This window comes from Pseudomonas sp. SZ40, from assembly GCF_052958135.1.
Genome location: NZ_JBQWIF010000010.1, coordinates 55,826 through 163,079 on the forward strand (window position 1 = coordinate 55,826; position 107,254 = coordinate 163,079).

General features: G+C 61.8%; 96 protein-coding genes, 1 other RNA gene and 1 pseudogene. 37 read left to right on the forward strand and 61 right to left on the reverse strand.

Translation table 11 applies throughout. The features are described 5' to 3' along the window. The first annotated feature begins 37 nt into the window (after positions 1–37). The 5 genes from pmcY to ACT9T4_RS10505 all read left to right on the forward strand — a co-directional run bounded on the left by pmcY (position 38) and on the right by ACT9T4_RS10505 (position 2,741). The gene (gene pmcY, locus ACT9T4_RS10485; protein WP_042552991.1) at positions 38–457 is read left to right on the forward strand and encodes a periplasmic Zn2+ metallochaperone PmcY; all 420 of its coding nucleotides are present in this window, start codon (positions 38–40) and stop codon (positions 455–457) included. 61 nt (positions 458–518) lie between these two features. Next, positions 519–1,406, forward strand: coding sequence for a cation diffusion facilitator family transporter (locus ACT9T4_RS10490; protein WP_179539062.1), 888 nt, complete (start codon positions 519–521; stop codon positions 1,404–1,406). A 155-nt stretch (positions 1,407–1,561) separates the two neighbouring features. Then, on the forward strand, positions 1,562–1,837 hold the full coding sequence (locus ACT9T4_RS10495) for a PA2433 domain-containing protein (RefSeq protein WP_042552989.1): 276 nt from the start codon (positions 1,562–1,564) through the stop codon (positions 1,835–1,837). A gap of 104 nt (positions 1,838–1,941) precedes the next feature. Then, positions 1,942–2,333: a transfer-messenger RNA gene (ssrA, locus tag ACT9T4_RS10500) on the forward strand. A 129-nt stretch (positions 2,334–2,462) separates the two neighbouring features. After that, positions 2,463–2,741: a hypothetical protein gene (locus tag ACT9T4_RS10505; protein WP_499116851.1), complete on the forward strand. Its 279-nt coding sequence runs from the start codon at positions 2,463–2,465 to the stop codon at positions 2,739–2,741. On the opposite strand, the gene ACT9T4_RS10510 is transcribed toward ACT9T4_RS10505, so the two are convergent. The 12 genes and pseudogenes from ACT9T4_RS10510 to ACT9T4_RS10565 form a co-directional block, all read right to left on the reverse strand. After that, a complete protein-coding gene (locus tag ACT9T4_RS10510) occupies positions 2,734–3,723 on the reverse strand; it encodes a phage integrase (RefSeq protein WP_499116852.1) in 990 nt (329 codons plus the stop codon). The two genes, ACT9T4_RS10505 and ACT9T4_RS10510, sit on opposite strands and share 8 nt — an antisense overlap. Then, positions 3,723–5,003: a phage replication initiation factor gene (locus tag ACT9T4_RS10515; protein ID WP_499116854.1), complete on the reverse strand. Its 1,281-nt coding sequence runs from the start codon at positions 5,001–5,003 to the stop codon at positions 3,723–3,725. Before ACT9T4_RS10515 ends, ACT9T4_RS10510 begins: the two co-directional genes overlap by 1 nt. A 69-nt stretch (positions 5,004–5,072) precedes the next feature. Then, positions 5,073–6,419 carry a type II secretion system protein GspD gene (locus tag ACT9T4_RS10520; protein WP_499116856.1) on the reverse strand — a complete coding sequence of 449 codons (1,347 nt, stop codon included), beginning with the start codon at positions 6,417–6,419 and terminating at the stop codon, positions 5,073–5,075. Between the two features lie 6 nt (positions 6,420–6,425). After that, entirely contained in the window at positions 6,426–7,526 is a 1,101-nt protein-coding gene (locus ACT9T4_RS10525; protein WP_499116858.1) for a zonular occludens toxin domain-containing protein, read from the reverse strand. A gap of 9 nt (positions 7,527–7,535) precedes the next feature. Beyond that, positions 7,536–7,910 carry a hypothetical protein gene (locus ACT9T4_RS10530; protein WP_499116860.1) on the reverse strand — a complete coding sequence of 125 codons (375 nt, stop codon included), beginning with the start codon at positions 7,908–7,910 and terminating at the stop codon, positions 7,536–7,538. Continuing rightward, on the reverse strand, positions 7,910–8,644 hold the full coding sequence (locus ACT9T4_RS10535) for a hypothetical protein (RefSeq protein WP_499116861.1): 735 nt from the start codon (positions 8,642–8,644) through the stop codon (positions 7,910–7,912). The genes ACT9T4_RS10530 and ACT9T4_RS10535 overlap by 1 nt, the downstream gene beginning before the upstream one ends. A 701-nt stretch (positions 8,645–9,345) precedes the next feature. Further along, the gene (locus ACT9T4_RS10540) at positions 9,346–9,648 is read right to left on the reverse strand and encodes a hypothetical protein (protein WP_499116863.1); all 303 of its coding nucleotides are present in this window, start codon (positions 9,646–9,648) and stop codon (positions 9,346–9,348) included. Positions 9,649–9,932: 284 nt separating this feature from the next. Continuing rightward, positions 9,933–10,286 (reverse strand): hypothetical protein, encoded by a 354-nt coding sequence (locus ACT9T4_RS10545; RefSeq protein WP_499116865.1) that lies wholly within the window; start codon positions 10,284–10,286, stop codon positions 9,933–9,935. A 459-nt stretch (positions 10,287–10,745) separates the two neighbouring features. Continuing rightward, on the reverse strand, positions 10,746–10,943 hold the full coding sequence (locus ACT9T4_RS10550; RefSeq protein WP_499116867.1) for a hypothetical protein: 198 nt from the start codon (positions 10,941–10,943) through the stop codon (positions 10,746–10,748). Continuing rightward, a complete protein-coding gene (locus ACT9T4_RS10555) occupies positions 10,943–11,581 on the reverse strand; it encodes a DNA cytosine methyltransferase (RefSeq protein ID WP_499116869.1) in 639 nt (212 codons plus the stop codon). The genes ACT9T4_RS10550 and ACT9T4_RS10555 overlap by 1 nt, the downstream gene beginning before the upstream one ends. A gap of 4 nt (positions 11,582–11,585) precedes the next feature. Further along, on the reverse strand, positions 11,586–11,870 hold the full coding sequence (gene pflM, locus ACT9T4_RS10560; protein ID WP_499116871.1) for a lysogeny maintenance protein PflM: 285 nt from the start codon (positions 11,868–11,870) through the stop codon (positions 11,586–11,588). A gap of 6 nt (positions 11,871–11,876) precedes the next feature. Continuing rightward, positions 11,877–12,040 (reverse strand): annotated as a pseudogene (locus tag ACT9T4_RS10565) (DNA-binding protein). 196 nt (positions 12,041–12,236) lie between these two features. On the opposite strand from ACT9T4_RS10565, the gene ACT9T4_RS10570 reads away from it, so the two are divergent. Genes ACT9T4_RS10570 through ACT9T4_RS10580 form a run of 3 tightly spaced genes read left to right on the forward strand, consistent with a single transcriptional unit; the run spans position 12,237 to position 14,847 of the window. Beyond that, positions 12,237–12,509 carry a hypothetical protein gene (locus tag ACT9T4_RS10570; protein WP_499116873.1) on the forward strand — a complete coding sequence of 91 codons (273 nt, stop codon included), beginning with the start codon at positions 12,237–12,239 and terminating at the stop codon, positions 12,507–12,509. A 55-nt stretch (positions 12,510–12,564) separates the two neighbouring features. After that, on the forward strand, positions 12,565–13,104 hold the full coding sequence (locus tag ACT9T4_RS10575) for a hypothetical protein (RefSeq protein WP_499116875.1): 540 nt from the start codon (positions 12,565–12,567) through the stop codon (positions 13,102–13,104). A 30-nt stretch (positions 13,105–13,134) separates the two neighbouring features. Continuing rightward, complete coding sequence (locus ACT9T4_RS10580; protein WP_499116877.1) at positions 13,135–14,847, forward strand: ATP-dependent nuclease; 1,713 nt, start codon at positions 13,135–13,137, stop codon at positions 14,845–14,847. Between the two features lie 23 nt (positions 14,848–14,870). Here the strand turns inward: ACT9T4_RS10580 and ACT9T4_RS10585 are convergent, their stop codons facing one another. Together ACT9T4_RS10585 and ACT9T4_RS10590 are read right to left on the reverse strand one after the other, a co-directional pair. Continuing rightward, positions 14,871–15,737, reverse strand: coding sequence for an HNH endonuclease (locus ACT9T4_RS10585; protein WP_499116879.1), 867 nt, complete (start codon positions 15,735–15,737; stop codon positions 14,871–14,873). A gap of 284 nt (positions 15,738–16,021) precedes the next feature. Next, the gene (locus tag ACT9T4_RS10590) at positions 16,022–16,900 is read right to left on the reverse strand and encodes a LysR family transcriptional regulator (protein WP_499116881.1); all 879 of its coding nucleotides are present in this window, start codon (positions 16,898–16,900) and stop codon (positions 16,022–16,024) included. Between the two features lie 184 nt (positions 16,901–17,084). Here ACT9T4_RS10590 and ACT9T4_RS10595 point away from each other — a divergent pair, with 184 nt between their 5' ends. Continuing rightward, positions 17,085–17,846 (forward strand): TSUP family transporter, encoded by a 762-nt coding sequence (locus tag ACT9T4_RS10595; RefSeq protein ID WP_499116883.1) that lies wholly within the window; start codon positions 17,085–17,087, stop codon positions 17,844–17,846. A 256-nt stretch (positions 17,847–18,102) separates the two neighbouring features. Here ACT9T4_RS10595 and ACT9T4_RS10600 read toward each other — a convergent pair whose 3' ends face one another. Beyond that, on the reverse strand, positions 18,103–18,594 hold the full coding sequence (locus ACT9T4_RS10600; protein WP_499116884.1) for a hypothetical protein: 492 nt from the start codon (positions 18,592–18,594) through the stop codon (positions 18,103–18,105). A gap of 291 nt (positions 18,595–18,885) precedes the next feature. Then, positions 18,886–19,161 (reverse strand): hypothetical protein, encoded by a 276-nt coding sequence (locus tag ACT9T4_RS10605; protein WP_179539076.1) that lies wholly within the window; start codon positions 19,159–19,161, stop codon positions 18,886–18,888. A gap of 717 nt (positions 19,162–19,878) precedes the next feature. Here ACT9T4_RS10605 and ACT9T4_RS10610 point away from each other — a divergent pair. Further along, positions 19,879–20,235, forward strand: coding sequence for a ribonuclease E inhibitor RraB (locus tag ACT9T4_RS10610; protein WP_179539077.1), 357 nt, complete (start codon positions 19,879–19,881; stop codon positions 20,233–20,235). Positions 20,236–20,316: 81 nt separating this feature from the next. Here ACT9T4_RS10610 and ACT9T4_RS10615 read toward each other — a convergent pair whose 3' ends face one another. From ACT9T4_RS10615 to ACT9T4_RS10625, 3 genes are all read right to left on the reverse strand, one after another. Continuing rightward, a complete protein-coding gene (locus ACT9T4_RS10615; protein WP_499116887.1) occupies positions 20,317–28,614 on the reverse strand; it encodes an autotransporter-associated beta strand repeat-containing protein in 8,298 nt (2,765 codons plus the stop codon). Between the two features lie 331 nt (positions 28,615–28,945). Next, positions 28,946–29,185 carry a hypothetical protein gene (locus ACT9T4_RS10620; RefSeq protein WP_042556399.1) on the reverse strand — a complete coding sequence of 80 codons (240 nt, stop codon included), beginning with the start codon at positions 29,183–29,185 and terminating at the stop codon, positions 28,946–28,948. 196 nt (positions 29,186–29,381) lie between these two features. Beyond that, positions 29,382–30,038, reverse strand: a complete 657-nt coding sequence (locus ACT9T4_RS10625) for a hypothetical protein (protein ID WP_042556398.1) — start codon at positions 30,036–30,038, stop codon at positions 29,382–29,384. A gap of 364 nt (positions 30,039–30,402) precedes the next feature. On the opposite strand from ACT9T4_RS10625, the gene ACT9T4_RS10630 reads away from it, so the two are divergent. The 6 genes from ACT9T4_RS10630 (at position 30,403) to ACT9T4_RS10655 (ending at position 36,270) form a co-directional block, all read left to right on the forward strand. Further along, positions 30,403–31,071, forward strand: a complete 669-nt coding sequence (locus tag ACT9T4_RS10630; RefSeq protein WP_499116889.1) for a GntR family transcriptional regulator — start codon at positions 30,403–30,405, stop codon at positions 31,069–31,071. An 84-nt stretch (positions 31,072–31,155) separates the two neighbouring features. Further along, the gene (locus ACT9T4_RS10635; RefSeq protein ID WP_499116891.1) at positions 31,156–31,962 is read left to right on the forward strand and encodes an ABC transporter substrate-binding protein; all 807 of its coding nucleotides are present in this window, start codon (positions 31,156–31,158) and stop codon (positions 31,960–31,962) included. A gap of 11 nt (positions 31,963–31,973) precedes the next feature. After that, positions 31,974–32,744: an amino acid ABC transporter permease gene (locus tag ACT9T4_RS10640; protein WP_042556395.1), complete on the forward strand. Its 771-nt coding sequence runs from the start codon at positions 31,974–31,976 to the stop codon at positions 32,742–32,744. Position 32,745: 1 nt separating this feature from the next. After that, the gene (locus ACT9T4_RS10645; protein WP_179539081.1) at positions 32,746–33,525 is read left to right on the forward strand and encodes an amino acid ABC transporter ATP-binding protein; all 780 of its coding nucleotides are present in this window, start codon (positions 32,746–32,748) and stop codon (positions 33,523–33,525) included. A 19-nt stretch (positions 33,526–33,544) separates the two neighbouring features. Continuing rightward, a complete protein-coding gene (locus ACT9T4_RS10650) occupies positions 33,545–34,636 on the forward strand; it encodes a polyamine ABC transporter substrate-binding protein (protein WP_499116894.1) in 1,092 nt (363 codons plus the stop codon). A 23-nt stretch (positions 34,637–34,659) separates the two neighbouring features. Further along, positions 34,660–36,270, forward strand: coding sequence for a gamma-glutamyltransferase family protein (locus ACT9T4_RS10655; RefSeq protein ID WP_499116895.1), 1,611 nt, complete (start codon positions 34,660–34,662; stop codon positions 36,268–36,270). 108 nt (positions 36,271–36,378) lie between these two features. On the opposite strand, the gene ACT9T4_RS10660 is transcribed toward ACT9T4_RS10655, so the two are convergent. Further along, complete coding sequence (locus ACT9T4_RS10660) at positions 36,379–36,633, reverse strand: hypothetical protein (protein ID WP_499116897.1); 255 nt, start codon at positions 36,631–36,633, stop codon at positions 36,379–36,381. Between the two features lie 207 nt (positions 36,634–36,840). Between ACT9T4_RS10660 and ACT9T4_RS10665 the strand changes: the two genes are divergently transcribed. After that, entirely contained in the window at positions 36,841–37,104 is a 264-nt protein-coding gene (locus ACT9T4_RS10665; protein WP_231570232.1) for a DNA-binding protein, read from the forward strand. Between the two features lie 127 nt (positions 37,105–37,231). Here the strand turns inward: ACT9T4_RS10665 and ACT9T4_RS10670 are convergent, their stop codons facing one another. From ACT9T4_RS10670 to ACT9T4_RS10695, 6 genes are all read right to left on the reverse strand, one after another. Then, positions 37,232–40,513 (reverse strand): type III effector HrpK domain-containing protein, encoded by a 3,282-nt coding sequence (locus tag ACT9T4_RS10670; RefSeq protein WP_499116899.1) that lies wholly within the window; start codon positions 40,511–40,513, stop codon positions 37,232–37,234. Between the two features lie 273 nt (positions 40,514–40,786). Further along, a complete protein-coding gene (locus tag ACT9T4_RS10675) occupies positions 40,787–42,400 on the reverse strand; it encodes a GMC family oxidoreductase (protein WP_499116900.1) in 1,614 nt (537 codons plus the stop codon). A 220-nt stretch (positions 42,401–42,620) separates the two neighbouring features. Then, the gene (locus ACT9T4_RS10680) at positions 42,621–43,559 is read right to left on the reverse strand and encodes a helix-turn-helix transcriptional regulator (RefSeq protein ID WP_042556388.1); all 939 of its coding nucleotides are present in this window, start codon (positions 43,557–43,559) and stop codon (positions 42,621–42,623) included. 246 nt (positions 43,560–43,805) lie between these two features. Further along, entirely contained in the window at positions 43,806–45,278 is a 1,473-nt protein-coding gene (locus tag ACT9T4_RS10685) for an inorganic phosphate transporter (protein ID WP_042556387.1), read from the reverse strand. A 295-nt stretch (positions 45,279–45,573) separates the two neighbouring features. Next, on the reverse strand, positions 45,574–46,002 hold the full coding sequence (locus tag ACT9T4_RS10690; protein ID WP_499116903.1) for a hypothetical protein: 429 nt from the start codon (positions 46,000–46,002) through the stop codon (positions 45,574–45,576). A 151-nt stretch (positions 46,003–46,153) separates the two neighbouring features. Then, on the reverse strand, positions 46,154–46,849 hold the full coding sequence (locus ACT9T4_RS10695) for a tRNA (adenine(22)-N(1))-methyltransferase (RefSeq protein WP_499116905.1): 696 nt from the start codon (positions 46,847–46,849) through the stop codon (positions 46,154–46,156). Between the two features lie 436 nt (positions 46,850–47,285). Here ACT9T4_RS10695 and ACT9T4_RS10700 point away from each other — a divergent pair, with 436 nt between their 5' ends. Together ACT9T4_RS10700 and ACT9T4_RS10705 are read left to right on the forward strand one after the other, a co-directional pair. Continuing rightward, complete coding sequence (locus ACT9T4_RS10700) at positions 47,286–48,311, forward strand: LacI family DNA-binding transcriptional regulator (RefSeq protein ID WP_179539093.1); 1,026 nt, start codon at positions 47,286–47,288, stop codon at positions 48,309–48,311. Between the two features lie 202 nt (positions 48,312–48,513). Beyond that, the gene (locus ACT9T4_RS10705; RefSeq protein WP_042556383.1) at positions 48,514–49,878 is read left to right on the forward strand and encodes an MFS transporter; all 1,365 of its coding nucleotides are present in this window, start codon (positions 48,514–48,516) and stop codon (positions 49,876–49,878) included. Positions 49,879–50,045: 167 nt separating this feature from the next. Here ACT9T4_RS10705 and ACT9T4_RS10710 read toward each other — a convergent pair whose 3' ends face one another. Together ACT9T4_RS10710 and ACT9T4_RS10715 are read right to left on the reverse strand one after the other, a co-directional pair. Beyond that, complete coding sequence (locus tag ACT9T4_RS10710) at positions 50,046–50,549, reverse strand: GNAT family N-acetyltransferase (protein ID WP_257026926.1); 504 nt, start codon at positions 50,547–50,549, stop codon at positions 50,046–50,048. After that, complete coding sequence (locus ACT9T4_RS10715) at positions 50,537–50,977, reverse strand: rhodanese-like domain-containing protein (protein WP_179539094.1); 441 nt, start codon at positions 50,975–50,977, stop codon at positions 50,537–50,539. The genes ACT9T4_RS10710 and ACT9T4_RS10715 overlap by 13 nt, the downstream gene beginning before the upstream one ends. Positions 50,978–51,073: 96 nt before the next feature. On the opposite strand from ACT9T4_RS10715, the gene ftrA reads away from it, so the two are divergent. After that, the gene (gene ftrA, locus ACT9T4_RS10720) at positions 51,074–52,045 is read left to right on the forward strand and encodes a transcriptional regulator FtrA (protein ID WP_499116908.1); all 972 of its coding nucleotides are present in this window, start codon (positions 51,074–51,076) and stop codon (positions 52,043–52,045) included. 157 nt (positions 52,046–52,202) lie between these two features. Here the strand turns inward: ftrA and ACT9T4_RS10725 are convergent, their stop codons facing one another. The 3 genes from ACT9T4_RS10725 to ACT9T4_RS10735 all read right to left on the reverse strand — a co-directional run bounded on the left by ACT9T4_RS10725 (position 52,203) and on the right by ACT9T4_RS10735 (position 54,597). Beyond that, positions 52,203–52,502 (reverse strand): hypothetical protein, encoded by a 300-nt coding sequence (locus tag ACT9T4_RS10725; protein WP_042556379.1) that lies wholly within the window; start codon positions 52,500–52,502, stop codon positions 52,203–52,205. Between the two features lie 51 nt (positions 52,503–52,553). Further along, positions 52,554–53,558 carry a TerC family protein gene (locus tag ACT9T4_RS10730; protein WP_042556378.1) on the reverse strand — a complete coding sequence of 335 codons (1,005 nt, stop codon included), beginning with the start codon at positions 53,556–53,558 and terminating at the stop codon, positions 52,554–52,556. Between the two features lie 172 nt (positions 53,559–53,730). After that, positions 53,731–54,597: an aldo/keto reductase family oxidoreductase gene (locus tag ACT9T4_RS10735; protein ID WP_499116910.1), complete on the reverse strand. Its 867-nt coding sequence runs from the start codon at positions 54,595–54,597 to the stop codon at positions 53,731–53,733. Positions 54,598–54,669: 72 nt separating this feature from the next. Here ACT9T4_RS10735 and ACT9T4_RS10740 point away from each other — a divergent pair, with 72 nt between their 5' ends. Beyond that, on the forward strand, positions 54,670–55,302 hold the full coding sequence (locus ACT9T4_RS10740; protein ID WP_499116912.1) for a TetR/AcrR family transcriptional regulator: 633 nt from the start codon (positions 54,670–54,672) through the stop codon (positions 55,300–55,302). Between the two features lie 24 nt (positions 55,303–55,326). Here ACT9T4_RS10740 and ACT9T4_RS10745 read toward each other — a convergent pair whose 3' ends face one another. Next, complete coding sequence (locus ACT9T4_RS10745; protein WP_499116914.1) at positions 55,327–57,441, reverse strand: ATP-binding protein; 2,115 nt, start codon at positions 57,439–57,441, stop codon at positions 55,327–55,329. Next, entirely contained in the window at positions 57,434–58,930 is a 1,497-nt protein-coding gene (locus ACT9T4_RS10750; RefSeq protein WP_042556374.1) for an ATPase domain-containing protein, read from the reverse strand. The genes ACT9T4_RS10745 and ACT9T4_RS10750 overlap by 8 nt, the downstream gene beginning before the upstream one ends. Before the next feature lie 352 nt (positions 58,931–59,282). Between ACT9T4_RS10750 and ACT9T4_RS10755 the strand changes: the two genes are divergently transcribed. Next, a complete protein-coding gene (locus ACT9T4_RS10755; RefSeq protein WP_499116915.1) occupies positions 59,283–62,264 on the forward strand; it encodes a PAS domain-containing hybrid sensor histidine kinase/response regulator in 2,982 nt (993 codons plus the stop codon). Between the two features lie 7 nt (positions 62,265–62,271). On the opposite strand, the gene ACT9T4_RS10760 is transcribed toward ACT9T4_RS10755, so the two are convergent. Continuing rightward, positions 62,272–62,754 (reverse strand): OsmC family protein, encoded by a 483-nt coding sequence (locus tag ACT9T4_RS10760; RefSeq protein WP_042556373.1) that lies wholly within the window; start codon positions 62,752–62,754, stop codon positions 62,272–62,274. A 63-nt stretch (positions 62,755–62,817) separates the two neighbouring features. After that, positions 62,818–63,996, reverse strand: a complete 1,179-nt coding sequence (locus tag ACT9T4_RS10765; RefSeq protein WP_042556372.1) for an MFS transporter — start codon at positions 63,994–63,996, stop codon at positions 62,818–62,820. A 576-nt stretch (positions 63,997–64,572) separates the two neighbouring features. Here ACT9T4_RS10765 and ACT9T4_RS10770 point away from each other — a divergent pair. From ACT9T4_RS10770 to ACT9T4_RS10780, 3 genes are read left to right on the forward strand one after another with little or no spacing between them, the layout of a single operon-like run. Further along, positions 64,573–65,292: a gluconate 2-dehydrogenase subunit 3 family protein gene (locus ACT9T4_RS10770; protein WP_499116918.1), complete on the forward strand. Its 720-nt coding sequence runs from the start codon at positions 64,573–64,575 to the stop codon at positions 65,290–65,292. 39 nt (positions 65,293–65,331) lie between these two features. After that, positions 65,332–67,101 (forward strand): GMC family oxidoreductase, encoded by a 1,770-nt coding sequence (locus ACT9T4_RS10775; RefSeq protein ID WP_042556370.1) that lies wholly within the window; start codon positions 65,332–65,334, stop codon positions 67,099–67,101. An 11-nt stretch (positions 67,102–67,112) separates the two neighbouring features. Further along, entirely contained in the window at positions 67,113–68,483 is a 1,371-nt protein-coding gene (locus ACT9T4_RS10780; protein WP_052493867.1) for a c-type cytochrome, read from the forward strand. A gap of 127 nt (positions 68,484–68,610) precedes the next feature. Here the strand turns inward: ACT9T4_RS10780 and ACT9T4_RS10785 are convergent, their stop codons facing one another. Both ACT9T4_RS10785 and ACT9T4_RS10790 read right to left on the reverse strand, forming a co-directional pair. Then, positions 68,611–69,480, reverse strand: coding sequence for an MBL fold metallo-hydrolase (locus ACT9T4_RS10785; protein WP_179539098.1), 870 nt, complete (start codon positions 69,478–69,480; stop codon positions 68,611–68,613). Between the two features lie 18 nt (positions 69,481–69,498). Then, entirely contained in the window at positions 69,499–70,629 is a 1,131-nt protein-coding gene (locus tag ACT9T4_RS10790) for a cysteine desulfurase family protein (protein ID WP_179539099.1), read from the reverse strand. 227 nt (positions 70,630–70,856) lie between these two features. Here ACT9T4_RS10790 and ACT9T4_RS10795 point away from each other — a divergent pair, with 227 nt between their 5' ends. Both ACT9T4_RS10795 and ACT9T4_RS10800 read left to right on the forward strand, forming a co-directional pair. Continuing rightward, positions 70,857–71,321 (forward strand): Lrp/AsnC family transcriptional regulator, encoded by a 465-nt coding sequence (locus ACT9T4_RS10795; protein ID WP_499116921.1) that lies wholly within the window; start codon positions 70,857–70,859, stop codon positions 71,319–71,321. A 76-nt stretch (positions 71,322–71,397) separates the two neighbouring features. After that, positions 71,398–71,622, forward strand: a complete 225-nt coding sequence (locus ACT9T4_RS10800) for a hypothetical protein (RefSeq protein WP_179539101.1) — start codon at positions 71,398–71,400, stop codon at positions 71,620–71,622. Positions 71,623–71,664: 42 nt separating this feature from the next. On the opposite strand, the gene amn is transcribed toward ACT9T4_RS10800, so the two are convergent. Beyond that, positions 71,665–73,173: an AMP nucleosidase gene (amn, locus tag ACT9T4_RS10805; RefSeq protein WP_179539102.1), complete on the reverse strand. Its 1,509-nt coding sequence runs from the start codon at positions 73,171–73,173 to the stop codon at positions 71,665–71,667. A gap of 38 nt (positions 73,174–73,211) precedes the next feature. Further along, the gene (locus tag ACT9T4_RS10810) at positions 73,212–74,552 is read right to left on the reverse strand and encodes an aminotransferase-like domain-containing protein (protein WP_499116924.1); all 1,341 of its coding nucleotides are present in this window, start codon (positions 74,550–74,552) and stop codon (positions 73,212–73,214) included. 81 nt (positions 74,553–74,633) lie between these two features. Between ACT9T4_RS10810 and ACT9T4_RS10815 the strand changes: the two genes are divergently transcribed. After that, positions 74,634–75,584, forward strand: a complete 951-nt coding sequence (locus ACT9T4_RS10815; protein WP_179539104.1) for a threonine dehydratase — start codon at positions 74,634–74,636, stop codon at positions 75,582–75,584. A 6-nt stretch (positions 75,585–75,590) separates the two neighbouring features. Here the strand turns inward: ACT9T4_RS10815 and ACT9T4_RS10820 are convergent, their stop codons facing one another. Beyond that, the gene (locus ACT9T4_RS10820) at positions 75,591–76,499 is read right to left on the reverse strand and encodes a helix-turn-helix transcriptional regulator (RefSeq protein WP_042556362.1); all 909 of its coding nucleotides are present in this window, start codon (positions 76,497–76,499) and stop codon (positions 75,591–75,593) included. Between the two features lie 146 nt (positions 76,500–76,645). Here ACT9T4_RS10820 and ACT9T4_RS10825 point away from each other — a divergent pair, with 146 nt between their 5' ends. The 3 genes from ACT9T4_RS10825 to ACT9T4_RS10835 are packed head-to-tail and all read left to right on the forward strand — an operon-like array spanning position 76,646 to position 81,059. Next, positions 76,646–78,646: a TonB-dependent receptor gene (locus ACT9T4_RS10825; protein WP_499116926.1), complete on the forward strand. Its 2,001-nt coding sequence runs from the start codon at positions 76,646–76,648 to the stop codon at positions 78,644–78,646. A 2-nt stretch (positions 78,647–78,648) separates the two neighbouring features. Next, positions 78,649–79,866, forward strand: coding sequence for an MFS transporter (locus tag ACT9T4_RS10830; RefSeq protein ID WP_499116928.1), 1,218 nt, complete (start codon positions 78,649–78,651; stop codon positions 79,864–79,866). Further along, positions 79,863–81,059, forward strand: a complete 1,197-nt coding sequence (locus ACT9T4_RS10835; protein WP_499116930.1) for an FAD-dependent monooxygenase — start codon at positions 79,863–79,865, stop codon at positions 81,057–81,059. Before ACT9T4_RS10830 ends, ACT9T4_RS10835 begins: the two co-directional genes overlap by 4 nt. Here ACT9T4_RS10835 and ACT9T4_RS10840 read toward each other — a convergent pair. From ACT9T4_RS10840 to rplM, 10 genes are all read right to left on the reverse strand, one after another. Then, positions 81,049–81,927 (reverse strand): hypothetical protein, encoded by an 879-nt coding sequence (locus tag ACT9T4_RS10840; RefSeq protein WP_179539107.1) that lies wholly within the window; start codon positions 81,925–81,927, stop codon positions 81,049–81,051. The two genes, ACT9T4_RS10835 and ACT9T4_RS10840, sit on opposite strands and share 11 nt — an antisense overlap. A 170-nt stretch (positions 81,928–82,097) precedes the next feature. Continuing rightward, positions 82,098–82,295, reverse strand: a complete 198-nt coding sequence (locus ACT9T4_RS10845) for a CsbD family protein (RefSeq protein ID WP_042556357.1) — start codon at positions 82,293–82,295, stop codon at positions 82,098–82,100. A gap of 61 nt (positions 82,296–82,356) precedes the next feature. Further along, positions 82,357–82,722, reverse strand: a complete 366-nt coding sequence (locus ACT9T4_RS10850) for a BON domain-containing protein (protein ID WP_042556356.1) — start codon at positions 82,720–82,722, stop codon at positions 82,357–82,359. Positions 82,723–83,014: 292 nt separating this feature from the next. Next, positions 83,015–83,428 carry a ClpXP protease specificity-enhancing factor gene (locus ACT9T4_RS10855; RefSeq protein WP_042556355.1) on the reverse strand — a complete coding sequence of 138 codons (414 nt, stop codon included), beginning with the start codon at positions 83,426–83,428 and terminating at the stop codon, positions 83,015–83,017. Between the two features lie 50 nt (positions 83,429–83,478). Further along, a complete protein-coding gene (locus ACT9T4_RS10860) occupies positions 83,479–84,096 on the reverse strand; it encodes a glutathione S-transferase N-terminal domain-containing protein (RefSeq protein WP_042556354.1) in 618 nt (205 codons plus the stop codon). Positions 84,097–84,236: 140 nt separating this feature from the next. After that, on the reverse strand, positions 84,237–85,019 hold the full coding sequence (locus ACT9T4_RS10865) for a cytochrome c1 (protein ID WP_042556353.1): 783 nt from the start codon (positions 85,017–85,019) through the stop codon (positions 84,237–84,239). After that, complete coding sequence (locus ACT9T4_RS10870; protein ID WP_042556352.1) at positions 85,019–86,245, reverse strand: cytochrome b; 1,227 nt, start codon at positions 86,243–86,245, stop codon at positions 85,019–85,021. The genes ACT9T4_RS10865 and ACT9T4_RS10870 overlap by 1 nt, the downstream gene beginning before the upstream one ends. Continuing rightward, the gene (gene petA / locus ACT9T4_RS10875; RefSeq protein WP_042556351.1) at positions 86,245–86,838 is read right to left on the reverse strand and encodes a ubiquinol-cytochrome c reductase iron-sulfur subunit; all 594 of its coding nucleotides are present in this window, start codon (positions 86,836–86,838) and stop codon (positions 86,245–86,247) included. The genes ACT9T4_RS10870 and petA overlap by 1 nt, the downstream gene beginning before the upstream one ends. A gap of 455 nt (positions 86,839–87,293) precedes the next feature. Beyond that, positions 87,294–87,686: a 30S ribosomal protein S9 gene (gene rpsI, locus ACT9T4_RS10880; protein WP_042556350.1), complete on the reverse strand. Its 393-nt coding sequence runs from the start codon at positions 87,684–87,686 to the stop codon at positions 87,294–87,296. Positions 87,687–87,700: 14 nt separating this feature from the next. Continuing rightward, positions 87,701–88,129 carry a 50S ribosomal protein L13 gene (rplM, locus tag ACT9T4_RS10885; RefSeq protein WP_042556349.1) on the reverse strand — a complete coding sequence of 143 codons (429 nt, stop codon included), beginning with the start codon at positions 88,127–88,129 and terminating at the stop codon, positions 87,701–87,703. A 247-nt stretch (positions 88,130–88,376) separates the two neighbouring features. Here rplM and ACT9T4_RS10890 point away from each other — a divergent pair, with 247 nt between their 5' ends. Further along, positions 88,377–89,414 (forward strand): NADP(H)-dependent aldo-keto reductase, encoded by a 1,038-nt coding sequence (locus ACT9T4_RS10890; RefSeq protein WP_499116934.1) that lies wholly within the window; start codon positions 88,377–88,379, stop codon positions 89,412–89,414. Between the two features lie 267 nt (positions 89,415–89,681). Here the strand turns inward: ACT9T4_RS10890 and nfi are convergent, their stop codons facing one another. Next, positions 89,682–90,389, reverse strand: coding sequence for a deoxyribonuclease V (gene nfi, locus ACT9T4_RS10895; protein ID WP_499116936.1), 708 nt, complete (start codon positions 90,387–90,389; stop codon positions 89,682–89,684). A gap of 224 nt (positions 90,390–90,613) precedes the next feature. On the opposite strand from nfi, the gene ACT9T4_RS10900 reads away from it, so the two are divergent. Next, positions 90,614–91,534 (forward strand): GlxA family transcriptional regulator, encoded by a 921-nt coding sequence (locus ACT9T4_RS10900; protein WP_373565157.1) that lies wholly within the window; start codon positions 90,614–90,616, stop codon positions 91,532–91,534. Between the two features lie 64 nt (positions 91,535–91,598). Here ACT9T4_RS10900 and zapE read toward each other — a convergent pair whose 3' ends face one another. The 3 genes from zapE to ACT9T4_RS10915 all read right to left on the reverse strand — a co-directional run bounded on the left by zapE (position 91,599) and on the right by ACT9T4_RS10915 (position 94,835). Continuing rightward, on the reverse strand, positions 91,599–92,693 hold the full coding sequence (gene zapE, locus ACT9T4_RS10905; RefSeq protein WP_042556345.1) for a cell division protein ZapE: 1,095 nt from the start codon (positions 92,691–92,693) through the stop codon (positions 91,599–91,601). 119 nt (positions 92,694–92,812) lie between these two features. Further along, the gene (locus ACT9T4_RS10910) at positions 92,813–94,162 is read right to left on the reverse strand and encodes a tryptophan--tRNA ligase (RefSeq protein WP_042556344.1); all 1,350 of its coding nucleotides are present in this window, start codon (positions 94,160–94,162) and stop codon (positions 92,813–92,815) included. 43 nt (positions 94,163–94,205) lie between these two features. Continuing rightward, positions 94,206–94,835 carry an alpha/beta hydrolase gene (locus ACT9T4_RS10915; RefSeq protein ID WP_042556343.1) on the reverse strand — a complete coding sequence of 210 codons (630 nt, stop codon included), beginning with the start codon at positions 94,833–94,835 and terminating at the stop codon, positions 94,206–94,208. 130 nt (positions 94,836–94,965) lie between these two features. On the opposite strand from ACT9T4_RS10915, the gene ACT9T4_RS10920 reads away from it, so the two are divergent. Continuing rightward, positions 94,966–95,409, forward strand: a complete 444-nt coding sequence (locus ACT9T4_RS10920) for a Z-ring associated ZapG family protein (RefSeq protein WP_499116939.1) — start codon at positions 94,966–94,968, stop codon at positions 95,407–95,409. 86 nt (positions 95,410–95,495) lie between these two features. Further along, complete coding sequence (locus tag ACT9T4_RS10925; protein ID WP_042556341.1) at positions 95,496–96,137, forward strand: TetR family transcriptional regulator; 642 nt, start codon at positions 95,496–95,498, stop codon at positions 96,135–96,137. A 559-nt stretch (positions 96,138–96,696) separates the two neighbouring features. Here ACT9T4_RS10925 and azu read toward each other — a convergent pair. From azu to ACT9T4_RS10960, 7 genes are all read right to left on the reverse strand, one after another. Then, positions 96,697–97,146: an azurin gene (gene azu / locus ACT9T4_RS10930; RefSeq protein ID WP_042556340.1), complete on the reverse strand. Its 450-nt coding sequence runs from the start codon at positions 97,144–97,146 to the stop codon at positions 96,697–96,699. Positions 97,147–98,127: 981 nt separating this feature from the next. After that, positions 98,128–98,856 carry an ABC transporter ATP-binding protein gene (locus ACT9T4_RS10935; RefSeq protein WP_042556338.1) on the reverse strand — a complete coding sequence of 243 codons (729 nt, stop codon included), beginning with the start codon at positions 98,854–98,856 and terminating at the stop codon, positions 98,128–98,130. Next, complete coding sequence (locus tag ACT9T4_RS10940) at positions 98,853–99,725, reverse strand: ABC transporter ATP-binding protein (RefSeq protein WP_042556337.1); 873 nt, start codon at positions 99,723–99,725, stop codon at positions 98,853–98,855. Before ACT9T4_RS10940 ends, ACT9T4_RS10935 begins: the two co-directional genes overlap by 4 nt. After that, positions 99,722–100,999 (reverse strand): high-affinity branched-chain amino acid ABC transporter permease LivM, encoded by a 1,278-nt coding sequence (gene livM, locus ACT9T4_RS10945; RefSeq protein WP_082045906.1) that lies wholly within the window; start codon positions 100,997–100,999, stop codon positions 99,722–99,724. Before livM ends, ACT9T4_RS10940 begins: the two co-directional genes overlap by 4 nt. 3 nt (positions 101,000–101,002) lie before the next feature. Then, the gene (locus ACT9T4_RS10950) at positions 101,003–101,917 is read right to left on the reverse strand and encodes an ABC transporter permease subunit (RefSeq protein WP_042556336.1); all 915 of its coding nucleotides are present in this window, start codon (positions 101,915–101,917) and stop codon (positions 101,003–101,005) included. A gap of 250 nt (positions 101,918–102,167) precedes the next feature. After that, on the reverse strand, positions 102,168–103,289 hold the full coding sequence (locus ACT9T4_RS10955) for a branched-chain amino acid ABC transporter substrate-binding protein (protein ID WP_042556335.1): 1,122 nt from the start codon (positions 103,287–103,289) through the stop codon (positions 102,168–102,170). Positions 103,290–103,730: 441 nt separating this feature from the next. Then, on the reverse strand, positions 103,731–104,621 hold the full coding sequence (locus tag ACT9T4_RS10960; protein ID WP_499116943.1) for an MBL fold metallo-hydrolase: 891 nt from the start codon (positions 104,619–104,621) through the stop codon (positions 103,731–103,733). A gap of 423 nt (positions 104,622–105,044) precedes the next feature. Here ACT9T4_RS10960 and ACT9T4_RS10965 point away from each other — a divergent pair, with 423 nt between their 5' ends. Together ACT9T4_RS10965 and ACT9T4_RS10970 are read left to right on the forward strand one after the other, a co-directional pair. Continuing rightward, entirely contained in the window at positions 105,045–105,533 is a 489-nt protein-coding gene (locus tag ACT9T4_RS10965; protein ID WP_499116945.1) for a BRO-N domain-containing protein, read from the forward strand. A 99-nt stretch (positions 105,534–105,632) separates the two neighbouring features. Then, positions 105,633–107,000, forward strand: a complete 1,368-nt coding sequence (locus ACT9T4_RS10970) for an amidohydrolase family protein (protein WP_499116947.1) — start codon at positions 105,633–105,635, stop codon at positions 106,998–107,000. Positions 107,001–107,254: the final 254 nt, after the last annotated feature.

The window sequence follows — 107,254 nt, forward strand, 5'->3', positions numbered from 1 at the left end:
TTGCTATAGTGGCGTCCACTTTTTCTGGAGGTGCTCGATGCGCACGAAATCCCGTGTTATCGGCGGCGTTCTCGCCGTTACATTGTTCACTCAACTCACCGCCTGCGGCACTATCTTCTATCCAGATCGTCGCGGGCAGATCGAAGGCCGTGTCGACCCGGTCATCGTCGGTCTCAACGCCATCGGCATCCTGTTCTACGTGATCCCCGGCCTGATCGCCTTCGGCGTCGACTTCGCCACTGGCGCGATCTACCTGCCAGGCGGCCTGAGCGCCCAAGTCAGCCCGGACTCCCTGAAGGACGTAGTCGATGCCGACGGCAAGGTCGACACCGCCAAGCTCAAGGCCCTGATCGAAACCCAGACCGGCCACAGCCTGCCGCTCGACGATCCGCGCCTGATCCAGCACAGCGGCAGCAGCGAACAGCTGGCAGCCTATGGTTTGATCCCCGCAGCCTGATTGACCCGCGCAGCCCGTCAGCGATGACGGGCTCCCCACCTGCCGCCCCCATGGATTGCCCATGACCCTCGCTCGCCAGCACGCTCGCCTGATGCGTCAGGCCACTGCCGCCGCACTCTGCGTGGCGCTGACGCTGGTGCTGTGCAAGGCCGTCGCCTGGTGGGCCAGTGGCTCGGTCAGCTTGCTGGCCGGCCTCACCGACTCGCTGCTCGACAGCGCCGCCTCGCTGCTCAACCTGATCGCCGTGAACATCGCCCTGCGCCCCGCCGATGACGACCACCGTTACGGCCATGGCAAGGCCGAGGCCCTCGCCGGGCTGGGCCAGGCGCTGTTCATCGGCGCCAGCGCGATACTCGTCGCGGTACAGGGCGTCGATCGCCTGCGCCACCCCGAGCCGCTCGATGCACAGGCACTGGGGATCGCGGTGATGCTGCTGTCCATGGTCCTCACCGTGGCCTTGCTGCTGTTCCAGCGCCATGTGGTACGGCAGACCGGCTCCACGGCAATCCATGCCGACTCGCTGCACTACCGCTCCGACCTGCTGCTAAACGGCGGCATCCTCCTCGCGCTGCTGCTCGCCTACTTCGGCTGGCAACAGGGCGACGCGCTGTTCGCCATCGGCATCGCCGCGTACATCCTGTGGAGCGCCTTCAGCATCGCCCGCCAGTCGGTCAGCGTGCTGATGGACCAGGAACTCGCCCCCGACGTCAGCACGCGCATGAGCGAGCTGGCCTGCGCGGTACCCGGCGTGATCGGCATCCACGACCTGCGCACACGCCTGTCCGGCACCCGCTGGTTCGTGCAGTTGCACGTCGACCTGCCAGGCACGCTGAGCCTCAATGAAGCCCATGCGCTCTGCGAAAAGGTCGAGGATGCCATCCGCGCCGAATTCGCCCAGGCAGAGGTGCTGGTACACGCCGATCCCCTGGATATACCTGCACCAAGTTGATGCAGGCCATGCGCCACCAGAAAAACACTGAACCGCCGTCACGAAAGGCCAGTCAGCTTCAGTAAGCCCAAATGATTTGGGTGGGTCGCTCCCGGCTTTCCTCACCCTCGACCAGGGCGGCACCGGGAACCTATTCGTGATGAGAGGATTACCACATGAAGCGCGTATCCATGTTCGTCATTGCCGCCGTACTGGCCGCACCAGCCTTTGCAGCCGATGACCTGTGCACCGTCAACCTGCAGAAACTCGACAATGCCGTGGCCACCAAAGCCACCCTCGCCGATCCGCTGAAATCCCAGGTTCAAGAAGCCAAGAAGCAAGCCACCGATGCTCAGGCTGCTGGCGACCTGAAAGCCTGCGGCACCCACGCCGAGCGTGCCCTGCAACTGCTCGACGCCCCAGGCGACGACGGCAGCGGCGCAACCAGCTGATGAGAACCAGGCCAGCCGTAACGCTGGCCTGATTCAGCAGGCGCAGTGCATGCCGGTCGACTCCACCCGACCTTTGGCGTACACTGCACGCCTTGCACGCTTTTGGGGCCGATTAGGATTCGACGCCGGTAGCGAAGCTCGAGGTGCATGCCGACTTGGTAACAGAAGTCGTAAATCCACTGTTGCAACTTTCTATAGTTGCCAATGACGAAAACTACGAGGGCTACGCTCTCGCTGCGTAAGCGGCGCGACTAGTCCTTCTGGTAGCTTCGGCTCCAGCGATCACTAGGGGATGCCTGTAAACCTGAAGTGATTGTCATGCAGAACAGGATCGCCGCGTAGTACGTTGTGGACGAAGCGGCTAAAACTTACACAACTCGTCCAAAGCACCCTGCCCGTCGGGCGGCTGAGGATTAACTTAATAGACACGGCTAAGCATGTAGTACCGACAGTGGAGAACTGGCGGACGGGGGTTCAAATCCCCCCGGCTCCACCAAATAAACCCCTGATTTTCCTAGCGAAAGTCAGGGGTTTTTCTTTGGGTGTCGAAAAAGTGTCGAAGAGACGAACATGACATCCGATAAGGAACTAGCATTACAGTGCCACCACTGAAGGAGAAGGATGAATGGCACGCATATACAGAACAGTCAGTCACGCAGATGGATATGTTGGGCTAGCTCAATACGAGATCAAAGGTGACAAGATCTACCGCACCGTGTCCCATGTGGGCGGGTATGTCGGGTTAGCTCAATATCAGATCAAAGGCGACAAAATCTACAGAACAGTAAGCCATGTAGACGGCTACGTTGGATTGGCTCAGTACCAAATCAAAGGAAAAAAGATCTACAGAACGGTAAGCCACGTTAATGGCTACGTCGGGCTAGCTCAGTACGAAATCAAATAGTTAATCCGGCCGGGCCGAACCGAAGAGCATCCTGCAGATGGTCAGGTGCCAGATGGGCATACCTCATAGTCATAGCCAAGCTCGAATGACCCAAGATGCGCTGCAGCGTGACGATGTTTCCGCCGTTCTGGATGAAGTGGCTAGCGAAGGTGTGGCGCAGTGCGTGCGCTGCCTGCCCCTTCGGTAGCTTGATGGTCGTTCGAGCCAAAGCACGGCGGAACGCGGTAATGGCTGAGTTAGGCTGACCATACTCACGCCAGTGACGAATGATCCTAGCCTCAAGTTCTGCAGTTATCGGCACCGATCGCACCTTGCCGCTTTTGGTACCACTGAACGTAATCACCCGGTTACGCACCGAATGGGACTTGAGTTTTTCGGCCTCCGACCATCGAGCACCTGTAGCCAAGCAGATCAACACGATGATTTCGACGTGCGGGTTATCGCAGCCCGACCGGATGGCCTCAAGCAGCTCGGCTATCTGCTCATTAGTCAGCCAAGACAACTCACGTTCCTGGACACGCAACGGCTTCACCAGCTCAAGCGGGTTCGGGTAGTCAATGGCGCCCAGGCCGCGCAGCTCGTTATATACCGCACGCAGGTAACCCAGCTCGTTATTCAGCGTCTTGGGTGAGGTGCCGGCTTCCATTCTCAAACGTCGGTCATTGGCATAGACGTGCGGGTCGAGGCGTATCGCAACGGGATCGCGCAGACGATTGGCCAGATACAGCAGCTTTCTCAGCCGCCCGGCTGCATACCGCAGCGAATGGCCGTGCAAGTCATACCAGAGCTGCATGAGTTCAGAGAGCCGGCGCTTGTCCTTGGGCTTGGGTGACCAATGCTTGTCTTCTACGAGCCTGGCACGGCACGAGGCTTCGAAGCGCTGGGCTTCGCCCTTGGTCTTGAATGTCTTGCGGAAGCGCTTGCCCTTGATGGGCTCAACGTCGACCTTCCAGCGACCGTCAGGCTGTTGCTGTACCGCCATCAGACCGCCCTACCCCACCGCACGTGTCGCTCCTGCAGCAGATCCTTTATGTGCTTGTAGAGATCATCCTGGGTCATGTCTTTAGCGGCGTAGTGATCGCGGATGACCGGCCAGCAGTCCCATTGCAGGAGGGTCTTAAACGCCTTTTTTGCGCCCACCTTTTCCCTCGCCAGCAGGCTGATAAAGTTGCCCAGGAACAGCTCAACGTTCTTTCCCGAGAAGCCGCGAGACGTCTTGTAATAGCGCTTGTATTCGGTGTCATCCAGCAGGGAATCAACCGGCAGATCGACGCGCACACCTTCACGAATCAGCGTCCAGATGGGCTCAAAATAGCCAGGACGGCAGAGCAGCTTGAATTGGCGGAGGCCATAGCGCCACAAGCCGTCCAGATGCCCAGCGAAGGCAGCAAACGAGCTGGTATCGATCAGGGCGCCGGACTTCAGGTCGATAGAGCCACTGGCGAATTGCTGGACGATTGAGTGGTGATAGCGCAGCTCTACACGCCATACATCGGCGTCAGGATCATAGTTATCCGGGTCTTGCGGATCGAAGCTGTCGCGACGCTTCCAGACGCTTTCCCAGTAGTCGAGCTTGTCGGTAGCCCGGGCCTGTTCGGTCTTGTTGTAGATCGCCAATTGCACACCACTGGCCGAACCGAACATGAAGGTTTCGCCACGTCCGTAGGTGCTGGATTTAGTCGTCCAGTTGATTTCGTTGATGCCGGAAATGTCGCGTTGGGTGCGTGCCCGGCAGTGCATGCGGGCGACCAGATCCACAGGCGGTTTCCAGCCTTGCAGATCCAGGGCGAGGTGAACGGCGCACTGGTTGATTTCGCGATGGGTCAGGACAGCCGAGGCGTAATAATCCATGCGGTCTTGCAGACGCTCGGGCGACAGGGCGTCGATTGCATGGGGCGAAACTTCGATTTTCAGATGGGCGCCGATGGCGTCGATCTTGGCGTTGAAGTTCTTCACCAAGAGGATGATGCCCAGGTCAGCATTCTGGAGTTTGTACTGGTAGCCAGAGTCTTTGCTGACACGGCCCGAGTGCCAGATCTGGCCAGCGAATTCGACCATGGTGCCGGGCTTCTCGAACAGACTCATGATGTCCGGGCGGATCATGCCCCGGTACAACTGGCGCACGGTATCGACGCCACAGCGGAGCAGGCGTACACGCGAAAGGTCGGTCAGTGCTGCTGATGCCGCATCCATGAAGAGACGACCCGTCTTGCTCTCAAGGCCGGTTGCTCGGTCAATCCGTCGCTGATCTTTAACGCTCATGTGTTTTTTCCCTTTATTGGCCAGTAATGGCCACTTTCAAGCTGATTTATCTGACGTGTTACAGGGACGTCACCGGGCGCCCGTGGCGCGCCCGGCGAGGTCTCCCGCTGCGCGTAAACCCTCGCCGGGCGCTTGCCACAGCGACATATCCACCCAAGGTTTCGCGTCATCAGGGATCAGCTCCACATCGTTCATACCGTGGATACGGGCGGTTATGAGCACGACGAGGTTGGTGGTGCGCACACGTGTGGACTCCGAGCGGAAGATCCGGCCCACATACGGGATATCGCCCAGGATCGGCACCGCACTGACGGATCGATCGCTCTGTTGCGATCGCAGCCCACCCAGGAGAACCCCTTGGCCATCCTTGAGCTGTATCCGCGTGAGGATCCGACGCGTGTTGGTGATGATGTCAGCCGCGGTGATGTCGTCCGAAATGCTCGAGGCGGACTGATTGACCTGCAGTTCGATGGCGTCGGCGGGCGTGATAAAGGGGGTCACCTGCAAAGTGACGCCCACATCTTGGCGGACGATGGTTTGAAACGGATCTGAGGCCGGGGTGGAGCCGCTGGTGGTCTGGCCAGTGATAAACGGGACGTTCTGGCCGACCACGATAGAAGCGGACTCGCGGTTGAGGGTCAGTAGCTGTGGCGTGGATAGCAGCTTGCTGCTGCTACTGGTGCGAACCGCCTGCAGGAAGGCCGAGATGGTGGGTCCCGAAAACGTGAGGCTGAAACCAAGGTCCGAGCGATCAGATCCCCGGACGGTACGGCCAGAGATATCGAGGCGGTTAGATGCTGCTGCCGCATTGAGGCCGAGTGCTTCGAAGTCATTGTCCGAAAGCTCAGCGACCACGGCGGTGATCTGCACTTGCCGCCGCGGCCGGTCGATTTCGGTGACAACTTCCCTGATCGCATCGAGCTGGGGGCGCGTGGCCGTGACGATCAAGGCGTTCGATGTGGGCGATGGTGTGACGAGCACTTGGTCCGAGGTGCTGTTGTCGGCGGTGCGATCAGTGCGCGAGCTGAGGACATCACGGACTGACTGTTCGGCAAAGTCGGACTGTAGGTGCTGGAGCTGGATGACCTCGGTAATCAGTACCGGCGATTCCTGTATCGGCTGCGCGCTGATGCGGATCGCGTTCGGGCTCTTGGAGAAGTGCAGGCCGGAGGACAGGACGGCGTTTTCCAGGAGCTGTTCAAGTTCCTGGGGGCCATCGAAGGTGGCAAAGATGGAGATCGGCGTGGAACGGATATCGGAACCAACCACCACTGACTTGTTGAGCATGACAGCCGCCCACTCTACGAAGTCCTGCAGGGTGGAGTCGTACAGCTCAATCTTTTCCGCAGCAGCGTGGGCGAGTGTTGAAGTGAGTGCGAGCGGCAGCAGCGCCAGGGAGAGCCAGCAACGTTTCATGGCCGATTACCTGTAGACGGTCAGTGAGTCGGTACCACGCAGCAACCGCACTTCTCGCGGCCCCCGTGGATCGATGGTGATAGCGCGGGACAACAGATCCTCGGAGCGGATGCGCTTGCCCTCGGGATCGACGAACACGTATCTGGACTGGCCGGACATGAGCCCATAGGAGGCAATGCGCAGGCCGGGGAATTCGTCGCCGAGAGTGGCTTTCTTTTCTTCGGTTTCGGCGACAGCTTCAGCCTGGGGTTCGGCGCTTGGGTAGCGAATCCAGGCGATGGCGGCGAATACGGGCAGCGAGCAAACCAGGGTGAGGAAGCCGCCCAAGAAAAAGGCGTTCACCACCCGAGTACGGCGGAAAAAGATCTTGGTGGTGCGCATGAGAAACCCCAGGTCGCGAGGTGATGTCGGCAGGCGACGACGCCAGTAGCCGGGCGGGAGCATGGAGTACGAGCCTTTGTCGTAGTCCTTGTTGTATTCCTGGGTGGTGTCGTAATAGCTGTAGAACTCCTTGCCCTGATAGAACCAGTCTTCCACCTTGGGCGAGTTGAATTTGGCGCCGTATTTGACGATGGCTTGATGCAGCTTTGGCAGGTTGCCTTTCCAGATCCCGAGCGTGAGGATGCGACCCGGCAGACGGAACACAAACGGCACCTTCAGCTTGTCCCAGCGGTTGATGTACACCACGTGTTCAGCGATGGACTCGCGTATCTGTTTGTCGATGACGTTGACGTTTTGCACGCACAACCACAGATCCCAGCGGCGTTTACGCAGAAACAGAAAGAACTTAAGCAGGTCGGTACGGCCACCCGAATTCCAGTCGCGGGAGTTGAGCCATACACCGGCTTCGTCGAGGAAGATCCCGCCGAACATCTCTTCATCGTAGGTATCGTGACCGAAGCCCAAACCGGTCAGGTCTTCAGCGGATGGCAGATCAGGCAGGCGGACGAGCCGGGAGTACTTGTTGTCGGCCCGGCACAGCTTGTTCATCTTCACATCGACGTTGACCGCGACGCGGCGACGGGCCTTGAGATACTCAAGAATCTTGAGAATGCACAGCAGGGTTTTGCCAGCACCCAGCTTGCCGGTAACGATGTAAACGGCCATGGGTGATCCTCAGGTGTGGATAAACTTTTCGGTCAGGCGATGCACCCACATGAAAACCAGGGAGTGCAGGCGGGCAAGCAGCAGGATGGTGATGCCAGCGGAGAGGTTGGACGGCAGAAACATCCGGCCAAATGAGATAAGGTCGGGCGCCATTTCAGTAGCGATGCGCCCGGCGACCGCATCTATCGCCTTGGCAAAAACGACGATTGCGGTGCCAATAAAGAAAACGATCAGTGCAAAAAGCGCAGTCTTACGAAAGAACTTGGTGATGAACTCAAAGAACGGCGCAATCATTGGCGTGATGAACGCCAGTAGCCAGCCATTGAGGTGCTTGAACAGGTTGGGGAAAAACTTCTGCAGGAAACCCTTGATCCACCCGAGCATCAGAAGCCTCCTTTTTCAGCTTTGGCGTTTTCAAGACGCAGACCGGCATAGGCGATTCGCCATACACCGATAAGCGTGCCCATCCAGACGATCCATTCGAGCAGGGGCTTGATACGGCTCAGCTCGCAGGCATCCAGACGAAGGTTGGTGTGGAGCTTTCCGGCATTGACCCGCACATCAAATGGCGCACACGACGTGCTACGGGGCAGCACGCCATCAATCAGGTAGATTGTTGAATAGGCCACGCTGCCAGGGCCGAACCAGTCATTGCCGACGAGATTGGGCAGATCCGCGAGAGTGCTCTGGTTAAGCGCTTCTTGAGATTCGAGGGTGTCATTCATGCCTTGGCCGAAAGAGCCGATCAGGCCACTGGCCAGACCTGCAGCAGCTTCGCCAATGCTGGACTCATCACCGTCACCCTCACCGTCGTATTTCTCGCCCAGGGCATCCTCAGCAAACTCTTTGAAAGCATCGCCCAGGTTGCCTAGGGCCTTGCTGATGCCATCGAGCAGGCTGTTGGTCTTGTCGATTTTCTCACCAAGCTTTTCTTGGTCACCTTCACCGGGTTCACCGGTTCCGGTATCACCGTCGCCATCGCCCGAGCCGTCACCATCACCACCGTCGCCGGGGTTGTCCGGGTTGGTTGGATCGGTGGGGTTGGTCGGATCTGTAGGATCGGTTGGCGGGCAGACTTCGCCGGTAGACGGGTCGCATTGCTTGGGCGGGTCTTTCACGCAGGTGGTGCCCGACCATGTATGGCCAGGGCCGCAGGTTGGCGGCGGATCGGTGGGATCTGGCGGGTCAGTGGGGTCGGTAGGCGTGGTGGGATCAGTGGGCTCATTCGGGTCTTTCGGCGGAGTACCCACGCCGGAAGGTGTATCGCCGGTCTGGCAAGTTGCACCGTTGTAGGTAGCAAGGCCCCAGCAGGCGGAAACGCCTTGATCGTTGGTGCCACACTCACCAGACCATGCAGCGCGGCAACCTTGGTTGCAGATGTATTCGCCAGGAAGGCTGGAGCCACCGTTAGGAACATTGGCGAAGAAGCTAAAGCGCTGCCCAGCTAGAGGTTCACAGGCAGCGGGGGGCGGCGGTGCGCATTCACCAGCCTGCGCATTAAGAACACTGCCAGGATCAGGGCAAGAGTCGCCAGACCTAGAGATAGTGTAAAACTCTTCACGCCAGTTAATACCATTGACTATGACGCAACGAAGGTCACCGTCACCAATATTACGAACAGAAGGTGAAGTAGCATTAGGGTACCAATTAGCAAATATGGTGCACGAAGCTGACGCCGATGAAGTTCGCGACGGAGCATATCCACCCGTTGTCCATTGATAATCAGCAGCAAAAACAAACTGCCCCCACCCCATAAGGGTGAGAGCAAGTAGCAGGCGGAGGCCGAAAGCCGTACGCATCAGTCGACCCCCAACCCTGTTTAGGCGCCCGCTGCGCTGAACACGCGACCGGCGATTTTGAACAGGGCCACACCACCACGGATGACGCCGAACAGCACCGCACCGGCAGCCATCAAGGTGCCGAACGCGAGAGCCAGATCGGTGAAGACGCCGAGCAGTTCGGACGGGACTTCGATTGCAGCGTGAGCGGAACCGGCAGTCAGCATGGCTGCACCGGAGGTGATCAGAGCGACGGCTTTGCCGCCCAGTGCTTTACCGACACTGGTCTCGCTCTGTACGCGCTGTTCGCCACGAATGGCGACTTCTTTTTTGCTTTGGTACATGGAGTTTTTCCTTCAGTTGGTTGAAGCGTCGACAATTTCCTTCCAGCCAAGCCGGAAGGCCCCCCAGGACACGCCTATCCCGAGAGCACCCACAAAGAGCCCAGCGATAACGAGGTATTGCCCCCAGGTGAAAGCCATATCCGTTACCTCTGATGCCCGTGGATTAAGCCAAGGGCGGCGATGTACACCACGCCTTGAATGAACTGCAGAGCCCAGAGGTCACCGAGGGTGACGTTGGCCAGATAGGCTTCGATTCCCATGCGGTGACCTCGGGTTAATCAGGGTTAGGACTTGGCCGGATCGGTTGGCTTGGCGCCGGTCGGAGTGGCTGCAGGAGCAGCAGCGGAGCGGCCTTTGGTATCCACGGCTTCGATATGCAGGGCGAGGTTCTTGCCCTTGTTCTGGCCACCGCGGGCCACGTCGAAGGTGATGCGAACGAGCTGCAGGGGCTCGAACTGGGAGCCAGCGGCGAATACTTCGTCGGCGGCGTCTTCAGCGATGGCCATACCGATGATCGACAGGCCGTGTTCGGTCTTGCCGTCTGGTTCGTCGCCGTAGAAGACCTTGGCGTATTTGGTGTCTTCGACCTGAGTCATCTGAGTGCCCAGGAATGCAACTTCCATAGTCGAACGTGCCATTGGGTGTTTCCTCTTTTCAGTTGCGCGTTATTGCGCGGTTTTGCCTTTCGGCAGGCCGAGCGATCCCGTGCAGGTGAACTACAGCCAGTTCACGTACAGGTGCGTTTCGGTCTACCGGGGTTTAAATCCGAGTCAGGCGGTGCCTGTTGTTCTGTTTCACACCAAGGGCTTTGCCCTTGTCATCCCACTCTTGCCGCCGAGGGCTCGTGAGCGCGGGGCGGAGAAGCTGCCCCACACTCACGAGCAGAGGCTGGTTTGTCCGGTGGGCGTTCAATAGTTCGCTCTGCCCGTGCCTCCGTTTGGCCGAACGGTGAATCGTGTTCGGACAAGCCGGGGGCGCGGCTATTGACCGGGCCGCGACGGGGGAACAGTTCGCGGCGCAGCAGCAAAAAGCCGAACAACAGGCAGAGCGTGACGAAGAAAAGGATCATCAGGCCGTAGGTCATAGCGACAAACAGGTCAGGCGACATAAACCACCCCATGAACAACCGGGCCTTGTAGGGCCATGACGATTTCCTGCCATTCCTGAACGTCCCAACGCTCGGGAATGCCCTTTTGGTTGGCGGCGTCCTGTTGAAGCTGTGCGCGACTTAGCTGCTGGCTGGCCAATGGCAACAGTTCAGCGGCTTGGGCGACGGTCAGGACGATGCCGGGCATTACTGATACGCCTCGCGAACAAGGCTCAGCTGAACGGGTTGGGGAACAGCCGGTAAGCTCAGTTCCTGGATGACGTACGGCCCCCACTGGGTGGCCATGGCGTCAGCGATACCCTGATAGGTGCGCGAACGGTTCTTCCAGCGATCAGGGCCGGGAGCCATGTGGTGCACAACCGGCTCACGACCGTCGACGATTTCGGTCGGCACCAATAGCGGCAGGTTCTCAAGCCAGAAGTGCGTTTCCTTGCGCTCGCCATGGCCGAACATCCAGGGTTGAACGATCTGGTCTGGCTTGCGGATCTGGCCGGAAATGACCGATTTCGGGTTCTCCAAGGCCTTGAAGCGGATCGGCGCAGCCAGCAGCTTGCGGACGAAACCCAAGGCACGCGCCTGGCGGCCATCGGCGATCTTCTCCGGGAACCAGCGGGCACCCGAAGTGGCGAGGTCGGTGCAAGGCGGATGGGCAATCAGCAGATCCCAGCCCCAGTCGAGCACTTCCAGAACATCACCCTGGATGTGTTCGCCCTCGGTTTCAGACGGCAACAGATCGCAGCTGACGGCATAGAAGCCCATCGCGGTCAGTGCATCGCGGACACGGCCCGAAAACTCGCAGGCGACGAGAGCGGTTGGCTGTTTCATGCAGTCAGCCCTCCGACTCGAACAGATCCCAACGCGGGACGTACGGGGTTGGTTTGCCGGTGTCTTGCGCAACGCTCCAATACTTCGGCGGTCGCTGGCTTGGCTTGTGTTTCGCGCAGTACGAAGCAGGGGTAACGGTCAATTGTCCATTCACCATGGATACGGTTGCGGGGCGGCAGTGGCTGCAGGGTGTGGACTGGGAGTGAGCGCTTTTCACCAGTTCGCGTTTCGACCAGCAGACAGAGCAGTCGCAGTCCGGGCCGTGGGGTTGGTGCAAGTACTTGTGCATGCGTCATCACTCCCACTCCTCTTCCATGAGCTGCTTGGTCAGCAGTGCAACGTTCACCAGAACGTATTTGCCGATCTTCTTGGACGGCAGGTAGCCATTGCGAATCCAGCCCGCACCTTGTCGTGCTCGTTTTCCATGCGTATCCAGTTGGCGAACTCACGCCAAGGCATCACGGGCGGGGCTCCAACTACGCGGCTTAAAGTCAGGTCGGTTCCTTCCACAATCTTGGCCTTTGTTGCACTATGTTGGTCTTTATCGGGGCGCTACTAAAACGCTGGAAGACCAGCGCTTTACGTAATCTACATTCGTAATATACAACGATAGTAGAGCCATTTGTATATTACAGACGTAAATTTATAGACGATTATGGAATCAATAGACGACCGAGTTAGATCACTTGTCGATAAGGCAGGAATGGACGAACTGGTCAAAAAGACTGAAATCGGGAGCACCCGATGGAGGACGGTTCGCTACGACAAGCGAACCAGGATCAGCACCCATGAAGTCGAGGCGCTGACTAAGCTCTACCCGCAATACGCACTGTGGCTAGCGTTGGGACAGATTGCGCCGGAAAGCGGCCAAACGAGCCCTGAGTACGACGAGGCTAACCGAACCTTGACCGGTCAAAACGCGGGATAGCGATCACTCAAGAAGTAGCTAGGCGCTGGTACGCCCGAACGACAAGGACGATGGAATGAAAGCTGACAGGGATGACGCACCTACTTACGCAAGGCAAAGCGCCCGCAGAAGCAACAGAACAAACTGGGTTGTTGCTTCATTCCTGGGAAGCGCCGTTACAGTTGGGCTGCTGTACACGCTGAGCTCGCTTTATATGCAGGGCAAGGTTGATCGGCTAGCGAACAACCCTAAGCCAAAGCCAGCCCCTATTGCCGAAATCACCAGATCGGCGCCCGCCGAGAAAGACTGGGACAAGATCGTTGAAGACGTAGCAAGGCAAGACGCAATGTCTTACCAAGGCGAACAGGGACAGAGAGTAGAAGGCCTTCCCAAACAAACAGCCTTCAATGACCTCAACTATAAACCGAGAGGTGCCGACAATGTGGTCAGACTTCAGGAAAGCTATCAGCCGGTAAAATATGAAAAACCGGCCAATAAACTACGCGTGACAGTAATTAAGGAAACGAAAGATTCAACATGCTGGCCACTAAAAGAAGGGAGCATTGAGAGGCGCAATTGTAAAGCACATATCGGTCTAGAACACAGAAAAAAATAAGATCAGCACCGCCTCACTAGGAGTGAACTCATGGATGTCAGAATAAAAAAATTTAAGAAAATTGATGACGCAAGCGTATCACTACGAGCACTGAACGTTTTCATAGGCGCAAACAACTCTGGGAAAAGTAGTTTTATTCAAGGAATACAGTTTGCAATTTCCTCCTGCCAAACCTTAAAACTATCAGAGGGAAATTGGTCGAAAGGTACAAAGACATTATCGCTAGACTCTAGCGAGTACCTATATACGCCGACAAAACAAATTGAATACCTTTATCATGGCGGCAAACTGACAGGATCAAAAGTAAGGGGTGACAGAAGGTGGATACAGTTTGATTTCACAAACGGAGAGCAATCAAACTTAAAAATATCAAAAGGAAAAAATGGGGGATTTACCACAGTTCTTTCTGGACGAAGGCTAGGTGAGGAACTGAGTAGTATCGAAAGTCCGTATTGCGTCTACGTACCAGGGATAGCCGGAATACCTACACAAGAGAAATATGAAGTTCCAATCACAATAAAAAAATCTGCAGCTCGGGGAGACAGCAACAACTACTTGAGAAACATACTGCACGCAATCAGCTCGGACGAAGCAAAGTGGAGTGAGTTTCACGTCTCAGCACGAGCAATATACGAAGGAATTACCGTTAGCGTTAAATTTAATGAAAACAGATCGGAGTTCATTAATGTATACGTACGAATAGAAGATGTGGAGCTTCCGCTAGACTCTGTTGGAACAGGCTTACTGCAGGTAATACAAATATTTGCGTACATTGAATACTTCAGCCCAAAAATCATATTACTCGACGAGCCAGACTCGCACATACATCCGACAAAACAAAAGCTATTAGCGAATGAATTAGCACGCAGATCTGAAGTAAATCCTGATTTAAAAATTGTTTTCTCAACTCACTCCAGATATATACTCGACGCGCTAGAAGGGAATGCGAACGTAATCCACTTCCAATCGGGCAAAGCATTTCAAGACGTAAGGGGAAGCAAAATACTGCTAGATATCGGTGCAGCTGACGCTGACTATCTTTTTGCAAAAAGAGATCTCAAGTACGTAATTATTACTGAGGACGTGGTAGACGACGTAAAAGAAAAGAAAGAATTCCTGAAGAAATTTTTAATTGCAAACGGCTTAAGTGAGGATGAATTCGTCCTGCATTCCTATGAAGGGTGCACAAAAGTACATTTTGCAAAAATCTTGGAGGGATTCGTAAGAAAGCAAATACCTACAGCGAAGATAATCCTCCATGTAGATAGAGACCAACGGGTCGATAATGATCGCGATCTAATTAAACTCAAAAAAGACTGCGAAGATAAAAACATAAAGCTATTTGTTACAAAACACCAAGAAATAGAAAGCTATTTCTGCACGCCCGAACATTTCAGCATTATTTACAACAGCCCCTTAGATGACACTAGAACTATATATGATCAATTCATCCGAGACTTAGAGACGGAAACGAAACGAAAACTCGTAAACTTTGTGCTCAGAGATAGACCAGAGCTCGCACGAAATGAAAACCAGCTAACTGATATAGCAATCGTAAATAGCATAGTTGATGAATGGTATCAACAAGCAGGGCAATATCTCACCCCTGGAAAAGAATTATTAGGACGCATGAAAAACTATGCACAGGAAGTTGTCGGCGGAGATGCGAATGCAATACTGAACACTTCACATGCCCTCCAAGATGAAACATTCCAAGAGCTAATTCAAGTGGATCAGCAATAGAAGCAAAAGATTGACCGTAAGAATCAGTCATACAAATACCATGACTGATACTTATTTGAAGTTGCGGCACCGTTAGCCTTCTTTACAACTTGATTACATTCTTTGCATAACAACTGTATGTTAGAGACATCATTAAGACCATATCTAGCTAACGGGACCATATGATCATAATTCTCATAATTCCCAAGATTAATAAGACCTGAAAGATCTTTATCACAAAGAACACATCGCCCTCTATCTCTAAAAAAGACAGCTCTCTTCACCCACTTCGGTATAGAAACCCTCTTGAGAGTTCCACGAGAAGAAAGTAACTTACTGAAATCATGATCACCGCCACGCATATCCGACATTTGCAGCGCAGACGCCAACATGTCATTAAAAACCATAAGCAGCGCTCTGTTTTGAAATAGAACATGAAAAACCTCTTTAGCTGTATGCTGCATAAGCTTTTCATATGAACCATTAAAACGAAGCTCTGCAATGTATTCGTACAAATCGTCCTCAGAAGCATCTTTAAAGCTTTTAAAACAAGTACGAAGGTACTCCTGAAAACTAACATGCTCTATGCCATGAAAATCAAGAGCCTTTTCAACGGGTAATTGCAGCGGTCTAATATCTGCCAATGCAGCAGGTATATTTCTATACTGCTCCAGCAGGTCACACCTTCTTTCTATATCCTCACTTGTAAGCTGCTCAAAATACACCTCATCAATAACATACTCAATAAACACATGGAAAGCCGAGTATTTCTCAAACGGAGAAATAAGGTAAAGTATTTTTTCATCACCATAAAAATCATTAAGATTTCTCATAAATGACATTTGATCGGAAAGAACATTCCTTATTATATTGCAGAAGTAATATGTCTCATAAAACCTTGCCTCAAGCATTACGATCTCTCAATCAACGAAGTCAATTACACATTATATGCTAGCTGGATGACGGGTACAGGCGTGTCGAAAAACTGTCGAATTTTATGGGCAGATATAGCCAGCAAGTAAGGCTTGAAAGCAGGAAATCTGCGGTATTGGGCAGGTAAGGGCTGTAATAGGCAGGTCATAAAAAGGATTCAAATCCCCCCGGCTCCACCAAATAAGCCTCTGAAGACCAAAAGGTTTTCAGAGGCTTTTTCTTTTTGCGTGTCCTTCCTGGCACTCCCAGCCTGACCACACACTCACCTCTCCCCATCCAGAAAGGCGATCAATGCCTGCACCCGGGCACTTCTGTCCTTGCGAATGGGCACCAGCAGTTGAATCGGTGCACTGCCGAAGGACCATTGCTCCAGCAAACGCACCAGCGTTCCTCGGGCAATGCCATCGCGGACATCCCATTCGGACCTCAGTAGCAACCCGTGGCCCTGCTCCGCCCACTGGCGGGCGATAACGCCGTCGTTGCATACCAGCGTTGGCTCGATCCTCACGGTTTGGCTGACGCCTGACCGGCGCACATGCCAGAGCGTCGCGTCCTCTTCATTCTCACGGATGCAGATGCAGCGGTGCGCAGCCAGCTCGCCGGGATTTTGCGGGCCGCCGTGGGTATCGAGGTATGCGGGGCTCGCGCAAAGCCATCGTTCATTGGTTGCCAGCGTTCGTGCGACCCATGAGCTATCGCGAACCGCGCCTATGTGGATCACCGCATCGCTGTCATGACGGTCCGGCCAAGGGGTTTCGCGCAGGTCCAGATGCACCTTGAGCGAGGGATGGCGCCGGGCGAACCTGGAAAGCAAGGGAGCCACGAATTTGCGCCCATAGCCGAACGAAGTGGCCAGACGCAGCGTTCCGGTCAGTTGCCCCTGAGGCTCGCGAAACGTTTCACAGAGGCCATCGATTCGCTCGAGAAGCGCGACGCATTCGGCGGCCAGTCGCTCCCCTTCGGCGGTCAGGCTGAGCCGCTGCGCATCGCGGTTCGCGAGCTTCGCGCCCAGGGCGGCCTCGAGCTTGCGCAGCCGCATCGACAGAGCAGGAGGCGTCACGTTGAGCATTCGTGCCGCGGCGCTCAGCGAGCCAGCTTTCGCCAACGTGGCGGCAAGGCGCATGTCTTCGACGGAGATCATTCAATTTTTCTTAAGGACTGATAAAGCCTGGTTGAACCACAGCTTAATGCAGGGTGAGTACGGTTGCACTTCGGCTCCCTACCCGAAGAAGACCAATGGACGCGTATCGACCCGCCAGGAAAACGTCAGACACCCCGCATGGCTCCCGCCCAACCACAGGCCCTGAACCTCAGGCAGGCTTTTCATGGACATGATCCTCGACTCGCAAACCCTCCTGATACTCGCAACCGTCGCGGTGGCGGCCGGTTTCATCGACACGCTCGCGGGCGGCGGTGGGCTCATCACCATTCCGGCGATGCTGCTCATGCAAGTTCCGCCCGTACAGGCAATCGCGACGAACAAGCTACAAGGCACTTTCGGCACATTGGCGTCGACGCTGACGCTGATGCGCAGGCGACAAGTGACCTGGGACGATATCAAGGCAGCCTGCCTGTCTTCGTTCATGGGCGCCTCGTTGGGCGCTGCGGCCATCCAGGTCGTCGATGCATCGGTGCTGGATCTGTTGATCCCCATCGTGCTTGTGAGCATCGGGCTGTACTTTCTGCTGGCACCAAGCGCAGGTACCGTGGAGCGCAAGCCCAGGATGGGCAGCGGCTTGTACAGGTCCTGCATCGTTCCGCTCATCGGCTTTTACGATGGCTTTTTCGGCCCAGGCACGGGCTCGCTCTTCTCGCTTGCCGAAGTCGCGCTGCGCGGCCGCAATCTCGTGCGTGCCACCGCCTCGGCGAAGGGCTTGAATCTCGCCAGCAACATGGCCTCGCTGGTGGTATTCATCATTGGCGGCAAGGTGCTGTGGATTCTCGGGGGCACCATGGCCATAGGGCAGGTGATTGGCGCTTATCTGGGCTCACTGGTGCTGATGACGGGAGGCTCCAGGCTGATCAGGCCGCTGATCGTGATCGTTTGCTTCGCCATGGTAGGCCGCTATCTGTATCAGCACCTCTGACGCCCCTCCCCGCCTCGGGCCCAATTCTCATCAGGGGCAGTTCAGGGTTGGCCCAAGGGCCACACGGGCTGATTACGATAATTACAATCACCCTGCCGAAGGGGTAGTGAGCCGAACAACGCGCATTATCGGCTCACCATTTGAGCCGAATAAATTGGCTGATCGGCTCATGCATGTGCAGTCCGCTTGAATAGCCTACCTAGAACTGTAAACAGCTCGAGTGCCGCATTTCAGCCAGCAGGTAGAGCAAGCGGCGCTACTGCACAGAAAACCGCATCTGATAACCGCTTCCGCTTTCGTGAGTTTGCCGACTTACGCTCAGCGTGGCGCCCTCGAACTCAACTGTCGCCTCTCGTCCACCGGTAATGGCCGAGGAGATACTGGAGGGCAAACGCTTGCCGAATGCGTTGGTGCTGAGCCTATGCGAAACACGCAAGAAAGCATTGTTAGCATCTGACATGGCCTGAGGGGGATTCACGTCAAACACCACCTGAAGCAGGGTTGCAGCCTCAGGTGTACCAGTGGCCACAAACGACAACTGATGAAGTGGCCCTACGCTCTCTCGCCCGAACCCAATAATCTCGCTGACACAGTGACCTTCAAGATCCTCGTTGACTGCCCAGCCGCTCGCGCCAAGCTTTTCAATGTCCAGATACTTACAGACCACCGCGGGGTCGTTCGAAGGAAGCTGGGCCATCGCCTCGGTTGAGACCATCGCGATAATTACTGCTACTACGATTGCTTTCATACTGACTTCCTGGTTAATGGATTGCGGGCATGGCGTTCGCCACGCCCGAGTTATCACCATCCAACACAACAGCGAATATGCAAGTGCCTGCCAGGCGACCTTACTGACGTCAGTGATCAGCACCAGCGGATCAGCCACAGCATTCGGCACGGTGGCTCGGTTTCCCTGGCCAGGTTCCAGCCTGAAGCAACCACGCATTGGAGGGCCGCTGCGGCAGGCCCCAGCGGACGCCAGTGATGCAGCCCAATACTCATGCGGGACCTGCTTGCCGGTGGTTACCCGCCCCACTCCTTACCTCCGACACCTCTCCCGCATCGCCGCCTTATGCGCGGCCTTCACCAGATCGCAGGCATCTTCGGTAAGCAGGTGGGCGGCTGCGCTGATGTTTTGTACGTCCATGGCGTCAGCATGGGCGATGGTCATGGCGGCGAGGCTGTGCAGCAGGCCGCGAACTGCGCTGAGGCGTTGCTGGGCGCTTTCGTGCAGGTCGATGTAGGAATGGCTGGTGTCGATCAGTAGTACGGGAGTGGTGGTTGGATTGCTGGAGAGTGGGATGAAGTCAGTCATGATGCTGCCCCCTTGAATTCAGGATGGCAGCGTGCGGACGGATTGGGGGCGTGGGTGTGCGTCATGGTTGTAGCTCCTTGATTTGGGGAGCTGCCACGGATCGCCGTCAAACGATTTAGGGTGGCAGCTGTGCGCGGGTTGACGGACCGGGAATCAAGGCACCCGGCGCACCCGAAGGTGCCCCACGCACAGCCGCCATGACACGACATCGCGGGCACAAAAAAAGCGCCTGCAATGGGTCTTGGGCGCTGTTGCGCCTTGATTTGCTCGGGCCGTCAAACCCGGTCGCTGGATTTACAGCGACGCGCGCAGGGTAGCGTGGGGAATGCTCAAGGGCAAGCCAGCACCCTCCGCGTAAAGGTTGCAATATGGATAGGAAACCGGCGCGCTGAACCAGACGCATCGGCAGTAGCTGGTAAAAGACATAAATGAAAATTCCGGCTCGCTTGCCGGCTTTGGGAGTTGCTGTCTTTGCGGCAATCAGCCTGCCCCTCACACTGCTCTCATGCCAATCCGTCAGTGCGAAAGAGGCCGATCTTTTCACGTACCGTCCTGCCAACCGCAAACAAATCCGCCCTTTCAACGCCGCACACCGAATAACGAGAGGGCGCGCACAAGCAGCTGAAATTTGTGCCATGCCTGTACGAATCGCTTCTATATTCTGCTGTTATGCGGGTCGCCCCAGAGCCCGCCCTTTAACCCAATATCAGGCCTCCCATGACTACACCCGCAGAACTGTTGGCACCCCTTCAAGGAAACGATGATCCTGATGCACGTGTGTTGCTGCAGATGGCGCAGGCCGGGGCGGATTTGAGAAAACCGCATGTGCCGGAGTTCGTCTTCGAGGTCGAGAAAGAGTCCGCGGCTCACGCGCTGGCAACCGAGCTGGCAAACCTCGACTACAGCGTGCAGATCTACGCCCCTGAGCAGTCAAACCCGGCCTATCAAGTGATTGCCATACGCACGATGGTGCTTGAACTGCATGCCCTGATTCAGCTTTCGGAGCGGTTCGAGTCCCTGGCGCAACGACACGGGGCGGTATATGACGGCTGGGGGGCGGAGATCGTCGAGTGAGGCAGGAGCCGGTGGCCGAGGTTGCACCTCGTAACGAGGTAGCCACTGCCTGCGCGGCATTGCACCGCGCAGGCTCTGTGCTCAGAACGCGATATTGAGCCCCAGACGAACACCGTGGTCTTGGTAACCATCGCCGACCTGCCCGGAGTAACCCAGGTCAAGACTCGCTTGCGGAGCGATCCTGGCGCTGACACCGAGTTGTAGAACCGCGGTGTCTCGGCTCACCGGTACGCCTTTGACGCTGAAGCTGTCGTTGCCAGCCAGACCAAGGCGGCGGCTTTCACTTGGCTCATCGAGCACGTGCTGCCACGCCAGGCTGCTCTGCACACTCAGCGGCACCCCGGCCACGCTAGCTGCTGGGGTGCTGGCACGCAGGCCAAGGCTGGAATAGGTTGCACGCGCCTTCTCGCTATCGCCGCTCAGCGCCGTGCTGCCACCTGTTTCGCGGAAACTGTCGCTGTCGACTTCGACATGGGCCAGGCCGACGAAAGGCTCCAGCGCCAGGTCACCCGCCTTGATCTCATAGCCCAACTCGCCGAACACCTGAGTGGTGCCAACGTTGTAGTCGGCTTTGACATGCTCCTCCAGGCTGCCGACCTTGACGTGGCGGCTGCTGTCCACGTCGCTCCAGGCATGCGAGGCGCCCACGCGCAGATGCAGCGCATCCCACTGCCCTCCCAGATAGGCCGTCAGCGACGTGCTGTCGACCTTGGCCGATGAGTTGCGCGCATCGGCATCCAGATCGCTGTTGCCGTAACCCGCAGCCAGGCCAGCACGCCAGGTGTCGTTCAGCGGCATGTCGATACCCAGCAATGCGCCCTGGGTATTGTGGTCGAGGTCGGCGACATTGCGGTTGCCGTTGCTGTCACCCCAGCTGCCGTAGCCCTGCACCCAGAAGGTCATGCCGCTGTCCGCATCGACATGCAGCACGCCTTCGCTCGGTGCCTGGCTCTGCGCATTGCGCAGGCGCGTACCAATGGCATCACGCACGTGGCGGCTGTCATCGAACATCGCGCCGCGGGTGCTGGCGTGGATTTCGCCAGACAAGCTGTCGTATGCAAGGCTCGCCTGATCGGCGCTCAACACCGCGACTGCGTCATACACGCTACCCGCGCCAGCGACATCGAGTGAGGAGGCCACGGCACGCTGGTTGTCGGTCTGTGCAACCGAGGCGAAGGCGATGTCGTTGCGGTTCAGAAGCAGCGTCGCACTGTTGCCCGTGTATGCCACCTGTGGCGTGAGGAAGGCCAGGTTGCTGCTGACGCTGCCGAAGGTACCGTTGAGGCTGGCGGCCTGAATGATGTTGTATTGGGTGTTCGACGCCCAGTTTCCAGCACCCGCCAGAACACTGAGGTTCGCGCCGCCCAGGGAGACGATACCGGTGGCGATGACTCGGTCGGAGCGACCGTCAGGTTCTGCTTCGATGATCAGTGTAGAGCCGCTGTTGAGGCTAAGGTCGCCGTTGATCCTGAGGGTACCGATGGAGTTACCCGGATCGAGAGTCGCACCACTGGCCAGGTTGACGTTGCCGATGATGGTACCGTGACCACCAAGCATGGCGCCCTGAGTGACCCCGATGTCGCTGGCCAGGGTGGCCGTAGAGCCCGCTGCTCCGCCGACAATCAGGCTGCCCTCGACTACGGTGGTGCCGTCATCGATCGTCGAATTGCCATTGAGTACCTGCTTGCCAGTACCGACCTTGGTCAATTGACCAGCCCCGCTGATCGAGCCGTCATAGACACTACTGGTCCCGCCGGTGCCCACTTGCAGCGTGCTGCCTGCCGCCAGCGCGAGCGCTCCCGAACCACTGAGGGCGTCGACTTTATTGAGCCCACCGACGCTGACCGAGGCAGTCGTGGCAACGTTCAGATCGGCGTTGCCCAGGGCAGTATTGCCAATCAGGTGCAAGGTACCGTTGAAGATATTCAGCGAGCCACCGAAGGTGTTGTTGCCGCTCAGGGTCAGCTCAGTGGTGCCCTGCTTGTTCAACGCGCCGTTGCCACTGATAACACCGCTGAGGGTCAGGTCATTGCTACCAGCCAGTGTCAGGCTGCCGTTGAGTTCCAATGCGTTGGCCAGGTCGATGACGGTGCTGTTGTCCAGGGTGGTGCCGCTGACGGTGACCAGTGCTCCGGTCCCCAAGGCCGCATTGCTACCGAACACCAGGGTTCCAGCACCGAGCAAGGTGCCACCGCTGTAGCTGTTGTTGCCGCTGAGGGTCAGCGCTGAGCTACCGGTCTTGATCAGGCTGCCGGTGCCGCTGATGCCCCCGCCGAGGGTCAGGGCGTTGGAGCCGACGAGGTTCAACCCACCGTCGAGCACCACAGCGTTGGCGAGGCTGACGTTGGCACTGCTGTCCAGCGCAGTGCCGTTGGCCGCTGTCAGCACACCGGTGCCGAGCGCCGCATTGTCGCCGACCACGAGCTTGCCGCCATTGAGCGCAGTGCCGCCGGTGTAGCCGTTGGCGGCGCTGAGCACCAGGGTGCCAGCGTCGTATTTGCCGAGGGTCCCCGTACCGTTCAGCGCTACCCCGAGGGTCGCGGTGGCGTTCGGATCGACGCGCACCGAGGCGTTGCCCAACGAACCGTTGAGCAGGTTCAGCGAACCCGCGGTACCGTTCTGCAGGCTGTACCCGTCGGTGACGAATTGCATGCCGGTGATGGTTTGCGCGCCGTTGACTGTCACGCTACCCGCCGCGCCTTGGAATACAGCGAAGTTGCTGGTCCAGACCCGATTGCTGGTGCCGTTGACGTCGGTCCAGTTGGTGGTGCCGGTGCCCCATGCACCGCTGCCGCCATCGACCGCCCCGTTGGCGACCAGTTGATTGCCGTCCCAGAACTGCACAGTAACGCCCGGCACGGTGACCAGCAGGTTGATCTGATTGGCCTGCGCGGTTTGTAGCTGCAGGTCGCCTGTGCTGACGCTGCCCGGTACGGTGCCGATAAGCATGCCGTTGTCGGTCAGGCCGCCGGTGTAGTCGATCAGGCGGTACACGCCGTTGCCGAAACCACCGATGTCGCTGACGTTGAGGGTACCGTCGAGGGTCAGGTTGCCGCCTACGTTGACCAGTGCATTGCCGCCACCGGACACCGGAGTGCCGAGGCCGACATCGAAGTTCGAGTTAGCGCTGAACGCCAGCGAACCCACCGACAGGGTGCTGCCGGTCACGCCAGCCAGATTACCGCCATCGGCCACCGTCACGGCGCCAGTCACTGCGCCGCTACCGCTGAGGGTACCGCCGCTGTTGACCAGCACATTGCTACTGGCCAGCGAACCGTTGACCTGCAAGGTCCCCGCATTGACGTTGGCATCGCCGGTCAGGTCGCTGATGCCACTCAGGGTCACGCTGCCAGTGCCCAGCTTGGTCAAACCGCCGTCACCGCTGAGAACGCCGGCGAAAGTGCTGCTGACGTTGCTGCCGCCGACGCTCAGTGTATTGCCAGTGCCGATCAGCGTGGTACCGCTGCCCGTCAGGCTGGCGAGGCCGGCCGATGCGCCGAGATTGAGCGCCGCGCCACCGCCAAGATTGACAGTGGAATCGTTGCCCAGCGCCGTGCCGCTGAGGGTGGTGAGGCTGCCGGACAGCACATCGAAGGTGCCGCTGAAGGTGTTGTTACCGCTCAACGTCACATCGGCCAGACCATTCTTGGTCAACGTGCCAGCCCCTGCGACCACACCGCCGAGGGTCAGGTTGTTGTTGCCGGCCAAGCTCAGATTGGAGTTGAGGTTGACGTTATTGGCGAGCACCAGCGGTGCTGAATTGTCGAGGGTCGATGCACCCGCCACGGTCAGTGCGCCGGAACCCATCGAGGCTCCAGTGCCGAGTGTCACCGTACCGGCGTTCAGCGTGGTACCGCCGCTATAGGTGCTGATGCCGTTGAGGGTCAGGTTCGACGCGCCATTGTTGATCAATCCGCCCGCGCCGCTGACCACACCTGCAAGGGTCAGGTTGTTGCTGCCGGTGTTGCTCAGGTTGGCGTTGAGCACGACGCTGTTGCCCAGGCTCAGCGCACTGTTGCTATCCAGCGCCGAGGCGCCCGCCACGGTCAGGTTGCCCAGGCCCAGCGCCGAGTTGCTGCCAACGGACAGGCTGCCAGCGTTCAGGATGATGCCACCGAGAAAACTGTTGTTGCCGCTCAGAGTCAGGTTGGCCGCGCCGTTTTTGCTCAGGCTGCCGGCACCGTTGACCGTGCCGGCAAGCGTCAGATCCGCCGTGCCGTCAATGCCGAGATTGCCGGCGAGGTTGACCGCGTTGTTCAGCGAGACCCCGGCGCTGGCGTCCAGCGTGGTGCCGCCCGCCGCATTCAATGTGCCGGAGCCCAGCGCCGAGTTCGACGCCAGAATCAGTCCACCGGCGTTCAGCGCCACCGGGCCGAGGAAGGTATTGCTGCCGCCGAGGGTCAGGTTGGCCACGCCGTTTTTGATCAGGCCGCCGGTGCCGCCAATCACGCCGTCGAGGGTCAGGGCATTGCTGCCGACCACGGTGAAGTTGCCATTGAGCGCCGCCGCGTTGGCCAGAGTCACCGCTGCGTTGCTGTCCAGTTGCGTGCCGGCATTGGCCGTCAGCGTGCCGGTGCCGAGCGCGGTGTTGCTACCGACGATGATCCTGCCGCCGTCCAGTTGCGTACCACCGGTATAAGCGTTGGCACCGCCGAGTACCAAGGTGCCTGCGTCGAGCTTATTGAGAATGCCGCTGCCATCGATATTGGCGTTGATGGTCGCCGTCACACCCGGATCAACGCGCAACGAAGTGGTGCCGCCTGTGCCGTTGAACGCCGTCAGTTGCCCCGCCGTATCGTTGACTACGTTGTAGCCATCGGTGAGGAATTGCATGCCGGTGAACGCTTGCGTGCCGTTCACCGTCACGGTGCCGGCGGTGCCTTGGAACACCGCGAAGTCGCCTACCCACGGCTGATTGACCAGACCATTGGCATCGGTCCAATTAGTGCCGACCGCGCTCCAGGTACCGCTGCCGCCATCGACCACGCCGTTGGCAATGGTCTGGCTGCCGTCCCAGTAACGAATGTTGACGTTCGGTGCCGACACTTGAATGTTGATCTGATTGGCTATGCCAGTCTGCACCACCAGATCGCCGAGGCCGTAGCTAACCGGCACGCTGGCGACATCGAGGCCCAGATTGGTCAGGGCGCCGGTGTAGTTGAACAGGCGATATACGCCGACGCCAAAACCGCCGGCATCGGTGACATTGAGATTACCGTTGAGGGTCAAGTTACCGCCAACGTTCATCAGCGGCGTGGTCGACGGCGTGCCCAACGCCACATCGACGTTGCTGCCAGCCGCGAGGGTCAGCGCACTGGCGGACAGTTGGTTGCCCGACGACAATGCCAGATGAGCGCCGCTATTGACGTTGACACTACCAATCGCCGAACCGGTGCCGGTGAGGGTACCGCCGGTGTTGACGTTGACCTGCGCACTGGCCAGCGAACCGCTGAGGTCGACGATGCCGCCGTTGATCGCGGTGTTGCCAGTGATGCCGTTGATCCCAGTGAGGTTAAGGGTACCCGTGCCGACCTTGATCAGGCCGCCGCTGCCACTGAGGTCGCCGTCGAATGTGCTGGTGACGTTGCCACTGCCGACGGTCAGCGTGTTGCTGCCGGTGAGCTGCACACTACCGCTGCCGGTCAGTGCGCCGAGGCTGGCATCGCTGCCCAGATTGAGGCCGGCGCCAGCGCTGACGTTGACGCCAGAGGTGTTGCCCAGCGCATTGTTGTTGAGGGTAGTGACGCTGCCGGACACGATATCCAGCGCGCCAGTGAAGGCATTGTTGCCGGCTAGGGTCAGGTCGGACAACCCGTTTTTGGTCAGGCTGCCGGCGCCGTCAATGATGCCGTTTAGGCTAAGGTCATTGTTGCCCGCGACGGTCAGCCCAGCGTTGAGCGTCAACGCATTGCCGATACCGAATGCGGCACTGTTATCAAGTGCTGCCGCGCCACCAACGATCAGCGCCCCGCTGCCCAAACCGCTAGCGTTACCCAACGTCAGCGTGCCGGCATTGAGGGTGGTACCGCCACTGAAGGTGTTGTTGCCGTTGACGGTCAGATTGGCTGCGCCGTTCTTGATCAGTTGGCCAGTGCCGCTGGTGACGCCTCCGAGCGTGAGGTTTTGCGTGCCGCCAACGGTCAACGCGGCATTCAGGACGACGACGTTGTTGAGGCTGACCAGCGGCGAGTTGCCGTCCAGCGTTGCAGCGCCAGCAACTGTCAACGCACCGACGCCCAGCGCCGAGCTGTTGCCGACTGTCAGCGTACCGGCGTTTAGCGTGGTGCCGCCGAGGTAGTTGTTGGCAGCGTTGAGAATCAGATTGGCCGCGCCGTCTTTCACCAGACGGCCAGCGCCGCTGACCAGCCCGGTCAGGGTCACATTCGCCGTGCCGCCGATGTTCAAGGCACCGGCGAGCGCCACGGCATTGTTCAGGCTGACGGCCGTATTGGCATCCAGCGTGGTGTTGCTCGCCGTGTTCAACGTTCCGGAACCCAGTGCTGTGTTGCTGCCGACAATCAATTTGCCAGTGTTCAACGCGGTGTTGCCAAGATAAGTGTTGGCGCCGTTGAGGGTCAGGTCGGCAGCGCCATTCTTGGTCAGCCCACCGACACCGGCGACCACGCCACCGAGGGTCAACGCATTGGTCCCCCCCAGGATTAGAGTGCCGGCGAGGTTGACGTTGTTGGCCAGGGTGGCAGCAGTGCTGGCATTGAGCGAGGTGCCATTCGACGCGTTCAGTGCGCCGGTGCCGAGTGCGGTGTTGGAGCCGACCACCAGCGAACCGGCATTCAGCGCCGTGGTGCCGGTGTAGGTGTTGTTGCCATTGAGGGTCAGGCTGGATGCGCCGGTCTTGGTCAGGCCGCTGCTGCCGCTGATCAGGCCGCCGAGCGTCAGTGCTCCCGTGCCGCCAGCCGTCAATGTGCCGCCGAGGCTGATGGCGTTGGCCAGGTTGATCGTGCCCGGTGCGCTCAGCGTTGTCGCGCCGGTGACGTTGAGGGTGCCGGTACTTAAAGCCTGATTGTTGCTGACCTGCACCGTACCTCCATTGAGCGTGGTATTGCCCAGATAGGTGTTGGCAGCGCTGAGGTTCAACTGGCCGACGCCGAGTTTGGTCAGGCCACCACTGCCGGAAATCACCCCGCTCAGTGTGGTCGCGTTGGTGCCTTGCAGCGTCACGCCGCCAGCGCCGAGGGAAATCATATTGCCGATGTTCAACCCGGCATTGCTCGCCTGCAGAATCCCGCCGTTGGAGGTGATCACGCCGCTGCCGAAGGTGGCGCTGTTGTTGAACTGGGCGACACCGCCATTGAGCGTGGTCGCGCCGCTGACCAGAGGCCCCTGCAAGGTCCAGGTGCCACTGTTGAGGGTCAGGTTGTTAAAGTTGACGTAAGTGGCGCTCGAGGCAGTGCCGACACCGGTGGTGCCACCGCCGACGCCGACCGGATTTTGCAGGATCAGGCTGTTGGTGCCGCCGGCGCCGCCATCGACCGTGCCGGTCGGGGCGAAGGTCAGGTTGATGCCGATCAGTCCACCCAGACCTACACTGATCTGCACGCCGTCTCCGACCTGCACCGAGGAACCGGTCACCGCGGTAAAGGTGTTGGTGCTCGCCGCGCCCATCGAGACACCGCCAGTAATAGCACCCGCGTTGGTGAAGGTATTGCCTGCCGCTGACGTCTCGAACGCAACACGACCGTTGATGACGCCGGTGCTGCTGTTGGTCATGCTGACTTGCGAGCCACCGTAGACGCCAATCACCGGCGTATCGGCCAGGGTGATGCCACCGACAGACAAACCGGTTGAGGTGATGGTGCCGTTGTTGGTGATGGTGGTGGTACCGGCAGCGGCATTGTTCACGGCGATGCCCAAGCCGTCGATGCTGGTCAGGTTGAGGCCCAGCAGCATGCCCGTGCCGCGAATGATACCGCTGGCATTGTTGAGCACGCTGACCGTGCTTGTTGCGCCGGTGCCGATGAACGCACCGCCGCTCAACACCGAGACCAGCCCCAGTAGCGCCGGATCGATAGTGCCGGAGTTGTTCAGGGAAATGTTCACCCCGGTCAGGTCCATCACGTGGCCGCCGAGGGTCGCATTCATCTGCGCGCCGGAGTTGACGTTGACCGTCAGGCCGCTGGTAGCGCTGGAGAAGTTGTTGAGAAACAGCGGCAGGCTCGGCACACCGGTGCAGGTAACCGTCGATCCGCTGGTGCTGCAGGTAGCAAAGGCGGTTGGACTGAATCCCGCGCCGAGGAGCAGCGCGGCCAACGCCAACTTGCCTGACCGTCGGGAGCCCTTGCGGCAACGCTTGCTGAGCTCATGAGTGACCGCCCAGCAACCCAACGAAGCATTCCATACCAACGCAAATACGTGATTCATTGCGACCACTTCCTTGTAGTTTGAAAACACTCCCGATGGAGTCATGCGGGACTGAGTGAACAAACCGTCGCTTAAATACAGCAGCAAAAATGAAAAATGGTAGCGCTTGGCCATTTATATTTAAGGTGGCGTCTCCTTTTGCGACGACCGGCAGGCAAAGGCATGTGAGGCCTGTGATCGAATAACTCTCGGGAGGCATGCCTCGGCCAGCCTTCTGAGTATTTCGGAGGGTCACTCGAGCCACCTGTAAGCCAAGGGTATCGATCCGCCAAACCAGAAACGAAAAAGCCCAGCACACTGGCTGGGCTTGCGGCTCACTGACGTTCTGCGATCAGTCGGTCTTGGCGCTGCCTTCTTCCCGATCGGTCATCGCATCCTGATCGGAGCCGGGGTTGCCGGGCGGGGGCGTCCAGTCGACGCGGTGCTTTTTGGCTTCGGACTCGTCAGCGCCCTGCTTGGGCTCGGACTCGGCATCGTCGAGCCCGGAGCCGTGGCCTTGGCCAGCGTCGGGCGTCTTGCGTGAAGGGCCCTGGTAAGGCGCTTCCGGGCCGTTGTTGTCTTCGACTGTCATGACAGATCTCCCGTGTCGGCGCGGAACATCCGCACCTATGCATCTGAAGGCACGGGTGGAGATGAAGTGCCATGGCTTCGACGGACGGCAACGATGGGTGGCGATCACGGGCGCGATGCGCTGGCTAGCATCGCATCGCGCCAGGGTGACGCCTACAAACACGCTTTCCATCCTGCAGCGGTGCGGCGCTTGCCCTTCAATCCGCAGCAGGCGCGCCGTAACGCCAGCGGGTGAAGTTGTGCAGGGTCAGCAGGCCGCAGATGACCATCAGCGGAATCAGCAGCACGCCGGAGATGATCGAGCCCCACCAGGCGACGTTGGACTGCCAGGTTCTGCCTTTACCTTCCGCCACGATCACCAGGCGCGTGGCCACTTCGCCAAAGCGCGCATCGGGTGTCAGCACGTTCACTTCGAGGTTGTAGTCCCCTGGCTCCATGGGGATGTGCGAGACGGCGCGGGTGATCTCGTTGCTGCCGTAGCTGGTGAGCTCCTGGGCCACGTCGCCCTGCCCCGCAGAGATCAGTTCGCCTGCCGGTGTGCGCAGCTTCCACGCCAGGGTCATCGGGGCGGGTGGGTATTCGACCCACTGTTCGTTTTCCCAGATCGGCCCGCCGGACAGCTTGCGCACGGTATACAGCGGCAACTCATCGGTGGAGAACACCACGGCCAGGGTATCGAACTCGAGCGTTCGGGCCTTGACCGGAAATTCCAGGGTGGCGCCTTCATCGAGGCGGATCGGTACGTCCAGCGGCAGCGTCGTCGCCCAGACGGAGAACAGACGAAGCGCGACAACCGACAGCAACAGGCTCAGGCCCAGGCTGCCCCAGAGGATCGCTTTGCTCTTGTGACTCAATGCTCGACTCCCTACAGACCGATCCAACCGAAAAAGAGCTGCAAGGCTACTCGATATGCCTGCGTGGATCACCTTCCGCAATGCGCGGTTCACGCACGCGAGCGCTATGCAGCCTCGACATGACCGGCCCTGCCGGTGTTACCGCCCGCCACCTCTCCCACCCCCAGTGCCCGATTAACGTGCACCTCGCCACCTGTTGCTTCATTAGGTGACACCTCGCCTTTGCCCAATGCCAGGCGCGCCACCCACCACCATTGGCTAACCCGTTGTTGCGCCAGCACAAACACTCGGACGAGCACCTGTGGCTCACTAATTGCTTTGTTTGGATAAACGGATAATTGGATACATTTATTCAGGAAAGCCTATGCACAGCGCTCCGCTCTACACCCACCGCCAGCCCGTTACCGCCGAAGAAGAGGCTTACAACTTTCTGCTCGCGGCGATCTGCGCGGGTCGTTACCGCAAGGATGACCGCCTGGTGGCCGAGGACATCGCCACTGAAATAGGCACCAGCCGCATGCCCGTGCGCGAGGCGTTTCGGCGCCTGGATGCACAAGGGCTGGTCACCCTGCGACCCAATCGCGGGGCCATCGTCAGTGGTCTGGACATCGAGCAGATGAACGAAGTCTTCGAGATGCGCAGTGCCCTGGAAGGCTTGGCGATACGCGTTGCGGCCAGCAAGGTCACCGAGCGGCACCTGACCATTCTGAAGCGGCTGCTCGATGACATGGACGAGTGCCGCGACGACACCGCGCAATGGGTCGTGCGGCACCGCAACTTCCACGAATACCTGTGCAGCCTCAGTGAACGCCCGCGGCTGATGAAGCAGATCGTGGCGCTCTACTCGCTGATCGAGGCACCCATGCGCCTCTGGCTCGAACATGGCGACAAGCCGCTGAGCGGCCGTGAAGAACACGAACAGATTCTGCTAGCGCTGCGCACCCGCGACGCGGACCTCGCCGAGCGGGTGATCCGCGGGCACATCGAAGGCACGCTGCCGGCACTGACTCTTTTTCTGCAAGCCGAACAATAAAAAACGGGCCGACCCGAAGCGGGTCTCGCCCAGCCGAACTTCTTGACTGCTGCCCTCCCCATCAACAGCAAACGGAGTTTCACCATGCGCCCTTCGTGTTCCCTCATCGCCGCGGTCACCTTCGGTCTGGCCTCCTCGTTCGCCTCGGCCGCCGTGGTGGTGCCCGATCGCCTGAAAGATGCCGACAAGCTGACCTATTGCTCCGGGATGGACTCCCCACCGCTGGTGTCCTTCGACGCGGCGCAGAAACCGCAAGGGCTCGCCGTGGACCTTGGTTTGCAGATCGCCAAACGGCTGGGTGACAAGCAGGTGTCGTGGCGGGTCATTCCCTTCTCCGGGCTGGTGCCTGCCCTGCTGGCCAGCCAGTGCGACCTGATCGTCGATCAGCTGTTCGACAAGCCGGAGCGGCGCGAGGTCATCGACATCGTCAATTACATGTACTCCAGCCAGTCGGTGGTGGTCCCCAAGGGCAATCCGAAGGGCATCGAGGCGCTGGACGACCTGTCCGGTCACAAGGTCGCCGTGCTGAACGGCTCGACCATCAAGACCCTGCTCGACGCCGAGAACGAGACACTCGCCAAGGCCGGCAAGCCGCCCATGAAGCTGGTGGTCTACAACACCGACACCGATGCCTTCCAGGCTCTGCGCATCAGCCAGGTAGACGCCTATGGCACCACGGTGGAAACCGCAGGCTACTACGCTGCCATGGCGCCGGACCTGTTTCAGGAAGGCGTACCGGCGTTCGGTCGCATCCTTACCGGCATCGGCATCCGCAAGGACGACCCGCAACTCTCCGCCGCCGTCCAGCAGGTGATCACCGACATGCGTGCCGACGGCAGTTATGCACAGCTGCTCGGCAAGTGGCACGTCGACAGCGACAAGCTGGACTGAGGAGCGGATCGATGAATTTCAATTGGGACATATTCTGGCAGTACCTGCTGCAGCCCAGTGACGTTTACCTGAACGCCCTGTGGCTGACCTGCGTGATCGCCGTTCTGTCCATGACCCTGGGCTGCGTGCTGGGGCTGATCGCGGCCCTGATGCGCCTGTCGGGCAACCCGCTGCTGCAGTACCCGGTGCGTTTCTACGTCTGGCTGATGCGTGGCACGCCACTGCTGGTGCAGATCGTGTTCCTCTACACGGCCCTCGCCGCCGGCGGCATCTTCCGCTTCGAGGACATCGACCTCGGCTGGGTGGTGATCCCTGGCAACATCCAGGCAGCGATCATCGCCCTGGGCCTCAACGAAGGCGCCTACATGGCGGAAATCATTCGTGCCGGCATCGCGGCGGTGGACAAGGGTCAGTACGAAGCCGGGCGTTCGCTGGGCATGACCTTCGCCAAACTCATGCGCCGCATCGTGCTGCCCCAGGCGTTCCGGGTCATCGTGCCGCCGCTGGGCAACGAGTTCAACGTGATGCTCAAGAACACCACGCTGGTCAGCGTGATCGGCGTGCAGGAGCTGCTGCTCAGTACCCAGATGATCACCTCGGCCACCTTCCGGGTGTTCGAGCTGTACCTGGTGGTGGCGATCTACTTCCTGCTGCTGACGACGCTCTGGGGCTTCTTCCAGAGCTGGCTGGAGCGGCGCTTCGGGCAATCCGACCGGCGCCCCGCCACGGCCTCGAAGCGACTGTTCGGCAGCTACACGGCAAAACTTCTGAGGGGGCGTTGAGATGCACAGCACGAGTCAGGAGTCGGTCATCGAGGCCCTGGATATCCACAAGTCCTTCGGTGATCTGCAAATCCTCAAAGGCGTGTCACTGCGGGTGAAGCGCGGCGAAGTGGTGGTACTGATCGGCGCCTCGGGCTCCGGCAAGACCACCTTCATCCGCTGCATCAACCTGCTCGAAGAGATCCAGAGCGGGCGCATTCGGGTCAATGGCCAGCCGATGGGCTACCGCGAGCGTGCCGACGGTTCGCTGGTGCGCGACAGCGAGCGCAACATCGCTCGGCAGCGCCGCGACATCGGCATGGTATTTCAGCGCTTCAATCTGTTCCCGCACATGACCGCCCTGGAAAACATCATCGAAGCGCCCATCCAGGTACTGGGCGTTGCCCGCAAGGCAGCCCTCGAACAGGCCCGCGCCCTGCTCGCCCAAGTGGGCCTGGCGGACAAGGCCGATCACTACCCATCGATGCTTTCCGGTGGCCAGCAGCAGCGCGTGGCCATCGCCCGGGCGCTGGCGATGAAACCCCAGGCCATGCTCTTCGACGAACCCACCAGCGCCCTGGATCCGGAAACGGTCGGCGAAGTGCTGCAGGTGATGAAGCAGCTCGCCGAGCAGGGCATGACCATGGTGGTGGTCACCCACGAAATGGGCTTCGCCCGCGAAGTGGCCGATCGGGTCGTGGTCCTCGACCAGGGCGAACTGATCGAAGAAGGCCCGCCGCAACAGATTTTCAGCAACCCCACCCATCCTCGCACTCAAGCCTTTCTCAGCCGCGTGCTGTGAGCCTTACCAGGAGATGACGATGCGTTTATCGAAACTGTTCGCAGCACTGTGTTGTGCCACCGTTGCGCCCATGACACTGGCCGCCGCACCGGTGGTCAAGGTGTACAACTGGTCGGACTACATCGGCCCCGAGACGCTGAAGAACTTCGAGAAAGACAGCGGCATCAAGGCCCAGTACGACATCTTCGACACCAACGAAATGCTCGAGGCCAAGCTGCTCTCCGGGCGCTCCGGCTATGACGTGGTGGTGCCCTCCAGCCAGTTCCTGTCCAAGCAGATTCGCGCCGGTGCCTACCAGCCGCTGCAACCCGAACTGCTGGATAACTGGAAGCACCTCGACCCGCGCCTGATGGAGCGCCTGGAAGCCGCCGACCCGGGCAATCGCTACGCCGTGCCCTACATGTGGGGCACCGTGGGCATCGGCTACAACGAGGAAAAAGTTCGTGCCGTACTCGGCAAGGACGTGCAACTGGACTCCTGGTCCATGGTCTTCGACCCGCAGAACCTGGCCAAGCTGAAAAGCTGCGGGGTGGCCTTCCTCGACGCACCGGTGAAGATCATTCCCCAGGCCATGCTCTACCTCGGCCTGGACCCCAACAGCGTCAAGCCCGAGGATTACAAGCAGGCCGCCAAACTGCTCACGACCCTGCGCCCCTCGGTGACCTACTTCAGCTCGTCGAAATACACCGCCGACCTGGCCAATGGCGATATCTGCGTGGCCATCGGTTACTCCGGCGATGTGATCCAGGCGCGCAGCCGCGCGAAGGAAGCCGGCAAGCACACCGATATCCGTTACCTGATCCCCAAGGAGGGGGTGAACCTCTGGTTCGACATGCTGGCGATCCCCAAGGATGCCGGCAACGTCGCCAACGCACATGCACTGATCAACTACCTGCTGCGCCCCGACGTGATCGCGCCAATCAGCGACTACGTGGGCTACGCCAACCCCAACAAGGACGCCACGGCGTTGATGGACCCCAAGGTCAGCGGCGATCCCGGGGTCTACCCCAGCGATGACGTGATCGGCCGAACGTTCGTTTCCGCCGACCTGCCGGAAAACATCCAGCGCCTGATCACCCGTGAATGGAACCGGATCAAATCCGGCCAATGAATCCGTTTCGAAGAGCTTCCGCCATGTTGAAATTCTCTGCCCACGAATACCCCTACCCTTCGCAACGCCAGAGCGTCTTCGCCCATCGTGGCATGGTCGCCGCCTCTCAACCGCTGGCCGCCCAGGCCGGCATCGAAATCATGCAAAAAGGCGGTAACGCGATCGACGCCGCCATCGCCACGGCGGCCGCACTCACCGTGGTCGAACCCACCGGCTGCGGCCTGGGCGGCGATGCTTTCGCGCTGGTCTGGTGCAAGGGCCAACTGCATGGCCTCAACGCCAACGGCCATGCCCCCGCGGGCCTGAACATCGAGGCCGTGAAGGCTGCCGGGCATGAGCAGATGCCGCTGTATGGCTGGACGCCAGTCACCGTACCGGGCTGCCCTTCGGCCTGGGCCGAGCTGTCGCAGCGCTTCGGCGCTCTGCCCTTCGCCGACCTGCTGCAACCGGCCATCAGTCTGGCGCGAGGCGGCTTCCCGGTGTCGCCGGTGGTCGCCCACCAATGGCAGATCGCGCTGGACGAATTCAGCCCGCATCGTGATGCAGCACTGGACGCCTGGTTCGACACCTTCCTGATCGATGGCCGGGCGCCAAGGGCAGGGGAAATTTTCCGTAACGAGGCGCAAGCACGCACCCTCGAAGAACTGGCCAGCAGCCAGTGCGAAAGCTTCTATCGCGGGGCCTTGGCGCAGCGTCTGGATGCTCATGCCAGGGCCACCGGCGGTTATCTGCGCGCCACTGACCTCGAGACCTATCGAGCGCAGTGGGTGGAGCCGATCCATGTCAATTATCGGGGCGTGGATGTCTGGGAAATCCCACCGAGCGGACAGGGGCTGGTGGCCCTGATGGCGCTGAAGATTCTCGAAGGCTTCGACTTCGATCACCGCGACAGCAAGCGCACCTGGCACCGCCAGCTGGAAGCCATGAAGCTGGCCTACAGCGACGGCCTGCACTACATCACCGACCCCCTGCACATGCGCGTGGCGGTAGCCGACCTGCTGAGCGACGCCTACAGCGAGCGGCGACGCGGGCAGATCGGTGAGCAGGCGCTTGCCCCGGCCCATGGCGATCCCCATGCCAGCGGCACCGTGTACCTGGCAACGGCCGACGCGCAAGGCAACATGGTGTCGTTCATTCAGAGCAACTACCACGGCTTCGGCTCCGGTGTGGTGCTGCCCGACAGCGGCATCGCCCTGCAGAACCGCGGCCAGGAATTCAGCCTCGATCCGCAGCACGCCAACTGCCTGGCGGCGGGCAAGAAGACCTTCCACACCATCATCCCCGGCTTCCTGACCAAAGGCGGCGAAGCCATCGGCCCGTTCGGGGTGATGGGCGGCTACATGCAACCACAAGGGCACGTGCAGATGGTCATGAACCTGGTGGACTTCGGCCTCAACCCGCAGGCGGCTCTCGACGCGCCTCGCTGGCAATGGCTGGGCGGCATGAAGGTCGGCATCGAACAGGCCGCCTCCCGGGACCTGGCCAACGCGCTGAGCAGAATGGGCCACGACGTGCAGATCGCCTGTGACTCGACCGACTACGGTCGCGGGCAGATCATCGTTCGCGACCCGCGAACCGGCGTTCTGTGCGGCGGCACCGAGCCACGGGCCGACTCGCACATCGCCGCCTGGTAACGCCTGCCGCCAGGGCTTGTGCCTGCCCCAGTCGCCCGGTGGCTCTGCCGACTGGGGCCGCGCTCACCTGGGCGTTGCCGCCACCATGAGAAGGCGCCCCGGCTACGTTCAGTGGCGTATCGCCCGAATGCTGCGAATGTCGGAAAAGAACAGCTCGTCCGGGTAAGGGCTGGGGTCATCGACGGCCTTGGTCATCAAGTAGGCCTCGTCGGAAACGCCCGCCATCGGTAGCACGACACCCACCACGTGCACGCGATACCAGTATGACCGGGGTTCATCATCCCACTGCAGTTCGACGAGTACCGTCTTGCCCATATAGGCCAGGGCATGGGCTGCATCTGGCAATGGCGTCTGATCGGACATGGCGTGTGGTCTCCTCCTTGAATACCGGTTGCGAATGGCACACTGGCGGAGCCTGCGCGATAGCCAAGTGCGTGTGCCCGGTGGGTTCCTTCCATCGGGTGGGCCTTTGCTGCACTATGCGCGATTCGTTGCAAAGCGCTGCTTTGCGTAAAAATCACCCCGCGTAAAATCTACACCAGCAGCAAGTCTGCGTAAAGTTTACGCAAAATGATTTATACCTATATGGATTTGGTTCGGGATAGAGCCCTTCAATTGATAAAGGCGGTCGGGCCCAAACGCCTCAGTGAAAAGGGCGGGAAGAATTACGATCGCTGGCGAAATATCAGCAGCGAGAAGATTCGGATCGGCACCGAAGAAATCGGCATTCTGGCGGAGGCCTTCCCCGAGTATGCGCTTTGGCTGGTGAGCGGCCGCGTGGAGCCGGAGAACGGGCACCGCAGCCCCGACTACGACGACGCCAACCGAACCTGATCATTGCATCGCAAGATGGCGATCTCTCAACGAGTCGCCTCCCTACCGACTACCAGCCCCAGGACCCGACCGGCGCAACTGCTCACGGGCCGGTCGAGCACAGGGTGATCAGAGGCGTCAGGTTGCCTTACGCCATCTGGGTATCGAGGTTGGCACCATCCCCCTTGTAGTCGTCGTGCACCAGGTGATCCCAGCCGTTTTCCGGCAGGCGACCTTCCTCACGGTAGAACGCGTATTCCTCTTCGCGGTACTCGAAGATGCTCTGGTCATCCGGTGCGTCCCGCTGGGCATAGTTGTACATGTAGTCGTCGAGGAACTCGTAGCGCTGCAGCCCGTTCTCGGTGAGCAGGCCCTGGGTATCCAGGTCCTTGAACAACTGATCGAGGTCGGCACGGTGGGCATCCATGCGGTTGCTGTGCTTGATGTCTTCGACGATCAGGAACGGCGTCAGCGCCACGGTCAATGCAGCGCCAGCCCACAACAACGGCCCGGCAAGAGCCCTGGCGGCATTGGAGCCCATCAGCGCGGCCATCTGCGCACCGCCGCCAGCGACGTTGAAGGCGCCAGCAGCCACGGTGATCGCCCCCTGGGCGATGGCGACCTGGTCGTTGCTGCCCATCCCGGATTTGATCTTCAGGCCGCCGAGCACCAGATCGGCAACACCCGTGAAGCTGTTGGCGCCCGCATCCATGATCCGCAGGAAAGCGGAAATACCACGGCTGGTCGGCGTGCTGCCGTTGAGCCCGGGGTTCTTGGCGAAGCCATCACGGAAGCCATCGTTGATGGTCTTGAGTTGCTCGTCGGACATGTTGAGCTTTTCGGCGAGCTTCTCTTTGTTGTCGATGGGCGCGGCATCGACGGCACTGTTGAAGTCCTCGTAGAGCTTCTTCACCTCGCCCTGGATCACGCTCATGTTGTGCCCGGCGCCGCCGGGTGCATCCTTGCCGAATATCTGTGGCAGCGACTTGTCCAGGCCGAGCATCTGGTTGGTCTGGGTGCCACGGATGTTGTCGTAGATGTTGCTGCCCAGATTGACGAAGTGCTGGCCGGCGCCCAGCACACTGACGAAGTCCTTGGCGATGGCCAGGCGCTCTTCCGGCGTATCGGCCAGGGTGCCGCCCTTGCCGGCCAGTTGGTAGATGCCCGACGCCAGGGAGATCAAGCCACCAGTTGAACCCAGTGCTCCGTTGGCGTTGAGCTCGGTGATGGTCTTCAGCATGCTGCCGTGAGCGCCCTCGCCCAGGGTCTTGTAGACGTCCTTGCCCATGACCTTGTCGATGTCGGCCGAGGTCACCGTGCCATTCTTGGCGAAGGTCGCACCCAGTTCCTTCAGGGCATCGCCGAAGGCCTTGGCGGTCTGCTTGTTGCCGAGAAATTCCTGAACGAAACGCTCCGTTTCCACGGTGCGGCGGGTCATGTCGATGCCGCCTTTCTTCAAGGCGGTGAGCAGTGTCTTGATGGTGTCCTGAGTGGCCAGGGCAGTGTTGTCATCGCTGATCAGCGATGGGTCGGCCATCAGTTTGTCGAGGTCCATGGTGGTGGCATCGATCATCATGTGCTGCGAGAACTGCGCGGCCTTGTCGGGATCGAACGCCGTCAGGGACGCGTAGGTCTTGGCGATGTCCGCCTCGGCCAGATCGCCCAGGCCCTTCTCTTTCAGGTCGGCGATATAACGCGAATACTCCTCGGAGAATGCCGTGTCTTCGAGCTTCTCGCGCACGCCGTCCTTATCGGGCAAGGCATCCAGCGCCTTGTCCTGCTGGGCCTTGAAATCCTTCTGCACGCTTTGCGAGCCGAACAATTGGCCGATCTGCTCGTCGAGCTTCGTGCCGTCGATGATCGCTGACAGGTCATCGCCATTGGCCTTGGCAGTGCTCTTGCCCATGGAGATGTCGAGGGTGACCATGTCCAGGCCATTCTCGGTGGCTGCCTGGGCACGCAAGGCATTGTAGAGTTTGGCGCGATCGTCATCCTTGCCGATGCTGCCGTTGTCGATGCCGGCCTTCCAGTCCTTCATCAGGTTCTGCCAGGTCATTTCGCTGACCGTGAGCTTGCCGTTCTTGTCCTTGGGGTCGACGGTGGTGGTCTCGAGATTGGCGATGTCGAGCTCGCTGGCAGGTGGCAGCCCGGCGGCTTCACGGGCGAAATCCATCTTGCTGTCCTCTGTCGGCTCGGGCCCCTTGAGGGCGGAAAAACCATGCTTGCCGAAGTCCTGCAGGCGCCCGGCTTCGGTGCCGTGCCTGGCTTCGCCGCTCTTGGTCACACCGTCGATCTTGCCGTTGCCGATGTCACCGCCGGTGAGCACCTTGCCGTCGGCATCGTGGGTTTCGATGTGCTCGAGCACCTGGGAGGCGCGGTAGGCGGCATCGGCGTCGGTTTCGAAATCACCGACCTGCTCCTTGAGCATGTCCTTGATGCCGCTCTGGTTGCCGAGGTTCTTGAGCAACGGATCGCCGTCGATGATCTCCTGAGCGGTGCGCTCGTCGTTCTTCGGCCGCTCCCAGATGATGCCCAACTGCTCGGCCTGCGCCCTGGCTTCCTTGTTGTCCGCAGCCGCGGTGGGGTTGCGCAGTTCGCCCTGCAGATGCGAGAAACCATACTTGCCGAAGTCCTGCAGGCGCCCGGCTTCGGTGCCGTTCTTGGCATCGCCGCCTTTGGTGAAACCGTCGACGCGGCCATTGCCGACATCCTTGCCAGCGATCTTGTCGCCGGAGCCGTCGAGGGTTTCGATGTGTTCGAGCACCTGGGCGGCACGGAAGGCGGCATCCGGGTCATTCTCGAAATCACCGACACGCTCCTTGAGCATTTCCTTCACGCCACTCTGGTTGCCCAGGTTCTTGAGCAGCGGGCTGTCGTCGATGATGTCCCGTGCCGAGCGCTCGTCACCCTCGGGGCGTTGCCATTGAATGCCGACGGCTTCGGCCTGCTGACGGGCTTGCTTGTCATCGGCGGCCGTGCTCACGTCATTGAGCTTGCCCTCGAGATGGTCGAAACCATACTTGCCGAAATCCTGCAGCCGGCCGGCTTCGGTGCCGTGCTTGGCATCGCCGCCCTTGGTGAAGCCATCGACCCGACCGTTATCGACGTTGTCGCTGACGATACGGTTGCCACTGCTGTCTATCTTCTCGATATGTTCGAGCACCTGAACGGCGCGAAAGGCGGCATCGGGGTCGTTCTCGAAATCACCGACGCGATCCCTGAGCATGTCCTTCACGCCACTCTGGTTGCCCAGGTTCTTGAGCAGTGGGCTGTCCTCGATGATCTCCTTGGCGGAGCGCTTGTCGTCCGCTGGCTTTTCCCAGCGAATGCCTGCCTGCTTGGCCTGTTCGGCCGCCTGATCCCAATCCTTGACGGAGTTCGAGTCACCCTTGGCGTCGACGCCTTGGTTGTTCGTAGCCTTGACGGTCATTGTTTTATCCTTCTGCGGGACACCAGAAAAGTACAGTGACTGCCGGTGCTTGCATGGCTGGTCGCAAGCCTCGCTACTGGTAGAACTGGTACAAGTGGAGGCGCAGCCCACAGGCTGCGCCCGCTTCCCGCCCCGAACGTCAAGACGCACCGGCAGCGGGACACCCACCATGAAACCCGCTGCGCATGAAAATACGATGACGCCTCGGCGATCGCGCTGTTGAAGGACGATTCGATAGCGCGCCCTCGGTTCGGCCCGGCGAGGCGCCGATGGCTAGGCGGTGAGCAGGCTGCCCAGACGCTCGCCGATGATCACGCAGGGCGCCATGGTGTTGCCGGTGGTGACCCGCGGCATGATCGAAGCATCGGCGATGCGCAGACGCTGGATGCCGTAGACCCGCAGCTGTGCGTCGACCACCGACAAGGCATCCGTGCCCATCTTCGCCGTGCATGACTGGTGCCACACGGTGGACGCCGCGTTGCGCACGAATGCCTCGAGCGCAGCACCGCGCAATGGCCCGGGCATGACCTCGCGTCTTGCGAAGGGGCGCATGGTTTCGCTGTTGCCGATCTCTCGACACAACTCGACCGCGCGCACCAGGGCTTGCAGATCCTCCGGTTCGCTGAGCGCGCCGCTGTCGATCTTCAGCGGGTCCATGGCACCGCTGCCCGTGAGGGTGATCGACCCTCTGCTTTGGGGCCGCACGAGGCCTGGAAGCAATGACCAGGCCGCCGCGGGCGGATGGAACATGGCCTGTGCCTCGGGGGTCGCGATGGGGATCTCGGCGAGAAAGGTCTGGATGTCCGGCGCGTCGAGCGCGGCGCTGCTTTTCCACAGGAACGTCGACTCGCCGGCGTTGTTGCGCGGTGCGTGAGCCTGTTCGTAATCCCAGATGCAACCGGAAACCATGATGTGGTCCTGGTAGTTCTGGCCGACACCCGGCAGGTGCTGCACCGGCTCGATAGAGTGCCTGGCAAGCTGCTGCGCATCGCCGATTCCCGACAGCATGAGCACCTTGGGCGTGTTGATCGCTCCCAACGACAGCACCACCTCCTCACCAGCTCCGAAGTGGATGATCCGGCCTTGGTAGAGCACTTCGACGCCGACCGCCCGCTGGCCCTCCAGCAGCACACGCAGGACGTGTGCGTGGGTCAGTACCGTCAGGTTGGGCTGCGCCATCGACGGGAACACGTAGCTGCGGAATATCGAGCGTCGGCGCCCGTCACTCAGGCACACGTTGGTCAGTGCCGCACCGCCTGGCCCCTCCATCATCGCGCCGTTCTGGTCGTCGTAAACGGTCATCCCGAGCTTCGCCGCCGCGGCCAGCATGGCAGGCGCGACCGGATTGGGGTCGGGCGCAGGTTGCACGAACACCGGGCCGCCCGTGCCTCGACGCAGTGGGTCCGGGGCGCCCTGCCAGTTCTCGATGCGCCGGTAGGTGGCCAGTGTCGACTGATAGTTCCAGGCCGGGTCGCCGGACTCGCTGGCGAAATGGTCCCAGTCGCTGCTGTGCCCACGGGACCAGACCATCACGTTGATCGAGGCGCCCCCGCCGAGCACCTTGCCCATCGAGAGGGGCATCTGCCGACCGTGCAGGTGCGGGTTGGGCTGCGCCACGAACTGCCAATCGCGCTCACTGCCCAGGTTGGTGAACCAGACCCCGGCATCGCTGACGCTGGATAGGTCGTCGCTGCCGCCTGCCTCGAGCAGCAGCACCCTGATGTCCGGGTTTTCCGCCAGACGCCGGGCAACCACCGAGCCCGAAGTACCGGAGCCGCAGACGATGTAATCGTATGCGCTGCGAAGGTTGGTTTGCTGGCGAAACTGGTTCTCTTCAACCTGACGAGCGAAGTCTGCTTCGTCGGCGATACAGGAATGATTGTTCACGAATGGGCCTATGCACCGTTGCAGCGGACGCGATGAACGACTGCCGAACAGGTGAGCAACGAAAGGAGGCGGCTGGCGTCATGACGCTGGCCATGGAATGGATCGGTCTGTGAAGACCCGATCGATTCTAGAGCGGGACCGACGCTCGCCCCTTACCTGCAGGGCGCATGCTGCATGCCCCGGAGGCGCTATCGATGATCAGGCGAGTGGCGGGACGCTCTTACCTGGCGGCGCCGACCTGCGAAGGGCAGATGCCGAAATGCGCCTGATAGGCACGGCTGAAATGCGAGGCCGTGGCGAAGCCGGATTGCCAGGCCACATCCTGCACGCTTGGGCGCCCGGCGGTGGAAGTCAGCAGCCGCTGCGCATGCTGCAGGCGGACGCTCCAGACCTGCCGCATCAGGGTGGTGTTCTGCTCCCTGAACAAGCGTTGCAGGTGCTTGACCGAAACGTGGGCCGCTTCGGCGACCGCCGTGCAGTCGAGACGTGGGTCTGCCAGATGCAGATGGATATGCCGTCGGGCTCTCGACAGAACGGCGTCGGCACTGCGCGACCTGGCTTTGTCCCCTGCCCCGCCCAGCATGCTATCGACCAGGTCGAGCAACTGTCGGCCCATCAGGTCACGGACCGCCGGGCCAGGGGCGACATGCTGCTGCGCGATGCAGTGAATCAGGTCACGGATGGCCCGGGTATCCGCCGAGCCCACATCGGTGATGACCGGCGAGCGCAGCGAGTGCCGCAGGCCACGCTCCCGCAGGATGCCCTTGGGAATGCGCAGTACGGTCATTTGCCCACGCTCGGCAAACGACTCGTGGAAACGCCGTTCAGGGTCGATGAAGAACATGCTGCCCGCGGTAAACCGGTGAGTGCTTCCAGCCTGTTCGATGTCGACACGCCCACCGGTCATCAGCTTCAGGTACAGCCACTGGCCTTGCCATGAGCCCTGATCTTCGCCTGCGGGCACCAACGCGAGCGACACGAGGTCGGCACGCGTCACCCCGATATCGCCCAGGTGCCAGCTTTGCGCAGATGAACCTGCGATGTGCGCCTGATCGAATTGGCAATGCAGCCCGTGGTGTTCGAGCATGGCGGCCGCCCAATCGTTCTCGGCATCAGGCCCCAGATGGAAAGCGATGGGCGGGTTGTGTGAGCGTGTCATGAGAATGACCTGATCGATTCGGCGTGTACTGACGGGAACCATGAACAGCCGAAGCGGCTTGCTGCACGGGCTGGCAGCAGCCTACGCCGATTCGCCAGGCGCGACCGTGCATTCGGCCTGACGGCACGGTTTCACGGCAGCGAGATGGCTTGCTCGGCAGCGATGAGTCGGCCCGGTGGACAGGCCCCAGAAACAAAAAAACGCGGTACCTGCTCGGCAGGCACCGCGTTCTCGCAAGCAGCGCTATCAGCCGAAGATCAGCGTCGCGCCATAGAACAGACCTGCTGCCAGCGCCATGGAGGTGGGCAAGGTAAGTACCCAGGCCAGCAGGATGTTGCTGATGGTGCTGCCCTGCAGGCCACTGCGGTTGGCGACCATGGTGCCGGCAACCCCGGATGACAGCACATGGGTGGTGGATACCGGCAGGCTGTAGACGTTGGCCAGCCCGATGGCGCAGGCGGCGGTGATCTGCGCGCTCATGCCCTGGGCATAGGTCATGCCCTGCTTGCCGATCTTCTCACCGACGGTTTTCACCACGCGCTTCCAGCCGACCATGGTGCCGATCCCCAGGGCCAGGGCCACGGCGATGATCACCCAGAAAGGCGCGTACTCGGTGGTCGCGGTCAGGTCCTTGCGCAGCTTGTCGAGGTCGGCCTTCTCGCGAGCTGGCAGGTTTTCGAGCTTGCCGACTTTCTTGGCCGAGTCATCCAGGCAGAGCAGGTAGCGACGGATATCGATGCGCTTCTCTTCGCTCAGGCTGTGGTAGTCCTTCACGCCGTCGAGGGTCTTGAGCAACGTGGTGATGGTCAGCTCGGTGAGTTTCGGATCGCAACGAAATTGCTTCGGCAGTTCGCTGTTGCCGGATTTGCCCAGGGCCAGGAACTCGTTCAGGGTCGGCGCGTTGCGCTGATAGAACTCGCCCAGGTGAATGGCCGCGTCGCGGGTACGCTCGATCTGGTAGGTGGTGCTGTTCAGGTCGAGAACGAACTTGGCCGGCACGATGCCGATCAGCACCAGCATGATCAGACCGATGCCCTTCTGACCATCGTTGGAGCCGTGCACGAAGCTCACCGCCATGGCCGAGACGATCAGTACCAGGCGGTTCCAGAACGGCGGCTTGTTCTTGCCTTTGATTTCCTTGCGCGAGACCGGCGTGCTATGCACCTTCGGCGTCGGCATCCAGTGCTTGAGCGCGAGAAACAGCAGCGCGGCGACAATGAAACCGGCAATCGGCGAGAAGATCAGCGACAGGCCGATATCACTGGCTTTCTGCCAGTTCACGCCGTCACCGAGCGGAATGTCGGTGAGCAGCGCATTGGCCAGGCCCACGCCGAGGATCGAGCCGATCAGCGTGTGCGAGCTGGAGGCCGGAATGCCGAAGTACCAGGTGCCGAGGTTCCAGGTGATCGCCGCAGCCAGCAGCGAGAACACCATGATCAGGCCATGGGAGGTATTCACGTTGATCAGCAGCTCGACCGGCAGCAGGTGAACGATGGCGTAAGCCACCCCCACGCCACCGAGCAAGACACCGAAGAAGTTGAATATGCCCGACATGACGACGGCCAGGTTTGGCGGCATGGCTTTCGTGTAGATGACCGTCGCCACGGCGTTGGCCGTATCGTGGAAACCATTGATGAATTCGAAGGTGAGGACGAAGAGCAAGGCGAGTGCCAGGCTCAACGCCAACCAGGCGTCGAGCCCGCTGAATAATTCGAACATGAGGGTTTAGGTCTGGCTCAATGAGAGGGCTGGGTTATTCCAGATGAAGCCTGGAACGGCTGCCGTTTACGCTCTGCGGATGCGGAGTTCCTCCGCTGCCGGAAAATTATCGACGGGATTTGTCCAGAAATCGACTTATAAACGTCACGAGAGCGTAAAGAATCCGTATTTTTTATCCATCACCACCGATCGGGCCGAGGCTCGCCGGGTGGCTCGGGGCGCCCATGCGAGGCTATTCGCCAGGGTGCATTGCGGCCCAGTGGCCCGTCGTTGAGCGCCGCGATGCCTGGGGTGGCTACCTGACCAACCGCGCCAACGGCAGCCAGATGAAGGCAAGCATCCACACATAGAAGCCATAGCTGTACCCGGTGATCGAAATCCTTCCGTCACCATCATTCCAGATACCGCTGTAGGTGAACGAGGTCAGCCCCAGCGCGATCGCCGCAGCCGAACAAACGCGCACGCGCCCAGGCTTTGTGGATAAGTAGGCGACAGCGAAGGCTACGTTCGCCAGCCATGCGATGCCCCCATCGGGTATCGCCAACGCGCCGGTCAGCAAGACTTCCCAGCCATAGACGACCGGCGGGACCTCGAGCCGTTCGTGGTGCTGCCTGATGGCTGGCAGCAGCAGACTCAGCACATAGAAGAGAAGAGCGAGGTCTTTCGGCTCGAGCTGAAACGGGCGGAATGTCATCGCGTGTCCTTGCCAGGTGAAACCGTCCATCAGCCCATTCAACGAGCTGCGTATGGAGGGGACTGCCGTCGCTATCGGGCCCGATATGCTACCGACTTTGCCCTGTTGCCTGATGACCGACTGCACAAAATCGCGCCGGCCTCCAGTCGTCGATGACCATCGCCAAGGATCCTTCTCAAGGTCATGCCAGCAGCTCGGTGATCCATCGGATCTGCTGGGCGAGCGACTGCACCCTCTCATCGGCCACCTGCTGCCGTGCCTGGGCGAAGTTGGCCAGGGTCTGGCGCTTCAACTGCAGCAGGCGTTGCCACTTGGCCAGGAATACGGGGCTGCGCTCGCGCAGTTGCAGGGGCCCGAAATACAGTTCCTCGGCGCTGTACGAAACCGGCCCGGTACGCTCGGCGACGATGATTTCGTAGTAGAAGCGGTGTTCCCGCAGCAGCTCTTCGTGGAGGATGCGGTAGCCGTTTTCCATCAGCCATTGGCGCAGCGGCTGCTCGCCGCCGTTGGGCTGCAGGATCAGGCGCTCCTCGCCGCTCAGACGGTTCTTGTCGCGTTCGAGAATGTCGCGAATGGTCTCACCGCCCATGCCGCAGAGGCTGACCACCGTGATGCCATCTGCCGGCTCGATCGCTGCCAAGCCACTGGCCAGGCGCACGCTGATGCGCGCGCCCAGTTGGTTCTCGTCCACGGTGCGCTCGGCAGCCAGAAACGGAGTCATGGCCACCTCGCCAGCCACCGCGGCGTCGATGACGCCACGGTTCATCAGCGCCACGGGCAGGTAGCCGTGGTCCGAGCCGATGTCGGCCAGCCGCGCGCCGACCGGCACATGCGCCGCCACGCGTTCGAGACGCTCGGACAAGCTTCGCTCGTTCAACTCCAACCTCTTTTCACCACGGCCGCCAGGCAGGTTGCGCCGGCTCGGCGCGCGATTCTGTCGGGCAATGGCATACATGGCAAATCCCGACGACGCGCATCAGGGGGCAAACGAGTGCAGCCCCATCGCTCGGGCTGAGCAAAGCGATGGCCGGGATCACACTCCCGAGCATCGCTTCGCTCGCCCCTGGCTATGTCGTCGATCTCACGGCTATCGCAAACAGCCGTACTGAGAACTGAACACGCATCGGGCCTCCACGCCGGGCTCGAACGGCACGCTCGCCGCGAAGCCAGTTCCTGAAAGTTATCGACATATGCACCCAGCGCTCTGGGAAATTCGACACATGATCTTGAAGTCTGCGCGATGCTGCACATAGTAAAAACGCGCCTGGGCATTCATACTTATCCATGCAAATGTTCGGTGTTAAGAGAGCCAAGTGGCGCGCAAATCAGGAAGAAATGACGGCAACTCCGCAGAGAGCCCTGTCACCATCAAGGATGTGGCGCTGAAGGCCGGTGTCTCGGTGATGACGGTGTCGCGCGCGATCAAACGCCCAGAACTGGTGAACGAGGTCACGCGAGAGCATGTACTCGAAATCGTCCGTTCCATGGGCTACGTGCCGAATATCATGGCAGGGGCGCTAGCCACCAGAAAGAGCCGGCTCGTATCCATTCTGCTGCCAACCATCGCCAACTCGATTTACTCGATTGCCGTGCAGTCGATCATCAACAGGCTTTCCGCATTTGGCTATCAGTCACTGGTCGGGCCAACGGGTTATTCGCCGGAGAATGAAGAGATCCTTCTCGACGCGATCCTGGGCAGACGACCGGACGGCATTGTTCTTACCGGCACCCTGCACACTGCTCAGATCCGCTCGCGTCTCGCCTCGATTGGCATTCCCGTCGTCGAAGCATGGGACCTGAGCGATGACCTGCTGGATACCCAGGTTGGCTTTTCCCATGAAAAGGTCGGCGTCGCCGTGGCCGATCACTTCCACGCCAAGGGCTATCGACGATGGGCGGTAGTCGGGATCGATGATCCCCGCGCCATGCGCCGTTGCCGCAGTTTGATCTCGCGCCTGCACGAGCTGAACATTGGCGACGTTCATCAGGAGATCTTCGCGACGGAGGCCACCTGGGAAGTCGGGCGAGCGGGCCTGGCGAAGCTGCTGAATGACGGTATGCACCCAGAGATCGTCTTCTGCAGCTCCGACACGGTCGCGCTCGGCGTACTGGCCGAGGCCGCGAGCCATGGAATCTCCGTGCCTGACGACCTCGCCGTTCTGGGCTTCGGCAACATCACCAACGGTCAGTTCGCCTACCCGGCGCTTTCGACGGTCAGCGTGAATGCTCAGGAGATGGGGTATCAGGTCGCCGAGGCGCTCTTGCGCCGCCTTGATGGTGTGAAGGGCGATAATCAGATCGACACCGGATTCGAGATCATCGAGCGCGGCAGCACCTGATCCCAATGAAGCATCCCTCCATCGAGCACCTCACTGCCCCACCAACCCTTTTTTCATAACCACCCCATCAGCCCCTCACTAAAAGATCTATTTCAGCGGTAGCCAATGATAACGTTAACACCATAGACTGTTAACGTTAGCTGTTAACGTTAACAGTCGACGGAATGCACCGAACCATAAAAACAAACGTCGGAGTTCTTTCATGCAAGCAGTCAAGAAGACTCGCGCCCGCTATTTGATCCTGCTCATGCTTTTCCTCGTGACCACGATCAACTATGCAGACCGGGCGACGATTTCCATCGCAGGCTCAAGCCTGCAAAAAGACCTCGGCATCGATGCGATCGAGCTGGGTTACATCTTCTCTGCCTTTGGTTGGGCCTATGTGCTGGGGCAGATCCCTGGCGGATGGTTGCTCGATCGCTTCGGCTCCAAGCGCGTCTACGCGGGCAGCATCTTCCTCTGGTCGCTGTTCACGCTCATGCAGGGCTACATCGGCGTGTTCGGCGTTGCCAGCGCGGTCGCGGTTCTGTTCCTGCTGCGCTTCATGGTGGGCCTTGCCGAAGCCCCCTCCTTCCCGGGTAACGCCCGTATCGTCGCCGCCTGGTTTCCGACCAAGGAGCGCGGCACGGCATCCGCCATTTTCAACTCGGCTCAATATTTCGCGACGGTTCTGTTCGCTCCGATCATGGGCTGGATCGTCTACACGTACGGCTGGCAGCACGTCTTCGTGGTGATGGGAGCACTGGGAATCGTGTTCTCGATAATCTGGATGTACGTGATCCACAATCCGAAAGACCATCCTCTGGCGAACGCCGCCGAGATCCAGTACATCGCCGAAAATGGCGGCCTGGTGGATCTCGATGCCGCGGGCAAGAAACAGGACTCCGGCCCCAAGTTCGGCTACATCCTGCAGCTACTGAAGAACCGCATGATGGCCGGGGTCTACCTGGGCCAGTATTGCATCACCACCCTGACGTATTTCTTCCTGACCTGGTTCCCCGTCTATCTCGTTCAAGAGCGAGGAATGACCATTCTCAAGGCCGGCATCATCGCTTCGCTTCCAGCGATATGCGGATTTATCGGCGGCGTGCTTGGCGGCGTCATTTCGGACGCACTCCTGCGGCGCGGCAACTCCCTGAGCGTCGCGCGCAAAGTTCCAATCGTCGCAGGCATGATGCTGTCCATGAGCATGATCATCTGCAACTACGTCGATACGGACTGGATGGTCGTCTCGTTCATGGCCCTGGCGTTCTTCGGCAAAGGGGTGGGTGCACTCGGCTGGGCGGTGGTCTCCGACACGTCCCCCAAACAGATTGCGGGACTCTCCGGTGGGCTCTTCAATACCATCGGCAACCTCGCGTCCATCACCACCCCGATCGTCATCGGCTACATCATCGCGGCAACCGGCTCTTTCAAACTCGCACTGGTATTCATCGGCGCCAATGCGTTCGTCGCTGCCTTCAGCTACCTGGTGATCGTAGGGGAGATCAAGCGCTTCGAGCTGAAGGGCCTCAAGCCTGAAAACACTGCCGAGGCCCCCGAAGCCACAACCGAAGCGGCTCGCTAACGGTCGCCGTTCGCTGTGCGTGGCGCAGTGGAGCCCCAACCTGGGCTCGCACTCGAACGGCCATGACGACCTCTCACGGAGCACTCTGCACAGCGAAGCGATACTCGAGAACAAAACTCCGGGTATCGCTTCGCTCAACGCCAGGCAACGGCACAGTGGTGCGTCGCTCAGGCGTCACTCGCCAGAGCCAGTTGTTCGAGTTCAGGCACGTCCATCCGGTAGCCCATCCATTTGCGCTCAGGTATGCCTCCCAGGCGCTGGTAAAAGGCTTCGGCACGGGCGTTACCCGTCAGGACATCCCACTTCAAACGTCCGGCGTCGATGCTCAGCGCGAAGCGGGCGACCTGTTGCAGCAGGGCCTCCCCCAAGCCACTGCCGCGCCGCCCCTCGGCGACGTACAGCTCCTTCAACAGCAACGTGGGACGTAGATCGAAGGTAAAGGCAATTTCCAGCACCACGGCGTACCCCAGCAATTGCCCCTGCTGTTCGGCGACGAACACCTGGCACTGCGGGTTGGCCCCGAAGGCACGGGCCAACAAGGCGGGCTCATCGACACGAAACTCATCGATGTAGCCCTCGAAAACGGCCAGGGCACGCATCAACTCGAGCAGCAGCGGAACGTCGGCCACGGTGGCCGGACGTACCCGGCAGCCATCGCTCAACATGCGCATGAGGTGACGTCGGCATTGCCGCTGCGCTCGGGGTGCGTCCCGGCCAGCGGCAACCCTTCGTCGAGCCAGCCGGTGACTCCACCGATCATTTCCTTAACGGCATACCCCAGGCTCGCCAGGCGCACCGCAGCACGGTGCACGCCATTGCAGTGGGGGCCGGCGCAGTAAACGACGAACAACGTCTCAGCGGGAAAATCGGCCATCCGCTCGGCCGTGATCTCGCGGCTGGGAATATTGATAGCGCCGGGAACGTGGCTGGTGGCGAATGCCTGTGGGTTGCGTACGTCGACCAGCAGGTAATCCACCTCACCGGCCTGCTGGCTTTGGTGGACATCGGAACAGTCGGTTTCGACACTCAGACGGCGGCTGAAATGCGCGAGCGCTACGGCTGGCTCGGCGGCAGGCGTTTCACTGACGAGGCTGGACATGCTGATTACTCGATGGCGGAAAGAGCCACCACTGTAGAGATGCCGCGAACAGCGCTACAGTGGCCAAATAGACATCAACTGGTAGTTTTCCGCCAAATGCATGAAGCCCCTGGTCTGGTTGCCGTTCTCGCCTATGACGGCCTGTGCACATTCGAATTCGGCATAGCCGTGGAGATCTTCGGCCTGCCTCGCCCCGAGTTCGACTTCGCCTGGTACCGCCACTGCATCGTCGCCGTGGACAATGGTCCCATGCGCGCACTGGGCGGCATCCAGGTCACTGCCGACGCTGGCCTCGAGGCGCTGAACACGGCGCGCACGATCATCGTTCCCGGCTGGCGCAGCCGTGATGAGCCGCCACCGCCCGCCCTGCTGCAAGCGCTGCAAGCCGCACACGCGAGAGGCGCCCGTCTGTTGTCGATCTGTTCCGGTGTCTTCGTGCTGGCCGCAGCAGGGCTACTGGACGGTAAGCGTGCTACCACCCACTGGCGCTACACCGATGAACTCGCGCAGCGCTTCCCGGCCATCGACGTCGATCCCTCGGTGCTCTATGTGGACAGCGGGCAGGTGATCACATCCGCAGGCAGCGCCGCGGGTATCGACGCATGCCTGCATCTGGTCGAGCGCGATTACGGCGCTCACATCGCCAACTCGGTGGCACGCCGCCTGGTGATGGCGCCACAGCGCTCGGGCGGACAGGCGCAATTCATTCCCGCGCCGGTCGCGCAGGCTCCCAGGGACGATCTCTCTGCGGTGCTGGAATGGGCACGGCAGCATTTGCACGAGCCCCTCTCGATCAAGCAATTGGCGACCAGAGCCCTGATGAGTGAACGTACCTTCTTGCGCCGTTTCAGCGAAGCCACCGGCCTCTCACCCAAGAGCTGGCTGCAGCACATGCGCATGGCACAGGCCCGAGCACTTCTGGAGAGCACCGGCCTGAACAGCGAACAGATCGCTGAGCGCTGTGGTTTCAGTTCGGTGGAGAGTTTTCGGGTGGCGTTTCGAAAGGTGGTCGGTCTGGCGCCTTCGTTCTATCGGGAACGCTTTGGCCAGCGCCAAGGCCACGATTGAAGCGGGCGCAGAACCGCACAACGGGTGCAGCGATGAAGCGCAGCCGCCTGTGTCATGGCGCAGCGAGAACGCAACAGGGCAAGCGACCGGCATTACCCTGAGGTAGATACCGGCCCTTGCCCTGTGCGGTTTCAGCAGTACGAAAATGGAGCCCGACTCAGGTCTCGACACCCTCCTTGAAGGAAGGCGACGGCTTCTCGGCGTCGCGTTCGGGTTGGTCCTTGCCTGCTTCATCCTCGGGTTGGCCGAGCAGTTCGCTGGTGGATTTCTGCACCTGATCGATCTGCTCGTTGAAGGCGTTGAGGGTGTCGCTGACCGCTTCGCGGGCGATGTCCTGCACGGCCTGCTCGGCCTTGTCGGTGAGTTTCTGCGCCGACTCTTCGGCGACATCGCAACCCGCCGTGGTCAGACCGATCACGGCTACCAGAACCAGCGCAGCGATGGGTGATGGATTCATGGGTCATCTCCAGAGGTGATGAAGGCCCCGGCAAGCCGGGGCACAAGAACGTTACTGACGGGGCGTTTCGGCTTCGACGGCAGGCGGGTCGTTGCGGGTTTTCCACAGCGACAGCAGCACGCCACCGATCAGCAGGCCGAGCGTGACGCTCAGCGAGATCACCGGCGGCGTCTTGCCGATGATGCCGACCAGGAAGATCTTCGCGCCGATGAACACCAGCACCAGAGCCAGGGCGTACTTGAGGTAGGCGAAGCGATGGATCATCGCCGCCAGGGCGAAGTACAGCGCGCGCAGCCCCAGGATCGCGAAGATGTTCGAGGTGTAGACGATGAACGGGTCCTGGGTGATGGCGAAAATCGCCGGCACGCTGTCGATCGCGAACACCAGGTCGGCACACTCGATCAGCACCAGCGCCAGGAACAGCGGCGTGGCCCAGCGCACCATACGGCCCTTCTCATCCGGCTGACGCACGAAGAAGCGGCCCTCGTGCAGACGGTCGGTGACGCGCATGTGCTTGCGCAGGAATTTCACCATGCTGTTCTCGGCCAGGTCCGGGTGATCGTCGACCTTGCTGAACAGCATCTTCACGCCGGTCAGCAGCAGGAAGGCGCCGAACACGTAGAGGATCCAGCTGAACTCGGCGATCAGCGCGGCGCCCAGACCGATCATGATCGCGCGCAGCACGATCACCCCGAGGATGCCCCAGAACAGCACCTCGTGCTGGTACTTACGCGGGATGGCCAGGAAGCTGAAGATCATCGCCATGAGAAATACGTTGTCCATGGACAGCGATTTCTCGATCAGGAAACCGGTATAGAAATCCATACCGGAAGCGGCGCCTTTCATGTGCCAGACCCACAGGCCGAACAGCAGGCCTGCGGTGATGTAGCCGCCGGACAGCAAGAGGCTTTCCTTGACGCCGATTTCGCGGTGCTCACGGTGAAGCACCCCGAGGTCGAAGACCAGCAGGCTGATGACGATGGTGATGAAGATGAGCCACAACCAGGTGGCAGTGCCGAGGAACTCGGCCATCAGAAACGGTTCTAGGGTGCTCATAAGCCCCTCCTAAGTCAGAGTTGTACAAACTGCAACTCCGACATGGCAGCTTTTCAGCTGTCAGAGGGGCCCGGTGTCGCCGCGCCAATTTATCAGGCACAACGGCGCACTCAAGTGCCGACTCATTGCAAATTATCTCAAGCGCATCGACACCTGAGCGGCGCTCGCAAGATCAATCCGCGATGGCGTTCAACTCTGCCAATGTCTCGTCCGACAGCTGCAACCCGCCCACTGCGAGGTTTTCACGCAGATGGGTGAGCGATGAGGTCCCGGGGATCAGCAGGATGTTCGCGGAGCGACGCCGCAGCCAGGCCAACGCCAGTTGCATGGGCGTTACGGCAAGGCGCTGTGCAACGCTCGACAGCGTGGAAGACTGCACGGGTGAGAATCCGCCGAGCGGGAAGAACGGCACATAGGCAATGCCATCGCGAGCCAGCTCGTCGATCATCGCGTTATCGTGCTGATGAGCGATGTTGTAGTGGTTTTGAACGCAAACCACGCTGACGATACTGCGCGCTTGCGCCAGCTGCGTCGGCGTGACGTTGCTGATGCCGACATGACGCAGCAGCCCTTGCTGCTGAAGCTCCGCGATGGCTTCCAGCGGCTCGGCGATGGAGCCCTCCGCCGGCCCCATCGGGCCGTGCATCGCACGGAAATTCACCACATCGAGTACGTCCACACCAAGATTGCGCAGGTTGTCATGCACGGCCTGGGTCAGCTCCGCCTTTGACACCGCAGGCAGCCACGCACCCTGGCCATCGCGACGAGCACCGATCTTGGTGACGATGGTGAGCTCATCTCTGTAGGGATGCAGGGCTTCGCGGATGATCTGGTTGGTGACGTGCGGCCCGTAGTAATCGCTGGTGTCGATGTGGTTCACGCCGGCTGCGACGGCTTCACGCAATACGGCCAGCGCGGCAACCCGGTCCTTGGGTGGGCCGAATACGCCGGGGCCGGCCAACTGCATGGCGCCATAGCCGATTCGATTCACCTCACGGTCGCCGAGAATGAAAGTGCCGTTGTTGTCTGCGCTGCTCATATCGATCGCTCTTGCTTCGCTGGGGGAGAACTATGATATGAAGGATCCTTCAGGTTTTAGAATTCGCATTCCATGAGCAACCCAACCGCATCGCTAAAGCCAAGAAAATCAGCGGTTCAAGCCAGATCGGCTGCCACTGTCGCGGCTCTGCACACCGCCACCCTTCAGGTTTTGACACAACAGGGCCTGATCCGCTGCACCACGACCCGGGTGGCCGAGCGCGCCGGCATGTCGGTGGGCAGCCTTTATCAGTACTACCCGAACCGCGATGCACTGCTCGCCGCCGTGCTTGAAAAGCATTTGCTGGAAGTGGTGGATGCCGCCGAGTCGGCCTGTATCGCGCTTCAGGGCAAGCCGGTTGGCGATATGGCTGCAGGTCTGGTCTCGGCATACCTGGCCGTCAAACTGCGCGACCCGACGGTCTCTAAAGCGCTGTATGCGATTGCAGCCGAACGAGGTGGGGCCGAGCTCGTTGCACGGATCAATACGCGCATGGTGGCGGCCTTTGCCGCCATGCTGAAGACGGCGCCTGACGCACATTTCGCAGACCCGACGCTGACCGCTTCAATCGCGTTGAGCGCCCTCGCTGGCCCGGTTCGTTCTCTGTTGGAAGGCAATGCGCCTGCCAGCTTCGAAACCGCTATCGAGCCGCAGGCCACGCTGCTGCTCAAGGCCTATCTGCAGGCGCATCGACGTACAGCGTGAACGCTGAAACGGCCAGCTGAGGCGCTAATCCACCTCGCGCGGGCCGCCTGCGCCCTGCTCGCCCAGCATCAGGTCGATCCGGCTGGCCAGTGCTTCCAGGGATACGGGCTTGGTCAGCAGGTGCATGTGCGGGCCGAGGAAATCTTCACGCTTCATGGCACCCTCGGCGTAGCCGGTCAGGAACAGGACGGGCAGGCCGGGCTTGAGTTGCTGCACGACTTCGGCGAGCTGCCTGCCATTCATGCCCGGCAGGCCGACGTCGGTGACCAGCAGATCGAGGCTGGGCAGGTTACTCAGCTGCGCCAGTGCTTCTTCGGCTTCGCGCGCCACCACCACCCGATAGCCGAGTTCGACCAGTGCGGCCTGATTGATCAGGCGCACCGAGTCGTCGTCCTCGACCAGCAGAATGGTCTGCCCCTTGCCGGCTACCGCCATCTCACCGGGGATCTGTGCCGGCAGGCTATGGCTATCGCTCACCGGCAGGCAGATGGACACGGTGGTGCCCTTGTTCTCGACGCTGTCGATGGCGAGCCGGCCGTCACTCTGCTTGGCGAAGCCATAGACCATCGACAGCCCCAGACCGGTGCCCTGGCCAATGGGTTTGGTGGTGAAGAAGGGTTCGAAAACCTTGTTGAGCAGGTGTTCGGGAATGCCGACACCGGTGTCGCTGACATCGATGCAGACATGCCCGGCCTCGCCAAAGCCGCCCTCCCTCGCGGGCTCCAGAGCCGCGTTGCTGGCTCGGGTTCTGATCGTCAGGGTGCCGCCCCGAGGCATGGCGTCACGACCATTGATCACCAGGTTGAGCAGCGCGTTTTCCAGTTGATTGGTGTCGGCGCATACCCACGGATCGTTCTCGCACAGATCGAGCTGCACGCTCACCTGCTCGGTCACGGTGCGTTGCAGCAGTTCGTGAAGCGAGAGAATCAAGCCGTTGACCGACAGCGGTTTGGAATCCAGTGATTGTCGCCGCGAGAACGCCAGCAGGCGCTGGGTCAGGGAGGCGGCGCGCTGGGCCGATGAGTAGGCGGCATCCATGAAGCGCTCGACGCCATCGAGCTTGCCCTTGGCCAGGCGCAGCTTCATGAGCTCCATGGCACTCATCACACCGGTGAGCATGTTGTTGAAGTCGTGGGCGATGCCGCCGGTGAGCTGCCCGACCGCTTCCATCTTCAGGGACTGGCGTAACTGTTCTTCGGCACGGGCGCGCTCGTCGCTCTCCAGTTTCAGCTTCTCGACAGCGGCATTGAGGGCCTGGGTACGTGCCCTGACCTGAATTTCCAGCTCTTCGTTGAAGCGCCTGAGCGATTGCTGCGAGCGCTTCTCCTCGTTGATGTCGAGAATGACCGAAGCGGCACCGATCAGGTGCTGGCTTTCGTCGTAGAGCGGGATGGCGCTGACCCTCATCCAGGACTCGTCGCCATCATCGGTCTGGTAGCTGAAGTCGAGACCGGCTACCGGCTCCCCCCGCAGAGCCCGCGCCCCGGGAAACATGTTGGGCGCGAGCAGGTTGCCGTGCTCATCGTGGCCAACCCAGCGGTTCAAGCGCGTCGGGCTCCGGGAGGGAATGACGTCATCGGGTACGCAGCGCCGATAGCGCGGGTTGCTGACCAGCGATTTGCCGTCACTGTCCATGAAACACACACCAACGGGGATGTTCTCCAGCAGCGTGTGCATGCGCGAGCGCTCTTCGGCCAATTCGGCCAGGCGGTCACGCATGTCGAACTGCCGCTCGCGGGAACGCCAGGCGGCAGCAACCGCGCTGATCAGCGACGCGGAGCTCAGTGGCCGCTCGAGTACCAGCACGTGCCCCGCAGCGGCTGGCAAGCGCAGCCGGGCTGCTTCCGTGGCGCGCCCCAAACGTCCCTTGTTGGAAGCCAGCAGGATGATCGGAATTTCCGACCAGGCGGCCTGTTCCTCCAGAGCACGCCCCAGCATCGAGACGTCACCGACCAAGGCTTCCTCGGTGAGAACCACAACTCCGGCCTGGTCATTGATTGCGCTGGTCAGCGAGGCCAGGCTGCTGTGCAACTGCAGGGGGTAAATCGCACCGAAGAGTTTTTCCAGACTCGTCCCGTCGCCCTTGAAGGGTGCAGTGACGAGTAACTGGCGGGCTTGCACGGTCAGGTCATTAGCCACGCGTTCGCTCTTCCATCAGCGGTTGTTCGGCACCGTAGTACTCCGGCGTACCGGTCAACACCCCACGGAAGTTGGTCAGCGGTTCACCGACCCGAACGCCCTGAGAGTCGATTCTGAGCTCACGAATGGTGTCTTCATGGGCGCCGCCACGGTGCTTCATCACCGAAATGGCTTTGCGCAGGCGGCCCTTGGCTTCGAAGAAGCGGATCAGGATCACCGAGTCCGCCACATAGGAAACGTTGAGGTTGGTGGACATCGAGCCCATCAAGCCGTGCTGCGGGTTGATCAGGAAGGTCACCACGCCCTGCTGGCTGAGGTAGGACATCAACTCGTGCATCTGCAGGATCAGTTGCTGCTCTTGCGGCATGGCGGCCATGTAGCCATTCAGGCTGTCCACCACCAGCAGCGAACTGCCGCGCACCTCCACTTCGGTACGTACGCGCCAGGCGAACTCACCCGGTGAAATCTCGGCGGGGTCGATCTGCTGAATGACCAACTGGCCGGTCGCCACGTAATGGCTGAGTTGCAGCCCCATGCAGTCAGCGCGCGCCAGCAGCGTGCCGATACGTTCGTCGAACTCGTAGATCGTGCAGTTCTCGCCCCGGGCACAGGCCGCGGCCAGATACACCAGTGCCAGGGTCGTCTTGCCCGAACCCGCTGGCCCCGTGACCAGGGTGCTGGTGCCACGGATCGGCCCACCGACCAGCAGGTCGTCCAGTTCCTGCACGCCACTCTTGACCGGCTCGTTGGCATAGTCGGTATTGTGCTTGGCGGCGATCAGGCGCGGATAGACTTCCAGGCCCCCCTTGCGGATGGTGAAGTCGTGAAAGCCTGCGGTGAAGTCGACACCACGCAGCTTCTGTACCTGCAGGCGACGGCGCGCAGCACCGAATTCGAGGGTCAGGCGCTCGAGGGTGACCACGCCATGGCAAAGGCTGTGCAAGTGGTTGTCGCGCTCGCCGCTGATGGTGGTCAGGTCATCGACCAACAGCACGGTGATGTCGCGGCCGGCGAAGAATTGTTTCAGCGCCAGCACCTGGCGCCGATAGCGCAGCGGATCCTGAGCGAGCAGGCGCATCTCCGAGAGGCTGTCGAACACCAGACGCTTGGGGCGCAGTTGATCCACGCGCTGCTGAATCAGCTTGATGGTGCCGCCGAGTTCGGCCTCCCAGGGGTGGAGGATCGATTGCTCGTAGTCCTCGCCCAGCACCTCTTCGGTGGAGGAGAACTCGAACAGGTCGATGCCTTCCAGCGTCCAGCCATGGGATTTGGCGACGCTATCCAGCTCTTCGCTGGTTTCCGACAGCGTGATGTACAGAACCGGCTCGCCAGCGGCGACGCCCTCCAGCAGAAACTGCAAGCCCAGCGTGGTTTTCCCGGCGCCGGGAGTGCCTTCGAGCAAATACAAACGATTGCTGGGCAAACCGCCCTTCAACACGGCATCGAAACCCGCATTCCCTGTCGATACAACCGGCCTAATCTCTACCATTTTCCACTCCAGAAGTGCCCCGCCGGATGGTTAGGGGAGTCGGCTTGTCTAAACATGGGCGTATGCGGTATGCCGGCCGGTCGATTCCAGCTCGGATACAGGTGCAGTTCGGCACGGCTTGTTCAGAACACTATGAGTCGCGAACGGCCTCCACGAAGATGTGACCGCTGCAATCTATACAAAGCCCAACAGATTTAATATGGAGACAAGACGACAGGCTGCCGCTGAAGCCTGCACGTCATTCGAAAACAAGTTTTTGCACGGAAGTATCTGAGAAGGATCAGTATACAAAGCCGATTTTCAGGCTGTAATTGCTGCCAGGATCGGCGCGAGACGAAACGACGTTCTCTGCATGGGCAGCAGCAATCATGGGTACGTGGAGACAACTCTGAAAAACCTGAGCCGTGAAGAGCTGGAAGCGGAAGTGCTACGACTGCGTGTCGCGCTTGAAGAGTCAGGCATCGATGCATCGCACTCAGGTGTGCGCCCCGCTGCGAACGATGGGAGGCTGCAACCCAGCCAGATCACCCAGGCCAGAAACGCGGCACGGCAGCGCGCGGTATTCGAGAGCGCCATCGACTTCGCCATCATCCTGATCGATACGACTGGAGTCATTACCGACTGGAACCAGGGTGCGACCCACATTATGGGGTGGGCACCGGCAGAAATATGCGGGCGCAAGGCCGAGCTTTTTTTCACCCCAGCCGATCGTGCCAGCGGCCGGGTCGACTATGAAATGCGCAGTGCATTGCAGCACGGTCGGGCTGCTGACGAACGCTGGCACCTGCGCAAGAGCGGGCAACGCTTCTGGGCATCGGGCGAGATGATGCCGCTCTACAATGACGACAACAGTCTTCTCGGCTTCATGAAGATCCTGCGCGACCGCACCAGCGAGCATCTGGCGGGCCAGGCGATGGAGGAGACCAAGGAGCGCTATCGGTTAGCCGCCAAAGCGACCAACGACGCGGTATGGGATTGGGACCTGGCGGCCAATCAGGTGCTCTGGAACGAAGCGCTGGAGGATGCCTATGGCTACTCCCTGGCGAGCACCGAAACCAGTGGCGACTGGTGGATGGCCCGCATTCACCCGGATGACAGAACCCGTATCGATGCCTCGATCCACGCGGTCATCGATGGTGAGGCAACGGACTGGACCGACGGCTACCGTTTTCAGCGTCAGGACGGCACCTACGCCGAGGTGCTGGATCGCGGACATGTGATCCGCAATGCCGACGGGGTCGCTGTACGCATGATCGGCGCCATGCTCGACCTCACCCGAATGCGCAGCGCCGAGATCGCCTTGCGCAAGAGCGAAGAGCGCTTCCAAACCATCCTCGACACCATCGAGGCGGCTTTCGCCATCGTCGAGGTCAAGTTCGATGCTGACGATCGCCCCGTGGACTATCGCTTCATCGAGGTCAACCCGGCGTTCGAACGGCAGGCGGGGGTCGACCTGCGCGGCAAGTGGGTCACCGAGTACGCGCCGGACCTGGAGACGTTCTGGTTCGAGATGTACGGCCATGTCGCCAAGACCGGCGAACCGACCAACTTCGAGAATTACGCCAAGGCCTTCGAGCGCTGGTTCGACGTACGTGCCGTTCGGGTCGGTGAGCCCGAAGAGCGCAAGATCGGCATCTTCTTCAATGACGTGACCGAACGGCGCAACGCGCAGGAACGCCTGCGCATCAGCGAGGCGACCGCCCGCGAAAACGTCGAGCGCGTGCAACTGGCGCTCGCCGCCGGAGCGATCATCGGCACCTGGCACTGGGATCTGCAGGCCGACCGTTTCACGGTCGACGAAGCCTTCACCGTTGCCTTCGGCCTCGACCCGAGCATGGGCCGTGAAGGCCTGGACCTCGAGCAGGTGATCGCCACCGTGCATCCCGACGACCGCGACGCGATGATCGCCGCAGTCGACGAGGCGGCCCGCCGTGGGGGAGCCTATGTGCATCAATATCGGGTCAGACGCGCAGACGGCCAGTACTACTGGATCGAGGCCAATGGGCGCGTGGACCACGCGGCGGATGGCACTCCACTGAGTTTCCCCGGCGTGCTCATCGACGTGGAAGAGCGGCGCACCGTGGAGGCCGAGCGGGACCGCGCCATCACCGCCCTGCGCGTGCTCAACGACACGCTGGAACAGCGTGTGGCCGAGCGCACCAACGAACTGATGCAGGCCGAGGAAAAGCTGCGCCAGTCACAGAAAATGGAAGCCGTCGGCCAACTGACCGGTGGCCTCGCACACGACTTCAACAACCTGCTGGCGGGCATTTCCGGCTCGCTGGAACTGCTCGGCATTCGCGTTGCCCAGGGCCGCCTGAGCGACATCGACAAGTACATGGCAGCCGCTCAGGGCGCGGCGAAGCGGGCCGCCGCCCTCACCCACCGCCTGCTCGCCTTCTCCCGTCGGCAGACCCTGGACCCGCAACCCACCGATGTGAACCGGCTGATGACCGGCATGAGCGATCTGATTCAGCGCACGGTGGGCCCCAGCATCGCGGTCGAAACGGTCGGCGCGGCGGGCCTGTGGACGGCGCTGGCCGATGCCAGTCAGCTCGAGAACGCGCTGCTGAACCTGTGCATCAATGCCCGTGACGCCATGCCCGACGGCGGGCGCATCACCATCGAGACCGCCAACCGCTGGATGGATCGCGACGTCGCGCGGACCCACGACATTCCCGAGGGTCAGTACCTTTCCCTGTCGGTGACCGACACCGGCACCGGCATGTCGCCCGAGGTCATCGCCAAGGCCTTCGATCCGTTCTTCACCACCAAACCCATCGGCCAGGGCACCGGTCTCGGCCTTTCGATGATCTATGGCTTCGCCAAGCAATCCGGTGGCCAGGTGCGCATCCACTCCACCCTGGGTCAGGGGACCACCATCAGCATCTACCTGCCGCGCTATCACGGCAACGCCAGCGAAGACCGCAGCGAAGCCATCACCACCTCGGCCTCGCTGCCCGAAACGGGCGAGACGATCCTGGTGGTGGATGATGAGCCGACGGTACGCATGCTGCTGACCGACGTGCTGAGCGATCTCGGCTATGCCGTGGTCGAGGCTGCCGACAGTGTCGCGGGGCTGAAGGTGCTGCGCTCCAACGTGCAGATCGACCTGCTGATCACCGACGTGGGTCTGCCTGGCGGCATGAATGGACGACAGATGGCCGATGCCGGACGGGAAATTCGACCGAGCCTGAAAACCCTGTTCATCACCGGCTACGCGGAAAATGCCGCGATCGGCAACGGCCACCTCGGGCCGGGGATGCAGGTGCTGACCAAACCCTTCGCGGTCGACACCCTGGTGTCGCGCGTACGCGAGCTGATGAGCGCCTGACGCCGCCTCAGCTGTCCGGGCTGATCGACAGCTCCGGCTCATGGCTGACCGGGAAGTTCATCGACCGGGCGATGAAGCACATCTCGTGTGCCTGGTGATGCAGGGCCCTGGCGCGCTCGAGATCGGAACCGGAAGCCAGCACCACCTTCGGCCTCAACACCACCGAGGTGAACTGGCCGGCGCCATCGTCCTGTTCGAGCATGGTGCCCTGGGCATTGTCCTCGTAGGCGGTGACCACGATGCCGGCTCCGGCGCACAAGCCCAGGTACCAGAGCTTGTGGCAGGCGGCCAGGGACGCGACCAGCAACTCTTCCGGGTTCCAGCGCGCCGGATCCCCCCGAAAGCTCGGATCGGACGAGCCGTCGATGGGGCTCTTGCCTTGCGCCTGGATACTGTGCGCTCGGCTGTAACCACGGTAGGTGGAGGTGCCCGTGCCCTGATTACCCGTCCAGGCAACCAGAACGTCGTAGGTGTGCAGCTTGTCTGCCATTCGATCTCTCCCGGAACGCCTGCGTGGTAATCACGATGGCGGACAGTTTCGGTCCCGACGCCCTCAAGCGCAAGCGCGCGCAAGCCTGTTCGCCGCCACCGGACGCACCAGGCTGAGCAGCCCCAGCAGCGCCAATCCCGCGCCGACCCACAGTGGAGCGCGCAAGCCATAACCGGCTTCGATCGCCGCACCTCCGGCCCAGCTCCCAAGAGCCAGCCCGGCGGTGATCACCGAGGTGTGCAGAGTGTTGACCAGCGCCCCGGACTCGGCGGCCTTCATTACCCGCGCGACCATTGCCGGGTTGAGCGCCACGCCGGTCATGCCAATGGCGATGAAACAACCCAGATTCAGCCAGACCTGATCGCCGGCCAGGGCGAAACCGCTCAGGGCAAGCACCAGCAAGGCCAGGCCCCAGCCCAGGGCGCTGAAGGTGTGGCGGTCGGCAAAACGGCCGACGATCATGTTGCCCAGCAGGTTGGCCACGCCGTAAAGCGCCAGCAGCGGAGCCACGTGTGCAGGCTCGATACCGACCTCGTGGATCAGGATGGGCGCGCAATAGCTGAATGCGGCGAAGGTGGCACCAATGATCAACCCACTGGTGAGGTAGGCGCCCCACAGGCTGCGGTTGTTCAGCGAGGCCAACTGCCGGTTCAGACCCGCCTCGCCACCCGGCGAGCTGGACGGCAGACGCATGGCCGCCAGGGCGGTACAGATCAAGGCCAGCGCCACCACCACCCAGGAGCTGGCACGCCAGCCGTAGTGCTGCTCGACCCAGGCGGTCAGCGGCACGCCAGCGACCGGGGAAAGCATCAGGCCTGCCAGCACCACCGAGATGGCCCTGCCGCGCGCCGCCTGTTCGACCATCGCGGCACAAACGGTCATGCACAGGCCGATGCAGGCAGCACTGGCCACCCCCATGATGATCCGCGCCAGCGCCAGTACCGGGTAGCTCGGCGCGGCTGCGGCCAGGGCGCCGGCCGCGACGTAGACGGTCAGCAGCCCGATCAGCGCGTGCTTGTTGCTGATGCCGCGCGAGAGCAGCAGAAGCGTCACCGGCGGCCCACCCAGGGCCATGCCCAGGGCATACAGAGCGATCAGGTTACCGACCTGCGCCAGGCTGACCGAAAAGGCTTCGGCCAGGGCGGGCATCATGCCGGCAACCATGAATTCGGCGGTGACCAAAGAGAAGATGGTGGCCCCCAGCAGGTAGACGGTTGCGGGCAATCTGGAGCGGCTGGTCATAAATACTCGGCGGGAGAAATGGGCTGACACCCTATTCATACTTGAACGAGTGGTCAAATTAATGACTGAGCTCGGCCGGGCGAAAAGGGCCGATTTAGAGCGGTAAAAGCCTGCGACAGTGTGTCTGCTTGACACCATTCCAAGAAACTATTTGTTACATTCAGTCTCGAATGTTAGCATCGATTCACCGTGATGAGCAGACGATACCCGAGTATCGCACCCCTCGATGTTGGGCTGGACGATGCCTTTTGCACGCCAGCCGTCCCGATGTGAATGAAGCACAATTAGAGCGGCCGCCAAGGTCTGCCAGCCCTGTTCTGGATACAGCCTGACGTGGAACGAGCAGACGAGCGCGAGCCGTACTGCACACAGATTGCCCGCTGCGGCCGCGGTCTCTGGCCCTGGTCGCAGACCGCCCACGCCAGCCTCCGGAACCTGAAAGCCGTCGCCTCCCGGACTGGAGGTCGCGGCTGTCGCCATCCCGTTCGCGCTGGGAGTTGGACCGCACGTGAGGTGCCCGGCCCCTGGGCCCTGCAACATCCGGCTTTCTTGTGAGCAGTCATAGGTGGCCTCTACATGTTGTTGTCCAAACCCACGTCGCGAAGGAAGTTTCTGCTTTCCTCGCTGATCGCCCTCCCCGCGCTGGGCGTGACCATCAAAGGCCTGAGCGCAGCCTCCGCTGCCGAGATGGTCGCGCCAGCCCTCGACAGCTATACACCGACCTTTTTCAGCGCCACCGAGTGGACCTTCATGATGGCCACCTGCGACCGTCTGATTCCCGCTGGCGGTAAAGCACCTGGCGCCCTGGAAACCAACGTGCCGGTATTCATGGACCAGCAGCTGGCAAGCGACCTGGGGAGCGAAATCTACCTCGAGGGGCCCTTCGACCTCGCTGCACCAGCCACCCTCGGCTACCAGATTCCGTACCTGCCGCAGCAGATCTATCGCAACGGCATCAAGGCCGTGGATGCCTGGTGTGAGCACGCCCACCACGAGCGCTTCGCCCTGCTCGATGCCACCACCCAGGACAGCGTGCTGAAGAAGCTCGAAGCCGGTGAGGTGGACTTCGCGGCCTTCGGCGAAGAGGTGCTCGGCTCCAAGCTGTTCTTCAGCGAAATGCTTTCGCTCTCCCAGCAGGGCTACCTGTCCGACCCGATCTACGGCGGCAACAAGGGCATGAAGGCGTGGATCGCCATCGGCTTTCCGGGTGCCCGTGCCAGCTACCTGGAATGGGTCGCCCAGCACAACGTCAAGTATCCCCTCGGGCCGGTCAGCCTCAACGGCGACCGCGGCTGATTTTCTTTTCGCGCAGCGTTTCAGCAAGCAAGGTTTTTTATGTCAGACATTACCAATGACGAAGTCGATGTCGTCGTAGTCGGCCTGGGTTGGACCGGCTCGTTGATGAGCATCGAACTGGCCCAGGCGGGTTTGAAAGTACGCGCCCTGGAGCGTGGGGAAGACCGCAACAACGCCGACTTCGCCTATCCCAAGCCTGCCGACCAGTACGCCTACGCGGTACGCAACAAGGTCATGGTCAGCCCCAAGGATGGCGCCCTGACGGTCCGCCACAACAGCCACGGCACCGCCCTGCCGACGCGCAAGTGGGGCGCCTTCGTGCCCGGCACCGGCGTGGGTGGCTCGGGCCTGCACTGGACCGGCGTACTGATCCGCCCGACACCGACCGACATCAAGCTCAAGACCTACGCCGACCAGGCCTACGGCAAGGGCATTCTGCAGGACGACATGCGCATCGGTGACTACCCGTTCACCTGGGACGAGATCGAGCCCTACCTCGACAAGTTCGACAAGATCTGCGGGCTGTCGGGCAACACCGGCAACCTGCAGGGCCGCATCATCGAAGGCGGCGACCCGTTCGAAGGCCCGCGTTCCAACCCGTTCCCGCTGCCGGCGCTGGAAGACACGCTCAACAACAAGCTGTTCGCCGACGCCGCGCGCAAGCTCGGCTATCACCCGTTTCCCAACCCGTCGGCCAACGTCTCGCGCGCCTGGACCAACCCCTACGGCAACCAGATCGCGCCGTGCAACTACTGCGGCTACTGCAGCAAGTACCCCTGCCTGAACTACTCCAAGGCTTCGCCGCAGACTGCGGTGATGGATGCCCTCAAGCGCCTCGAAAACTTCTCCTACCGCACCCGGGCCAACGTGCTGCGCGTCGAGCTGCACGCCGATGGCAAGACCGCCCGCGGCGTCACCTATGCCGACGAACACGGCAACACGGTGTTCCAGCCGGCGAAGATCGTCGTGCTGGCCGGCTTCCAGTTCGTCAACGTGCGCCTGATGCTGCTCTCCGGAATCGGCAAGCCTTACGACCCGGTTACCGAGACAGGCACCATCGGCCGCGATTACGCCTACCTCAGCGTCGGCGGCTCGACCCTGTTCTTCAAGGACAAGCAGTTCAATCCGTTCGCCACCGCCGGTGCCACCGGACAGATGTTCAACGACATCTCGCCGGGCAACTACGACGGCCCTTCGCTGGGTTTCATCGGCGGCGCCAAGATCCACAGCTCGCAGGCCACCGGCACGCCGATCGGCACCGCGCTGCCGGGCGGCACGCCGGCCTGGGGCCAGGGCTGGAAAGACGGCATGACCGACTGGTACGGCCACTCCATGAAGGTGAGCATTTCCACCGGCTGCATGTCCTACCGCGGCCACTACCTGGATCTCGACCCCACCTACAAGGACCCATGGGGCCAGCCACTGCTGCGCATCACCTTCGACTGGAAGGAGAACGAGCTGAAGCTGCAGCAATACCTGCGCGGCATCGTCCAGAACATCACCCGCGAGCTGGGGCCGGACAGCGTCTCCGAGAGTTTCCTGGCGATGGACTCGCACTGGGACATCACCAAGTACGTGTCCACCCATAACGTGGGCGGCGCGGTCATGGGCGACAACCCGAAAACCAGTGCGCTCAACCGCTACCTGCAGAGCTGGGACGTGCACAACGTCTTCGTACCGGGCGGTAACGCCTTTCCGCAGAACTTCCAGGCCAACCCCACGGCCCTGATCGGTGCACTGACCCTGTTCGCCGCCCAGGCCATCAAGGATCAGTACCTGAAGAACCCCGGCCCACTGGTGCAGGCATGAGGAACGCAGAGATGAAATCCACACCCCGTTCTCTGCTCCTCAAGCTGCTGATCATCGGTCTGCTGCTCGCTGCACTGGCCTGGCTGGCCAGCATCGCCCTGAACCGCTCGGGCGACGCCTCGGCGCAGCTCGGTCAGGCCGTCACCCCGGCATTGATCAGCCAGGGCGAGTACCTGGCGCGCGTCGGTGACTGCGTGGCCTGCCATACCGCCCGAGGCGGCAAGGCCTTCGCCGGCGGCCTCGGTATCGAGTCGCCGATCGGCACCATCTACTCCACCAACATCACCCCAGACAAGCAGACCGGGATCGGTGACTGGACCTATGGCGAGTTCGAACGCGCCATTCGCCGCGGCGTTGGCCACGACGGCAGCGCGCTGTACCCGGCGATGCCCTACCCGTCCTACGCCAAGGTCTCGGATGCCGACATGCAGGCGTTGTACGCCTACTTCATGCAGGGCGTGCAGCCGGTGGAACAGGCCAACCAGGCCAACGACATCCCCTGGCCATTGTCGATCCGCTGGCCCCTGGCCTACTGGCGCACGCTGTTCTCGCCATCGCCGGAGTCCGCTGCCGAGGCGCTGAAAGTCACCACCCGCGATGCCGATGCGCAGATTGCCCGCGGTGCCTACCTGGTACAGGGCCTGGGCCACTGTGGCTCCTGCCACACGCCACGGGCGCTGACCATGCAGGAGAAGGGGCTCGATGAAAGCACCGCCGACTACCTGAGCGGCGCCGAGCTCAACGACTGGGCCGTGCCCTCGCTGCGCGGCATGCCGCACTGGTCCCAGGACGAAATCGTCGACTACCTGGGTACCGGCCGTAACGCCAAGGCCTCGGTAGCCGGTGAGATGACCGACGTGGTGGCCAACAGCACCTCGCACATGTCGGACGACGACCTGCACGCCATGGCGGCCTACCTGAAGTCCCTCGCCGCCGACGGCCAGCCAGCCAGCGCCCATCAGCCCGAGCGCAGCGAAGCGACCACCCGCAAGCTGACGGCGGCCACCGACCTGACCCTTGGCGAGCGTCTGTATCTGGACAACTGCGGCGCCTGCCACTTCGTGGCGGGTGACGGCGCGCCTCGGGTGTTCCCACGCCTGGATGGCGCGTCGGTGATCAACGCGCAAAACCCCAGCGCCCTGCTGCACGTGATACTCGCCGGTGCGCAAACGCCATCGACGGCGCGCGCACCCTCGATCCTGCCGATGCCGGGCTTCGCCGATCGCATGGACGACGCCGAGGTCGCCGAACTGGCCACCTTCCTGCGTCAAGGCTGGTCGAACGACGCGCCGGCGGTGTCCGCCGAGCAGGTCGCCGCGGTGCGTGCATCGCTGGCTGGCGAGCATGTAGGTGAAAAGGAGCTGGCGCCGAGCGACGAGTAGTCTTCGAGGTAGCCGATCCCGCCCCTGCGCTGGCGACGATGAGTCGCCCGCTCAGAAGCCCCTGATGCTCGATGAGTGTCAGGGGCTTTTTATTGCAAGGCTCTGGTCGCCGTGGAGATGGACGGGCTCAGTTAGCCGCCCAGCGAAAACGCACGCCTGCCACGTCCCCGTCGGGCACAACGCCCGCGCGAAGATTCCACAGCAGCGCCGGGATCAGCAACCTGGGGGGCTCCAGCCCTGCATCCCGTTCTTCACGCCATTCGATGAACTGCGCGGCACTGACGCCTTGATGCATATGCTGGTTATGCAGGCGCTGTTCCTGCACGGAGCACCAGGCCCGTGGCGCGCGATCCTGGGGATAGTCGTGGCACATGAACAGGCGGGTGTCGCCCGGCAGTTCGAGCAGATGCCGAATGGAGCGATACAACTGCGCAGCACTGCCACCAGGAAAATCGCAGCGTGCCGTGCCGATGTCCGGCTGGAACAGGGTGTCGCCGACGAACACGTGCCGCTCCTCGACCAGAAAGGCCGTGTCGGCGGGCGTATGCCCGGGCACATGCAGCGCCCGAGCGGACAGAGCACCGATGGCGAAGTCTTCGTCGGGGGCGAACAGATGGTCGAACTGGCCGCTCGCCTGGCAGTAATCCTCGGGCAGTTGGAAACGCGCCTGAAAGGTCCGCTGCACCTCGCCAATGCCTGGTCCGGCGGCGACCCGCCCGCCACTGCGCTCGCGCAGGTAAGCAGCGGCGGTGAGGTGATCGGCGTGGATATGGGTTTCCAGAATCCACTGCACCTCCAGGTGCCTGGCCTCCAGCGCTCGCAACAGAGCGTCCGCCGGTGCGCTGTCGAGCCTGCCGGACTCCAGGTCATAGCCGAGCACCGGATCGATCACCGCGCAAGCGCTGCCCGCGCCAGCGTGGACGAGATGGCTGAACGTCGACGTCTGCGCATCGAAAACGCTCTCGACCTGCAGCGCCCGCTCTCCCAGCGTGCTCATCGGGCGATCACCGGCCCGTCATTCAGGCAGACAGCGGCGAATGGCATCGATGGCCTGCTCGACGTCGGCGAGCGTGGTGTAGCGGCCGAGGCTCAGGCGAATGCTGCGATACGCCTGGGTATCGTCCAGCCCGAGCGCCAGCAGCACATGGGACGGCGCGCTGCTGGCCGAATTGCAGGCCGAAGTGGAGGAGAACGCCAGCGTCCCCAGCAGATTCTCGGCATCGAACCAGGGGTGGTCGATGCACAGGTTGAGGGTATGCGGCACACGCTTCTCGGCGCAGCCGTTGAGACGCACGCCGGGCAGCGCCAGCAACCCTTCGCGCAGGTGTGCGCAAAGGCGAGCGATGCGCGTGTTCTCTTCGCTCATCAGCTCACCGGCAAGGGCGAAGGCGCTGCCCATGCCGACGATCTGGTGGGTGGCCAGGGTGCCGGAGCGCAGCCCCTGCTCATGCCCACCGCCATGGATCTGCGCCTGGATCAGCGAGCGCGCACGGTCACCGACGTAGAGCGCACCAATACCTTTAGGACCATAGGTCTTGTGGGCGGAAAAGGACATCAGGTCCACCGGCAAGGTGGCCAGATCGATGGCCACCTTGCCGGTGGCCTGGGCGGCGTCCACATGGAACAGCGCGCCGCGCTGACGAACGAGCTCGCCCACCGCGGCGATATCGGTCAGCGTACCGAGTTCGTTGTTGATCAGCATCAACGAGACCAGCAGGGTGTCGTCACGCAAGGCTGCCGCGACCGCCTCCGGCTGGATGATGCCGTTGGCATCGGGCTGCAGCCAGGTCACCTCGAAGCCCTCGCGCTCCAGTTGCCCGGCGGTATCCAGAACGGCCTTGTGCTCGAGGCGGCTGGTGATGATGTGCCGACGGCCATCGGCCAGCGCGGCCACGCCCTTGAGCGCCAGGTTGTTCGACTCGGTCGCCCCGGACGTCCAGACCAGGCGATCTGCGCGGGTACCTACCAGGGCCGCCACCTGCTTGCGTGCCTTTTCGACCGCCAGACGAGCCCGCTGCCCGAAGGAGTGAGACGCGGAAGCGGGATTGCCGAACACCACGTCACGGCCCATGCACGCCAACATGTCCTGAATGACAGCGTCGTCGATGGGAGTGGTAGCGGCGTAATCGAAATACAGTTCTGACATAGGGGTAGCGGCCGTGCAGATGATTGAAGGCGCCGTGCTAGACGGCTTTGTCTGGAGCACCATGCTAAGAGAGCGGGACGTGAAAAATTTTGTTATTTCACTGTTCTCGAGCCCATGAAACGGAATAGATTTCCAACCTGGACAAAGTAAACGAAATTATTTTCCAGACTTAGCCCATTTCATACTGACGATATTCCCCAATCGTCTTATCAGGAGTTTTCTAGACCGTGGACAAGTTCGACCGCGCCCTGCTCGCGCAGCTACAGCAGGACTGCACCCAGCCGCTGGGTGAGATCGCCGAACGCGTTGGTTTGAGTAACACGGCGTGCTGGCGGCGTATTCAGAAGCTCGAGGAAAGCGGCGTGATCGGTGCCCGAGTGGCCCTGCTCGACTCGCGCAAGATCGGCGTGCCGGTCACGGTATTCGCCTTCGTGCGCACCAATCAGCACAACGCCGAATGGCTCAAGCACTTCCACAGTCAGGTGGCGGCGATCGACGAGGTGGTCGACTTCTATCGCATGGCGGGTGTCACCGATTACCTGCTGCGCCTGGTGGTGCCCGACATCGAGGGCTACGACGCCGTGTATAAGCGCCTGATCGAAATCCCCGGCATCGCCGATATCAGCTCCAGCTTCGCCATGGAGCGGATCAAATCGACCACGGCCCTGCCGCTGCATCAGGTGGGCAAGTGAGCGTCTGGACGGGCGACTGGCGAAACCCGGAATTCCGGGTTAGTTTGGCCGCCCGTTATCCCTGACGATTTCTGCCATGCCTCTACGCAATCTTCACCGTCTGACCATTCTCGGCCTGGTGTTCTTCATCCTCGGCCTGATCGGCGTCGTGTATGCGCTGTACGCCATCTACAGCGGGCCGCGCCCGGCTGACCCGGACCTGACCCGCAGCCTGGTGATAGCCGCAGGCATGCAACTGACCGGCTACGTGCTGCTCAACCGCAACCGCTGGCGGATGATGGTCGGCAAGTCGAAGAAGTAGCGCCAAGCTCACCCGCTATGAGCCTGGCGCCCGGGGCCGCCTTCAGCGGAATGGCGGCTCGTCGAAGCTGCGCAGCTTGCGCGAGTGCAGCGAGTTGAGCTGGCCACGCAGCAGATCCAGAGCGGCGATACCGATGTGCAGATGCTGGGTCACGGCCCGCTCGTAGAAGGCACCCGCCGCGCCCGGCAGCTTGATCTCGCTGTGCAGCGGCTTGTCCGACACGCACAGCAAGGTGCCATACGGCACGCGCAGGCGATAGCCCTGAGCGGCGATGGTGCCGCTTTCCATGTCCACCGCCACGGCCCGTGACAGGTTGATCAGCGGACGCTCCTGCGCCCAGCGCAGCTCCCAGTTGCGGTCGTCGTAGGTCAGCACGGTACCGGTGCGCAGGCGACGCTTGAGATCGTCACCGCGCTCGCCAGTCACCTGCGCGGCGGCATCCTGCAACGCTTGCTGCACTTCGGCCAGGGCCGGCAGCGGAATGTGCGGTGGCAGCACCCGGTCGAGAATACCGTCGCGGCGCATGTAGGCGTGAGCCAGCACGTAGTCACCGATGGTCTGCGACTGACGCAGGCCGCCACAGTGGCCGATCATCAGCCAGCAGTGCGGACGCAGCACGGCCAGGTGATCGGTGATGTTCTTGGCGTTGGACGGGCCGACGCCGATGTTGACCAGGGTGATGCCATCGCCATCGGCAGCCTGCAGGTGATAGGCCGGCATCTGGTAGCGGTGCCAGACCACGGTCTCGATGATCGCCTGCATCTCGCCTTCGGGCATGCCCCGCTCGATCACCACGTTGCCCGGCAGCACCATGCGCTCGAAGCGCGACTCGCCATTGAGCATGTCCAGACCGTTGCGAATGAACTGGTCGACGTAGCGGTGGTAGTTGGTCAGCAGGATCCACGGCTGCACGTGGCGCCAGTCGCTGCCGGTGTAATGCACCAGGCGACGCAGGGAGAAATCCACTCGGGCGGCGTCGAACAGGGCCAGCGGCAATGGATCGGTATTTTCCCAGTCGTAGAGGCCGTCGGCGGTGCCATCGGTGGCGGCCGACAGGTCCGTGCTGGGGAACACCCGCGCCAGTTCTGCCGCGGTCACGCCGGAGCCGGCCAGCTCATCGCCCTGTTCCACCACGTAGGGGTAAGGGATGTACTGCTGGCTGACACCGACCTCGACGGTCAGGGTGAAGTCGGCCATCAGCGGCTGCAGTTGCTCGAGCAGGTACTTACGGAACGCAGCCGGGTGGGTGATGGTGATGCTGTAGGTACCGGGCACCTGCACCTTGGCGTAGGCACGCACGGTGGTCGGCACCTCGCCCTGGCAGTCGTAGGTCAGCCGCAGTTCGGGGTAGCGAAACAACTCTTGCTGCTCGGCATCGGGGCGGATGCGATCTTTCAGGTAGCGCTTGAGCGCCTGGCTCAGGCCTTCGGTGGCGCGCTGGTGCAGCACCGCCAGACGATCGACGGCCTCTTCGGCAGAGTGGACGACGATAAAAGCGCCGTCTGTAGAAAGGGACATGCACGGTTCCTTATCGTGGGGATCATGGACCATAGCTGACACGCATTACAGGCCGGGTGCAAGTGCAGCGATCATTGCGGCCACACATCGACGATGCGCTCCAGCGCTTGCTTGAGCTCGACACGACTGCGGGCAGCCGCCAGGCTGATGCGAATGGCGTTGGCCGCAGCAGGGCCGACGGCGAACACCTCGGCGGGCACCACCTCGACACCGGCAGTTCGGCACTCGGCTGCCAGGTCACGGCTATCCGCCGCCTCCAACCACAGGTGCGGCGCCACCTCACGGCCCTGGGGCATGCGTGCGCCGAGCACCCGCGCGGCGAGGCGCCAGCGCTGCTGCAACTCGTCCCGCTGCCAGGCCAGCTTGCGCGCCGCGGTGCCGTCCTCGATCCACTCGCAGGCCAGCGCCAGGCACAACGGCGAGACCGCCCAACCGGTGGCGTGCCCTTGCGGATCGATACGTTTGAGCAGCGCCTGCGGCCCATGCACAAAGCCCAGTCGCAGGCCCGGGGCCACGGTTTTCGACAGGCTGGTGACCAGCAGGCTGCGTTCCGGCACCGATACGGCCAGCGGTGCCTGGCTGCCCAGCGCGCCGTAGACGTCATCCTCGATCAGCCACAGGCCGTGGCGTTCCACCAGCTCGGCGATGCGTTGCCGTCGTTCACCATCCATGCTGCTGCCCGTGGGGTTCTGCAGGCAGGGGGTGAGCACCAGCACCCGCGCGCCGGTAGCACGCACCTGCCGGTCGAGATCCTGAGGGTGAATGCCACGCTCATCCATCGCCACGCCGTGCAGGGGCAGCCGCAACTGCCGCGCCGCGGCCTTGATGCCGGGCGCGGTGAAGGCCTCGACCAGCACCGGATCGCCGGGCTCGCAGAGCGCCAGCAACGCTGCGCTAACGCCCTGCTGAGCACCCGCGCAGAGCAGCACCCTCGACGGCGGATAATGCAGGCCGCGCTGCTGCAACCACAGGCTGCCAGCCAGCCGCCCACGCACCTCCAGCTCGGCCGACGCGTACGCCTGCAGCGCGTCGATGCGGCCTTCGGCGATCAGGCGCTGCAAGGTGCAGGACAGGTCATCGCTGTCGCCGTCGTGCACCGGCACGTTGGTCGACAGATCGATGCCCTGCGCGGGCTGGCCGGGCTGCTTGAGGTGAAACAGGCTGGCTTCGTGGCTATCGGCCAGGACATAGGTACCACGGCCGACTTCACCGGACACCAGGTGACGCCGCGCAGCTTCGCGATAGGCCTGCATCACCGTGCTCGGATTGATGCCCAGCGTCCAGGCGAGTCGGCGCTGCGGCGGCAGGCGCTCACCGGGCTTGAGCTCACCCTTGCCGATGGCGCTGGAAATCGCCTCGACCAGTGCCAGATAAGTGGGCAGCGTGCTGCCTTGCAGATCAGGTAACCACATTGCTTGCCATGCAATATAAAGATTTACCCATACAATGACAGGGCCGTAGCATCGGGTCAAAGCCAACCGGGAGCCCCCCAGATGTTCGACCTTGCCGCGCTTCGCCAAGCCGCCACCCTGATTCGCCCGAACGTTCCGGCAACGCCGCAGTTCGCCTGGCCGTTGCTGGCCGAACGCCTGGGTTGCGAGGTATGGGTCAAGCACGAGAACCACACCCCCACAGGCGCCTTCAAGGTCCGCGGCGGCCTGGTCTATGTGGATGCCCTGCTGCGCCGTGAACCGACCACCGCCGGCCTGGTTTCGGCCACCCGGGGCAACCACGGACAAAGCATGGCGCTGGCAGCCGGCAAGGCTGGCCTGCCGATCAGCATCGTGGTGCCGCAAGGCAACGCGAGAGAGAAGAATGCGGCCATGGCCGCCCTGGGCGCCGAGGTGATCGAATACGGTCGCGACTTCGACGAGGCCCGAAGCCGGGCGGCGGAGCTGGCTGCGCAGCGCGGCCTGCACTTCGTTCCGTCGCTGCACCCGGACCTGATCCGTGGCGTCGCCACCTATGCCCTGGAACTGTTCGAGGCCGCACCACCGCTCAAGCGCATCTATGTGCCCATTGGCCTCGGTTCGGGCATCTGCGGGGTGATCCGCACCCGCGACCTGCTCGGCCTGGACACCGAAGTGATCGGGGTGGTGAGCAGTGCCGCCGATGCCTACGCGCAAAGTTTCGCGGCCGGGCGGGTGATCTGCACCGACAGCGCCGACACCATCGCCGATGGCATGGCCTGCCGCATGCCGCAGCCCGAGGCGCTGGAGATCATCCGGGCCGGTGCCGCGCGCATCGTACGAGTCGATGACGACGAGATCCGCCAGGCCATTCGCATCCTTCACGAAGACACCCACAACCTCGCCGAAGGCGCTGGAGCAGCAGCGCTGGCGGCATTGATCCAGGAACGTGAAATCAATCGGGGCCAACGCTCGGCGGTAGTGCTCAGCGGCGCCAACATCGACCGCGCCGCCCTGGCCTCGATCCTGGCCTGAACCGTCTCAGGACGCTTCGGCAACGCCCACTTGCCGTGAATAGGCGCGCGGCGCAAGACCGTGATGGCGGCGAAACACCTTGGCGAAATGACTGGGGTTGGAGTAGCCCACCGCCATCGCCACATCGCCGACCCGCTGGCCCTGACGCAGGCACAGGGCCGCGTGCTGCATGCGCAGGTCCTGCAGTTCGGCATACACACCCTTGCCGTACAACTGGCGGAAGCCATCCTTGAGCTTGCGCACGTTCAACTGCACTTCGGCAGCCAGGCTCTCGAGCGTCCACGGGCGCTCGAGGGCTTCGCGCAGGTGTTGGTGAGCACGTTCCAAACGCAGTCGATCACGCCCTCCGAGCACGCTGGGGCGCAGGTTCTCCTGTAGATAACCGAGCATTTCAGCGAGCATCTCGAAAGCCTTGGCACGCATCAGGATGTCCCGCGCCAGGCCTTCCAGGCGGCAATCGAGCATCTCCAGACCAATACGACGCAGCACGTGCGGCGCGGGAAATTGCACCAGCCGCGCCAGGCCGTCACTGGAGCAGGCCCGCTCCCACGGGCCGGCACTGTCGAACAACCATTCCCCAACCCTCAGGCGCTGCAGTATCTGCGGGGCGAAGCTGATGTTCACACCGCGTAGCCGCGAGCCTGCCGGCAGCAGACCTTCGCCCCGTACGGAGACACTGGAGTGGTAGAGGCAGCAGGTGTCATTGCGCAGATCCATTGCCGGGGTGTCGGCGAACTGCCGCCAACCACCGCCCTGCTCGTAGTAGGCGAGGGTCAGGGAAGGATGACTGTCGGCCTGCACGTACAGGTCGTGCTCGCCATCCATTTCGATCAGGCGCACGTCCAGTTCCTCGTCAGCGAAGCTGGCGAAAACGTCGTTCAGGGGGCGGTCGGCGTAATAGTGATTGATGGCCATGGCTGACACTCCACAAGGCGATCACAATAAATGAGAACACTTATCAGTTAAAGTGCCGATCACGCGCATTTACGCCCGATCGCACGCGCAACCTCCCCCCGAGCGGCGGAGTATGCCGGCCATTCATCCATGGAGATGCCTGCATCATGCGCCTGACGCCCTTGAGCTTTGCCATTCTGTGCTCCAGCGGTCTGCCGGCCCTGGCCCACGCCGCCGTCGACCTGCCTGGCCTGCAAGTCACGGCGAGCAAACGCGAGACCAGCCTGGCGGAGACCGACATGGCCTTGTCCGTCGCCGAACAGGAGGACCTGCAACGCGCCAACATCGGCAATAGCAAGGAACTGAATCGAGTCTTCCCCGAACTGTTCCTGAGCCAAAGTGGCCTGAGCCTGTTCCCCAATCTGAGCCTGCGCGGGATCTCGTCCGCCGACGCCTACAGCGCACCGGTGGCGTTCTACGTCGATGGCGTGCCCTATGTGCTCGGCGCCTTCAACCAGCAGTTGCTCGACATCGAACGCATCGAATTGCTCAAAGGCCCTCAAGGCACCCTGTACGGGCGCAACGCCCACGCCGGCGCCTTGAGTATCGTCACCCGCCGCCCGGAAAACGCTGCGCAGTTGAAGGTGGGTAGCCGCGTCAGCAATCTCAATCGCGAGGTCAGCGCCAGCGTCAGTGGCGCTCTGGTCGAAGACCGCCTACTCGCCGAGGCCGCCGTCTTTCACAATGATCTGCAAGGCGAGCTCAAGGGCAGCCCGCAGCACGGTGACGGCGACAACGGCGGTGGTCGCGTTGGTCTCACCCTGCTACCCAATGATGACCTGAGCGTCCGACTGGTCTACGCCCGTGATCGCCTGACATCCCACGAAGAGCGTTACCTTCCCTTCCACGGCTATGCCAGCCGAGCGGTCAACCCCGGGTGGCGCGAATCGTCTTTCACCCGCCGCGTGGAAACCAGCAGCGCGGTCATCGACTGGTCACTCGGCGATGCCTGGAAACTCACCTCCACCAGCGCCCTGCAGAGCTACCGTCACGAGCGCCTGCTCGGTGATTTCGGCCTCTACCACCCGGAACGCCAGCGCACCCTCAGCCAGGAGTTGCGCCTCACCACCCAGGGCGAACAGCGTACCTGGGACGCCAACCTCGGCCTGTACTGGCAGGACAGCAAGACCCACTCGCAACGCCGCACGGCACCTGGTGGCCCCTACGACTCCTTGCTGGGCCTGGCCGACAGCCGTATCGACAGCACCGAGAAGGCCGTTTTCGGTGAGTTCACCTGGCACATCGACGAACGCTGGGATCTGACCCTGGGCGCCCGCCACAGCCGCGAGGAGGCCAGCACTCGCTTCGTCCAGCAGGATGGCCTGATGGTGCCGGGCTTCGCCTACCGCGGGCAGGACCGCTTCAACGCCACCACGCCGAAGATCGTCCTTGGCTTCCAGGCAAGCGATGACCTGCGCATCTACGCACTGGCCAGCGAGGGCTACAAGCCCGGTGGTTTCAACCGCATCGGCAGCAGCAGTGCCGACGCCGTGGCCTACGACCCCGAGCGCTCGTTGAACCTGGAGGCTGGGTTCAAGGCCAGCCTGCTCGAGCGTCGCCTGTTCGCCAATGCCTCGCTTTACTGGATGCGCATCGAGGACGTGCAGCAGTACATCGGCATGGTCGGCATTCAGAACCTGCAGAACATGGGCGACGCCCGCAGTGAAGGCGCCGAACTGTCGCTGGACTGGCTACCGGACGAGGATACCCGCCTGCACTTGGCTGGCACCATCAACCGCAGCCGTCTGGTGGATGCCGACGTCCGCCAGGGCAATCGCCTGGCTCTGGCGCCACGCGGCACCCTGCGCCTGTCGGCGGAACGCAGCCTGCGCTGGGACGGCCTGCTCGGCGAGCTGCGCCCCAGTGTCGGTCTATCGTATGTTGGCCAGCATTACTTCGACGCCGACAACCAGTTGGCCCAGGGCGGCTACACCCTGTTCGATGCGCGCCTGACCTGGCAGCCGGCAGCGAGTTACCAAGTGGCCCTGTACGGCAACAACCTGACGGCCAAGGACTACCGCAGCTACGCCTACCTCTCGGGCGCAGATGCATTTGCCCAGGCCGGACCCGGGCGTGAGCTGGGTGTCGACCTGAGCCTGCGTTTCTGACCATGGCCCTGTCAGCCTCTCGCCGCATTCACGTGCTGCTGCTCGGCCAGTACACCAGCCTCGGACTGCTCGGTGGCTTCAGCCTGCAGCTGTTACCTGCCTACCTGCGCCGCGAGGGCGTCGGCCTGGACAGCATTGGCCTCGTGGCCCTGGTGTTTCTGCCCCACGCACTGAAGCTGCTGTGGGCTCCGCAGGTAGACCGCTGGTGCCGCGAGCAGCGGCGTACCTGCCTGCTGCTGTGCTACGGCAGCCTGCTGGCCTGCATCTTCGCGCTGGCCAGCATCGACCCGGTGCAGCAGTTGCCTCTGGCGCTCGGCCTGCTGGGGCTGGCAGCGCTGTGCGCCGCCAGTGGCGATATCGCCAGCGACGGCCTTGCCGTAGTGGCCTTGCCAGAGCAAGCCTACCCGACCCTCAATCGGCTGCAGATCGGCGGCAGCTACCTCGGCTACCTGCTTGCCGGGTTACTGGCCGCTCCCCTGCTCGATCGCCATGGCTGGCACGCCGGGACCCTCGTGCTCGGCGCCCTGCTCGCCCTGTGCCTGTTGCCACTGCTGAGCCTGCCCCTGCCCCGCGTCGATACTGGCTCGGCTCTGGCAAGACCCAGCCTGCGCCATGCCTGGCGTTCGGTGATGCGTCGGCGTGCCGGGCTGGTGCTGCTAGCGCAATGCGGACCGCGGCTGATGCTGGGCATGGCGTCCGCCTACTGGATAGACAGGGGCGTGAGCCTGACCCAGGCCGGCGCTCTGGAAGCCTGGTGCATAGGCATGGGCCTGCTCGGTAGCCTGGCGGCACCGGCGCTGCTGCAGCGCTTCGGCAATCGCCACAGCTGGTGCGCCGGCCTGTTGGTCCTGCTCGGCGTGAGCCTCTGGCTGCTGGCCGGGGAGCGCTGGGAACAGATCGGTGCAGCCCAGTTGGTGGTCGCCTTCAGCCTGGCCAATCTGGCCACCGGGCTGATCTTCGTCGCGCTCTACAGTCGCATGATGCAGTGGGCCGACCCCGGGCAACCGGGTACCGACGTCACCCTGCTGCAGTGCACCGATGCCTGGATCGGGCTGCTCGCCGGCCTGGGCGGCGCCTGGCTCGCCCACTGGGTCGGCTTCGACGGGCGCTTCCTGATTACCGCCGCATTGCTGCTGGCGGGACTGATCGGCATCCATCGCCTGCTCGACGAGCAGCCGCGCCCCACTACCCACTCGACACAGGAAACCCTTGGTTCATGAGCGCTCCCATTCTCGTTCTTGGCGCCGGCATCGCCGGTCTGGCCACAGCCTGGTGGCTCAAACAGCGCGGCTTCACCCCGGTCATCGTGGAGAAGGCTGCACAGTTGCGTCATGACGGCTTCGTTCTCAGCCTGGGTGGCACCGGCTACAGCATCGCCGAGCGCATGGGCATCGTCGACAAGTTGCGTGGGCACAGCGTCAATCTGGGTCGCACGCTGTTCCGTGACAGCCAGAACCGCGACGTGCTGCTGGTCGACCATAGCCGACACCTGCGCAACCTCAACCTCCTGCCCGTTTGTCGCGACGATCTGGTGCAGGTGCTGCACGATGCCCTCGACGGCCAGGTGGAGATACGTTTCGGCCTTTGCCTGCAGGCTTATGAAGAAGACGCCGAAGGCGTCGATGTGAGCTTCGATGATGGCAGCGAGCAACGCTTCGCCTTCGTGGTGGGTGCAGAGGGCTGCTTTTCCGACCTGCGCCGACGCGCCTTCGCCGACGACGAAAGCTGCCTGCGCTCTCTGGGCTACAACGCCGCATCGTTCATCGTGGACGGTGACATGGCGGCCGGGGGGGAACGCCACCTATCGTTTTCCGAGCCAGGCTATGTGGTCGAGTGTTACAGCATGCGCCCCGGGCTGCTGGCTACCTTGTGGCTATGGCACAGCCAGGATAGCAGCCGCATCCCGGCGCAACGACGCAAGGCCGTGCTGCGCGAGACCTTCTCTCAGGCCAGTCCTGCAGTACTCGACCTGCTCGCCCCCCTGCCGGACGATCAGGGCTTCTATCTCGATCACCTGATGCAAGTGCATTTGCCGCAATGGCATCAAGGGCGTCTGGTGCTGGTCGGGGATGCCGCCCATTGCCTGACCCTGGCCTCGGGCCGCGGCGCCAGCATGGCCCTCACCGGGGCCTGGCTGCTGGCAGATGAACTGAGCAAGAGCTTCGACTGCGCGGCATTGGCCCGTTACGACGCCACCTTGCGTCCGGATATCGATGAATTGCAGGCGCTGGCTCCGCGCATGGCGGGTTGGTACGCGCCACTGACGCGGCGCGCCTGGCACCTGCGCAACTGGACCATGCGCCTGATGCCTGCCTCTCTCACTGCCTGGCTACTGCGCCGCACCTTCGAGCGGCTCAAACGCACGCCACTGGCACAGCGGGTCGATGCCGCGCCGAATCAGCTCAGACACTGACCGACAGCGTGGAACCAATGGCAACCGAGATGGCGACACCGCCGCCGCCCATATCGCCGGCAGCCTTTTCCACATCGGCGAGCTGCTTGTCGATATCGCCGAGCAGCTTCCTGCTTTCCTCATCCGGCTCGGCACTGAGCTGCGCCTTGACCATGGCCAGCAATTGCTTGAGCTGGCGAGCGACCTTTTTCAGTTCTTCGGCATCGGCACGGCGCTGCTGGTCGTCTCGGCCACGTTGGGCGCGCTCCGTGGTGGTTTGTGGCTGCTCGTCGCCGTCGGCCTCTGCATCGCCCTCCTCGGTAGACGCTTCTTGCGCCGCTGCAGCAGTCACCACTGCGGCCTCGGGGTCGGCTTCGACCTCCGACGGCACCTCGCTGATCGCTTCCACTGCCGTGGCCGTTTCGGTTGCCTGAGCGCCTTCGACATTCACGCCAGACGCCGGAGCGGCGCCGGCATTCGCATTCACGGTGGTGGAACTGCCGGAGGGCTCCTTGAGCACCGCGGCCGCCTGCCCCAGTTCCTGAGCCAGTTGCTTGATCTGCCGCAACGCGCCTTTCGCCGCGGCAGGGCCGAGGGCGATGACCAGTTGCTTGAGCATCTCGATACGTTTCTTGATGTCTTCGAGGCGCTGGCGGGCTGCTTCCTTGCGAGACTCCTGCTGGTTGGCCTGCATGGAGCGCAGCTTGGCCGATGCTTCACGCATGGTTTTCATGCGCTTTTGCGCGTAGTCGCTGAGGGTCAGGGTGACCGACGGCTGCTGCTTGTCGGGCTCGCTGGCAACGGTCGAGGGAGCTGCAGCCGCCTCACCCGAGGCACGAGCCGGGGTCGTTCTGACAGGCCCTGTGGTGGCGGGCGTGATAGTCGACATGCTACGTCCTGTGCCTGGCGAATGTGTCAGGGTATCGGCTGATGGCAGGCAAACTTGAACCTGGTGGCTCGCCCCGGGGCCGTCGGTCATGACGCCGAAAAACGAAAAGCCCCGGCGTTGCGGCCGGGGCTTCTCATGAAAACGGTGGCGTATGGAGCGCCAGCGGCAAGTCAGTACTTGCTGCGGAAATCGCGCAACTCGTCTTCTGCCTTTTCCTTGGTCCAGCCGTAGCGTTCCTGCAGCTTGCCAGCCAGGTATTCGCTATGGCCTTCGGCGACATCCACGTCGTCGTTGGTCAGCTTGCCCCAGCGGGTCTTGATGTCACCGCTGAGCTGCTTCCACTTACCTTTGATAATGTCGGAATTCATGATTCAACTCTCCTCTGTACAGGGAAGAAAGCAGGCTCATCGAGCCTGCCCGGAAACATGATCAGTCGGCAGTTTTCAGGCCGTCAGCCGAAACAGCTTGAACGCCTTTGATTTCCTTGGCTTTGGCGACAGCGAGGTCACGCTCGGCTTCGGTAGCCACGACACCGGACAGGGCAACTACACCCTTGTTGGTTTCGACTTTGATGTCCAGAGCGCTGAGACCGTCGTCAGCCAGGAAGGTCGACTTCACTTTGCTGGTGATCCAGGTATCGGAAACCGCTTCTTCGGCCTTGTCCATGGTGTTAGCAGCCAGCATGGTCGGCTGGGTGCTGCTGTAGGTGTCGGCGAAAGCGGTACCCGCCACGGACAAGCTCAGGGCGGTCGCAGTGATAGCGGCAAAAGCGAACTTATTGATTGGCTGTTTCATGGGTAACACTCCTGATTATTCGAGTTGGCCACATCCAACTACCGGCTGTGGCTGCCCAATACCTATCGCAAGCGCTGTGCCACTTTTTTTAAAAAAAATAATCCTTTAAAAACAATAACTTAATAGACAAACAGAATTGCATTTTCCGTGCAAACTGCATGTTCCAGCGAAACCACTCAGGCAGATTGCACGAAATTTCAAATCGCCATTACACCTGCCGGGTCACCCCGAGCGACAGCCACAAAAAAACCGGTCGATTGACCGGCTTTCCGATTCGAGCACGAGATCGTGTCTATTTGACGACCTTGAGGCTTGGTCGACCGCTCGGCCGCGGCGGCTCGTCGTCAGGTGGCCCCTGCTCGTCCTGCACATCCTCGACCTCGGCCTGCGTAACTGGCGGCTCCAGATCGAAGACCATGCCCTGGCCATTCTCTCGCGCATAGATCGCCAGCACAGCAGGTGCCGGTACGAACAGGCTGTGCGCGACACCACCGAAGCGGCCTTCGAAGCTGACCGCGTCGTTTTTCATGGCCAGCTCACGCACGGCGGTGGGCGATACATTGAGCACGATCTGCCCGTCGCTGACGAAGCCTGGCGGAACCTTCACGCCTGGGTATTCGGCATTGACCAGCAGATGGGGCGTGCAATCGTTGTCGACGATCCACTCGTAAAGCGCGCGAATCAGATAAGGACGACTGGAGTTCATCAAACCTCCTGGGCTTGAACACGCCACCTACGGCGCGCAAGGAAAATGGGTCAGCGCATGTCTCGTTCCACGGCGGACAGACTCTGGCGAAAACTCTCGCGAGCGAACTGCCGGTCCATGTAATCGAGCAGCGGTTTGGCCGGCCTTGGCAGTTCGATCCCCAGCACCGGCAGGCGCCAGAGGATCGGCAACAGGCAGCAGTCTACCAAGCTCAGCTCGTCGCTGAGAAAAAATGGCTTTTCGGCGAACAGCGCGGAAACCCCGGTCAGGCTCTCGCGCAATTCCTTGCGCGCCTGGACACGGGCGGCCTCCTTGCTGCGTGGGTCGAGAATCAGGTCGACCAGCGAACACCAGTCGCGCTGAATACGGTGCATCAGCAGGCGCGTGTTGCCACGGGCTACCGGGTAAACCGGCATCAGCGGAGGGTGGGGATAACGCTCCTCCAGATACTCCATGATCACCGTCGGCTCATACAGCGCCAGATCACGATCGACCAGCGTCGGCAGGCTCGCGTAAGGATTGGCCTCCAGCAACTTGGTCGGAGAGCGGCCCTGCTCGACGCTGATGATCTCCGCGACGACGCTCTTTTCGGCGAGCACGATGCGTACGCGGTGGGAATAGTGGTCGGCCGGGTCGGAATAACAGGCCAACCTATTGGTCGCAGCCAAGGCGATCCTCCAGATTTCTCGAGCACAAAAAAACCTGCGCGCCCCCAGTGGAAACGCGCAGGTCGGCCATGATACCGGATGCGTTTAGCAGCCGTTGGAAAACGTAAGCGAAGACAAGGCTGTACGTCGTTCAGCTGCGGTCAGTGCACATCCTTCCAGTACTCGCGCTTGAGCAGATAGGCGAACACGAAGAAGAAAGCCAGGTACAGCAATACGTAGGTGCCGATGCGTTGCAGGTGCAGCTTGTTCGGGTCCGCCGAGTAGGCGAGGAAGGTCACCAGGTTACGTACCTTGTCATCGAACGCCTGCGGGCTGAGCATGCCGCTGTTCGGCTCGAGCACCAGTTGATCGCAGGCTTCGTGGGTGAGCGGCGTGCCGGTCAGCGGGTCGTACTGCTTCTTGCCGTCGTCAACCACCTGCACCTGCTTGCAGCCCATGTACTGACGACCTTGCAGGCCGCCCAGCACGTTGGGCATGCCGACGTTGGGGAATACCAGGTTGTTGGCGCCCAAGGGCCGCGCCGGATCGTCGTAGAAGGTACGCAGGTAGGTGTACAGCCAGTCGTTGCCACGCACCCGGGCGACCAGGGTCAGGTCGGGCGGCGCGGCGCCGAACCAGCGCTTGGCGTCTTCGGGCTTCATGCCGATGTTCATGTGATCGCCGATCTTGGCATCGGTGAACACCAGATTGTCCATCATCTGCTCCGCGGACACGCCAATGTCCTCGGCGACCCGCTCGTAGCGCTGGAACTTGGCACTGTGGCAGCCCATGCAATAGTTGGCGAACGTACGCGCGCCATCCTGCAGCGCCGCCTTGTCGGTCAGGTCGATGTCGGCCTTGTCGAGCGTCACGCCATGACCACCGGCTGCCAGGGCCAGAGCAGGCAGCAATGCGACTAAACATGCAGCAAATAGCTTTCTCATCAGCCTGTCACCCTTTCAGGAACCGGTTTGGTCTTTTCCATCCTGGTGTAGAAGGGCATCAGGATGAAGTACGCGAAGTACAGGAAGGTGCACACCTGCGACAGCAACGTACGGCCCGGAGTCGGCGGCAGAACACCCAGCACGCCGAGGATGACGAAGGACACGCAGAACACCAGCAGCCAGAGCTTGCTCAGCCAGCCCTTGTAGCGCATCGAGCGGACCGGGCTGCGATCCAGCCAGGGCAGCACGAACAACACGGCAATGGCGGCGCCCATGGCGATCACCCCCATGAGCTTGTCGGGGATTGCCCGCAAGATCGCGTAGAAGGGCGTGAAGTACCAGACCGGCGCGATGTGTTCGGGGGTCTTGAACGGGTTGGCCTGTTCGAAGTTGGGTTTCTCGAGGAAGTAGCCGCCCATTTCCGGGAAGAAGAACACCACGAAACAGAACACGAAGAGGAACACCACCACGCCGACGATATCCTTCACCGTGTAGTACGGATGGAAGGGAATGCCGTCGAGTGGAATGCCGTTCTCGTCCTTGTGCTTCTTGATGTCGATGCCATCCGGGTTGTTCGAGCCGACCTCGTGCAGCGCCAGGATGTGCAGCACCACCAGGCCGAGAATGACGATCGGCAGGGCCACCACATGCAGGGCGAAGAAACGGTTCAGGGTGATGCCGGAGATCAGGTAGTCGCCACGGATCCACTCGGTCAGCGCATCGCCGATGAACGGAATGGCACCGAACAGCGAGATGATCACCTGGGCGCCCCAGTAGGACATCTGCCCCCAGGGCAGCAGGTAGCCCATGAAGGCTTCGGCCATCAGCATCAGGTAGATCAGCATGCCGAAGATCCACACCAGCTCCCGGGGCTTCTGGTACGAGCCGTAGAGCAGGCCGCGGAACATGTGCAGATAGACGACGATGAAGAACGCCGACGCGCCGGTGGAATGCATGTAGCGCAGGATCGCGCCGTGAGGCGTATCACCGGTGCGCACGTCACGCATCAGGCCCTCGACCGAGGCGAAGGCACCTTCGGCGGTGGGTGTGTAGCTCATGGTCAGCCACACGCCGGTGAGTAGCTGATTGACCAGCACCAGCAGGGCCAGGGAGCCGAAGAAGTACAGGAAGTTGAAGTTCTTCGGTGCGTAGTACTTGGCGAGGTGGTCGTTCCACATCTTGGTGGCGGGAAAGCGTGCGTCCACCCACTCCATGAATTTGCTCATCATGCTTGCTCCTGATCCACGCCGATGATGATCACGTCAGCCGACTCGTAGGTATGAGGCGGCACCGGCAGGTTCAGCGGCGCCGGTTGCGACTTGTAGACGCGTCCGGCGAGGTCGTAACGCGAACCGTGGCACGGGCAGAAATAGCCGCCGACCCAGTTCTCGCCGAGATCGGCAGGCGCCACTTCCGGCCGGAACGACGGTGCGCAGCCCAGGTGCGTGCACAGCCCGACCAGCAAGAGGATTTCCGGCTTGATCGAGCGCGTCTTCGGATCGACGTAGGAGGGCTGCACCGAGCTTTTCGAGTCCGCATCAGCCAACTGCCCCTCGATCTTGCCAAGGTTGCTCAGAATCTCCTCGGTGCGCCGCATGATGAACACCGGCTGCCCCCGCCACTCGGCGACCATCTGCTGTCCCGGCTCGATCTTGCCGACATTGACCCTGACCGGAGCACCCGCGGCCTTGGCCTTGGCGCTCGGGTACCACGACCCTACAAACGGAACTGCAGCCCCCACCGCTCCGGCAGCGCCAACCACTGACGTGGCTGCCACCAGAAAGCGACGCCGGCCCGCATTCACGCCGTCATTGCTCATTCAGTCGTCTCCCATCGGCTTTCCGGCCTGTTGTTCAGGCCTCTAATAAGTAAGTGTTGGTCGCGCGCAGATGCGGCCAGATGGTCATGAAAGCCCATCGAGAAGGGTCTTCCCGAAGGGCCGCAACACTTGCAGGGCGTGAGCTGTGACGCTGCGGTACAGGGCCACAATCGATTCGACGTTGGCCATGGACTTTAATCCATTCCCACAGCCCGACGGCCGAAGCAGGTCATTGCCCGTGGCGGCGATCAGCGGGTTGGGTGGACAGAGGTCCCGGTATGCGTGCGTCCAGATCAGCCTGGCTGCAATCCGGCGCGAGATTCGCACAGGCCGCCAGGACGACTCATGACGCGCATCAACGAAGCGATGAGTAGGGGGTGAAGCGAGGCTGAGAGCAGAAATGAAAAACGCCCAGCTCCGTGAGGAGACTGGGCGTTTTCGAGTACAGCAGCGAATTAACGCTTGGAGTACTGAGGACGCTTACGCGCTTTACGCAGACCAACTTTCTTACGTTCTACTTCACGAGCATCGCGAGTCACGAAGCCTGCTTTACGCAGAGCCGGACGCAGAGTCTCGTCGTAGTCCATCAGAGCGCGGGTGATACCGTGACGGATCGCACCAGCTTGACCGCTCACACCGCCACCGATAACGGTAACGTAGATGTCGAATTTCTCGACCATCTCGGTCAGCTCCAGCGGCTGGCGAACTACCATGCGGGCAGTTTCACGACCGAAGAAGGTGTCCAGGGTGCGGTTGTTGATGGAGATCTTGCCAGTGCCCGGACGCAGGAAAACGCGTGCGGTTGCAGTCTTGCGACGGCCAGTGCCGTAATTTTGAGTCGCCGACATAATGAACTATTCCGTTAAATCTTCAGTTCTTGAGGCTGCTGAGCAGTATGAGGGTGAGCAGCGCCCGCATAGACTTTCAGCTTACGGTACATGTCGCGACCCAGCGGGTTTTTCGGCAGCATGCCTTTGACCGCGGTCTCGATCACGCGCTCAGGCGCCTTGGCGATCAGCTTGTCGAAGCTGATCGACTTGATGCCACCCGGGAAACCGGAGTGCGAGTAGTACATTTTGTCGGTGGTCTTGGCACCGGTCACACGAACCTGCTCGGCGTTGATGACGACGATGTAGTCGCCGGTGTCAACGTGAGGGGTGTACTCGGGCTTGTGCTTGCCACGCAGGCGGCTAGCGATTTCAGTAGCCAGACGACCCAGGGTCTGGCCAGCAGCGTCGATCACAAACCAGTCGCGCTTTACTGTTTCTGGTTTAGCGGTAAAAGTTTTCATTCTTTATAGCCTCAGGGGCCGCCCAGCAAAAATAGACGGCGGATCTTACTGAATAGTGCGTACTTTGACAAGTCAAAGGCAGCCGGATGCGGGCGCTATTCGGGGGCTCGGGTCAGCGCGTCCGCGTACGGCAAGATTCTTCGGCAGGCGGCGCATCACTTCCACCGCAGAAAGAGGAGGCGGATTATCCTGATTGCGAAAAAAATTTCAACCTGCTTGTATGAGTCTTTTGTCAGAGGACGCCCCAATGGAATACCGCCAGCTCGGCCGAACCGATCTCAATGTCAGCGCCCTGTGCCTTGGCACCATGACCTGGGGGGAGCAGAACGAAGCCTCCGAGGCATTCGCGCAGATCGATCGCGCCAAGGCCTACGGCATCAATTTCATCGACACCGCGGAGATGTACCCGGTCCCGCCACGCGCCGAGACCTACAGCAAGACCGAGCAGATCATCGGCGAGTACTTCAAGCAGCGCGGCGACCGCGCCGACTGGATCCTGGCCAGCAAGATAGCCGGCCCCGGCAACGGCATCACCCACATTCGTGACGGCCAGCTCAAGCATAACCGCCAGCATGTCGTGGCGGCGCTGGACGCCAGCCTCGAGCGCCTGCAGACCGACTGGATCGACCTCTACCAGTTGCACTGGCCGGAGCGCCCGACCAATTTCTTCGGCCAGCTCGGCTACACGCACCAGGACAGCGACTTCACGCCCATCGAGGAAATCCTCGATGCCCTGCATGAGCAGGTCAAGGCCGGCAAGATCCGCCATATCGGCCTGTCCAACGAAACGCCGTGGGGCACCATGAAGTTCCTGCAACTGGCGGAGAGCCGGGGCATGTCCCGTGTGGTATCCATCCAGAACCCCTACAACCTGCTCAACCGCAGCTTCGAGGTGGGCCTGGCGGAAGTGGCGATTCGCGAACAATGCGGGCTGCTGGCCTACTCGCCCCTGGCCTTCGGCATGCTGTCCGGCAAATACGAAAACGGCGCCCGCCCGGAGAACGCCCGCCTGAGCCTGTTCAGCCGCTTCGCTCGCTACAACGCGCCGGAGACCGTGGCGGCCTGCTCGCGCTACGTGGCCCTGGCTCGCGAACACGGCCTGGATCCGGCGCAGATGGCCCTGGCGTTCGTCACCAGTCGCCCGTTCGTGACCAGCAACATCATCGGCGCCACCTCGCTGCAGCAACTGGAATCCAACCTGGCCAGCAGCGAGCTGAAGCTCAGCGATGCGGTGCTGGACGGTATCGAAGCGATCCACAAGGCTCAGCCGAACCCGGCGCCCTGACGGCGACCGTTCTTCCGGACCAGCGGTGGGCGGTTGCTCGTGGTGGGCGCAAGCGGATCGCCGCCCGGCCCAGGGGCATGAACCGAGGGCGGGGCTTCAGCCCACCAAAGCCATTCAACGCCGACGGTGGCTGGACGTTCAAGGCATGCGCTTCAGCGCTTCGGGCCGTGGGCTTTGTGGTGGTGGGCTGAAGCCCACCCTGCAGCTAGAGCGCCCTACCCTGGGGTGGGCTTGAGCCCACCGAATCCGCGGCGCAGGCAACCTTGGCTAAAGAAGTTTCGGCCCCTTGGTATCGCGCCGCGATGCCAGGCGGTCGGCCAGCCGCGTCGGTTCCGGCAAGCGATAGCCCCTGCCCCAGTCGAGCACCAGCGCCACCGCGCTGTCCATACCGACCCGATGGCCAGGCGAGACGATCAGCGGTCGCACCTTGCGCTTGCTGCGCAGCATCCAGGCGATCTGTCGCCCCTGACGGTCAAGCAATTCGACCTTGTCGCCCCGCTCTTCCCCCAATTCCCCGTGCTGACCGGTAAGGATCTTCTTCGCCACGCCGATGGTCGGCCGGCCGCTGACCACCCCAAGATGCGCCGCGATACCCAGCCCCCGGGGGTGGGCGATGCCGTGGCCATCGACCACGATCAGATCCGGCTCCTGCGGCAACCCCGCCAGCGCCGTGATCAGTGCCGGTAGCTCGCGAAACGACAGCAGGCCCGGCACGTACGGCATGCTGGTGGGAATCCGCGCCACGCACTCGGCAAGTGGCTGCAGGGTCTCGGCATCCAGCAGTATCGCCGCAGCGCGAGTGATTTCACCGCCTTCCTCGAAGCCCACATCGACACCCGCCAGCAGCCGCAGCGGCGGATAGTCATCCTCCAGGCGAACCTGCTCGGCCAGTTGCTTCTGCAGGACTCTCGCAGCAGCCGGAGTGCCATCCCAGCCGGCGAATGGCGAGGCGGCAAGTTCGGAAAAGGCAATCATGGCGGTGGCTCCCAAGACGAAGATGACAAGACCAGACTGGACGCAGCCGGAATAAAAGAAGACGATTCAGCCACAGCCTGACGGCTTTACCATCAGCCGACCCAATTACTAGAACAAGAAAAACAGCCATGCCCAGCCAGCCATCCTCGCTCACTCGCGTGAGCATTCTCGCCACGCCCGGCGTATTCGCTTCGACCCTCATGCAAGCCAGAGATTTCTTTCATATGGCCGGCCTGCGCCATGGCAAGCAGCAGGGGCTCGGGCTGGTACCGACTTTCGAGGTTCGCCTGGTCAGCCCGGACGGTTTGCCGGTGCGCAGTTTCAGCGACGTGCAGCTACCGGTGGACGGCGCGCTCGACGACCAGTCGGAGCTGATCATCCTGCCGGCATTCTGGGATGATTACGACGCCCTGTGCAGCCGCTATCCGCACGTGTTCGACTGGCTGCGCGAGCGCCATGCCGCAGGCGCCAGCCTGTGCGGGGAAGCCAATGGCGTGTTCTGGATGGCAGCCAGCGGGCTGCTCGACGGCAAGGAGGCGACCACCTGCTGGCGCTTCTTCAATGAGTTCACCACGCGTTTTCCGGCGGTGGCACTCAACCAGGACAAGCACCTCACCGACGCCGACAACCTCTACTGCGTCGCCGGTCCGACCTCGGCGTGCGATCTGTACATCTACCTGATAGAGCGCTTCTGCGGCACCAGCGTGGCGCAGAGCGTGGCCCGTGACATCCTCTACGAAGTACGCCGCAGCTACACCCCGGGGCGCATCGGCTTCGGCGGCCAGAAGCAGCATCAGGACCCGAAAATCCTGCAGATCCAGCAGTGGCTCGAGGATCACTTCGCGGAGCGCTTCCGCTTCGAGGACGTGGCCCGTGAGCATGGCATGAGCATCCGCAACTTCATGCGCCGCTTCCACGCCGCCACCGGCGACAAGCCACTGTACTACCTGCAGCGGCTGCGCATCGAAACGGCCAAGGGGCTGCTGTCGTCGTCACCGAAGAGCATCAAGACCGTCAGCTACGAGATCGGCTACGACGATGCCAGCTTCTTCGCCCGCCTGTTCCGCCAGCACACCGGCCTGTCGCCGAACCAGTATCGCCAGCAATTCCAGCAACAGGCCCAGCAGGTGCTCAGCGGCAATTGAAACGAAAAAGGCCGCAGGCCAAGCTTCGTATCAGGAAGCGGGACTACGGCCTCGGCACAGCCGATCAGGGCTTGTGCGGGCGCGACAGGAACTCGTGGGACTGCATTTCCAGCAGACGGCTGAGGGTGCGCTGGAATTCGAAACTCAGGCGACCACCGGTGTACAGATCCTTGAGCTCCACTTCGGCGGAGATGATCAGTTTGACGTTACGGTCGTAGAACTCGTCCACCAGGTTGATGAAGCGGCGCGCCATGTCTTCCTTGGATACGCTCATCTGCTCGACGTTGGAGAGGATCACCGAATGGAAGATCTTGCCCAGCTCGATGTAATCGTTCTGGCTACGCGGGCCGTCGCACAGCTCGCGGAAGTCGAACCAGCCCACGTCACCACCGACACGGCGAGCGTTGATGGCGCGATTCTCGATCATCAGCGCTTCGTTTTCCTGAACGCTGGCCTTCTCGTGCAGCAGGCTCTTGAAGCTCTTCTCCAGGCTCTGCTCGGCAGCCTCGCCCAGCGGGAAGTGGAACAGCTCGGCCTGTTCCAACGCGCGCAGACGGTAATCGATACCGCTGTCGACGTTGACGATTTCGGTGTGCACCTTGAGCAGCTCGATGGCCGGCAGGAAGCGAGCACGCTGCAGGCCGTCCTTGTAGAGACCATCCGGCACGATGTTGGAGGTCGATACCAGGGTCACGCCGTTCTTGAACATCTCCTCGAGAAGGGTCGCCAGGATCATCGCGTCGGTGATGTCGGAAACGAAGAACTCATCGAAGCAGATCACTCGGAACTGCTCGGAGAAGCGCTTGCCGATCACGGTCAGCGGGTTCTTGACGTCCTTGAGGGTGCGCATCTCTTCGTGCACGCGCTTCATGAAGCGGTGGAAGTGAGTACGCTCCTTTTCCTTGAACGGCAGCGCGTCGAAGAAGGTGTCGACCAGGTAGGTCTTGCCGCGGCCGACGCCGCCCCAGAAATACAGGCCCTTGACCGGGGTAACGGTCTTCTTGCCGAACAGCTTGCCGAGCACGCCGGGCTTGCTGCGATCATCGGCGACCAGCTCGTCGTACAGACGCTGCAGGTGGCGCACGGCCTTTTCCTGAGCGGCATCGTGAAAGAAGTCCGGACGTTTGAGGTCGGCCTGGTAGCGTTCGAGCGGAGTCATAGTGCGTGAACCGGGCAAATGAAGCGGGGGCGACACTTTAACGACGCCCCCGGGGATTGGCAAATTGGCCCTATCGGCATCGGGGCCATGGTCTCAGACCGCCCCGCTGCCGATAGGTGTCAGGCTTCTTCCGGCGCCAGTGCTTCGCGCAAACGGACGACGGCGGCTTCGGTTGCAGCCGCATCGGCGAATGCAGGACTTTCACCGGCCAACTGCTCATCCAGCCACACCCCGAAGGCATTGCCCTGCACGCGGATGTCCAGCGGCTCGCCGGCCTGCAGGCGCTTGCTCACCTGCCCCGCCGCCTTGCCATCGGCGAAGGATGGCGACAGCAGCAGTTGCTCGCCATCGGCATCCAGCAGGCGGAAACGGAAGCTGCCATCTTCTTCGCGGAAGCTGACGAAGCGGGCGCGCTTGGCGGCCTTCTTCTTCACGGCGTCCGTGCTGGCCGCCTGGCTGCGGAACGAGCGCAGGCCGACCGCCTCGCGCAGCTCACCGAGGAACGGCGTGGCGATACGCCGGGCCTTGGCGGCGCCAGCCAGCAGAATGTCTTCGAGATCGGCAGGGCGGGCGATCAGCGTGTGATAGCGCTCGCGCGCCTCGCCCAACTCGGCCTCCAGCAACTCATAAAGCGCCTGCTTGGCTTCCCCCCAGGCCAGGCCGCCGAGCAGCGCGGCGCGGAAATCGGCCTGCTGGGTCGGTGCGGCGAAGGCCTGGTAGAGGGTGAACAGGTGCGAATTGTCCGGGTCCTTCGCTTCGCCGGGCAGCTTGGAGTCGGTAACGATGCGCGCCACGGCATCCTTCAACTGCTTGGAGCTGGAGAACAGTGGAATGGTGTTGTCGTAGCTCTTCGACATCTTGCGGCCGTCCAGGCCCGGCAGGGTAGCCACATCTTCTTCGATCACCGCCTCGGGCAGCTTGAACAGATCCTTGCCCTGGCCGAACAGGTGATTGAAGCGCTGACCGATATCACGGGCCATTTCCACGTGCTGGATCTGGTCGCGACCGACCGGCACCTTCAGGGCATTGAACAGCAGAATGTCCGCCGCCATCAGCACCGGGTAGCTGAACAGGCCCATGGTCACGCCGGCATCGGGGTCTTCACCCTGCTCGACGTTCTTGTCGACCGAGGCCTTGTAGGCGTGCGCACGGTTGAGCAGGCCCTTGCCGGCCACGCAGGTCAGCAGCCAGCACAGCTCGGTGATTTCCGGAATATCGGACTGGCGGTAGAAGGTCGCCCTGTCGGTATCCAGGCCCAGCGCCAGCCAGGTGGCCGCGATTTCCAGGCGCGAACGCTGGATGCGCGACGGGTCATCGCACTTGATCAGCGCGTGGTAGTCGGCGAGGAAGTAGAAGGAGTCCGCGTCGGGGCTGCGACTGGCGACGATGGCCGGGCGAATTGCCCCTGCGTAGTTGCCCAGGTGCGGCGTGCCAGTGGTGGTGATGCCGGTAAGAATACGAGTGGTCATGACGATCGCTTAAACAGGAGGTAGGCGGCTGACGGATGCGTCCTCAGAGGCGAGGCAGCAGCAGGTCTTTCAGATCGGTCAGTTTGCCGTGGAAGAAGTGCCCGCATTCTGCCACTTTCAGCAGCTCGTGGGCACGCCCGAGGTTGGCCGACCAGTCGTACACGAGCTGCGGCTCGAGCACTTCGTCGGCATCCGGCTGGATCACCACCATCGGGCAGCGCTCGGCAGGCGAGTTGTCGCCGCTCAGGCGCATTACAGCCGGGGCGATCATGAACAGCTTCGCAGGCTCGATGCCCTGCTGCTCCAGACGGCCACCAAGGCTGGCGGCGACGAAACCACCGAAGGAAAATCCCAGCAGGGTCAGTGGCAACTCGGGATAGCGCTCGCGCAGCCAGTGGGCGACGGCTTCGGCGTCATCGACCTCACCACTGCCCATGTCATGGCTACCTGCACTGGCCCCCACACCGCGGTAGTTGAAACGCAGGGTGTGATAGCCGGCATCACGAGCCGTGCGCTGCAGGGTCGACACCACCTTGTTGAGCATGGTGCCGCCCTGCACCGGATTGGGGTGGCAGATCAGCGCGACGCCACGCGCCTCTTCCACCTGCAGAGAAAGGGCCTCAAGCTGGCCGCTCGGGCCATCGATCATTACGGGGGTTTCGCGGATGAGCAACAGTGAACTCCGTGACCTCGAACAGGGTCGACTCGTCTAGCATTTAACCTGCTCGCACCAGCACTTAGCGGTGTACAGCGCAGGTTCCAGCCGTTAACGTAAAGCAAAGCCGTTTAGAGAGGAAGGACTCGTGGAACAGACGCTCACCGCCTGGTTGCTACCGGCACTTACCCTGGTCGCTGGCATCGCCATCGGTTTCCTGATCGCACGCCTTGCGCCCAATGCAGCGCCTAGCCGCACCCAGCGCCAGCTGGACGACATGCAGGAACGTTTCGAGGCCTACCAGAGCGAAGTGGTCACCCACTTCAACACCACCGCAAATCTGGTCAAGAAACTGACCCAGAGCTATCACGACGTTCAGGAGCACCTGTCCCATGGCGCCGATCGCCTGGCCCTCGATGAAGTGACGCGCCAGCGCCTGCTCGCCACCCTGCACGCAGAGCCGAGCAGCAGCGAAAAGCGCGAACGCCTGACGCCGCCGCGCGACATGGAAATCCCCAAGGACTACGCCCCCAAGAGTGCCGACGTTCCCGGCATGCTCGACGAGGGCTACGGCCTGAAAAATCGTCACTGATGGCGTGACGCGAGCAATCCAAACCCCGCCGCATGGCGGGGTTTTGCTTTACGATTCCGAATCGAGCTGAACAGGGAAGCGATTCGATGGCTGCAAACGGTTCACACCACCCTACCCGCCAGGCGCTGATGGATGCGGCCCGTCAACTGCTGGACAGCGGCCGCGCCTTCAGCAGCCTCAGCCTGCGCGAAGTGACACGTGTCGCCGGTATCGTACCGACCGGCTTCTACCGGCACTTCAAGGACATGGACGCCCTGGGCCTCGCCCTGGTGGCCGAAGTCGGCGAAACCTTTCGCATCACCCTGCGTCAGGTACGGCGCAACGAATTCGAGCTGGGCGGCATCATCGACGCCTCGGTGCAGATCTTTCTCAGCGCCGTGGAGCAGAACCGTGGCCAGTTCCTGTTTCTTGCCCGCGAGCAGTTCGGCGGCTCGCTGCCCGTGCGCCTGGCACTGGCCACCTTCCGTGAAGACATCGCCGCCGACCTGGCCAGCGATCTGAGCCTGATGCCCAAGCTGCAGCACCTCGACGAGCCTGCCCGCAGCATGCTGGCGGATCTGGTGGTGAAAACCGTGTTCGCCACCCTGCCGGAACTGATCGATGCGCAGTCCTCTTCTCTGCCCCTGCACAAGCGCCCGCAGACCAAGATGATCGAGCAATTGCGCTTCATCCTGATCGGCGCCAAACGCTGGCGCGGGCTGGGCCTCAACGACTCCGCAGAAGACTGAACCGGTACCTGCCGCGATTGGCTGAAAAAACATCAGCCTGCGGCAGGCCTGACAGCCAGTGGGCTGCGTCAGGCTACTCCCACTTTATCCACAGCTTGCTCCACAGCTGGCGTGGATAACCTTCTACTCATCGGTCGATGGCTTTATTCAACCCACTGAAATCTTTGAAGTATTTCTTGACTTCGGCGGGCCTTCGCTCAGTTTTTTCCAGCTACCTCGCAACTGATCAGATAATAACCACCCACCTACAGGACACGTATTCCGGGGCCTGCAGACAGGCATGCTCATCTTATCCACAGCCCTGCCCACAGTAGTCGTGGACAATCTGGCGCAGGCCTCATAACCCACCACAACCCACTGTTTTGATTGGATAAATCGCCTGATCAAAAAAAGCGCTAAACGCCACAACCCAGGTGCAGGCTGCTCTACGCGCAGTTGTTAACACCTTCGAAACAAGCTTATCAACAGGCTTTGTGTGTAAGTCTGCGACAGGGATATCTTTTACACAGATGCAAAAAGGCCGCTGACGAAGCAGCGGCCCTTGCCGTGACCCGGATGCCTAGTCGACCAGGGTCAGCGCCCCCTTCATCAGCGCCGCGTGGCCTGGGAACGAGCAGAAGAACTGGTAGCTTTGCGCGGCGTCCAGCTTGCTGACGTCGAAGGTCACCGAATCGGACTCGCCACCGCCGATCAGCTTGGTATGCGCGATCACCCGCTCGTCGCCGTCCTTCAGGTAACCCTTCTCGACACCGGCAGCGATTGCATCGGTGCTGACGGCCTGAACGTCAGCGGTTTTCGCCACTACCAGGTTGTGCCCCATTATGTGCTTGGGCAGATTGCCGACGTGCTTGAGCTCGATGGTGAAGGTCTTGCAGCTCTTGCTTACCTCGATCGCCTTGGTATCGAAGGTCATCTGGTCGGTGGAGTGCACTTCCACCGAACACTCGGCAGCCAACAACGGAGCACTGGCGAGAACCAGCACGGAGGCGACGACAAACTTGCGAATCATGGGAGTCTCCTAGGCAGTGAATAAGTGCAGCGTGCCCTATCGCGCCGCGCTTGCCCATGACCTGAGGCAACAGACCGCAGCGTCATCCGTAAAACCTATCGACACGATCCAGACAAACATGCGGCCAGAACACCAGTGCAGGCTTACTCTGGGGCCCTGTTCGAGAGGAGACACGCCATGACCCTGATGGATAGCCTGCAACAGTGGTTCGCCGTTTATGCACAGGGCGCCACGGGTACCTGAGCGACGAGTGAGATCGCGTTGCGGGATAAATCGCATCGCCGGCAAGCCGGCTCCTACGGGACCGTAGTCAGTCTCGGTGCGTGGGGCCGTTTGCGGGCGATAGTGGTGGCGGCCAGCATCGTGTTGCGGGATAAATTGCATCGCCGGCGAGCCGGCTCCTACGGGACCGTGGTCAGTCTCGATGCGTGGGGCCCGTTTGCGGGCGATAGTGGTGGCGGCCAGCATCGTGTCGCGGGATAAATCGTATCGCCGGCGAGCCGGCTCCTACGGGATCGTGGTCAGTCTCGGTGCGTGGTGCCGTTTGCGGGCGATAGTGGTGGCGGCCAGCACCGTGTCGCGGGAGAAATCGCATCGCCGGCGAGCCGGCTCCTACGGGATCGTGGTCAGTCTCGGTGCGTGGTGCCGTTTGCGGGGGATAGTGGTGGCGGCCAGCACCGTGTCGCGGGAGAAATCGCATCGCCGGCGAGCCGGCTCCTACGGGACCGCGGTCAGTCTCAGTGCGTGGGGGCCGCTTGCGGGCGATAGTGGCGACTGCCAGCGCTGCGGCGCGGGAGAAATCGCATCGCCGGCGAGCCGGCTCCTACGGGACCGTGGTCAGTCTCGGTGCGTGGGGGCCGCTTGCGGGCGATAGTGGTGGCGGCCAGCATCGTGTCGCGGGAGCAATCGCATCGCCGGCAAGCCGGCTCCTACGAGTCTCGATAGGTAGGAGCCCGCTTGCGGGCGATAAAGGTGCAGGCGCTAGTGCCCGCCCAGGTAGGCGTTGCGCACTTCCTGGTTGCCGAGCAGCTCCTGCCCCGTGCCGGTCATGCGGATTTCGCCGGTGACCATCACGTAGGCACGGTCGCTGAGGCGCAAGGCGTGGTTGGCGTTCTGTTCGACCAGGAAGATGGTCATGCCGGTCTGCGCCAGCTCGCGCAGGGTGGCGAAGATCTGCTTGACCACGATGGGCGCCAGGCCCAGCGACGGCTCGTCGAGCAGCAGCAGCTTGGGTCGGCTCATCAGCGCCCGGGCGATGGCCAGCATCTGCTGCTCGCCACCGGACATGGTCATCGCCCGCTGATTACGCCGCTCCTTGAGCCGCGGGAACAGCTCGAACATCCGCTGCATGTCCTCGGCGGCATGCTTGGTGCCGATGGGGATGGTGCCCATCAGCAGGTTCTCCTCCACGCTCATGTCGGGAAACACCCGGCGCCCTTCCGGGGACTGGGCGATTCCGTTGGAGGCCACGAAGTGAGTGCTCTTGCGGGTGATGTCTTCCCCCTGATAGAGAATCTGCCCGCCACTGGCCCGCGGCTGGCCGAAGATCGACATCAGCAGCGTCGACTTGCCCGCACCGTTGGCACCGATCAGGCTCACCGTCTCGCCTGGATCGATGTGCAGGTTGACCTTTTTCAGCGCCTGGATCTGCCCGTAATGCACGTCGACGTCCTTGAACGCCAGAATCGGAGCCACGTTGATATCGGTCATGCCACCTCCTCCTCGTCCGCGCCGAGGTAGGCGGCGATCACTTTCGGGTCGTTCTTGATGGCGTCCGGGCCGCCTTGGGCGATGACCAGCCCATGGTCGAGCACGATGATGTGGTCGGAAATGCTCATCACCATGCCCATGTCGTGCTCGATCAGCAGCACGGTCAGACCATGTTCATCACGCAGCAGGCGGATGATCTTGCTCAGCGCGTGAGTTTCCGACGGGTTGAGGCCGGCGGCCGGTTCATCCAGGCAGATCAGCTCGGGGCCGGTGCACATGGCCCGGGCGATTTCCAGGCGACGCTGCTGGCCGTAGGAGAGCTCGCCGGCCAGGTGATTGGCGTGCTCGACCAGGTTGACCACTTCCAGCCAGTAGAACGCCGTGTCCAGCAGCTTGCTTTCGCTGCGCCGGTAGCCGGGGGTGTTGAGGATGCCAGCGATCAGGCTGCGCTGGGCGAGCATGTGCTGGGCCACCAGCAGGTTCTCCAGCACGGTCATTTCCTTGAACAGGCGAATGTTCTGGAAGGTCCGTGCCAGGCCGGCGCGGTTGACCAGGTGGGTGCCGCCGAACATCTTGTACCAGAGCCGGGAACCGAACTGCCGAGGCTTGATGAAATCGTCCGCGGCGAAGGGCTCGCCGAGGATGCGGATCACGTCGGTCTGCTTGCTCTGCGCATTGAGCAGGATCTTGCCGCCAGTGGCCGAATAGAAGCCGGTCAGGCAGTTGAACACCGTGGTCTTGCCGGCGCCATTGGGGCCGATCAGCGCCGAGATCGAGTTGCGCTTGATGGAGAAGTTGACGTCGTTGAGCGCCTTGATGCCACCGAAATGCATCATCAGGCTGTCGACCGAAAGGATGTTGTCGCTCATGGCGCGACTCCTTTACGCGGGGCGATGCCGATGCGGTTGATGCGGATCAGCCCGCGTGGCCGCCAGATCATCATCACCACCATGAGAATGCCGAACAGCAGCACCCGGTAGTCGGCGAAGCTGCGCAGCAGTTCCGGGGTGATGGTCAGCACGAAGGCGGCGATCACCACCCCCACCGTCGAACCCATGCCGCCGAGTACCACGATGGCGAGAATCAGTGCCGACTCGAAGAAGGTGAACGAGGTCGGGTTGACGAAGCCCTGATAGGTGGCGAAGAACACCCCGGCGATACCGGCGGTGGATGCCCCCAGGGTGAAGGCCGAGAGCTTGACCAGCACGTGGTTCAGACCCATGGAGCGGCAGGCGATTTCATCCTCGCGCAGCGCTTCCCAGGCGCGACCGACCGGCATGCGCGTGAGGCGGTGCTTGACGTACAGCACCAGCAGCACGACCAGCACCAGCACCGCATAGATGAACAGGAACTTCATGTTGGGGTTGTAGGCCACGCCAAAGAACTCGTGGTACGGCACGCCACCGTCCTTGGCACGACGGGCGAATTCCAGACCGAAGAAGGTCGGTGCCGGCGCGCTCATGCCGTTGGGGCCACCGGTGAGTTCCAGCCAGTTGGTCAGCACCAGGCGGATGATTTCGCCAAAGCCCAGCGTGACGATGGCCAGGTAATCCCCGTGCATGCGCAACACCGGAAAGCCCAGTATCGTCCCGGCGAAGGCCGCCATCAGCGCCGCCAGCGGCAACATGCTCCAGAAGCCCAGGCCCAGGTACTCATAGCCCATGGTCAGGCCGTAGGCACCGATGGCGTAGAAGCCGACGAAGCCCAGATCGAGCAGCCCGGCGAGGCCGACCACGATGTTCAGACCCAGGCCGAGCAACACGTAGATCAGGCCGAGGATGATCACCGTCAGCAGGTACTTGTTGGCGAAGAATGGGAAGATGATCGCCAGCACGATCAGCGCCGGGATGATCCAGCGCATCCGCGACACGTAGCCCGGTGGCTGCACGCCGACACCACCGCCGGAGCGCTCGAAGCCCTCGAGCACCGTGCGCCCCTTGCCTGTCTGCAGGAACAGGCTGAGCAGCAGGCGGCCGACCATCACCGCACCGACCATCCACGCCACCCGGTCGATCCGCATGTTGAAGTCATACCCCTGCAGCACTACGCCGACCACGGGGCCGAACACGATGAGCGCGATCAGGCCAGCCATCAGGCTGTCGATCAGGCTCTTTTTCACATCGATAGAAGAAGTCGTACTCACGGCTTACACCTTGGTTACCTGAGGACGGCCCAGCAGGCCCTGGGGACGGAAGATCAGGATCAGCACCAGCAGCGAGAAACTGAACACGTCCTTGTAATCGGAATTCACCATGCCGGAGAACTGCGCCTCGGCCACGCCGAGAATCAGCCCGCCGAGCATCGCACCGGGCAGCGAACCGATGCCGCCGAGCACCGCTGCGGTGAAGGCCTTGATGCCGATGATGAAGCCGGCGTAGAAATCGAAGGTGCCGTAGTTGAGGGTGATCAGCACCCCGGCCAGCGCGCCCATGGAAGCGCCGATGACGAACACGTAGGAAATCACCCGGTCGGTGTTGATACCGAGGATCTGCGCCATCTTGCGGTCCTGCTGGGTGGCGCGGCACATGCGCCCCAGGCGGGTGTTCTGGATGATGAAGGTCAGCGCCAGCATGCCGATGATGGCCGCCGCGATGATGAACAGCTTGGTGTAGGTGATCATCACGTAACCGTCCCCCACATGCAGGCGCAGCGCGCCTTCGAGCATGGTTGGAATACCCTGTTGCCGCGCGCCCTGGCTGAGCTGCACGTAGTTCTGCAGGATCAGCGACATGCCGATGGCGCTGATCAGCGGCGCCAGCCGTGTGGAGTTGCGCAGGGGTTTGTAGGCGATGCGTTCGATGGCGAAGCCGTACACCCCGGTGACCACGATGGTGAAGACCAGCGTGCCGAGGATCACCAGCGGGAAGGAATGCACACCGAAGAAACCGAGTAGCGCGATGGCAATGGCCGCCAGGTAGGCGGAGACCATGTACACCTCGCCGTGGGCGAAGTTGATCATGCCGATGATGCCGTAAACCATGGTGTAGCCGATGGCGATCAGACCGTAGACCGAACCGAGGGTCAGGCCGTTGACCAGTTGCTGCAGGAAGATGCCGTCCATTGAAGAATCTCTGAGTCAGTGACGGAAAAAAGCGCGCAGCCGCCAGGCGACCGCAGCAGCCCCGGCAGGCCATGACCCACCGGGTTTGGAGTTGTGTTCACGGTCTTCGAGATAGACGTAGGGTGGATGACGCTCTTTTCATCCACCATTGCGATCGCAAGACGGTGGACGGGTGAAGCGACGTCCACCCTACGAAAGGCCGCTTTCGCTTTGCCTGGTTCTGCTATGCCGGCCGTGAACGGACTCTCTCTCAAAGCTGCTTGTATTTGCCGTCAGTGCCCCACTGATACATCACGTAGTCGGAGACCTTCAGATCGCCCTTCTCGTCGAATTCCTTCTTGCCCATCACTGTCTGCACCGGGTTGGCCTTCAACCAGGCAGCGGCTTCGGCGCCATCGGTGCCCTTGATACCGGCGAAGGCCGCGGCGACCACCTGCATGGAGGCGTAGGAGTACAGCGTGTACCCTTCCGGCTCGTAGCCATTGCCACGGAATTTCTCGATCACTGCCTTGCCATCCGGGATCAGACGCGGATCGGCGCCAAAGGTCATCAGCACGCCATCGACGTACTGCGGGCCGCCAGCGGTGCCAACCATCTCATCGGTCACGATGCCGTCGCCGGAGACGAACTTGGCGGTCACGCCCTGCTCGCGCATCTGCCGTACCAGCGGGCCTGCCTCGGCGTGCAGGCCACCGAAGTAAACGACCTCGGCACCGCTCGCACGGATCTTGGTGACCAGAGCGTTGAAGTCCTTCTCGCCGCGGGTCAGGCCTTCGTACATCACTTCCTTCACGCCACGCTTGTTGAGCTGCGCGCGGGTGGCGTCGGCCAGGCCCTGGCCGTAGGTGTCCTTGTCGTGCACCACGGCGACCTTCTTGGCCTTGAGCGTGTCGACGATGTAATCACCGGCGACGATCCCCTGCTGATCATCGCGGCCGCACATGCGGAACATCGCGGACAGGCCACGCTCGGTGACCTGTGGGTTGGTCGAAGCCGGGGTGATGGCGAGAATGCCCGCCTCGTCATACACCTCGGAAGCCGGCATGGTGGAGGACGAGCAGAAATGCCCGATCACCGCCACCACCTTGTCGGAGTCGACCATGCGGTTGGCAACGGAAACGGCCTGCTTCGGCTCACACGCATCGTCGCCCTTGACCAGCTTGATCTGCTCGCCATTGATACCGCCCGCCGCGTTGATATCCGCCGCCGCCTGCTCGGCGCCACGCCACAACTGATCACCGAAAGCCGCGTTGCCGCCGGTCATGGGAGCGCCCACGCCTATGACGATATCGGCATGCGCAATAGAGGAAAAACCCAGTGCGCCGGTAACCGCAAGCGCCAGGAAAGCTTTCTGAAAAGACTTGTGAGGCATGGACGTGCTCCTGAGGAGTTTTAGGATTGGCCATCCTGCAAGAGCAAGCCCTATGCCACTTCCACGTCCGACGGCCGAAGGTATAACTGAAATGCGTGCCGGGAATGCCCAACGGCATAAGCTTGGAGAGTCGTTCCAAGGAATGCGTCATTTTCGATTAAAAAGGCGCCACGATCGCCGCAGACCGCTACCAACTGCGCATCTCAACCGAGCAAGGCATCGTCCAGGCTGGTGCAACAATCCGAAACACCGGTTTTATAAGTGCACGGTTGGTGGGCGTCAGTTGGGATCGTGTTTGGGAGGTCGGAGGTCGATTCCAGAGCGGTCGCCATACCGGTGGGGGTTGCGATGGGGAGAAGTCGTTCGTTGTAACCGGTAACAACACGAAATCGCCCTGCAACGTTGCCGGGCAGGGCGATTTCATTTCGGTTCAGGTGAGGCTTATTGCGGCCACTTCACCTCACCCTTGATGACCTGGGCGCTCAATTCGAGGGACGACTCTTCTGCCAGATCCGGGTAGCGCTTGCGCATCGCGGCGATCAGATGCACGGAGTCCGGCGCACGCTCCACCTCCTGCTCGAAGGCCAGCAAATAGTCGCGGGTCGCGCTGACGGTCTGCGGCGAGTGAGGCACGCTGCCATCGGCATTGTGCAGGTAATGGCCCGGTACCACCTTGTGCGGCTTCAATGCGGTGATGGCGTCCAGGGTGCCCAGCCAGTCGCGGCGCGATTGCTCGGTCTGGGTATCGGCCAGCCACACATGGATATTGGCCGACACCGGAATGCCCCCTACCACGGTCTTCAACGACGGGATCCACACGAAGGTACGCTTCGGCTCCGGCCCACGAATCTCCAGCACCTGGCCGTCCACCGTCAGCTTCGGCTCGCTCAGCGCCTGCGGCACGAGCAGAGCCTTCGGCGCGTTTTCCTTGAGGATCGGCCCCCAATGCGCCAGCTTGCCGTCCTTGCTCGCCTCGATGGCCGCCACGGTTTCGGCGGTGGCGACGATCTTCGCGTCCGGGAAGGCGCGGTGGATCACATCCAGGCCAAAGTAGTAATCCGGGTCACTGTGGCTGATATAGACGGTGGTCAGCTTCTTGCCCGTGGCACGCACCTTCTCGACCAGCGCCTGCGCATCGTTGTTCTGGAACTGCGCATCGATCAACACCGCCTCGGTCGGCCCGGAAACGATCTGCGACGACACCGGAAAAACCGAACGCTCGCCCGGGTTGTACAACTCCAGCTTCAACGGCTCGGCCGCCAACGCATGGCCAGCCATGGACAGCACGACACTACCGAACAACAAAGGACGCAACAGACGCAGAGCACTCATGGCATAGCCTCGGAGAGAAAGATTCCGGGCCATCATAGGGTGACAGATTGATTCGAAATACGGCCTTATTTGCAATGGTTTGTTGCTCGAATCGATCCAATAAACCAAACGCCAGTACCCTGCGTACCGCTTGCCTCGCCCGCGTTGCGCCCCTATCCTGCATCGGCCACGGTCAATCCCGTGGCCGGGTTTGACAGCTCGACACTCGGCGCGATGTGCCAACCGGTGCATGCGAGAACGGCGTTCGTTCTTGCAGGCCGGCCTTTGCATGCAGTTTGCACTGCTCCGCTCTATGGCAGATCGCGTGGGGAGATCCTCGTGGTCTGCCGGCTTCCGAGTCCGGTCTGTCAACCCTGCGCGGTCTGCCTCCATTCGGTTGACAGCGATCGAGGCAGCTCCTGAACCCAACTCGGAGCCTTCACGATGCTTGATGCATTCATCCCCACTGTGTTCATACGCCATAACAAGCCACTACGCGCGATTCTAATCGACCGCCAACCCTGGTTCGTCGCCAGCGATGTCGGCCGCCTGCTCGGCCAGCGCCACGCCGAGCGCCTATGCCGGCGCATGGATCCGGAGCAGATTCGCTCCACGTACCTACGCCATGCCAGCGGCAGCGAAGAGCCCGTGCAGGTCATCGATCAGGCCGGGCTGTACAAGGCGCTGTACCGTTTCATGCACCCTGAGCACCGCAACCTCAGCCGCTGGTTCAGTCAGGACGTCATCCCCCAGTTGCACGATCTCCCGACCCCGTCCCAGAACGCCCCACGCCGCCTGCAAATGAACTGGCAAAGCAGCAGCATCGGCGTACTCGAGTGGCAAGGCGAGCTCTGGATCCGCCTCAAACAACTGCCCACCCTCGTTCCGCACCAGGAGCCACCAACCCGCCGACGCTGGTTCGGCCAGCCATAACCGACGCAGCCGAACACATCCGGCAACGATCTGTTCATGGCGGTAGGCGAGGCAGCCCCCTTAACTGGGGGCGACTCCCGCCGTCAAACGGAACCCGCCATGTATCGTCCACTGCCCTACCTGCTGGCCGCCCTGCTGCTCTGCCTCACGCCTGCGATACAGGCGCAGCCTCAGGATTTGCTGATCGAGAACGCCCATGTCATCACCCTCGATCCGAAACTGGGTGATTTGCGCGAAGCGGACGTGCTGCTGCGCGACGGACGCATCGTCGAGATTGGGCCGCAGCTTGCCGCTACGGGTGCCGAGCGAATCGATGCACGGGGCATGCTGCTACTCCCCGGGTTGGTCGACACCCACACCCATCTATGGCTAAGCGCCGCGCGCGGACAGTTTCGCAACACCCCGCCAACCGACTATTTCCTGCTGAAAAAACACCTGGCGCGCCACTACACCGCCGAGGACATTCGCGCCGGCACCTACTTCGGAGCCGTAGAAACCCTGGCTTCGGGCGTGACCACTACGGTCGACTTCTTCCACAACCTGCGCAGCCCGGCACATTGGCAGGCGGCCAGACAGGCCCTGACGGACAGCGGCATCAGGGCACGCCTGCTGTACGGTGCCCACGATGACCTCGAGGCCGACCGTGCCGTCGATCTCGAGCACTTGGCTGAAGTCGCGGCAAAGGAACCACAAGGCCGCGTGACACTGGGCCTAGGCTGGCGCGGAGTGGGCGAAGGCGCGCCGGCAACACTGCAGACTGGCCGTCGCGAGATCGAGGCGGCGCGGGCGCTTGGCCTGCCGATAGCGGTACATTCCGGCGGGGCTCGCAACGCGGCGCTTATCGACAGCGGCCTGCTCGGCAAGGACGTGCAGATCATCCACGCGACCGGCGCCACGCCCGCACAAGTGGAGGCCTTTCGTGCCGCTGGCAGCTCGCTGTCACTGACCCCCATCACCGAACAACGGGTCGGCTATGGCCTGACCCTGTTGAGCGACTACGCCCCAGTCGGGCGCCTCGGTCTCGGCATAGACGGTCCGGCGCTCGCCGGTAGCGCCGATCTGTTCGCCAACATGCGCCTGCTGGCGTTGACCGAGTCCGGCGCAGAAAAGGCCGAAACGGCCATCGAGCCACGCCGCCTCCTCGAACTGGCGACCCTGGAGGCAGCCCGCTCGATCGGCATGGACAAGGAGATCGGTTCAATCACTCCAGGCAAGCGCGCCGACCTAATCCTGCTGGACCTCAACGCGCTGAACATGGCCTACCCAGGCACCACAGACCCCGCCGCACTGGTGGTCTACTCGGCCACCGCCGCCAACGTCGACACGGTGATCGTCGACGGTGTTCCCCTCAAGCGCAACGGCCGCCTGATCGGTGTCGACGTCCCGCAGGTACTCGCAAAGGCGCAAACCTCTATCGACGCCATCCTCGCCCGCGCTGGCGGCCTGCCAGAGACCGAGGAGCCCTGACAGATAGGGTGGACAACGCGAAGCTTGTCCACCACGGAACTCAACGCAATACATCGGGCATACGCCACTCGCCCCTTCAGGAGGCCGAACGGAATCGTTGTGTAGAGGGCCAGGCGGACAACCTTGAATGGATGGCCGGCGTCGGGGTGCGATATCCAACCGCAAACCATGCGTTGATGCCGATGGAGATTCGCGGGCATGGCCCGCTCCCACAGGTGGTGCTCCTACAATTTCCACTCCCATAGCCCCCACAG

Coding starts and splice junctions, on each gene's coding strand:
- ACT9T4_RS10690 (WP_499116903.1), bottom strand. CDS start 46,002: ATGGACGGTTTCACCTGGCAAGGACACGCGATGACATTCCGCCCGTTT.
- ACT9T4_RS10685 (WP_042556387.1), bottom strand. CDS start 45,278: ATGTTCGAATTATTCAGCGGGCTCGACGCCTGGTTGGCGTTGAGCCTG.
- rplM (WP_042556349.1), bottom strand. CDS start 88,129: ATGAAAACTTTTACCGCTAAACCAGAAACAGTAAAGCGCGACTGGTTT.
- ACT9T4_RS10670 (WP_499116899.1), bottom strand. CDS start 40,513: ATGACCGTCAAGGCTACGAACAACCAAGGCGTCGACGCCAAGGGTGAC.
- petA (WP_042556351.1), bottom strand. CDS start 86,838: ATGAGCAATGACGGCGTGAATGCGGGCCGGCGTCGCTTTCTGGTGGCA.
- ACT9T4_RS10515 (WP_499116854.1), bottom strand. CDS start 5,003: ATGAGCGTTAAAGATCAGCGACGGATTGACCGAGCAACCGGCCTTGAG.
- ACT9T4_RS10495 (WP_042552989.1), top strand. CDS start 1,562: ATGAAGCGCGTATCCATGTTCGTCATTGCCGCCGTACTGGCCGCACCA.
- ACT9T4_RS10910 (WP_042556344.1), bottom strand. CDS start 94,162: ATGACCACTCGTATTCTTACCGGCATCACCACCACTGGCACGCCGCAC.
- ACT9T4_RS10725 (WP_042556379.1), bottom strand. CDS start 52,502: ATGAATCCATCACCCATCGCTGCGCTGGTTCTGGTAGCCGTGATCGGT.
- zapE (WP_042556345.1), bottom strand. CDS start 92,693: ATGACTCCGCTCGAACGCTACCAGGCCGACCTCAAACGTCCGGACTTC.
- azu (WP_042556340.1), bottom strand. CDS start 97,146: ATGATTCGCAAGTTTGTCGTCGCCTCCGTGCTGGTTCTCGCCAGTGCT.
- ACT9T4_RS10940 (WP_042556337.1), bottom strand. CDS start 99,725: ATGAGCGACAACATCCTTTCGGTCGACAGCCTGATGATGCATTTCGGT.
- ACT9T4_RS10655 (WP_499116895.1), top strand. CDS start 34,660: ATGTTGAAATTCTCTGCCCACGAATACCCCTACCCTTCGCAACGCCAG.
- ACT9T4_RS10630 (WP_499116889.1), top strand. CDS start 30,403: ATGCACAGCGCTCCGCTCTACACCCACCGCCAGCCCGTTACCGCCGAA.
- rpsI (WP_042556350.1), bottom strand. CDS start 87,686: ATGTCGGCGACTCAAAATTACGGCACTGGCCGTCGCAAGACTGCAACC.
- ACT9T4_RS10600 (WP_499116884.1), bottom strand. CDS start 18,594: ATGAAAGCAATCGTAGTAGCAGTAATTATCGCGATGGTCTCAACCGAG.
- ACT9T4_RS10635 (WP_499116891.1), top strand. CDS start 31,156: ATGCGCCCTTCGTGTTCCCTCATCGCCGCGGTCACCTTCGGTCTGGCC.
- ACT9T4_RS10820 (WP_042556362.1), bottom strand. CDS start 76,499: ATGGCCATCAATCACTATTACGCCGACCGCCCCCTGAACGACGTTTTC.
- ftrA (WP_499116908.1), top strand. CDS start 51,074: ATGCATGAAGCCCCTGGTCTGGTTGCCGTTCTCGCCTATGACGGCCTG.
- ACT9T4_RS10505 (WP_499116851.1), top strand. CDS start 2,463: ATGGCACGCATATACAGAACAGTCAGTCACGCAGATGGATATGTTGGG.
- ACT9T4_RS10490 (WP_179539062.1), top strand. CDS start 519: ATGACCCTCGCTCGCCAGCACGCTCGCCTGATGCGTCAGGCCACTGCC.
- ACT9T4_RS10840 (WP_179539107.1), bottom strand. CDS start 81,927: ATGTCGACTATCACGCCCGCCACCACAGGGCCTGTCAGAACGACCCCG.
- ACT9T4_RS10890 (WP_499116934.1), top strand. CDS start 88,377: ATGGAATACCGCCAGCTCGGCCGAACCGATCTCAATGTCAGCGCCCTG.
- ACT9T4_RS10825 (WP_499116926.1), top strand. CDS start 76,646: ATGCGCCTGACGCCCTTGAGCTTTGCCATTCTGTGCTCCAGCGGTCTG.
- ACT9T4_RS10575 (WP_499116875.1), top strand. CDS start 12,565: ATGAAAGCTGACAGGGATGACGCACCTACTTACGCAAGGCAAAGCGCC.
- ACT9T4_RS10855 (WP_042556355.1), bottom strand. CDS start 83,428: ATGAACTCCAGTCGTCCTTATCTGATTCGCGCGCTTTACGAGTGGATC.
- ACT9T4_RS10570 (WP_499116873.1), top strand. CDS start 12,237: ATGGAATCAATAGACGACCGAGTTAGATCACTTGTCGATAAGGCAGGA.
- ACT9T4_RS10850 (WP_042556356.1), bottom strand. CDS start 82,722: ATGAAACAGCCAATCAATAAGTTCGCTTTTGCCGCTATCACTGCGACC.
- ACT9T4_RS10740 (WP_499116912.1), top strand. CDS start 54,670: ATGAGCAACCCAACCGCATCGCTAAAGCCAAGAAAATCAGCGGTTCAA.
- ACT9T4_RS10790 (WP_179539099.1), bottom strand. CDS start 70,629: ATGTCAGAACTGTATTTCGATTACGCCGCTACCACTCCCATCGACGAC.
- ACT9T4_RS10830 (WP_499116928.1), top strand. CDS start 78,649: ATGGCCCTGTCAGCCTCTCGCCGCATTCACGTGCTGCTGCTCGGCCAG.
- ACT9T4_RS10585 (WP_499116879.1), bottom strand. CDS start 15,737: ATGCTTGAGGCAAGGTTTTATGAGACATATTACTTCTGCAATATAATA.
- ACT9T4_RS10755 (WP_499116915.1), top strand. CDS start 59,283: ATGGGCAGCAGCAATCATGGGTACGTGGAGACAACTCTGAAAAACCTG.
- ACT9T4_RS10680 (WP_042556388.1), bottom strand. CDS start 43,559: ATGACACGCTCACACAACCCGCCCATCGCTTTCCATCTGGGGCCTGAT.
- ACT9T4_RS10900 (WP_373565157.1), top strand. CDS start 90,614: ATGGCCGGCCTGCGCCATGGCAAGCAGCAGGGGCTCGGGCTGGTACCG.
- ACT9T4_RS10750 (WP_042556374.1), bottom strand. CDS start 58,930: ATGGTAGAGATTAGGCCGGTTGTATCGACAGGGAATGCGGGTTTCGAT.
- ACT9T4_RS10935 (WP_042556338.1), bottom strand. CDS start 98,856: ATGACCGATATCAACGTGGCTCCGATTCTGGCGTTCAAGGACGTCGAC.
- ACT9T4_RS10520 (WP_499116856.1), bottom strand. CDS start 6,419: ATGAAACGTTGCTGGCTCTCCCTGGCGCTGCTGCCGCTCGCACTCACT.
- nfi (WP_499116936.1), bottom strand. CDS start 90,389: ATGATTGCCTTTTCCGAACTTGCCGCCTCGCCATTCGCCGGCTGGGAT.
- ACT9T4_RS10605 (WP_179539076.1), bottom strand. CDS start 19,161: ATGACTGACTTCATCCCACTCTCCAGCAATCCAACCACCACTCCCGTA.
- ACT9T4_RS10960 (WP_499116943.1), bottom strand. CDS start 104,621: ATGAGTGCTCTGCGTCTGTTGCGTCCTTTGTTGTTCGGTAGTGTCGTG.
- ACT9T4_RS10615 (WP_499116887.1), bottom strand. CDS start 28,614: ATGAATCACGTATTTGCGTTGGTATGGAATGCTTCGTTGGGTTGCTGG.
- ACT9T4_RS10735 (WP_499116910.1), bottom strand. CDS start 54,597: ATGAGCAGCGCAGACAACAACGGCACTTTCATTCTCGGCGACCGTGAG.
- ACT9T4_RS10835 (WP_499116930.1), top strand. CDS start 79,863: ATGAGCGCTCCCATTCTCGTTCTTGGCGCCGGCATCGCCGGTCTGGCC.
- ACT9T4_RS10650 (WP_499116894.1), top strand. CDS start 33,545: ATGCGTTTATCGAAACTGTTCGCAGCACTGTGTTGTGCCACCGTTGCG.
- ACT9T4_RS10705 (WP_042556383.1), top strand. CDS start 48,514: ATGCAAGCAGTCAAGAAGACTCGCGCCCGCTATTTGATCCTGCTCATG.
- ACT9T4_RS10845 (WP_042556357.1), bottom strand. CDS start 82,295: ATGAATTCCGACATTATCAAAGGTAAGTGGAAGCAGCTCAGCGGTGAC.
- ACT9T4_RS10970 (WP_499116947.1), top strand. CDS start 105,633: ATGTATCGTCCACTGCCCTACCTGCTGGCCGCCCTGCTGCTCTGCCTC.
- ACT9T4_RS10815 (WP_179539104.1), top strand. CDS start 74,634: ATGTTCGACCTTGCCGCGCTTCGCCAAGCCGCCACCCTGATTCGCCCG.
- ACT9T4_RS10955 (WP_042556335.1), bottom strand. CDS start 103,289: ATGCCTCACAAGTCTTTTCAGAAAGCTTTCCTGGCGCTTGCGGTTACC.
- ACT9T4_RS10660 (WP_499116897.1), bottom strand. CDS start 36,633: ATGTCCGATCAGACGCCATTGCCAGATGCAGCCCATGCCCTGGCCTAT.
- ACT9T4_RS10510 (WP_499116852.1), bottom strand. CDS start 3,723: ATGGCGGTACAGCAACAGCCTGACGGTCGCTGGAAGGTCGACGTTGAG.
- ACT9T4_RS10870 (WP_042556352.1), bottom strand. CDS start 86,245: ATGAGCAAATTCATGGAGTGGGTGGACGCACGCTTTCCCGCCACCAAG.
- ACT9T4_RS10590 (WP_499116881.1), bottom strand. CDS start 16,900: ATGATCTCCGTCGAAGACATGCGCCTTGCCGCCACGTTGGCGAAAGCT.
- ACT9T4_RS10810 (WP_499116924.1), bottom strand. CDS start 74,552: ATGTGGTTACCTGATCTGCAAGGCAGCACGCTGCCCACTTATCTGGCA.
- ACT9T4_RS10780 (WP_052493867.1), top strand. CDS start 67,113: ATGAAATCCACACCCCGTTCTCTGCTCCTCAAGCTGCTGATCATCGGT.
- ACT9T4_RS10775 (WP_042556370.1), top strand. CDS start 65,332: ATGTCAGACATTACCAATGACGAAGTCGATGTCGTCGTAGTCGGCCTG.
- ACT9T4_RS10530 (WP_499116860.1), bottom strand. CDS start 7,910: ATGCTCGGGTGGATCAAGGGTTTCCTGCAGAAGTTTTTCCCCAACCTG.
- ACT9T4_RS10715 (WP_179539094.1), bottom strand. CDS start 50,977: ATGTCCAGCCTCGTCAGTGAAACGCCTGCCGCCGAGCCAGCCGTAGCG.
- ACT9T4_RS10580 (WP_499116877.1), top strand. CDS start 13,135: ATGGATGTCAGAATAAAAAAATTTAAGAAAATTGATGACGCAAGCGTA.
- ACT9T4_RS10645 (WP_179539081.1), top strand. CDS start 32,746: ATGCACAGCACGAGTCAGGAGTCGGTCATCGAGGCCCTGGATATCCAC.
- ACT9T4_RS10950 (WP_042556336.1), bottom strand. CDS start 101,917: ATGGACGGCATCTTCCTGCAGCAACTGGTCAACGGCCTGACCCTCGGT.
- ACT9T4_RS10620 (WP_042556399.1), bottom strand. CDS start 29,185: ATGACAGTCGAAGACAACAACGGCCCGGAAGCGCCTTACCAGGGCCCT.
- amn (WP_179539102.1), bottom strand. CDS start 73,173: ATGGTCCATGATCCCCACGATAAGGAACCGTGCATGTCCCTTTCTACA.
- ACT9T4_RS10550 (WP_499116867.1), bottom strand. CDS start 10,943: ATGCCCGGCATCGTCCTGACCGTCGCCCAAGCCGCTGAACTGTTGCCA.
- ACT9T4_RS10770 (WP_499116918.1), top strand. CDS start 64,573: ATGTTGTTGTCCAAACCCACGTCGCGAAGGAAGTTTCTGCTTTCCTCG.
- ACT9T4_RS10730 (WP_042556378.1), bottom strand. CDS start 53,558: ATGAGCACCCTAGAACCGTTTCTGATGGCCGAGTTCCTCGGCACTGCC.
- ACT9T4_RS10925 (WP_042556341.1), top strand. CDS start 95,496: ATGGCTGCAAACGGTTCACACCACCCTACCCGCCAGGCGCTGATGGAT.
- ACT9T4_RS10525 (WP_499116858.1), bottom strand. CDS start 7,526: ATGGCCGTTTACATCGTTACCGGCAAGCTGGGTGCTGGCAAAACCCTG.
- pflM (WP_499116871.1), bottom strand. CDS start 11,870: ATGCACAAGTACTTGCACCAACCCCACGGCCCGGACTGCGACTGCTCT.
- ACT9T4_RS10555 (WP_499116869.1), bottom strand. CDS start 11,581: ATGAAACAGCCAACCGCTCTCGTCGCCTGCGAGTTTTCGGGCCGTGTC.
- ACT9T4_RS10545 (WP_499116865.1), bottom strand. CDS start 10,286: ATGGCACGTTCGACTATGGAAGTTGCATTCCTGGGCACTCAGATGACT.
- ACT9T4_RS10665 (WP_231570232.1), top strand. CDS start 36,841: ATGATTTATACCTATATGGATTTGGTTCGGGATAGAGCCCTTCAATTG.
- ACT9T4_RS10610 (WP_179539077.1), top strand. CDS start 19,879: ATGACTACACCCGCAGAACTGTTGGCACCCCTTCAAGGAAACGATGAT.
- ACT9T4_RS10965 (WP_499116945.1), top strand. CDS start 105,045: ATGCTTGATGCATTCATCCCCACTGTGTTCATACGCCATAACAAGCCA.
- ACT9T4_RS10785 (WP_179539098.1), bottom strand. CDS start 69,480: ATGAGCACGCTGGGAGAGCGGGCGCTGCAGGTCGAGAGCGTTTTCGAT.
- ACT9T4_RS10540 (WP_499116863.1), bottom strand. CDS start 9,648: ATGTACCAAAGCAAAAAAGAAGTCGCCATTCGTGGCGAACAGCGCGTA.
- ACT9T4_RS10800 (WP_179539101.1), top strand. CDS start 71,398: ATGCCTCTACGCAATCTTCACCGTCTGACCATTCTCGGCCTGGTGTTC.
- ACT9T4_RS10865 (WP_042556353.1), bottom strand. CDS start 85,019: ATGAGAAAGCTATTTGCTGCATGTTTAGTCGCATTGCTGCCTGCTCTG.
- pmcY (WP_042552991.1), top strand. CDS start 38: ATGCGCACGAAATCCCGTGTTATCGGCGGCGTTCTCGCCGTTACATTG.
- ACT9T4_RS10710 (WP_257026926.1), bottom strand. CDS start 50,549: ATGCGCATGTTGAGCGATGGCTGCCGGGTACGTCCGGCCACCGTGGCC.
- ACT9T4_RS10765 (WP_042556372.1), bottom strand. CDS start 63,996: ATGACCAGCCGCTCCAGATTGCCCGCAACCGTCTACCTGCTGGGGGCC.
- ACT9T4_RS10595 (WP_499116883.1), top strand. CDS start 17,085: ATGGACATGATCCTCGACTCGCAAACCCTCCTGATACTCGCAACCGTC.
- ACT9T4_RS10760 (WP_042556373.1), bottom strand. CDS start 62,754: ATGGCAGACAAGCTGCACACCTACGACGTTCTGGTTGCCTGGACGGGT.
- ACT9T4_RS10640 (WP_042556395.1), top strand. CDS start 31,974: ATGAATTTCAATTGGGACATATTCTGGCAGTACCTGCTGCAGCCCAGT.